Raw genomic sequence first — 101,548 nt, forward strand, 5'->3', positions numbered from 1 at the left:
ATATTATTTATAGAGATAAGATGTAAATTTCTATCTCGTAGAAAATAGATCTCTTGCTTAAGGGGATTTGATTAATCGCACTACCAATCTATTTCTATAAAAACTCGAATAGTCTTTATGGTAATCTTCAATTCCTCTTTCCATGATATCACCTAAGCATCGTAAATGAGATTTGGTATATCGTCAGGTGGACAAAATAAGAAGATTCTCACACTCTGTTTACTGATGTCTTTTCTACGGTCGCAGTGCGCATGAGAACTTCATTCGGGGCGCACTGCTAGCACTGACGCGCGGCACTTATTACCGCACAATCATTATTTTAGTAGCGGTATTCTTCGTGCTTGAATGGACCGGCAACCGGCACGCCGATATAATCGGCCTGCCTGGTGCTCATCTTGCTCAGCTCGGCGCCTACCTTGGCGAGATGGAGCGCTGCCACCTTCTCGTCCAGCTTCTTCGGGAGGGTATAGACCTTGGTCTCATACTGGCCCGGCTTGGCCGTCCAGAGTTCGATCTGGGCCAGGGTCTGATTGGTGAAGGACGCCGACATCACGAAGGAAGGGTGACCCGTGCGTTGCCAAGGTTCACGAGACGGCCTTCAGATAGCAGGATGATGCGCTTGCCATCGGGGAACTCGATCTCGTCCACCTGCGGCTTGACGTTGTCCCATTTGTAGTTGCGCAGCGCCTCGACCTGAATTTCGCTGTCGAAATGGCCGATATTGCACACGATGGCGCGGTGCTTCATCTCGCGCATATGCTCGACGGTGATGATGTCGACATTGCCCGTGCAGGTCACGAAGATATCACCACGTGGTGCGGCGGCTTCCATCGTCACGACCTCATAGCCTTCCATTGCGGCCTGAAGAGCGCAGATCGGGTCGACTTCGGTCACGAGCACACGGCAGCCGGCATTGCGCAGCGAGGCGGCCGAGCCCTTGCCCACGTCGCCGTAACCGGCAACCACAGCAACCTTGCCCGCCATCATGACGTCGGTGCCACGGCGGATGGCGTCCACCAGGCTCTCGCGGCAACCGTAGAGGTTGTCGAATTTCGACTTGGTGACGCTGTCATTCACGTTGATGGCCGGAACCTTCAGCGTGCCTTTCTTGGCCATTTCCCAGAGGCGATGCACGCCTGTGGTTGTCTCTTCGGACAGGCCGCGCACGTCGTTCAGCATCTCGGGATACTTGTCGTGCATCAGCACGGTCAGGTCGCCGCCGTCATCGAGGATCATGTTCGGCGTCCAGCCATCGGGACCCTTGATGGTCTGCTCGATGCACCACCAGAACTCTTCCTCGCTCAGGCCCTTCCAGGCAAAAACCGGCACTCCGGTCGCGGCGATGGCAGCAGCAGCCTGATCCTGGGTCGAGAAGATGTTGCAGGACGACCAGCGCACGGTCGCGCCAAGAGCCGTCAGCGTCTCGATCAGCACGGCGGTCTGGATCGTCATGTGCAGACAGCCCGCAATGCGCGCGCCCTTGAGCGGCTGGCTGGCGCCGTATTCCTCGCGGAGCGCCATCAGGCCGGGCATTTCGCCCTCGGCAATGGAGATTTCCTTGCGGCCCCATTCGGCCAGGGCGATGTCGCGCACCTTGTAATCGGTCATTCTGAAACCCTTGTTTCTCTGGTGAGGGGCATGTGTATAGAGCGAGTTCCCGCTTTCGACCAGCACGCATGAAAAACGCCCGCTCCCGAAGGGGCGGGCGTTGCTGCTGTTGGAACAGTCAGATGTTTTACTGCTGGGCAGATTTGTCTGTAGTGGTTGCACTCTTGTGGTGATGTCTGTGCTTTGAAGCCTGTTCATGCTGCGGAGACGAGATAGGCATTTTCTCTGAGGTCTCACCCGTCGGCGTGGCGGTACCACCTGGTGCACTTGGCGTTTTTGGATCAGGTTGCTCGTTCATCTGGTTTTTGAACGTCTTGTTCTGTTCTGTCGGATTATGGATCCGGCTGGACTGGTTCTTAAGAGTTTCCGCTTTCTGGGCTGAGGGGGCTGTCTCGCTATCTGTCGCCGTGGTGGCCTGTGCGAACGCAGAAGGTGCGGCCAGAGGCGTAGCGAACAGAACAGACACGGTCAGGGCGGCTTTGAATACGTGTTTCATGACAGACTCCTGTCGAAGACCGGGGAAAGGACGTCCAGTGTGGTTATTGTTTTTGGAGGACGGTTAGACGAACTGGTAACAAACCGGCAGCGTTTCGGTTTCCTCATACGCAGATTAAGGTTTGAAACCGGTTGCCTGAGTCAGGCACACATGCGACAGAGCGGGCAGCGCGTCGTCCGCGTTTCCGATCCCTCATGATGGAGGATGGCATGTCCAATACACGCTCGCAGCTGCCGTTCTCAGTCGTCGCAGGTCAGGACATGAAGCCGAATGGCGTTCTGCCTCACGGGATCGCCAACGGACTGGTCTGGGCCATCAGGGCACGCCCGGGTGAAGATCCTGTGCCGCTTGAGCCGCATGAGATTGAAAGCCTGCTCAACGATCGCACACCTCCTTCCAATTATCCCAAGCCTTCCGAAAGCTGGGCCTGGCTGCATTTCGATACGGTGCACAGCTCGGCGCGCCAGCATGTAGCGACCCTGCCTTGCCTGCCGGAAGATGTCAGCGCCATGCTGGCTGAAACCGAATATGGTGTCATGCTTGAGGCTCTGCCTGGCCTTGTCTGGGGTGCGCTTCCTGCTTTCGATGATGCCGTTTCGGAAGAAGACCGTGATATCTGTGCCTGGCGCTTTGCTATGCGTCCCGATTTACTCATCACCACACGACGCAACCCCATTCCGGTGCTGGGTGCTGCCTTTCGCACATTGCGGGCCGATTCAATTCCCCGCAGCCCGGCCGGGGTAATCGACCGTGCTCTGCGTGAGTTCACTGGCAGTGTACGCCGCCAGATCGGCAAGCTTGATGACGAGCTGGATCGTGCTGAAGATGCGTTGCTTCTGATCGAGCGTCGTACCGATCTGGGCCATCTGGGTGGTATTGTGGGTAAGGGGCGACGCCGTGCTACCGAATTGCGCCGTGTTGTAACACCTATTGATCGCGTGTTGCGTGATGAGGATCTGGAATTACCCGAATGGCTGAGGATGAGTTGCGCGATCGGACCGAACGTCAGGTCCACGCGGCGCTGGATGACATGATTGCGCTTCTCGACCGTGCCCGTTCGCTTCAGGATGAGCTCGGGTCATCTCAGGCTGAAGAGACGAACAGGCGTCTCTATATCCTGACCGCAGCAACCATCCTCATGTTTCCTGCCACGCTTGTGACCGGTTTTTTTGGCATGAATACGGGAGGTATGTATCTGGCGAGTGGGCAATATGGCACGATCGAAGCGGGTATTGTCTGTTTCATTGCCATGATTCTGACCTGGGTATTCCTAAAGCTTGCTCGTCTTCTCTGACAGACTCGGGAGGGGCGAATGCGACACGCGCTATTTTTTTCCAGGGCCCTCCGAGATAACGCCATAGATTCAGGGCAGCCGCGAAACTGGCAGCGCGTGGAGGCTCTGCCGAAAGCTGAGCGTGCAAGGTTCTTGCCTGTTCTGGAGAGACCTTGTTCTGCACGGTCAGATGTGGTCGCCAGCGTGACTGATCCTGTCGGGTCAGACTGTCTGCAGGAAGGGAGGCACAGATAGCCTCGCGGATTAAGGCTCCAGCAGGCAGAACAGACGATAGGCCACGCCATGCCCCAGCAGTACTGGCGCCTCGATCCGCACCAGGGGCGCCGGACGGGGTTTGTTCATGATCTCCAGAACAAGAGCTTCATGTTCGGCTCTCAGGGTATGAAACAGCGTAATGTGTGCCGGTACGATATTGCGTTGTGGGGGAAAATAAAGGTTCCGCTGCGCTTGCGCCCATGCCTGCTCGTCGGGGGCGAGTTCAAGCGTCAGAATGAGTGGTTCTTCTGTATGTTCTGTCACGACCGGCATTTTCCTCTCTGCAAGAAGGCAAAGCGGATCATATGGTCAGGGTTTCCTGAGGGAGATAGTTCTTTGGGGGACCGAGGCGCTGATCCGCGCCCTGCAAAAGCCTGCCTTCTGTCCTGATGTGGAAAAGATCAGGAAGAAGGCCTGAGCCGGCCAGGTCCGATCAGAAACTCACTCGCTGCCTATATGGTGTGTGCCACGTGTGCGTGCCAGATCTTCCTGATGTTGCCGTGCAGCATAACGGGCACGCTGAATGTCGGTCCGCTCGGTAGCGCAGGCAGGACATTGTACGCCCTCGACGTAAAGATCCGAAGTCTTGTCCTGCGCCGAGACAGGGCGACGGCAGCCATGGCATAAATCATAATCGCCGGGTTCGAGACCGTGGCGTACAGTGACCCGCTGGTCGAACACGAAGCATTCACCTTCCCACAGACTTTCGGATTCCGGCACGTCTTCAAGATATTTCAGAATGCCGCCCTTGAGATGATAGACGTCTTCCGCGCCTTCAGAGAGGCAAAGGCCGTGGATTTTTCGCAGCGTATACCCCCTGTGCAGAACATGGCGATTTTTGGCTTGCGTCCTTCAGCCTCAAGCGTAGCGCGTTTGGCGCGAAACCAGTCGGGAAATTCGCGAAAACTCCGGATATCCGGATCAATCGCGCCTTTGAATGTGCCGACAGCCACTTCGTAGTCGTTGCGTGTATCAATCAGGATCGTATCAGGGTCTGAGATCAGGGCATTCCATTCGGCCGCAGGCACATAATGACCCACACCGGCAAGCGGATCGATGTCGGGCTGTCCCATGGTGACAATCTCTCGCTTGAGGCGCACTTTCATGCGGTTGAAAGGCATCGTATCGTTATGGGAAAGCTTCCATTCCAGCGCGTCGCAACCGGGCAAGGTACGAATATAGGCCAGAATGGTATCAATAGCCTCCGGGGTGCCTGCAATGGTGCCATTGATCCCCTCACGGGCCAGAAGCAGCGTACCCTTGATGTTGTGGCTCAGACAGGCGTCGAGAAGTGGACCGCGGAGTGAGGCCGGATCGGCAAATGGTGTAAAACGATAAAGAGCCGCAATGCAGAGAAGGGCCTGCGCCATGATGAATCTTCCTGAAACTTGAAAACCGTTTTTACGGATCTTTTAGCGCATAATCTGGATCCGGGCCTATCAAGAATAGCCGAATTGCTGCTCGCGCGCCCGGCTTTTCATGTTCTGCAGAAATGGTCCCAGGCACGAGCATGACGATATATTTGAAATATCGGTTATGTTTCAGATTAGCGCCTATTAACGAAATAGACAGAGCATTTTTCGTTACCACTCGTGTATTCGCCTGCCATTCAACCTGCGCCATGAATTTTCTTTATATCTCTGGCTGACATCGATCGGGTCAGGGGGCGATATGGCAACGACATCCACGACCGTGCTCAGCGGAGGCAACTGGACTGCGAGCAGCAAGGCCGGCACGACCTGGTATGTGAGTGGTTCAGTTTCTGCCACAGGGGCTGTTACCCTGTCCAATATCGGTACGCTTACGGTTCTGAGTGGTGCTGTGGTCTCTGGAGCGACCCTTACGGGCGGCATTCCGACTGTCTCCGTACTCGGCGGGGGGGCCATGATCTCCTCTTTCGAGCTTAATGGCTATCTGCGTGTGGCTAGTGGCGGTGTGATCTCGGGTAACACACTGAACTCGGATGAAGTCACGCTTTCGGCAGGTGCCAGCTCTGTCAATGACGTGTTCGTCAATAGCGGCGCATCTGCTGATACAAATGCCTTTGTCTATGTCAGTTCAGGCGCGGCGCTGATCGGTGCGACGATGACCGATGGTTACCAGTCCGGTCTCAGTGCGTTCATCTCTTCAGGAGCTTCGGTCTCAAACCTTACCCTTGGATCGGGCGCTGGCGTTTATGTTTCATCGGGTGCTACCGCGACAAACATAAATGCCGGATCGGGCAGTGTTGTATCGATGGCCACCAGCTATGGCAGTGGCAGTGCCAATGTTGTGCTTCCTGCCCAGAGTTCGGTGGTCCTGCGCGGCGGCAACTGGTCAGCCGTCCTTATCGACAAGGTTACCTATTATGTCAGTGGCACGGTTTCTGCGACCGGAGCGGTTACATTCTCAGCTATTTCTACCCTGACTGTCTCCAGCGGTGCTGTTGTTTCAGGAGCTACGATAAGCGGAAGTGTGGCGACAGTCTCGGTCATGAGTGGAGGCACGTTAGAGAACTCTCTTCTTCTCAATGGCTATGTCTCGGCAATGGGGGGGGCCACGCTCTCAGCCAATGTCCTGAACTCGAATGTTGTTTATCTTTCTTCAGGTGCCCAGTCGATCAACGACACCTATGTAAACAGTGGAAATGGCGCGGATCGCGCTTCCGATGTTTATGTCTATAGCGGCGCGAATGTTGTTTCACCTTACATCGGATCAGCGCAGGCGGGCAGCTTTGTGGTTCGTGTTTCGTCAGGGGCGTCGATCAGTGATCCAACCCTGATTCAAAGTGGTGGCCAGCTTCTTGCTTCCGGTGGCACGGTCAAAACAACGAATGCTGCTCCCTGTTTCCTTGCGGGCACGATGATAGCAACTGACAGAGGCGCCATGGCGGTTGAGACAATCGGGATCGGAGACAGGGTCGTTGCGCGTGTTGGTGATACCGTTGAATACCGGGAAGTGATCTGGGCAGGAACAGCCGAAGCAATTATTCGTCCGGATCTGCCAAGTGATCTATCAGGCTTTCCTGTCAGGGTCATACAGGGCGCTCTTGGCGAAAACCTGCCAGACAAGGATCTTCTGCTTACGTCAGAGCATTCACTGTTTCTGGAAGGAGCTTTTGTACCTGTACGCATGCTCGTGAATGGAATGACTATCTACTATGACAAGACAGTATTGTCCTATAAATACTATCATCTGGAGACCGAAAAACACTCCATTATTTCGGCTGACGGTGTATGGAGTGAAAGCTATCTTGATACAGGTAACCGACAGTCTTTTCGACAGACAGGCACTGTGCATGTGCTGGGCAGCAGAGTGCTGACCTGGGAAAAAGCCGCAGCGGCACCTTTGAGAACCGACCGTGAATTTGTCGAGCCTATTTTCCGACAATTGCTGACATACGGGGTTGCAGCCGGAATATCGGCACAATCAGGTGACGAGATGCAGACAACCAATGATCCAGACATCCATATCGTTACGGACCAGGGAGAGTGGATCAGCCAGCGTCGTGCCGGTAACGGGCAATTTGTTTTCGTTTTGCCTGAAATTACCAGTGAAGTGCGGATAGTCTCCAATGTGAGTCGACCGAGTGATGCTATCGCTCCTTATGTCGATGACAGACGTCATCTTGGTGTACTTATTGGTGCTATCACGCTTTTCGATAGCTGGGAGACCATTGATCTGTCTGACAGGTTTCAGGCAGAGGCACTGGATGGATGGCACGATCCCGAGCCTCATGGTCGACGCTGGACGAATGGTAAGGCATTTTTGTCACTGCCAAGAACCCGTCCCGGAGGGATTGCTCTTTTGGCGCTCAGGGTTGACGCTGCAGGTCCCTATCTGAAGCCCTGTCTTCATGAAACGATGGTCCGTTATGGCGGCAACTCTAACTGAGAAACCGAGCGGTTTTCAGGCCTTGCGGACCACCGGGCGCGGAAAGGAAGAGCCGATCGAGAATCGGCTCTTGCCCACTCAGTAGTTCAGGCTGATCTGACCAAGAAAAGTACGGCCGGTCGAAGGTGTGGCCCGGTTCGAAAACAGGCTTTGATAATTCAGACGGTTCGCCAGATTGTAGCCGTTGAGCGACATCTTCCAGTGTTTACCCAGGCGATGCGAGATGACAGCATCGAAATCGAGATTGGCGGGAACACGCAGCGTGTTGGTGGTGTTCAGCCAGACATGCTGACGCCAGGTCATGCCGCCACCGAAAGAGATATTATAAAGCTTGTTGGGGAAAGCCTCGTAAACTGACCAGAGCGTAGCCTGATTATGCGGTACGTACTGTACCTGCTTGCCTATAGCCGCTGCCGTATCGGAATTCAGAGTATCACTGTCATAAAGGGCATAGGTCGCGGAGATATTCCAGCCGCGCATGATCATGCCGCCAACCGAGAGTTCAAGGCCCTGGTTGCGCTGCTTGTCGCTTGAACCCAGAACCTGTCCCGTAACCGGGTCGGCGTTGATGGCGTTGTTTTTTTCCAGCCGGAAGAGCGAGGCCGTAAAGCCCATGCGATCATGAAAGGCGCTGTATTTTGCGCCGACTTCATAAAGTGTGGCCTTTTCAGGACTGGCGAAGGAGTTGGTACCAGGGCGGATCGGTACGGAACCATTGGTCACATACATACCGCTCGGTGTGGTTGAGGTTGCCCAGGTGAAATAATAGGTCTGATGTTCGTCAGGCGTGCCAACGAGGCTGACATTGGGGTTAAAAACGCTGCTGACCTGATGGTAGTGAATATCGGGGTTTGTCTTAACGTTGCCACCTGTCAGATTATAGCTGGTCTGCCAGCGATCCCAGCGGAATCCGCCTTTCACGGATAGCCAGTTTGTCAGCCAGATCTGATCATAAAAGAACAGACCTGTATCGAACCCATAGCCGTTGGAATGGGATTTGGCACCCAGCGCGCCGAGAGAAACCAGACCGCCGGGGTTCAGATCGCCCGGTACCAGAAGCAGATTGCCGACAGAAGGGTCTGGATTGACCAGTGAGGCATAAGGTTTGGCCTTGAGATAGGTCGATTGCGAGCGCACGTCGTTGACGCGTTCAATATCAAAGCCCGTCACGATTTGATGCTTGAGGAAACCCGTGTGAAAATCGGCGACCATGGAGCCGACATTCTGCACCGACCAGCTTGTCTGCTGATAGGGAAGAGGAGCCATATAGGTTCCCGGCCCTGTTCCTTTACCGGCTCCACTGGGTCCTGAACGTGCGACGAGTGCCGAACTGGCATGACCCAGAAAATAGTTGTTGGTGCAGGTGGTGTCGCAGGTGGCTTTTGACGCGGCGAAAGTACGATAGAATTGTCCGCCGCGCAGATCATCAAAAAACTTAATATGGTCGTTCAGCTTGTAGGAAAAGCGTGCTGTTTCCATATTATCGTTGGTGGCGTTCTGGTCGTTGTTCGTGCCGTAGAAATTGGTGCGACGAATGCCGTATTCAGTGATTGGACCACCGGTTTTGGTACCTGGCGGGGTTACAACGGGTACACCGAAATCGGGGATCGAATTCTCCTGCTGGTGCATATATTGCAACACAAGCGTAGCGCGGCTGCCGAGACCAAACGCAATCGAGGGGGCAATGCCCCAGCGATGCGAATACAGGAAATCACGCCCAACGATGTTATTCTCATTGCCCATGCCGGTAATGCGAAGCGCTGTGTGATCATCCAGCTTCTTGTTGACGTCGAGAACCCCGCGATAATATGAGCCCGAGCCACCGTTGAATTCGGCTGAGTAATGATCGTTCAGGGTTGGGGTCTTGGTCACCATATTGATAGCGCCACCCGTTGTACCATTGCCGAAAACTTCGGATGATGGGCCCTTGATGACCGAAATCGTCTCAAGATTGAAGGCATCGCGCTGTAAACGCCAAAATCACGCAGACCGTCCTGATAGATGTCGTTCTGGGCCTGGAAACCACGGATCAGAAACTGGTCACCATTCATGCCGCCCGCGCCTTCGCCTATGGATGAGGTAACGCCAGGCACGTTGCGCAAGGCCTCATCCACTGATTTCACATTCTGCTGTTTCATCAGCATTTGTGGCACAATATTGATCTGTTGCGGCGTGTGCAGCGCGTCCTGAGGCAGACGCGACAGGCCGATCGGGTCTTTCAGTGTGTTGAAACCATTGCCCATGACCGTGATCTGTTCATCAGCCTTGTGCTTGTCGCGTTTGTCTTCCTTGCGCTGACGATGCGGCTTCTTATCTTTTTCACGATCAGCGCTATCCGTAGCTGCGTGGCTTTGTGCCGATCCAAGAACGATCCCGGTGAGCATCGGAAGCAGAGTCAGGGATTTGCGCATGGGGGGACGCATGTGGCGTGACACTCCAGTAAGTTGCGAAGAATTCTCAACCCACATAATGAAAACGCGACTTAATCTCAATATATTTGTAGCAAAATGTATACAGAAATTTCCAGAGTGTTAAAAATGAAACACAGGAAATATGAGCAACATCTTCGTTTTTGGCCGGATAGTCGGATCTGTCTGAAAACCGTATCGATATCGTTTTGTGTTGTCGTTATCACACGTCTTTTAATCCCTGGTCTTCATTTGTGAATCTATGAAGCAGAACACACGAAATCGGTACTCACGAAACAGTCTCTTGATCTGGCCGGTATTTTGGGGAAGGTCGATGGACTTCTTTATTCATTCCTGACACGGAATGCGGATAGAGAGCCGTGGTAAAGGGAGCGCGTCAATGACGTCTGAGAGTCATGTTTTCAGTAACGGGCAATATACGGCGCGCGTCGCCGCTCTGGGTGCCGAGCTTTGTTCGTTATGTGATCATACCGGCAGGGAGCTGGTCTGGAACGGAGGGGCCTGGCCCCGTCATTCACCGGTTCTTTTTCCGATCATAGGACGATTGCGCGATAATCATGCATTGATCGATGGTCTGGATTACACGCTTACCCAGCACGGTTTTGCCCGTGATCGTCTTTTTCGCTGGGTGGAACGCAGCGAGACCGGATGTGAGCTTGTGCTTGAAGACGATCCGACCAGTCGGGCACTTTTCCCTTTCGCATTCAGCCTGAAGCTCAGCTACAGCCTCAATGACAAGGGGCTGCATGTACGTTACAGCCTGACCAATCCCGACAAGACAGGTATTCTTCATGCGTCGCTCGGTGCGCATCCTGCCTTTGTGTGGCCTCTCCAGTCTGGCATCAGAAAGACCGATTACGTTATTGATTTCGAGGTGCCCGAACCGGGTTCTCTTGCAGTTCTGTCGGAAGGCTTATCGCCGAGGATGAGCGGTCGAGTCCTGTTCAGGGTACGCGGCTGAAGCTTGAAGACAGTTTGTTCAAGGACGATGCATTGATTTTCCTGCATCCGGCCAGTCGAAGCCTGCGTTTCCATCCTGAAAAAGGTGATGCGCTGGCTTTCTCATGGCATGGCTTTGAACAGCTTGGCCTGTGGATGAAACCGGGCTCCGATTTTCTGTGTATCGAACCTTGGCAAGGCTATGCCAGTCCGACTGGTTTCGACGGCCCCTTTGAACAGAAGCCGGGTTTGCTGCATCTTCAACCGGGTGAGAGCTGGCAGGCTGGCTGGTCCGTAGCGTTGCAGCCCGGATCCTGACGGTCTGGCAGGGCTGTCATCATAACATCTCTTGCATCGTCAGTCTGGTAGTGGAACGTTTGCATCATTTGTTCCCGATCCACACCAGAGGTCTCATGATGCGACGTTCGCTCTATGCCGTTTCGGCAGTGTTTACAGTTGTACTGGCTACTTCCCTGTCCGAACGTGCTCTGGCCTGGGGGCCTTATGGTCATGCCATTGTCGCCGACATTGCGCAGAGCCGACTGACACCACAGGCAACAGGTGAGGTGACGCACCTTCTGGCGCTGGAAAATCACCAGACCCTTGATCAGGTCGCTTCATGGCCCGACACGATCGGTCATGTTCCAGTGATAAGGGGGGGCTGCCTCAGACCCTCCCCTGGCATTATGTTGATACCGATACAAAATTCTCGACCTATGAGAAGATGCGGGATTGCGGTAACGACCTTTGCGTCACTGAAAAACTGCCGGAGATGGAAAAAGTCCTTGCTGATCCGAAGGCTGCGCCTGCTGATCGGCTGGTAGCGCTGAAATGGATCGTGCATCTGGCTGGTGATCTGCATCAGCCGCTTCATGCGGCAGAGCGTGATCATGATCTGGGCGGCAACAAGGTGAAAGTCTCTTATTTCGGTCAGGACCGAAACGGACATGAGAATCTGCATTCGCTCTGGGACGAAGGTATCATGAACCATGAGCGTCATCTTGTGGTGGGCCCTCATTATTCCATCGATTTCGCCAGGGCACGTGAAGAAGCTGATCGTCTCAATGCCGGGATCACACCCGGTCAGGCTGCGTTCTGGACCGACGATCTTTCTATCGGAACAGTGCATGATTCGGTTGTGAAATGGACAGATGAAAGCCACGCACTGGCGCGTGGCGTCGCCTATGGGGCACTCCCCGAAGGCAGGAAGAAGGATCTGGGCGAGGCTTATACCGCTACGACCTTGCCAGTCATCGAGACACGCCTGCAACAGGCGGGTGTAAGACTGGCTGCCTTGCTCAATACGGCATTATCCACTCCCTGATACAAGATACATCAGACGGGGCACTTCACTGATGCCCTGTCTGATATGTCAGATCTGCCCGAAGACCTTCAGATAGAATGCCAGCTCTCGGGAGAAACTGTCTTTCAGCGTGTGCTCCTGGCGAAAACCGTGGCCCTCACCGTCATAGACATGGAGTTCTGAATGCCGGCCCAAAGCCAGCATTCCGTCATACATGGCCTGAGCCTGGGCGAGGGGAACAACCTTGTCGAGATTGCCATGCAGGAACAGCACCGGCGCTGTGATTTCCGCAACATGGCTCAGTGGCGAACGGGTCAGATAAAGGTCTTCCTGTTCGGGATAGGGGCCAATCAGACGGTCGAGATAGCGGGATTCGAACTTGTGCGTATCTCCTGCAAGTGCACGAAGATCGGTAACACCATAAAGCGAACAGCCAGCGGCGAAAACACTGGATGAGGCCAGTGCCATCAGGACGGTCAATCCTCCTGCACTACTCCCCCGAATGACACAGCGTTTCGGATCGGCCAGCCCCTGTGCAGTAACATGACGCACGGCAGCTATGCAGTCCTGTACATCGACAACGCCCCATTGTCCTTCCAGCGCCCTGCGATAGGCGCGGCCAAAACCGGTCGATCCCCGGTAATTGACATCGAGTACAGCGAAGCCCCGGCTGGTCCACCATTGCACTTTAAACGAAAAAGCCGAGCTGGCACGCGCTGTCGGTCCGCCGTGAGCCATTACGACAAGTGGAGGCTGTTCCCCGTCGGCAAGAGTGTGGTGGCGATTGACGGGCGCATAATAAAGAGCATGGGCTGTTTCGCCCTTGCCTGTCGGAAAGGGCAAGGCTGTGGGTGCCGCGCAGTCACGCGCATTCACATCCTGAGGGAAGGTGAAAGCCTGTCTGATCCTGTTATGCCGGTCACCAATGACGACGGCAGGAGGTGCATCGGGCGGTGAATCAATCCAGGCGAGTTCATCCCCGAAGGCGACAGGAAGATGGGCTGCGTCGAGTTCGGGTTGACGGGCCCATGTGTCGCTTTCAAGAACGGCGATACTGCTGACCCCTTCGGTCACGATCTGGGCCATCAGACGTCCGTTAGGCAGAAGGTTCAGGCTTCGTTGACCGAATACCCAATGCGGGAATCCTGTCTCGCCTCCGGGGTCAGGTAACGAAACGGCGTTCTGTTCTGCTTCAACCGAAAAACGGTAAGGACGCCAGAAACCGGATTCATCACAACTTGCCAGAAGGGTTTGTGCTGTTTCCCAGACCGGATCGACTGAGCTGCATCGTATGGAATGACCGCAGATTACCGAGATCGTCCCACAATGAGGAATATCCTCCTGCCATGTCAGTGAGGCGATGGAGAGTTTCGTGGCATCCCAGGGCATGTCAGGGTGGGACCATGCCACCCAGACGAGATGTCTGTCGTCCGGTGCCGGTCGGGGCGCCGCGTAAAAATCATCGCCCTGGACCAGAACCGTTTCTCTCTGATGATCCAGCCAGACGATGGCCGCTCTGGCTTCTCCCGGGCTGCGCTGATCTTCACGGATACAGAACACGCCGCGTTCAACCGAATCGAAAGAGAATTCGGCATAGCTGCAGCCTTCGCTCGAAGCGAGAGGTACAAGCGAACCATCAGTTTCCCTGAGCCAGACATGCCCTGTCCTGCGATCGCTGAAAACCACCCGCTGAGTCGGCGATACCCGATAGGCGCCCCCACCATATTCATGCACGCGTGATCCCACATCATGACTGACAGGCAATAAATCCTGTGGGGCTTCGTTGCGTTTGACGCTGACAAGGGCCGTGCGTCCCTTTTCCTGTGGTCGTCCTTCAAGCCAGTACAGACTGTCTCCTGCGGCCTGCAGCTCGGAAAGAGAGACGCTACGACCTGCCACGAGGTCTGGAGCAACCCATGAAGGCCAGGAACCGGAAGGGATCGAAGATGGATTCGTCATAGGATTCAGGATAATCGGACTGAAACCATCTGACGAGTTTTCCTGAGATCGGCTTTCAGGCATCAAGTCGGACTCTTAATTGCCCCGCCTGCCAAGGATAAGAGCCCTGCTGAATTTTCTGGAACATCTGCTGAAAGAGTATGGCTATGGCATTGTCGGTGTTGTGGTCATGCTCGAGAGCATGGGGCTGCCTTTGCCGGCCGAAAGCCTAATCATTGGTGCCGCACTTTATGCGGCCACCACCCATCATCTTGAGATCCGTTGGGTAGCCGTGGCTGCGGTGACCGGGGCGATCATGGGCGATAATTTCGGGTATCTGATCGGGCGCTCAATTGGTTTCAAGCTGTTGCAGAAACATGGTGGTCTGGTTCGACTGACACCGGAACGTCTCCTGCTTGGACGTTATCTCTTCAGGAAGCATGGCGGAACGGTTGTCTTCATCGGGCGCTTTCTGGCGATTCTTCGTGTCTTTGTGGCACTTCTGGCCGGGGCCAACCATATGCCCTGGAAGTCGTTTCTGTGGCATAATGCATTAGGGGGTGTCTGCTGGGCGGGTGGTTATTCGCTTGCGACCTATTTCCTTGGCAAGGAAATCCTCAGACTTTCTGGGCCACTTGCCATCGGCATCGGCTCTCTGGTCGTCTTGTTCCTTGGTGTCAGTCTTTATTTTCTCAAGAAGAACGAGAAGCGTCTTACCGATGAGGCCATGAGAGAGGCCGAGGCTGAAGCTCCCGCAGAAAAGAGATCAGCATGAGTATCACGACCTATCCTTCCTGCCGGGGGCAGACAGCTATTGTCACAGGGGCGACAGGAGGCCTGGGTCTGGCAACAGCGACAGGACTTGCACGCTGTGGCGCCGAAGTGATCGTGACCGGACGCAATGCAGAAAAAGGCCGCGAAGCGCTCATGGCGATCGAAGAGGCTGTGCCTGGTGCGAAACTGCGCTTTGAAGGGCTCGATCTCGCCTCTCTTGCCTCTATCGTACGCTTTGCTGAGCGTCTGAACGGTCAGGCGGTGCATATTCTGATCAATAATGCCGGCGTCATGGCGCCGCCACAGCGCCGCAGTACACAGGACGGGTTTGAACTGCAGTTCGGGACCAATCATCTCGGGCATTTTGCTTTGACCGGACGTCTTCTGCCTTCCTTGATTGCAGGTGAGGCACGTATCGTCACTGTCGCTTCGCTCGCTGCCTGGAAAGGCATGATTCCGTTCGATGATCTCAACGCGACGGAAAGCTACAAAAGGTTTGCCCGTTACCGTCAGAGCAAGCTTGCCAATCTTCTTTTCAGTCTCGAGCTTGATCGCCGTGCCAAGGCTGCAGGGGTACCGCTTCATGCGCGGGCTGTTCATCCCGGCTGGTCGACCAGCGCCATTATTACCAATAGTGCGGCTCTGGATCAGGCGCAGTCGCCTGTCAGTCGTATCCTTGCCCTAACTCAGGATCGCCTCGGGAATATGTTGTTCCACCGGCTTGGACAGAATGTAACCGCGGGCGCCGAGTCTTTTCTTTTTGCCGCACTGTCCCCTTCCGCGCGTGATGGTGGATATTATGGCCCTCAGGGTCCGGGTGAGCGGCGTGGTTCTCCTGGACCTGCTTTGTGTCCTCCGGCAGCTATGGGGCTTTCCCTTGCTGAAAAGCTCTGGCAGGTTTCGGAGAACATGACCGGCGTTCGGTTCGAATGGGAGGCTGTCCGATGAGCATGACCCTGTCCGTTTTCAAGGAAAGTCTGGAAGACGGTATTCCGCCCCAGGGCCTGTCTCCGGCGTTGCTCGCCCTGTGGTGGGGTGGCCGCTCCGACTGGCCCGCAGCGCATGAAATTGTGCAGTCGAATGAGCAGGATCCGGAATGCAACTGGGTTCATGCCTGGTTGCATCGCGTTGAAAACGATCTCGACAACGCACGATACTGGTATCGTCGCGCTGGTCACGCCATGGGTCATGAACCAGTGATGGACGAATGGAAGACAATCGTCATCCGGCTGTTGAGCGGTTCAGGCTATTGAGCAAAGCGGGGCTCTGCCCCGCACCCCGCCAAAGGACGATTGTCCTTTGGAAACCTGATTGATTTCACAGCGGGGGATCAAAGGGGCAAGCCCCTCTGGGAATTCAGGGCAGAGCCTGAAGAGTTTTCTCAGCCTTCCTGCTTTGGCAGGTTTTCGGCGATGTAAGGGGGCAGGTTGAACGCGCAACGTGGATTTCCGGCGTCCAGTAGCGGGTTGTGCCGAGAATGCCAGCAGCTTCGGCGCGTGCACGCACGTCCTCGATGCTCTGCTTTGTCGGATTCACACCCTTGGCCGCAACGCCCAGTGTCATGAAGCCACCGACATAGGTCGGCACGGCGGCGACGTAAGCCGAGACATGCGGAAAGAAAGTCGCACGACGGGCGCTGGTTTCGCGCAGTTCGTCGGCCTGCATGAAGGGGACGCCGCACTGGTTGACGATGAGGCCCTGCGCCGAGAGGATGCGGGCGCAATCCTTGTAGAAGCATCGGTAAACAGCACCTCGCCCACGCCGATCGGGTCAGTCGAGTCGACGATGATAACATCGAACGAGCCATCTTCGGCCTTGGCGACGTAATCAATGCCGTCACCGACGATAACGTCGGCGCGCGGGTCGTTCCATGCGTCGCCCGCAATGTCCGGCAGATGCTGCTTGGAGAGTTCGATAACGGCGCCGTCGATTTCGACCATGACGGCCTTCTCGACGGTCTTGTGCTGGAGTACGCGACGCAGAACACCACCGTCTCCTGCACCAATGATCAGCACACGTCTGGCATCGGGATGCGTCAGCAGGGGCACATGCGTCAGCATTTCCTGATAGACGAATTCGTCACGTTCGGTGATCTGAATGACGCCATCCAGTACGAGAACGCGACCATGGAACTCGCTTTCGAACACCACGATGTCCTGAAAGTCGCTCTTGACGCGTGCGAGTTCGCGCGTGACGCGAAAGCGCTGGCCCCAGTCGGGATACAGGGTTTCGTTGATCCAAGATTCAGACATTGCGCTGCCTCTCCCTCATGAAAAAAAGGCCGGGCTGCGGGCCCGGCCTTGTCTGCATTTCACGCAGAGCCTGACATCAGTCAGGCTGCGTTGTTGATCTTCTCACGACCGCGACGCACTTCGTCAGCGACGACGCGACCAGCCTGGAACAGGCGCTGCATGACCGGGATCGTCAGATTCGGGTCACAGGCACCGCACATGAACACGTCAACAGCGGCAAAATTGCGCTCGGGCCAAGTGTGGATCGAGATATGGCTTTCAGCCAGAACAATCACACCTGACACGCCACCATTGGGCGTGAAGTGATGGAAGTGGCTGTGCAGGATTGTTGCCCCTGCGGTAACCGCGGCTTCGCAAAGCGTGGCGTCAATCGATGCAGGATCGTCCAGGTTCTTGGCGTCCCAGAAATCGATCAGCAGGTGATGACCGGCGAAGCGCTCACCATCACGCTCAATGAAATAATCCTTGCACACCTCTTCATGAGATGTGTTCGATGCGACAGTCTGGTTATCTCTCGGGAGTTCCGATACCATCCCCAGTTGAGCAAGTGCGTTCATCACGTACCTCTAAACCAGTAGACAGCCTGTTGGGCAACATGCCCCCTTGGGCCAAGGCCGCGCAATTAAAGGTCATACCCCCCGGATGCAAGAAGTTTTTGCATCCGGTCATCGTATTTTCATCAAATACCGGCTGCGGCATATCAGCTGCGGACGATGCGGAAAGCACCGAAAAACTCGACACTGACAATAAGGGGAGCACAGGCCTCGTCCAGTGCGGCAAGGGCCTGGGGGTGTTCTGTCCTGAATTCGAGATAGGCTTCGTAGGAGCTCCATTCGTCGATTGCCATGTAACGCCCCACCTGCATGACGTCGGCGATAAGTTTTGTCCCCTTGTAGGAGGGGACGTGACGGAAAAGCCGAGCCCATGGACCTTCTGGTCCATAGGTCGACTCGAACGTCTCGATCTGGCTGGGAACGACGGTGAAGCTGCTGACGATCTCGCAGGACACGTTCCTCAGCCTTTCATGGCAATCGATCTGCCTCGGGAGCCCAGATCTGCAAAGGCTTCTTCAAGGCGATCCACAATGCTTTTTTCACCGACGCGCAGCCATTTGCGTGGGTCGTAGATCTTTTTGTAGGGGACATCGGTTTCGGGGTCGATCTGGTGCAGGAAAGCCTTGGGGTTTTCGAGCACGTATTGGCCAATCCCGTTGGCAAAGGCGAATTGTACATCTGTATCGATGTTCATCTTGAAAACACCATAGGATACCGCGGCCGTGATCTTGTCTTTTTCCGAGCCTGAGCCGCCGTGAAAGACGAGGGCGAGCGGCTTGGGGCCATGACCGGTCTTTTCGGCAACATGTTCCTGCGAATGAAGCAGGATTTCCGGACGAAGCTGCACATTGCCTGGTTTGTACACACCATGCACATTGCCGAAAGAAGCTGCGATCGTCACATGACCAAGGGGGGACAGGCGGTTCCAGGCAACGAGAACGTCCTCGGGCTGGGTGTAGAGATGGGCATTGTCTTCATGGTCTTCCAGATCATGACCAATGCCATCTTCCTCGCCGCCAGTGACACCGAGTTCGATTTCGAGACTGATACCGAGGCTGGCCATGCGCGGCAGAAGCCGTGCGCATTCTGCCAGGTTGTCTTCAAGAGGCTCGGCCGAGAGATCGAGCATATGCGAGGAAAAAAGTGGCGGTCGACCGGCAGCGACCTCTGCCTCGCTCAGATCAAGCAGTCCTTCGACCCAGGGAATGAGCTTGCGATCGGCATGATCGGTATGAAGGATGACGCAGATACCATATTCCTTCGCCAGAAGATGCACGTGGTGCGCCATGGCTGCGGCACCAAGAACGCGGCTCTGTGCTGGTCGGCCAGCCCCTCGCCCGCATAGAAACGGGCGCCGCCGTTGGAGCACTGAATGATGACATCCGATTTGTTCCTGGCGGCGGCTTCGAGAACCGCATTCACGCTATCGGTACCGACAACATTGATGGCGGGCAAGGCATACCCGCCCTCCTTGCAGGCATTGATCAGGGCAAGATAGTCATCACCTGTGACAACTCCCGGGGGTAAGGCTCGGCTGGGGCGCGACGCATTCGGGCTTGTAGGGGTCATAATCATCTCATGTTTCTGATAGCGGGTAGTCACAGCTAATTTATCGCTATCAGACTTCGCCATGCCTAGACCTCTCATGGACACATTGAAGTCATTCTTATTGCAGGACGCCAGCAACGGTACCCTTTCCGGCTGTTTTCCCTTGCGCTGATCGACCCGTTCGGTCAGTTTCGGGCTTTCCCTTGTCGGGAACCAAATGGCAATTTTCCGGCCTGTCGGATCGGAGGCATGTATCAGGGTAGTAAACGGGTGGGCGGATTGAACGAAAAAGAAGAAAATTCTCTGCCGATGACAGAAGATCGTCAGGAAGAGAGCATCTCGTGCAATGCCAAAAGACGCCAGATCCTGGACGGTGCAGAAGCTGTATTTCTGGAATCAGGCTATGAAGGGGCATCAATGTCCCAGATCGCCTGCCGTGCCAGGGTTTCCAAAGGTACTCTCTATAATCATTTCGAAAACAAGGCAGCTCTATTTGGCGCGGTTATCGAGGATCTGAGCCGGAGCAGGCTGGCCCCGGCAATCTGTCAGAGCGATCTGACAGCCATCACCTGTGTCGAGGCCTTTTCGCAGCTGGCAGAAAGATTCATTCGTGTTCTGTTGCAGCCTGGTCCGCTGCGACTTTACCGGATCATTGTTTCCGAAGCACCGCATTTTCCAGATCTGGCGGATACATTCTGGCGTCATGGTTTTGGCAGAACCCTGAGTACGATGACGCAGTGGATCGAGTTCTGGATTGAGCGCGGAGCGATCCAGACGGATGATCCGGTTTTTGCTGCCGAACAGTTCATGGCGCTTTGTCAGACGCGTCTTGTACAACGCAAGCGTTTTGAGCTGCCTGTCGATATCAGTGACAGGCAGATCCAGTTTGTTGCTGGTAAGATTGCAAAGGCGTTTGTCGGTATTTATGGATGTCGGCCTGATGAAAGTGCAACAGGGTAGTTGCTTTCTGTTTTTGCGGGATATTCGATAATCTAGGATCTGTAATCATCCCGGGTCTGATACCGGCGGTGTTTGTATAAGAGCGCGGGATGCGTCTATAGCCAGTGCCTGGCTGCATCATACGAAATGTCCACCCATGGTTTTTCTTCGTTACCGGCTTCGCACGCTGTTTCTGTCTCTGGCATTATCTGTTTTCCTCCCGAATGTCCTGTCCGCACAATCGCGTTCAGCAGAAGAGCCTGTGCCAATAGATCATGCAGAGGTTCTGGCGGTATTTCCGCATGATCCAACCTCTTTCACGGAGGGGTTGTTTTTTCAGAATGGCTTTTTGTTCGAGAGTACAGGGCGCGTCGGACAGTCGGTCATTCGCAAGCTCAGAGTCGAAACAGGGAAGGTCGTGGCGGAAAGCCTTCTGCCTGAAGGCTATTTTGGCGAGGGAATAGTGTCCTGGCAGGACAGGTTGATCAGTCTGACATGGCGGGGCGGCAAGGGTTTCATATGGAGTTTCCCCGGTTTGGTCAGGCAGGGCGATTTTTCCTATGAGGGGGAAGGCTGGGGCCTGACCCGTGACGATCATACCCTGATCATGTCTGATGGTTCATCCTGTCTGAGGCGTCTTGATCCTGTCACGCTTCATGTCACAGGAAGACTTTGTGTGACCTATGCTGGCAAGCCCGTAAGAAGACTGAATGAACTGGAATATATCCACGGAGAAATATGGGCGAATATATGGATGATGCCCCAGATAGCCAGGATCGATCCCGTAACGGGAAAAGTGAAGGCGTGGATTGATCTCACGGATCTACAGGAAGATGTTAACTCGTTTGATCCCGATGCTGTTGCCAACGGGATTGCCTATGATCCCGCAAATGACAGAATATTTGTAACAGGAAAATACTGGCCGAGACTTTATCAGATAAAATTTCCGGAACATAAGCATTGATATTGTTCTTAAATCAGAACTTACAGGGTCTGAATTACACAGATGTGAATAGAAAACAGAGATAATGGTTTATTGGAACGCGAATAGCGTTAAGAGACTCCTGTGCATCCCTTGCGGAGCAATCTGAACCTTAGGATCGAACGCGAAGCCCTTAAGATCTCCAAGGCACCGTTCATGACGAGATGGAGCGGCACATGGCATATTCGGATCAAGATTGGCCTCAGGGCACGCAGACGCTCGGCCGTGGTCTCTCAATCATTCTGGCCGTCAAGGCCGGTGTCGATACGCTTTCCGAACTGGCGCTTGAAATCGGGTGTACACGCAGTACGACGCAGCGTCTCACTGCGGCTCTGTTGCAGCAGGGCTGGTTGCGTCTCAAATCGAGCGGACGTTACGGTCTTGGCGAGAAGCTTACCACGCTGACTGCTCAGGCTCAGACGGCTTCACCTCTTCTTGGTCTTGCTGCCCCCATGCTGCGGAGTCTGAATGAGGCGACGGGAAAGATGGTTCATCTCGGGGTGCGTTCCGATAGTCATGTTCTCTATCTCATGCGCCTTGAGGGGCGCCGCCCGCTCGCTTTGCGTACCCGTATGGGTCAGCACATACCCCTTGCCCGTACAGGTACGGGGCGTGCCCTGATACTTGATGAGACAGAAAGTGACTGGGCACGGCTTTACCGAACAAGCTACCGCCATATGCCTGCCGGTTTGCCGAGCTGGATCAATCGCATGCGGCATTACCGCGCCTCTGACTGCGTGTTTGATCTGGAAGATGACGAGATTGGCATCCATTGTGTCGCGGCCCCTGTACGCGATACGACTGGTGTAATTGTAGCCTCGATCAGTGTGACAGAGCGTGCGAGTGAGATGCCCCTCATGCGAATGAAGGCCCTTGCCTCCCAGATCAGGCAGACTGCTTCCCAGATTTCGGCAAAGCTGGGCTGGAACGAACTTGGCGATGTGGCTGATTGAGCCAGGAACTGGCATCTCCCTTCATATCCTGTGTCGCAGGATATGAAGACGGTCAGAATGGTATTCCCGCAGGCCTGGAAGGGCGGGCGTCAGTAGTGTGATTGCAGGGACATCAGAAGAAGATGATGCAGGGCCGGCACGACGAGATATTGTAGTGCCAGAAGCACGACCAGAGGCTTAGATCGAGAGCGCCAAACTGGGGCAGGATAGAGCGTACCGGGTTGAGGACGGGCTCGACAATGCGTCCGAGAAAAACAGCCACATTGTAGACAAGACGATTACCAGGATCCAGAATTCTGAAACCCAGCAGCATGCTCATGACGCAGTACAGGATCAGTGCCCAGGTAAAGAGCTGAATCAGCATCATGAGGATGTTGTAAAGGGTGACGATCAGCAAGTCTGGTCTCTCTGCAAAATAGATAATTCCTGCATCCTAGCGCTTTGCTGGCCGCTCACACAACTCGGCCATCCTTGCCGGACATGACAATCTTGACTTTGGATCGAAACCCTGTAGCGTCTGTGCGTTCCGTGGGGCTGTAGCTCAGATGGGAGAGCGCCTCGTTCGCAATGAGGAGGTCAGGGGTTCGATTCCCCTCAGCTCCACCATGGGACCTTTTTCCTGACAAGAGGTACCAGCCTAACTGGCTGTCTCAGCGCACCCAGACATGTCCTGTGCTGAGCGAAATCCAGATATCATGCTGGGCAAACCAGTCCGCACCAAGCAGCATATCCACATTGTCACGCATATCCGAAACAGTCAGCACCGGATCTTTCCAGAGCGGATTTCCCTTGCCTGGCTTTTCTTCGTCGAGATGCAGCGCGTGAAAACGATGCCAGTGATACCATCGTGCATTGAGATCGACACCACTGGTTACGCCTCCCTGATCCTGCCGAAGAATGTCATCTGTAATGCCCATACCATGGGCAAAATGTCGTGACAGGATATGGGAACGGGCGCCGCTATCGATCAGGGCAACGCTTTATGGCCATCGAGCGTGAAGGAAAGGCTGAGCCTCGTTCCCTCACGCCGGGCGTTCAGGGTCGTATAGCCCTCTGGCCAGGCAGGTAAGGCAGTACATTTCGGGTCATGCAGGGCTGGCCGCCACAGAATGAGACGTCGATGAGGAACGTCGAATTCGATATCGAAATGCCGGAGCAGATCCACACCCATAAGACCCGCGATGGGGGGGGTCAGGATGGGCAGACCCGGCAAGGCACCAAGAGGAATAGACCGTTGTCCCAGAGGAATCGAGCCGATTGACAGGGCGCGTATCAGCATGTTCGGAGCGAGTTGCCCGCGCCCGTTCGGTCCCTGGATGACGGTTGCATGGGTCGGGTCCGGGGTCAGATGCAAGGCCGCAGCCGCTTCAGGATGATGAGGCTGCCTTCTGATCCGGTATCAAGAATGAAACGTGCCTGACGCCCGTCGAGTACGACAGGCGCGTTGAGAAACAGCCCGTCATTATGCAGCGGAATATCGGCGATATGGTCAGGCGTGCAGTTGGAGGCCGTGGCGGTTGAGGAGAGTGACCCGACTATAATGAAGGTTAGCAAGGCACAGGTGGAACGCAGCATCTTTTTATTTCCTCGCGCGTGGGTGGGCCTGCCAGACGGCAAGGAGATGTTTTTCGTCAGCCAGCGTGTAGTTCTGGGTCGTGGAAAGACTGGCATGTCCCAGAAGTTCCTGTATGGCGCGCAGATCGGCACCACCTTCAAGAAGATGAGTCGCAAAGGAATGTCTCAGGGCATGGGGCGTGGCGCTGTTGTCCAGCCCGCTCTGTTCGCGCCAGACCTGCATTACCCGTCTTGCCACCGCAGGTTGCAGGCGTTTACCACGCAACCCCACGAACAGAGGCGATTCCGGCAGAGGGCAGGGATGCTGTGCCCGCCACATTGAGAGAGCTTTCATGACGCTCGGAAGGAGCGGGACAATACGTTCCTTGCCGCCCTTTCCCATGACACGTAGACCGCTTTCTGCTGACCGGTCATAGTCGCGCACATTCAGGGCCAGAGCTTCGCCTATACGCAGCCCGGCTCCATAGAGCAGGGTAAAAAGAGCTTCGTCCCGTGCGGCGCAGAGCGGATCGTTGGCCAGTGAGGCTATTTCCACAGGTGCTGTGCATGCCACATCACGTGACAGGGGACGTGGCAGGCGCTTTCTGGCCCTGGGCGCTTTGAGCTGACGCAGGGCAGAGGCATTTATACCGTGAGAGGTAGTGAGGTATTGCATGAAAGATCGTAATGCCGAGACCCGTCTGGCGCGTGAACGGGCGCGACCATCCGGCGTTCCGCGCCGCCCTTCTGCCCTGCCGGCATCATAGGCCAGCCAGGCACGGAAATCGGCAGTACGCAGAGCGGAAAAGGCGTCAAGATCGGGCTCCTGGCCGAGGTGATCGGTCAGAAAAGAGAGAGTTGCGGTTACATCAGTGCGGTAGGCCTGGACCGTATTCGGACGGGCGCGTTTTTCATGCGCCAGCCAATCCAGCCAGTTTTCGAGACATTCATGCATCTGCATGACGGCGGACCTCGTCTCGGTTAAGAGGGCAGGACAGGAAGGGGCGCTCAGCAGGCATGACGGAACCAAGCTTAAAGAAGCTGACGACAGATGGCGAGAGAGCGGTGCGCGTGAGCATTCTGTTGCCTTTGCCCTTTCCCTCGGCGCTTGATTATCTGGCGCCTGAAGGCGCTGTCATGCCCGGTGACCTGGTCAGTGTTCCATTGGGACGTCGTGAAGTAACAGGCTGTGTATGGGACATGCAGAGCGATGTGCCAGCCGATTTCGCCCCGGTGGTACCCAAAGAGGTCTCTCTTGCCCGGTTGAAGCCGCTTCTGGGTCGGCTCGACATACCGGCAGTTCCGTCTGACCTCAGACGGTTCATCGACTGGTTGGCTGCCTATACGCTTACCCCGCCAGGTCTGGTGCTCGCCATGGCCATTCGTGCGCGTCATACCCAGCCTGCACGTGTACAGCTTGGCTGGATCAGGGGGGATACCGATCCTGCCAGTGTGCGATTGACCGAGGCCCGTCAACGAGTACTCGACGTTGTGAGCGATAGACCCCTTTCGACCGCAACTCTTACAGAGAACACGGGTGTTTCATCAGCGGTTCTGCGCGGTCTGGCGGCTGTGGGTGTCCTGCAGGAGGTGCCGCTTGCTGTGGAGCCCCTTTTTGCGCCTCCTGATGCGGCCTTTCATCCTCCTGTGCTGTCAGAAGAGCAGCGTGAAGCGGCCACCCATCTGGCTGAAGGGGTCAGGGCGCATCGTTTTGGTGTCACTCTGCTGGAGGGTGTGACCGGATCGGGCAAGACGGAAGTCTATTTTGAAGCGATTGCCGCCTGTCTGGCCGCGGGCCGGCAATGTCTGGTTCTGTTGCCTGAAATTGCTCTTTCCACCCAGTGGACCGACCGTTTCGCGCGCCGTTTCGGAGTTCAGCCTGCGTTATGGCATTCGGAACTCGGTGGCAGGAAACGCCGTGAGACCTGGCATGCTATCGCCCGGGGAGAGGCTGCTGTTGTCGTTGGTGCGCGCTCGGCCCTGTTTCTGCCTTTCCCTGCTCTTGGCTCATCATTGTCGATGAAGAACATGAATCGGCTTTCAAGCAGGAGGAGGGTGTTACCTATCATGGTCGGGATATGGCCATCGTGCGCGCGCGCCTCTCCGACGTGCCCGCGATTCTGGTTTCGGCCACGCCCAGTCTGGAAACACTGACCAATGTAGAAAACGGTCGGTACGAGCATGTCACCCTGCATCGCCGTCATGGCAGTGCGACCCTGCCTGATGTCTGTCTGGTTGATATGCGTCGTGCGCCACCTGATCGGGGGCAGTTTCTTTCGCCTCAGCTGATTGAGGCAGTCAAGGCGACCTTCGACCGTCAGGAACAAGCCATGCTGTTCCTGAATCGTCGTGGTTATGCGCCGCTTACCCTATGTCGTGCCTGTGGTCATCGCATGGAGTGCCCGAACTGTTCTGCCTGGCTGGTCGAGCATCGTGCGCGACAGATTCTGACCTGTCATCATTGTGGTCATCATGAAGCCCTGCCTGAGACCTGCCCTGCCTGTGAGGCTGAATCCAGCCTTGTGGCCATCGGCCCTGGTATCGAGCGTGTCCATGAAGAGGCCCGGTTGCATTTCCCTGAGGCGCGTATTCTGGTCATGGCTTCCGATACCCTCGGCTCGCCCTCGGCAACGGCTGAGGCGGTACGTCGGATCAGCGATCACGAAATTGATCTGGTGATCGGCACACAGATTGTCGCCAAAGGATGGCACTTTCCTGATCTGACGCTTGTAGCGTCGTTGATGCGGATCTCGGGCTCGGTGGGGGGGATCTGCGCGCCGCTGAGCGTACAGTGCAGCTTCTGCATCAGGTATCCGGTCGTGCCGGTCGTGCCGACAAGCCTGGTACGGTGCTGCTGCAGAGCTATCTGGGAGATCACCCTGTAATGAAAGCTCTTGTATCAAATGATTATCAGGCTTTCATGGAGCAGGAATCAGCACAGAGAAGGCCGGGATTCTGGCCTCCTTACGGGCGCCTTGCCGCGCTGATTGTGAGCGCCGATTCTGCCGATTCTGCTGATCGTCTTGCCGCTCAGCTTGGTGCCAGGCTCCCGACCTGCCCGGTACACAGGTGCTTGGTCCGGCTCCGGCCCCTCTGGCTGTTTTACGGGGGCGCCATCGTCGCCGCCTGCTTCTGCGCACACGGCGTAATGTGGCTGTACAGCCCATCCTGCGCCAGTGGCTTGAAGGCATCAAACTGACGACTCATCAACGGATCGACATCGACATCGATCCTATTTCTTTTCTGTAAAGGAGATATGAAGCGCCGCGGGACTGCTCATGGAAAAGGGACAGCTCTGCTATTGGTCGGCCGCCAAAGGGTGGGATTCCTTTGGCGGATCTGGAGCGGAGCTCCAGAAAAGTCAGGCAGTCTTGTCTTCGCGTTTCGGCTTGATGGCCTTGACTACAAAAGTGACAATGGCAATGACGGCCAGAGCATGCTGCAAGTGCGGACGAAGCTTCTTGGGGCCAAACATGCTTAGAAAAGTGAGGCCACCAAGAATGGCTTCCTTTGTCTGCGGTTTGGCGGAGTTGCACATCTTGCTGATGCAGCAGCCTTTCTTGCCTTCTTCCGGAGCCGTCAGTTCGGTGACCTGGGCTTTGTTCTTCTTGAACATCGAATTCTCCTTTTAGGTCTCTTGCTTGATCAAACAGCGCAGACGCAGCAGAGTTTTAGAAAGAGACACGCTTTAAATCGGACGTCCATCTATGACTGCCTGCAAAGTCTTCACACGTTTGATACCTTTACTGGCCAGAGGGTCCACGACAAGCACCTGTTGTGCTGCAGCAAGAGCTGCTTTCATATCGTGGCGTTCCTCTTCTATCTGAGAGAGAAGCTGCCATGAAATCGGGTCGTCCGGATCTTTCTGCAAAGCAACGCCAAGATCACTGATGGCCCCTTCGAAATCTCCAGCGGCGTATCGTACCCGCGCCCGGCCGCGACGGATGAATGCCTTGTCTGGCTGAAGCACAAGTGCATTGCTTATGGCGGCTTCAGCCTTGCGATAATCATGCGCCTTGAGGTTGGAGTCAGCATTTTCAAGCAAAAGGCGCGTACTGGCAGAAAGGCCTTTCTGCGCAGTGTTTCGGCACGTCTTTCGAGAGCCCGGGCTTCCGTGGCGGTTTTCGCGGTACGCAGGGCTTTGCTTGTTTCGCGTAACAGGTCGGCTTTTGGCCTGGCTGAGGGAGAGGTTCTGGCCGGGGGAGCAGTAACACCGTCCCGGGAGGAGACAGCGGGGGCAGCGCAGGCAGGAAAGAATGCCAAAACGACAAAAGCCGTGCTGCTGAAAAGCAGACACGGCCTGACGACGGCCCGATAGAGGGCCGTGCAATGCGTCAAAACGGGCCGAAAGCGCCGTTCCGGCATCAACAGAATATTAGCCCTGGCGTGCTTTCATACGCGGGTTCTTCTTGTTGATGACATAAACGCGGCCACGACGGCGAACCACGCGGCAGTCCTTGTCGCGGATCTTTGCAGATTTGAGGCTGTTACGGATCTTCATGATAATTTGCTTCCCGGGCCATGCATGACGAACGGGCGTCGCGCCCGCGAGTGGTGGTCGGAATACTCACCACCTTGGCGGGAGTCAACTCTTTGCTGCGTTTCCTGCAGGCTGAACCCCGTATTTTGGACGTTTTCAAAGGAGGAAAACGGAATTATCCTGGTTTTATGAAGAAAGCTCTGCCTGTTCTGGCCACTCTCCTGATAGGTCTTCCTCTTGCGGCCCAGGCTGCGCCTCATCTGAAAAACGATCCGGCCTCCGTACTCAACCGGATTCTCGCCGTGCTTCAGACTGATCCTGATTCAGCCAGTGATGCCTGTGTCGAGGCCCTGAAAGAGTTGCACAAGACGCAGAAGATCGTAGCCAATCAGGATACGGATAGCAGTAATCAGGATGCAGCCGTAGCACGGGATGTGCTCGAGTCGGATTTTGAGGAAACGATCGAGGTCTGTGGCACTGATGCACGCAGGCTGTGCCGTACGAAGAGTGAGGCCGATCCGAAGCTGCCTCCGCTCTGCACCGCCATTCGTCCCCGTCCGCCCAGTGAGAGCGATGACTAGGCCCGGTCCATACAGGACCGGGTAATTTCATTCCTCTTATAATGGGCGACGTGCCATGGCCCACAGGGCAAAACCCTGCACATAGGCAACTTCTTCGAGTCGTTTGAACCGGCCGGAGGAGCCTCCATGACCGGCATCCATATTGATGCGGCACAGGAAGGGACCGCCCTGAGCGACCTCGCGCAGCTTCGCAATCCATTTCGCAGGCTCCCAATAGGTGACACGCGGGTCTGACAGTCCACCCATGGCCAGAACCGGCGGATAGGTAACGGCCCTGATATTGTCATAGGGCGAATAGCTGGCGATCAGATCATAGGCGTCCGGATCTTCCAGAGGGTTGCCCCATTCAGGCCATTCGGGTGGCGTGAGCGGGAGACTGTCGTCTGACATTGTATTGAGGACATCGACAAACGGCACCTGTGCGGCAATACCCGCAAAAAGATCTGGCGCCAGATTGGCCACGGCTCCCATCAGCAATCCGCCTGCCGAGCCGCCATGGGCAACGATGCGACCTTCCCTGCCATAACCCTGCGCGGCAAGATGGCGTCCACATGTGACAAAATCAGTGAAGCTGTTGGGCTTGTCTCTGCCCCGTCCTTTCAGGAACCAGTCCCAGCCTTTTTCGGAACCACCGCGGACATGGGCGACGGCGTAGACCCAGCCCCGATCGACCAGGCTGAAGACCGAGGTACTGAATCCTGATTCCATGGAGATTCCATAGGACCCGTAACCGTAAAGCAGGAGCGGCGCCGTGCCGTCACAAGGCGTATTGCGGCGCTTGAGTACTGTGATGGGAATTTCGGCCCCATCCTGCGCACGGGCAAAAAGCCGGCGTGTTTCGTAAAGTTCCGGGTCATGACCTGAGGGGATTTCGCGGATCTTCTGGAGAGTCTGCGCCCCGGTCGCCATGTCGACGTCGTACCAATGGGCCGGTGTGGTTGGCGACTCATAGATATAGCGCAGGGTTGTATCGCCATATTCCAGAAAGCCGAGCAGTGAGAGGTCAAAAGCCTCTTCTTTCATGCCGATGGTTCTGGCCTGGGCACGGATATTACCTTGTGAATCGTATCGTGTGACGTGGATCTCGATATTGCCATTTACCCGCTCAGACCAGGCGAGATGTTCCTTGCTGGCAGCGGCACCGAGCAGGAAACGCCCTGATTCATGGGGTACGAAAGATGTCCAGTTCTCGCGCGAGGGGGCGTCATCGGGGGTCTGCATGAACTGGAAATCGATTGCACCGTCTGTATTGGTCAGAACGATAAAACGGTCATTCCAGTGTGTGAGCGTATAGCGCTCTCCCCGTACCAGAGGCGAGGCAACCTTTGGCGCCTGTGTTGGCTCGTTGGCCGGAATGAGAAGCGTCTCACTGGTATCATGGTCGCCGCGTTCGATCAGGATCCATTTGCGTGACGCCGTGACATTCAGGCTGACGAAGAAACCTGAATCCGGTTCGTCGAACACCAGCACGTCTTCCCCCCCGGCAAGAGGGCGGCGATAGACGCGTGACGGGCGACCGTTGTCGTCGCGATAGACCCAGAACAGCCACTGGTTGTCAGGTGAGATAACAAAGCTGCCCGCCGCGCTCTCGACCTCTGGGGCATAGGCCCTGCCTGTATCAAGGTCGATGCTGTGCAGACGATAGACCTCTGATCCCTGTGTATCGGCAGCATAGACGAACACGCGGTGATCGTCAGAATGGCGTGTAGCGGCCAGTGCGAAATAAGCATGTTCCTTCGCGAGCGCATTAATATCGAGCAGAACCTGCTCCTCTCCCCCGGCACGGGGACGACGCAGATAGACAGGGTGTTGAGCGTCTTTGGCAAAACGCGAAAAATAAAGCCATTCGCCATCAGGCCACGGCACGGAATCTTCCGCAGGCGGAATACGCCCGATCATTTCGTTGAGCAGGATTTCACGCAGGGATGCCATTTCTGCAAGGCAATGCTCGGTATAGGCGTTCTCTTCTCTCAGAGCCTGCGCAATATCAGGGCGCAGGAGAGAGGGATCGCGCAGTACTTTCTGCCAGTTTTCGTCCTTCATCCAGCATAATCATCCTGTCTGATACGCCCAAGTTGAGTGATCGAGTGCGGAATACGCCGGGGGGTGGAGGAATCATAAAGGGCCTTGCAGTTATGCAGAAACAAAGCCCGTAGAGTGCGGCAGAACAGCGTACGCCTCAACGCACTAAATGCCTGTTTTCTCAAAGTTTCGATAGAAGAACAAACCGGTGCCCGCTTCGCAGGTTACAAAAGGACACGTCCTTCATCCTGACATTGAGCTCCGGGAGAAAGCGTTTTAACGGCCCCCGTTTTGAGAACGGGGTCTGAAGAAGAGCACACAAAGGATAGTTATCATGTTCTCACGTACTTGCCTCGGCCTGACCGCTCTGTGCAGCCTTGTTTTCGTTGGTGCAGCTCATGCCCAGCAGGCTCCGGCCCCTGCTGTTGCGCCTGGCACCCAGTCCACCGTCATGCCTGCAGGATCGGTTCCCGTAAATCGTGACGGTGCCCCGCAAGCTCGGACCAATGTCATGCAGTCTGTTGGTGGGTCACAGGTAAGCAATACCGTTTCGACCGCAGCAACGCCCGGTGTACTGGATACTTACGGCCTGCCCTCACTCGATTCTGCAAAGGCCGGTAATCTGGCAGGACTTGCAAGCTATTGCGTTCGTAATCACCTGGTACATGGCACTACACTGCGCGTTGTTGGTCGCAAACTGGCCAAGCGTCCGGATGTCCAGAACGACCAGTATTATTCTCTTGGTGGTCAGGGGCTGCTTCAGACAAGCACCAACGTGCCGTTTGATGTTTCAAGCCTTGATCTGAGCCATCGCACCCAGCTCTGTGCCCAGGTAGGGCAACGCGGCCAGGCTTATAAATAAGTCTCAGGCAGGGTCACTGCTGAAAAAGGCCAGTCCGCAGGGACTGGCCTTTTTCTTTTGCCTGGCTGGGAGGACGGGAACTGATCCACCCTCCGGCAAACATTGTCTGTTACCTGTATAAGTTCAGGGCAAAGCTCTGGATGCAGGTTCAGTGAGGCAGGGCCAGTACCAGATCGAGCCCCTCGCCACTGCATAATACAGCGGCTTTCTCCTGACGGGTCAGGGTAGCCAGGGCCTCCGTGACGGATTGTGCCTCGCGCAGTTTGAGCAGACCGACAACGAGATTGGCGTCGATCGCCGTGCCGGGTTTGCGCGGGGCAGGCAGGGCGCGGCGATGTTCAGCTACCAGATCCGGATTGCTGCGCAGGGCCGCGAATGCCTCCTCGGGTGGGCGATCAGGCATGGCTTCGGCCTGTGTGCGACGCAGGTCGTTTTCGGCAGCCAGTTGCAGGATGGGAGGCAGGGTGGTCTCCTCAGGGATGAGAAGCAGCCCCCAGCTCTTCAGCCAGAGTCCGACATCGCGGCTTGCAGTCATGGCCGCAAGCGGGATGGCGAGAGCAAGCCCGAGCAGAACGGGCGTCATCCAGAGGAAGAGGGAAAAGGATACCGACCACGCGGCTGCAGCCATGACTATACCGTAGGCGGTATAGATCCAGTATCCGTGTGCAATCTCCTTGAGTGAAACGCGCCCGTCATCGCGGTTCTGGGCGTTCCAGCCGGAATCGCGACCGCGCAGGATGGAAATCACGCCAGAGGTATGGATCAGCATGGCGATCGGGGCGATAAGGCCGCCGATCAGGGTTTCAAGCAGGATTGATGCGACGAGACGCAGAAATCCGCCGCAGCTGTGAAGCATGGCCCGGTCGAAGAGTGCGGCGATCAGAGCCAGAGCCTTGGGAGCAAGGAGCACGGCCATAGTGCCGATGAACACATATTTGGCCTGTACCGGATCAACCTGAGGCCAGTGCGGATAAAGTGTTTTGGTGTCACCGAAATATTCGGGTCTGTCGAAATGCGACTGAAGCGAAATCAGGATGCCGAACATGAGAAACAGCAGCCAGAGTGGTGAGGTAATATAGGCGCCGATGCCAACCATCATATGCATGCGGCTTACCCAGTGCAGCCCCCGTGAATGGACGATCTTGCCGTGTTGCAGATTGCCCTGACACCAGCGCCGGTCGCGGATGGCGACATCGGTAAGTGACGGTGGGCTCTCTTCATAGGAACCGAAGAGGCCGGGAATCATGTGAATAGCCCAGCCACCACGCCGCATGAGAGCGGCCTCAACGAAATCATGGCTGAGAATACCCCCGCCGAAAGGCTTGCGCCCCGGAAGATGGGGCAGACCTGCCTGTTCGGCGAAAGCCCGTGTGCGGATAACGGCGTTATGGCCCCAGTAATTGCCTTCCGAGCCATGCCACCAGGCAATGCCATGGGCGATGAGCGGTCCATAAACGCGACCGGCAAACTGCTGCATGCGTGCGAATAATGTTTTGCCGCCAATAATAACCGGAAGGGTCTGGATGAGGGCGACGTTTTCGTGTCGCTCCATGGCGGAGACGGTTCGGACAATAAGGCCACCATCCATGACGGAATCGGCATCAAGTGTCAGCATCTGCTGATAAGCGCCGCCGAAGCGCTTGACCCATTCCTCAAGATTACCTGATTTGCGATCAATATTCTTGGGGCGGCGGCGATAGAATACACGGCCCTGACCGTAAACGGCTTCAACAAACGCGAGATAGGCCCGCTCTTCGCGGATCCAGACATCGGGGTCGGTCGTATCGGACAATATGAAGAAATCGAAAGCATCGATACGGCCTGTGGCGACCAGACTGTCATGGATGGCGCGCAGACCGACGAGAACCCGGTCAGGGTCTTCGTTATAGGTGGGCATGAGCACCGCGGTGCGTGTCATCAGGGCAGGAAGCGGTGTATCACGCGAAATGCCCAGACCCAGCCCTCCATGGCGCAGCACGGAAATGAAGCCGGCAAGCGAAGAGGTAAAGGAAAGCGAGATCCAGGCGCCAAGTACGACGAAGAGTACCAGAACAATGATGCCCAGTGTGGAGACGCCCATGCTGTTCAGCACGCGGTTCATCTCGACGGCGCCCCATCCTGTCAGCAGGATGGCGCCCCCGATGACCAGAAGGCGACGCAGCCAGAGAAAAGGCGGTGCGGTAGGAGGGGTGCGATCACGCCCGAACGTTTCGGGACGCTGACGCAGATTCTGCGTCGGCATCTCGAGAGGCGATTCTGCCGGAAGGACATCGAAAGGGGCAAATTTACGGGTAAGGCTGCTCACGGCGTCCAACGATACATCCATTTCTCAGAAATCGGTCCCTGCTCATTGGCAAGCTGGCAGGTCAGCTCGGCCAGCTTGGCGCTGCCCGGATAGAATTCAAATGTCGTGCGCCAGCCCTTTATTTCGGGGTTGGGCTCGACAACGACATTCTTGATCGAGCCGGTCGAGGTCTGCGGAACGAGATGAAAGGCCGCGTTTGGCGGCAGGTTTTCAAAAGGCTTGCCCGTGAAGTCGATGACGAACATACGGCCATCGGCATGGTCGGTCACGGCGCCGACGCGTGTCGCACCAACGCGGGCGAGATCAGTTGGCCAAGGCGTATCCCAGCCCCAGTACATACGATAGGTATAGGCGTATTCATGCCCGGCCTGCATGGCCTGCTTGGGGCGCCAGAACGAGACAATATTGTCATTCACCTCGTTGGGCGTCGGAATCTCGACCAGATCAACCGCGCCTTCACCCCAGTCGCCGATCGGCTCAATCCAGAGTGACGGGCGTTTTTCATAATTCAGCGCCAGATCCTCGAAATCATGGAAGGAACGACGACGCTGCATCAGGCCAAAGCCATGCGGGCTGGCATCCTGAAATGCCGAAAACTGCAGATCGACCGGATTGTTGAGAGGGCGATAGAGCTGGGCACCGGTGCCAGTCCACATCTGCAGTGCTTCGCTGTCATGCGCGCCGGGACGCCAGTCATCGACATGGTTACGGTTGTTGGCGTCGAAATAAAACATGCCGGTCAGGGCTGCCACGCCGCCTTCGGTGATATCGGTGCGCGGATAGAAGCTTGACTGTACGTCAAACACGGTGGTGGCACCGGGGCGAATGGTAAAGCGGAAGGCACCCACAACGGACGGACTGTCCATCAGCGCATGAATAACGACGGAATCAACACCGGGGCGCGGCTTTTCGAGCCAGAACTCACGGAAGAGAGCGAATTCCTCGCCTTTCGGGTCACCTGTGCCATTGGCGAAACCGCGCGCCGACAGACCGTAATTCTGTCCTTTTGCAACTGCGCGAAAATAGGAAGCGCCAAGGAAGACGGCGCACTCTTCCATGACGTTGGGCGTGTTGATGGCATTACGCAGACGCAGGCCTGAAAAGCCCAGATCATCGGTTACGCGCAGCATGGGATCGGGATAGGTGAACATGTCGGGATCGTAGACAATCGGAGTCGATTGACCGTCCACCACCTCGTTCATGTTGATACGAGGGCGATAAAGGAAACCACGGGGGAAAAATTCCACATCAAAGGCAAGATTCTGACCATGCCACAGTGCGCGCTCTTCCTTGTAGGCAATACCGCGAAACTGATCGAAATTAAGGTTGTCTATGGCACTGGGCAGAGATTGTTGTGGCGCCTTGTAAGCCGATTTTGACAGTTTCTGTGCGATCAGACGCACGGTATTGTTGTCGAATGCCGTCGGTTGTGGCGCGGCAGCGGGCGCTGCCCTGGCTATCTTGCTGGCTCCCAGAAGTGAGAGGCCAGCACCGATTTTTACGAGGTCGCGACGCAGCACTATGACTTTCTCCAGCAGGCCCGGCTGAAAGCCGGGTGATGTCTGATTTTCCTAACGCCCATAGGTTACTTTGGGACACAGGAAAACTCGCCTGCCTTAGAAATCTGTCATGAGTGCGACTTTCGCGCACCCTTTTCAGTTGGGAAGAGCGGCCTTTACGCCCTTTTCACGGATAATATGACGCAATTCGATCACTTTTTTGTCAAGTTCTTCATGATTCAGTTTGCGCCAGCCATCAAAGGCAGGGAGGTCAAAGCCAGCTGAGAAATTATCGCTTCTGGCAATCTTCCAGCTTTCTTCCGTGAAAGTCGGCTCGATCGGGTCGAAGCTATCCCCCTTTTCGTTCTTGCCACGCAGCATTTCGAGATAGGCGGCCAAGCCGTAGGCAACCCGGTCGATTGGCAGCTTGCCCTTGAGCAGATTCTGGATCGTGGCGGTCCAGAAGACCTGCACCTTTGACTGGCCGTCACTTCCGATACGCAGGTTCTGATCGGCCATGGCGGGGTTCGAGAAACGGGAAATCACCGATTCCTTGTATTTCTCGAGATCTTCTCCCGGAGCAGCTTCAGGGTCGGGATGACATCCGTGTCCAGATAGGCTTCAACGAGCTTGCGCAGGTCGGGATCGTTGATTGATTCATCGATATGATCATAACCGAGCAGCAAACCAGAGAATGCCAGGAAGATATGAGATGCGTTGAGCATACGGATCTTCATGAACTCATAATCGGTCACATCATCGACCATCTGGACGCCCGCTTTCTCAAGGGCGGGGCGACCATCGGCGAATTCATCCTCGATCACCCACTGGGTGAAATCCTCGGCGACCAGTGGCAGAAGATCATCCAGACCGCTTTCACGGTTCAGGCGTTCAGCGATTGCCGGTGAAACTGTCGGCGTGATGCGATCAACCATGGCGTTGGGGAAGGTCGCATTGGCCTCGATCCAGCTTGCCAGTTCGGGATCACGGGCACGGGCAAAACCGAGAAACGCCTTGCGGGCAACGTTGCCGTTATGGCGCAGATTGTCACAAGACATGATGGTAAAGGCCCGGTTGCCGGCATCACGGCGACGACGCAGTCCCTCAACGACATAGCCGAAGATTGTTGAGGGCGTTTCCGGGTTGGCCAGGTCCCGCTGAACATCTGCATTTTCCAGATCGAAATCGCCGGTATGTTCGTTGATGTTATACCCGCCTTCAGTGATCGTCATGGAGACGATCCTGATTGAAGGATCGGAGAGCAGGTCCAGAACAGCATCCGGCTTTTCGGGAGCAAGAATGTAATCGGTGAGTGCGCCAATGACACTGCGCTTGCTGTCACCTGACGGGGCTGTTTCGGTCAGGGAGAAGAGGCAGTTCTGGGATTTGAAATCGTCAGCCTTTTTTTTGGAGCGTTCGCCCGAGGTCAGACCGACGCCGACAATACCCCACTGATGCTGCCCGGGCAGACCGAGGATCTTGTCGATATAGTAGGCTTCGTGCGCGCGGAAAAAATTGCCTACGCCGAAATGCAGGATTCCAGGCTTGATATCCTTGAGATCATAAGACGGAGCCGACACGCCTTCTGGCAGGTGCTGCAGGGTCTCACGGGTGATCATAAGCTCAAATCCCTTTTCGTTTTCTGTTCGTTTTGCACTCTACGGGCGGGGCTAGATACAAAGGGTCTTTCCCGTTCGTAAACAGGTGCATCGCGCATCATAGGCGCAATTCAGTCAATGCAACGTGCGAGATCGATCACAAGTTCATCCCGATGATGGTTCGGGCAAGGTTATCCGATCATTTCGCGCAGGTCCTTTGCGCGGCTTTCCGGGGTGCTCATGAGCACATCCGTGGCCCGACGCAGATCCTGGCGTAGCAGCGCAATGACAAAATGCATTTCTGGCAAGGCATCCTGCCCCAGCGTGGGCAGGGCGCTCAGAACATCCTCTCTGCCCGGACGGTATGGCTTTTCATGTGCCTTGCCTGCAGCATGAATTTCGCAGCGCCGTGCCAGTGAACGATAGGCATGGCTGAGGCCGGTATGTAATCCGGCCACACCGGAGAACCCGCCCCTGTCCTTGCCCGCATTGATGGCACGTGCCACCAGCATGGTATCACTCAGCATTCGGCGCATGAGCGCCGGAAGTACGGTCAGGATGGGGTGACGTTTTTCGAGCAGACCCCAGTTTTCCCGATAGGCTTCTGCCACACATTCATTGATGACCAGCAGGTTACGGGCGCAATGATCGTTTCTGGCTTCGAGCTCGCTCCACATCTCCTCGCGTCGCAGGGCTGCCTGAAGCAGCTCGTCCATTTCGCGAAACATGCGCCCTGCGGTCAGAAAGCCACGTCTTCTTGCGCTGGCATGCAGTACGACGAATGAGACAGCAAGCGATACGATAACCCCGAGAAAAATGGCCGTGAGACGTTCTGTCAGCGGCCAGTAGGGATTACTGCCTCGTGACGGAAGCAGGTAGACGATCATCAGCGTGACGCCGGCAAAACGTAATGAGGGGCGTACTGCAGCTATATAGGCGAGAGGCAGGAGCGCCATGCAGAAGATCGGCCAGTACAGGCCGAAGAGAAGGCGCGCGGTAATCGCCAGTGTCCCTACCACAGCACCGACGAGCGTGCCGACGATCTGGTCACGTGCTGTGGAAAAAGTCTGGTCTATGCTCGATTGTGTGACGATCAGAGCGGTGATCAGGGCCCAGATCGTCTCATCAAGGCCAGTTGTTTCGCCGATGATCCAGCAGAGGGCGACCGCTACCAGTGTCCGTACCATCTGGCGCCAGGGCGCCTCTCCGTCTGCGCGAGCTCTGAACAGGGAGGCAAAAGGCATCGGTCACTCTCCGGAGAGTGGCAAAGGCACCCAACGCAGCCCGTCCTGTCCCTGAACAAGAAGCAGGATTGTATGTTTTTTCTGCTGGCGTGCACGTGTCAGTTCTTTTGACAGGGCATCCGGCGAGTTTACGCCTACCTGCTGTACCTCCGTCACCACGTCTCCTGTCTGCAATCCGCGCGTATCAGCAGGGCCGTCGCGTGTGACGTCGGTTACAACGACACCGCGCTGGGAGTCGGACAGATTGTATTTGGCGCGCGTCTCGTCATCGATCGCTGCGAAGGTAACGCCCAGATCTGCCAGAGCCAGCTTGCTGGGTCCTTTGGTCTTGGCCTCGGTGGGTGGCATGTCGGGTGTCTCAGGTGAGGGGCGGATCTCACTGTCGCATCAAGTGTTTTTCCCTTGCGCCAGATGCCGAATGTCGTTTTGGTTCCCGGAGTGATTTCGGCTACCAGACGGGGCAGGGCATGACCGTCGATTGGTTTGCCGTTAAGAGAGACAATGACATCGCCTGTCTGCAGTTTAGCTGCTGCAGCTGGACCTTTTGGGTCAACACTTGCGATCATGGCCCCTTTTTCGGGTTTGAGACCAATACTGTCAGCAATTTCATGCGTGACATCCTGCACCTTGACCCCGACCCATCCACGCGACACATGGCCGTCGCGGCGCAACTGCTCGATGACTCCTTTGGCGTCATTGGCAGGAATGGCAAAACCGATGCCGATGGAACCACCACTTGAACTGTAGATGGCGGTATTGATGCCAATGACCTCACCGTTGAGGTCGAAAAGGGGGCCGCCTGAATTGCCGCGATTGATGGAGGCGTCGGTCTGGATATAGTCGTCATACAGGCCATGATTGATGTCGCGCCCGCGAGACGACACGATACCGCTCGTGACGGTACCAGACAGGCCGAACGGATTGCCGATGGCCAGCACGCGATCGCCCACACGTGCCTTGTCGCTGTCGCCGAAAGATACGATTGGGAAGGGCGCCTTGCGTTCGATCTTGATCACCCCGAGATCGGTACGGCTGTCGCGTCCTATGATCTTGGCTGGGAGCACCGTGCCATCCTGCAACGTGACCGATACCTTGTCAGCATCCTTGATGACGTGGTTGTTGGTCACGATATAGCCGTCAGGCGAGATGATGAATCCCGAGCCAGAGCCTGCATCTTGCGTGGCGGGTCCGACGGGTTCGGCGCATGGTTCATGTAGTCGTGAAAGAATTTCTCCATCGGCGAGCCGGGTGGAAACTGAGGAACCTGCGGCCCGTCATCAGGGCTTGCATCCGGGCCGTCATCATCATCGTCATCTTCGCCAGGCTTCAGCGTTGCCGAGATCGAAATATTGACTACGGCAGGCAGCAGACGGGCAGCAAGGTCCGCCAGTGAATCGGGAGCTGCATGCACGCTTCGCGCCACGGCAGCAGGATCGGCCTGAGCCGTTGCCATCGGGGCGCCTGTCGTCGAGGCTCCGGGAGGAGCCGCTGTCTGGGCGAAAACGGAAGAACTGGCGGAGACCCAGCCGCCCATCAGAGCAGCAAGAACGAAGCGATGTTTCATGATCTTACGGTAACGCAATTCATGGGTTTGCGTCACCTATCTCCGCGTTACGATCTTTCTTTGCTTCTTCCAGAGCTTCCTTGCGTGTCTCACCGGCCATCAGCGCGGCCTGACGGCGATGGCGATCGAGCCAGACTGCCAAGCATAAACGCCAAGGAAGCCGAGGATATTGACGAGAATCTGGATAACCCAGCCATCGCCGAAGCTGTTCATGACCAGACGGGCAAACAGATCCAGGATGGTTCCGAAGCTGAAAACCTCGAGAGAGTGGCGCCCGAGCATCGCCAGGCCCTGACCGCCCCTTGTCTCCGAAAGTCTTGTGGCTGTGATGGAGGACTGCACAAGAATAAGAATGGCCATGGCATCGACCCATCGCCAGATGGCAAGATCCGACTTGTCGGCCTGGGGGATATCGGCGAGCGGCCTGAGGCTTGGCAGGTTCCAGCTTTCGTAAGGGAAGCACTCAAGCGCGCCGAAGATCAGATAGATGATCGCGAGTGTTTTCGCCCAGAGTGGCCCTGGCAGATTGCCGTCGCGTCTGCCCGCCATGATGGCCGCCAGCATTCCCAGTGTGAAGATGAGTTGCCATGCGAAGGGGTTGAAGTACCATCCATCCGGGTCGAGCCAGTTCGGCAGATTGAGTGTAGGATCGCTGTTGATCAGACCCCAGAGCGCCAGACTCGTACCCCCCAGAAGCCATGGCGAAATCTTCCACAGGAAAACCAGCAGAGGGAAAGCCAGCAGAAGGACGATGTAGAGTGGCAGAATGTTCAGGTTGTTGGGGAGGGCTTCGAGGGAAAGCACCCGCCAGACCCATTCATGCCCGTGAGCAAGCTCGGGTTCGAGGAAATCGACCGGGACGGGAGAATAATGGCGCCATTGTCTGATGGTAAAGACCGACACCAGAAGCATGACCATCTGGAAAAGATAGAGCCGCCAGCAACGACGCACGATCCGTTCGATACCCACAAGCCAGCCACCTGTCGGAGGCCCGCGCAGGATCAGCCGACCATAAGCCAGCCATGAGGCATATCCGGCCAGAAGGACGAAGATTTCGGCAGCATCGGCAAAGCCGAAATTACGCAAAGTGAATCGGTTGAGCACATCCTGAGGGGCGTGATCGGCCAGCATCATCAGCAGTGCGATGCCACGAAGCGCATCAATGCGATGGTCGCGTTTCCTGCGTTTCGGGGCGGCGTCGGTCTTGGCCTCGCTCATTCCTGTCCTGCTTTCCTGCCCAGATAGTCCGGGAGGGTACCCGGCTCCGCCCTGCTCATACGCGCAGATGCTTGCGTGATCCACTTCCCGCCATGCTAAATGAAAGCGCACAGGGTACGGCCCCGTCGCCAGAGGACAAACATGACCGATTTTGAAAAACCCGCCAATGAAACCGACCAGCGCAGAATTCTCGAGACCCTGCGTCTTGTCAAAGACGAGGCAGGCACATCGAATGTCCTGAGTTTTGCCTCTCTCGAGGGCATCGCCCTGCGCGATGGTCATGCTCACGTGTCGCTTGCGACCTCGCGTGAGGATGCTGCCCGTATCGAGCCAATGCGCCCCCGTGTCGAAGCTGCCCTTGCCACTTTGCCCGGGATTTCACGCGCGACCATCATTCTGACAGCGCATCGCGCACCCGGAAAGGCCGCGGCACAGCCGCAGGGACACCGTCCCTTCCAGCTCGAGCAACCTGCCAACAGTCCAGGCCATCCCCAGCCGACGCGTCCTGATGGCAAGGCCCTGCCTCAGGTGCGTGCCATCATTGCCGTGGCATCGGGCAAGGGTGGGGTGGGCAAATCGACCACTGCGGTCAATCTCGCAGCGGGTCTGGCCAGGCTAGGGCTGCGCACCGGTATGCTTGATGCCGATATTTACGGCCCCTCCCTGCCACGTATGCTCGGTCATTCTGCCAAACCGGCTCTGGAAAACGGCAAGATCATTCCTGTCGAAGCCTGGGGCATGCATGCGATGTCGATCGGGTTCCTGGTTGATGAGCAGCAGGCCATGATCTGGCGCGGTCCCATGGTCATGGGGGCTATCGGGCAGTTTCTTGCCGATGTGGCCTGGCCCGCTCTCGACGTGCTCGTGATCGATATGCCCCCCGGTACGGGTGATGCCCAGCTTACCATTGCCCAGAAGCTCAGTCTGCGTGGTGCGGTGATTGTTTCCACCCCGCAGGATATTGCCCTGCTCGATGCCCGCCGTGGTCTTGCCATGTTCGAGCGGATGAATGTGCCGCTTCTGGGTATTGTGGAGAACATGTCCTATTTCTGCTGTCCGAACTGCAACCATCGTACCGAGCTTTTCGGGCATGGTGGTGCGCGTGAGGAAGCCGAGAAGGCGAATGTGCCGTTCCTTGGCGAAATTCCATTGCTTGCTGATATTCGCATGAGTGCTGATGCCGGCACACCGATCATTCTTTCGGCACCGGAAAGTGAGGCAGCACAGGCTTATACCCGTCTTGCCCGTGCAGTAGCCCAGAGCCTGCGTCTGGAGCCCGGAGCATGATCCGTCTGCTTCTGGCGTTTTTCATGGTTGGCGTTGCGCTTGCTGGGTGTGGGCCGCGCAAGGTTCCTCATCACGGATATGCAGCTGATGGATATGGAGTCATTGACGACTCTCCCCATCTTCCTCCGCCGGACACGTTATGGCATCCGGCACCGGCAGCACACTGAGGTGTAAAACGCTGCTGGAATTCCGTCCGGGGGTGTGCGGGTTTTGGGGCGCTGATCGATTCGAAAGTAGCGCGAAAGGGCGGACCCTTTCGCGTGTTCAGGGGAAAGCTCCGGAAAGCTTTCAGTTCCCGGCGGGTTTGGCCTGGTCGCCGGTATTTTCCGTCACGGAGACATCGCCGCTGACCGTGCGGTTGAGCACCGAGAAAGACACGGCGTCCATGGTCGTGACATCGACATCATCGCCGATCTTGAGCGTGCTGAGCAAAGGCCACAGGGCCTTTTGCCTGACAGTTACGGTGCGTGTGATGTCAGCATGGTCGATGACTGTTACCTTATGGGCAGCAGCATCGACAGCCACGACTTTGACGCGCTGACGCTGGAACGAGACGAGCGTGCCATGAGGGTGGCGCTTCGCATGGCCTTTGGCGGATGAAACCGTCGATTCAGGAAGCGGGCTGCCAGGGGCGGCAATATCAGCGGCCATGGTCTGGAAGAACCGCATCGAAATATGATCACCCGCTTCGAGATGAGGCAGATTCTTGGCATCCTTCGGATGGTGAGCGTAAGGAGACCGCCTTTCTGATCACGGAGGAGGATGGTTCTGGTCTGCATATCGACGGTTTCGACCGTCGCATTCATGTTTTGGTTGCCCGTGATCACGGCCTGCGCGGCTGCGTGCCTGGGGGTGGCCGTCAGGGCTGATGCCGACAGGAGAAGGGCAGTCAGTGCGGGGCCCAGAAAACGACGGGTCATACGCGTTATTCTCGAAACCATGGGAACGTTCTTGTCCTTCTTGGGTGTCAGTCAAAACTGGGAGCTATCGGATCGTTTTCCTGGTATGGAAGATCCAAGGACGTCAGGTTGCCCTATGTCTGTCTATCCGAAAAGGGGGCAACCGGCTCATGGCACGCAATTAAGTCATGTGGAAGCACCGGTTTGAGGCGCGCTGGTGATAAGACTGGCTGTACAAGACATCACTGTCGTAGAATCTGGCGTGACAGATAACTCATTTTGTTGTGAAAACGAGTCATGACTCTTTTCTCCTTGTCCTGCATTTATCGGCGCAGTCTGTTTTTCTTCTGTGTATCCGTTTTTTCAGGAGGCTGCTGTTTTGCCGGCATAACAGGAAAAGCCGACAAACCGGATGAGCGTATTCTTGTACGTGGACGTCAGGCAGCGGGAATAATGGCTGATTACGGTTGGCACGAGGTATCTCTCGGTCCTCTTGGAACCCGCTCCCTGCTCGATACGCCATTTTCAGTCATGATTGTGCCGCGCGATGTGATTCTGAATCAGCAGGCACGCAATGTGAATGATCTGGCCCAGTATCTGCCTTCCGTACAGCTGGAGATGCGCGGAGACCCCAATACAAGTCGACCACAGTCGCGCGGGTTTGAGGCTGATGTGATTGCCAATTCGCGTCTTGATGGTCTGAACATGGTCATTACCACGCCCTATGCCGCCGAACAGTTCGATTCACTTCAGGTGCTGAATGGTTTGTCAGGAGCGCTTTACGGCCCACAGAATCCGGCCGGGACATTTGATTATACACTCAACCGGCCGACAGATCATCCTAGGGAAAGGGTGGTCATGGGCGTCGATTCAGCGCAGGCCCTGATGGAGTCGTTCGATGCTTCGGGCCGTATCGGAAAGAGCAGATGGTTTGGCTATCGCGTGACGATGCTTAATCAGTCTGGTACGACCTATGCACCGGAAACCCATCTTCGACGCAACCTGATTAGTGGCGCTTTCGACCTGAATCTGGATTCCAGAACGCAGCTTCAGATTGATGCAAGCCAGTACAGCTATGCACAGCGTGGTTATGCTGGCGGATTTTCCTATGCAACGGGGCTGGCCCTGCCTGCGGCGCCTGATCTTTCGCGCAAAGGCTATGGTCAGGATTTCGCAGGTTACAACGCTTCGATCAATACGGTTCTGGCCAAGCTTATCCACCATTTCAACGATGACTGGTCGCTGACGCTTGGCGGATTGTATCAGGATGCCTGGCGCAATGTGTTTTCGGTTACCAATACTTTGACAGACTCGGCAGGTCATTATCGTACAAGCATTGCTGCTGCCACGACGGCCAATGATTTTCGTGTCTGGTCAAATCTGGCTTATGCGAATGGTCGATTCCGGACAGGGCCTTTTATTCACCGTGTGGTGATTGGCTCGAACGGGTACAGCATGGGCACATTCAACCCTACCAGGGGCGCCAATATGGTGCTCGGTACGGCTCGCATAGGTGCTCCGGTCACATTCTCTGGCACACAACCCTATTTCTCTGGGCGGTACCAGTCGGCGTCTATCACCTCTCAGTCGTTGCTGGCCGGCGATACAATTGCACTGACCCGCCACTTGTCGATCATGGGGACACTGGCCTGGAGCTGGCTTGATACGGGTAGCAGCAATAGCCAGGGCGTCACGACGGCGCGTTATCATGTCGGTGCAGTTTTCACGCCCATGACCAGCATCATCTATCACGTCGATTCTAGTACCAGTCTCTATGGCACCTGGGGCAGGGCGGTTCAGGCCGGACCTGTGGCGCCCATATCAAGCTCAAATGCCAATCAGGTTCTGTCGCCTCTCCGCTCGGAGGAATACGAGTTGGGTGTGAAATACCGTCCCGTACCGGATCTGATGGTAAGTGCGGCGGGATTTCGTATGACGCGCGGTTTTGCGTTCACTGATCCAGCTACCGGTCTGTATCGCGAGGCGGGGCAACAGCGCAATTATGGAGTGGAAGGGCAGATTGCCGGGCGTGTCACGAAAGCGGTGAGTCTGTTTGGCGGTGTTACCTGGCTGGATGCCCAGACCGGGGCAACCGGTACACTCCTTACGTCGCGCAAGCAGGTTGTCGGAGTTGCGCCTGTACAGGCCAATCTGTTGCTGGATTACCACCCGGGCTGGATGAGGAATGTGGCCGTGAATGCCAGCCTGCATGTCATGGGGCGTCGTGCTGCGGACGTTGCCAATTACAGTTTTGCGTCAGGGTTTACGACTCTTGATCTTGGCGCGCGTTATGGTTTTCACGTTTATCAGGTGCCGGTTGTTATACGTTTTGGCGTGTCGAATGTCACCGACAAGCAGTATTGGGCTTCGGTTTATCCAAGTTCGATCAATGGTGCAGCAAATGCCACGAATTCGGCTGTTGCCGGGTTACCGAGAACCTATCACGCAACCACGGAAATCGACTTCTGAGCGGGACATTCCGCTCCCGTATTCTGGGCGTCGGCTGTGGCGCGGCTGTCCAGAGGCTGCCACCCTGACACAGTATCGCTGTTCTGGCGCAACGCTGCAGCGCCGTAAGCCACTGCGCTCCATGCGGCATTGGCCAGCGCCTTGCGGCTTGGAAAATCCTCTGGTGCCAAAGGTGGATGCATGAGGATTGTAGCGCGCTTGTTGCGTCTTTTCAGAAATTGCCAGACATGCGGACCGAGATCCATATCACCATACCAGGCAAAGACAGCGCGGTTCGTCCGAGTGACAGGCAGTCCTTCAAGACGGTCATAGACAAGGGAAATGGGTTGGATGAGAGGGGTGAGCCCCGCCGGGTAGGAGGGCATATCGAGTGCCGGAGCGTTCTTGGGCAGGCGTGGCAGTTTGGCGATGGCGAAGAATGTTGACATGAACGGGAGTACACGAGATCCGTCAGATGAGGTGCCTTCAGGAAACAGAATAAGATTATCACCCGTGGCAAGGCGTGTGATCATTTCATCGCGTTCCCGACCTGTCGTACTTCTGTTTCGACTGACGAAAATTGTGCGGCCGATTTTGGAGACCAGTCCCATTATGGGCCAGCGCTCGATATCGCCTTTGGCAACGAAAACAGAATAGATCTTCGTACCGAGAACCGGAATATCGAGCCAGGAGGAATGATTGGCCACGTAAATGATCGGGCGCTCACCGCGCGCGCGCCCTTTTTTCCCTCCGACCGTGCCGACTGGCTGGCCGATCATCTTGATATCCAGATCAAGCAATCTACACAGCACACCCCAGATGACACGTGTCCAGCGTATTTTCAGTACACCAGGTATTGGCAGGAGAAGCGCTTCGAACCCTACCGAGAGCGGCACCCACACGACAACGCCAGCAAGGCGCAGACAGGCATGGAGCGCCTCTAGTTTCCCGATAATTTTTCCCGTGGGTGAAAGATCAGCGAAGTCTTCAAGAACCGGGCGATTTTTACCACCTGTGATAGCGTTGTCAGGAGAATGGCTCCATCGTGACAGCAATCCGGAGAGACGGTTTCGGAAGAGATCTGCGCTCATATCCTGTTCAATACTGTCATGATGCAAACGTGACAATCACCGTAACCGTCCAGCCTGTAGGGAATGCTACAGGTCTGATCAGCAAATGCCGGACAGGAAAGTCTATGCAGCTTGCCTGAAACACCGTTTCCCAAGAGGCTTCAAGGATGTTTCACGTGAAACACAGATCAAGGTCCGCAGGTGGATAACAGATAATTCACAAGTGCGAGGTGCGTCCCGGTGGAAGGATGGTGCGTCATTATCAAAAAGAAAGGAATGCAGATATGGCTGGTTTTGGCAATTTCCCCGAACTTCCTCCGATGAATCCTCAGCTTAAACCCAACTGGTTTATCGGTATGGGGGTGGTACTCCTTGTGCTGGGTGGGATCGCTTTTCTTGATACGGTTGTGACAACTCTCGCGAGCGTCATTGTAATCGGTTTCCTGCTGATTCTCTCGGGTGTGGCGTATCTGGTCCAGAGCTTCGCGCATCGCACAGTTGAGGGCTCGCGCTTCTGGATTACGGCCGTGATGGGCTTTTTCTATGTGCTGGGAGGCATTCTGTTGATTCAGGAGCCTGCAACGGGATCGGTCTTCATCACGGCGTTTCTGGCAGGGTGTCTGATGGCTTCGGGGATTATGCGTGGGCTCTGGGCAGCTGGCCATCGCTATGTAGCCAACTGGTGGACCTTGTTGCTCAGTGCGATCATAGCGCTTCTGACGGGGGTGCTGGTTTTTGCCACCTTGCCCTGGTCAGGGCTGTGGCTGATTGGAACGTTTATTGCCATCGAGCTGATTTTCGGGGGGATTTCCGCTTTGGCTTTTGGTCTTTCGCTCAAGAAAGTCGGCAAGTAATCCGGCGTTTGCTGAAAGCTTCTCTGTCAATTCAGGAATGAGGACAAAGGGGGCGATGAACGCCCCCTTTGTCATGTTCCACGTACGGCTCTTGCAATGTCGGCAAGCTGATCCAGAACAGCAGGAACAGTAGCAGAGCTTGCCTTGCCATTTTCAAGTGTGCTGGCCAGTGTCGCAATAAGAGCCGAAGCGACAACGGCAGCATCCCCGACTGACGCGGCCCGGGCGGCTTGTTCTGCCGTGCGTATGCCAAAACCTATGGCGACAGGCAGGGAGCTTGCAGCGCGCAGGCGTGGCAGTGCTGCTGCCAGTTCATCGTGGCTTGCCGTACGGGTGCCTGTGATGCCGGTGATGCTGACATAGTAGATGAAGCCAGAAGCCGTATTGAGCAGATAGGGGAGACGTTCATCCGGTGTGTTCGGCGCCACGAGCTGAATGATATCGAGGCCGTTTTTCTGTGCATCAGCAGAAAGCAGGTCGCTTTCTTCCTTGGGTAGATCGACGATAATCAGACCGTCGACACCGGCCTCAGCAGCGTCAACGCAAAATCGGGCCGGACCATAGCTGTCGATCGGATTGACATAACCCATCAGGATAATGGGTGTGTCGCTGTCGTTCTGACGAAAGGCGCGAACCATGGCGAGCACGCCTGCGAGTGTTGCTCCGGCTTTCAGCCCGCGCAACGCTGCCGCCTGAATGGTCGGTCCGTCGGCAGAAGGGTCCGAAAAGGGGACGCCGATTTCGATCAGATCGGCTCCGGCGGCAGGCATGCCCTTGAGCAGGGCAAGAGAGGTTTCGAGGTCGGGGTCATAGGCCTGAAGATAGGGAATGAGCGCGCCGCGCCCCTCGGCCTTGAGTGATTCGAAACGGGCCTTGATGCGACTCACAGTGACACTCCCAGATGGTCAGCGACGGTGAAGATATCCTTGTCGCCACGACCGGACAGGTTGAGAACAATGATCTGATCCGGCGTCATGCTCGGGGCAATTTTCATGACCTGAGCCAGGCCATGGGCGCATTCAAGGGCAGGAATAATACCCTCGGTGCGGGTCAGAAGCTGGAAGGCGTCAAGCGCCTCCTTGTCGGTCACGCCGACATATTCCACGCGTCCGATATCATTGAGCCAGGAATGCTCCGGCCCGATGCCGGGATAATCCAGACCCGCGCTGATCGAATGCGCCTCGGCAATCTGGCCGAACTCATCCTGAAGCAGATAGGTGCGGTTACCATGCAGAACGCCTGAACGCCCGCGCGATATGGAGGCTGCTGTCAGGCCGCTATCCAGTCCATGGCCGGCAGCCTCAACACCGATCATCTTGACCGATTCATCGTCAAGGAAAGGATGGAACAGGCCCATGGCATTGGAGCCACCACCAATGGCTGCGACCAGAACATCGGGCAGGCGGTTCTCGACAGTCAGGATCTGTTCGCGTGTTTCGATGCCGATAATCGACTGGAAGTCGCGTACCATCTCCGGGTAAGGGTGCGGTCCCGCGACCGTGCCGACCAGAAAATAGGTATCATGCACATTGGCCACCCAGTCGCGCATGGCCTCGTTCATGGCATCTTTCAGCGTGCCGGACCCTGCAGTTACAGGGTGCACCTCAGCGCCCAGAAGATGCATACGAAACACATTGGGCTTCTGCCGCTCGACATCGACTGCGCCCATATAAATGGTGCATTTCAGCCCGAACAGCGCGCAGACGGTTGCTGTCGCCACGCCATGCTGTCCCGCACCTGTTTCGGCCACGATACGTGTCTTGCCCATGCGTCGCGCCAGCAGGATCTGGCCCATGACATTATTGAGCTTGTGCGAGCCCGTATGATTCAGCTCTTCACGCTTGAGATAGATCTTTGCACCACCCAGCTCCTTACTCAGGCGCTTTGCATGCCAGAGCGGGCTGGGGCGGCCGACATAGTCCCGGAAGTAGTAATCGAGTTCCTGTCGAAAGCCCGGGTCGGCTTTGGCTGCCTGATAGGCATTGGCCAGATCCTGTACCAGCGGCATGAGGGTTTCGGCAACGAACTGCCCCCCGAACGTGCCGAAACGACCGCGCTGATCGGGGCCGTTACGCAGGCTGTTGAGACGGGGAGAAACTTCAGAACTCATGCGAATTGTCCTGTTTGAGGCATGGATCGACACGGCAAGCGGGTTTCTGCGATACCAGAGGGGCGGCGTAACGTCCATTCCCCGCCCCGCAGGGAAGAGAGGATGGAGCCGGAGAGGAAGGTTCGATGTTTCTAGCGCATCCGGTGGGGCGCCCCGTTCATGAAATTCTTGCCGTCGAGGATGCGAGGAATGTTGCCTGGCTTGATCTTGTCGAACCCAGCGAGGCAGAGATCCATCTTGCCGAGACCGTGACGGGATTGTCTCTGCCACGTCGTGAAGCGCTTGAGGAGATCGAGAGTTCGTCACGCCATTATCGTCGGGGTGATGTTATCTATCTCTCCACACCCCTTGTGCGCCTGATCAATGGGCGACTGACCACTTACCCCGTAGGTATAGTCGTTTCTCCCACATGGCTGATCACGCTACGTTATGCGAACTACACGGCGTTCGAAACCATGAGTCGCGACCTCGCGGCCAATGATGTCGATTTTGCCTTGTCTGATGTACCTGAGCTGGCGATCCATCTGCTGGAGATCATCGTGAACCGGCTGGCGGATGTTCTGGAGAATGCCGGTCGCACGCTTGATGCGATCTCACGAACGGTTTTCGCCAATCGGCGTCCCAATCGTCGTGTCCGTAATGCCGATGTTCTGCGCCAGACTCTCAGGCAGCTTGGCGAGAGCGGTGATCTGACTTCCTCTATCCGGGAGAGTCTCCTGGGGGTTGATCGCATCGGTATGTTTCTGGGTGATGCGCGCTATTTCGAATTTCGTGAAGCGCTGCAGACGCGTCTGCGCATTCTGGGGCGAGATGTCGCGTCACTGAATGACTATGTGGCTCAAATGACGCTGAAAGTGCAGTTTCTGCTGGATGCCACACTCGGTTTTATCAGTATAGACCAGAATGACGGCATGAAGCTGCTGACTGTGGTCAGCTTCGTCGGCATTACCCCGACCCTGCTCGCGGGAATTTATGGTATGAATTTCAAGATCATGCCGGAACTCGACTGGCATTATGGCTATTATTATGCGTTAGGCCTCATGGCTTTTTCGGTGCTGCTGCCCTTGTTCATTTTCTGGCACCGGGGATGGTTTGGAGATCGTTCATCGTGAACCGGTTCGCAGTGTCTTGTTCCTTTCTCGCTTTTGTGTCGATTGCGTCTCCAGCTCTCGCAAGTTCCGTTATGCACCCTGACACGCAACAGGCTCAGACAATGCTTGATCGTCTGGTGCAGGAGCCGCTTAAATTTGAGGGCGCCAGTGATTTTCCTCTCAGCTTTCGCCAGCCCGCCGGCTATCAGGGCCGACAGCCCACCCATGTGCTGATCGGTTATCATCTAGATGGTCTGAAGATCGCAGGCGAGTTTGTTGCACTTGACGCAGAGAACCGGCCTCTTCAGGCTGCCCCCCTCACGGGCCGTCTGCTTGAATCAGAGAGGGCAGATACTGCAGTGCCCTGTTATGTCGACATCGCATTGCCTGCCACGCTGCATCTGAGTGGTATATGTAGTCCGGCCCTGATTTCGGGTTCCTATAGTGAGACGGTAAAGGCTCAGCCCCTTTTGTTTCTTCTGCCTGGTCTGGGTGAAGGGGAGAAAAGCTCAGGCGAGTACATGATGAAGCCCTGGCGCCGCTGATCAGGACTGTTGACACAAAGCGCCGTTTCTCACTAAGATAGAAAGCAAGAGCCGCATGCTTCCATTGTATCGCGGCCTCTCTCAAGACCTTTCGTCTTCGCTCATCGTCGGGCCCGTTCCGCGGCCCATCTGACGGAGCATTCTTTCGCGATCGATCATCTGTCACGGATACGGTTCCGTCTCCCGGGCAGTGGACTATAGCCCATCTAAGGCGCTTTTCATGCATCTTGCTGAACTCAAGAAAAAATCCCCTGCCGATTTGCTGGCCTATGCTGAAGAGCTGCAAATCGAGAATGCGTCTTCAATGCGCAAGCAGGACATCATGTTCGCCATTCTCAAGACCCTGGCGGATAATGATCAGGCCATCTACGGTGAAGGCACGCTCGAGATCCTGTCTGACGGTTTCGGCTTTCTCCGCTCTCCCGAGGCCAATTATCTTCCTGGTCCGGATGATATCTATATCTCTCCCGCCCAGGTGCGCCGCTTTGGTCTGCGCCCCGGTGATACGGTCGAGGGGCAGATCCGCGCCCCGCGCGATGGAGAGCGGTATTTCTCACTGCTCAAGGTCAATTCGATTAATTTCGAAGAGCCTGATTCCGTCCGTCAACGCATCAATTTCGACAATCTGACGCCGCTCTATCCTGAGCGTCGTCTGCGTATGGAAGTCGAGCAGGCAGGGGCTCCGGAGCCGCAGCGACCGGCAAGGGCAAAAAAGACCAGCGTGATTACACACCGCGTGTGATCGATCTCGTGGCCCCCATCGGCATGGGTCAGCGCGCCCTGATTGTGGCACCGCCGCGCACCGGTAAGACCGTGATGCTGCAGAGCATCGCCTCATCCATCAGTGCGAATCATCCTGACGTCTTCCTGATCGTTCTGCTTATTGATGAGCGCCCGGAAGAAGTGACCGACATGGCCCGCTCCGTACGCGGCGAAGTTGTGTCGTCCACCTTCGATGAGCCCGCGACCCGTCATGTTCAGGTGACAGAAATGGTGCTGGAGAAGGCCAAGCGTCTGGTTGAGCACAAGCGTGACGTCGTCATTCTGCTTGACTCGATCACCCGTCTGGCCCGCGCCTACAACACAGTTGTGCCCTCATCGGGCAAGGTGCTGACCGGCGGTGTCGACGCCAACGCCCTGCAGCGTCCAAAGCGCTTCTTTGGCGCCGCGCGTAATATTGAAGAGGGTGGCTCGCTTACCATCATCGCCACGGCACTGATCGATACCGGTAGCCGTATGGATGAGGTGATCTTCGAAGAGTTCAAGGGTACGGGTAACTCCGAGCTCATCCTCGATCGCAAGCTTGCTGACAAGCGCACCTTCCCGGCTATCGACATCACCAAGTCGGGCACGCGTAAGGAAGAACTCCTTGTCGATCGTGCCATGCTCTCGAAGATGTGGGTGCTGCGTCGTATCCTCTCGCCAATGGGCACGATGGATGCGATGGACTTCCTGCTCGACAAGCTGAAATACAGCAAGACGAACCAGGATTTCTTTGACGCCATGAACAACTGATCTTCCGATCTGTTCGTGACGATCAAGCCGCCGGGTGCCTCAGGGTGTCCGGCGGTTTTTTTATAGGCTTCGCCCCAGATCTAACCCAAAGTCGTCGTCCTTTGGAAAACCTGAAGCAGGACATAAATAAGGGTCGCATTTCTGTTCGGGAACGGGGCGAGGCCTCGTGGAGGCTGTGTTAAAGCGCGACTCCTTCGAGACGGAGCAGATAGCGTTTGTCATCCAGGCCACCTTCGCCGGAATAGCCGCCGATATGGCCTTTGCCGAGTACGCGGTGGCAGGGAATGAGGATCGGTATGGGATTATGGGCCATGGCTCCGCCAATTGAGCGGGCGGAACCGCCTGCTTTGGCGGCGAGTTCGGCATAGCTGATGGTCTGACCGTATGGCACGTCACGCAGGGCGGTCCAGACTGCCTTGCGATAGGCAGTACCCCAGGGGGACAGGGGCAGGTCGAAACTTTCGGGCTCGCCATCGAAATAGCGTTCCAGCATGGTCTGGGCGCGGGTAAGAAGGGGCGTCGCTTCCTGGTCGCGGCCCCAGCCCCAATCGAGGGCGACGATTGCGCCTTCATCTTCGCTGAGGGTGAGAGGGCCGATCGGGGAGTGCAGAGAGAGCTGGGGCATAAAGGAATTCACATGGTTGACGCGATGGAAAGCCCGGCGGCGCACAAGGGCGAGGTCATTTTCGCTCTGGCGACAGGGGCCGGACGGGCGGCTATTGCCATCATGCGCGCAAGTGGACCCGGCGCTCAAGAGGTGCTGGCGGGGTTGTGTGGTGGTCGCTTGCCGCCACCGCGTCATGCGAGCCTGCGAGCCTTGCATCAGGGTGGTGAGCATCTGGATGACGCCATGGTGTTGTGGCTGCCCGGACCGCGCTCCTATACGGGCGAAGACGGGTTTGAACTGCATCTCCATGCCGGGCCTGCGGTGATTGATCGTGTGGCTTTGGCACTGACAGCACTCGGCGCCCGACCCGCAGAGGCTGGCGAATTTACGCGTCGAGCGGTGCAGGCTGGCAGGCTCGACCTGCTTCAGGCAGAGGCGATAGGGGATCTGGTCGAGGCCGAAAGCGAGAGTCAGAGACAACAGGCGCTGGCTCAGGCGGATGGTGCGCTGAGCCGTCTTTATGACGGGTGGAGCGAGCGCCTCAAAACCCTGCTGGCCCATCAGGAGGCACTGATCGATTTCCCGGATGAGGATCTGCCGGAGTCGGTTGAGCTGATGCTCACGAATACGCTCGATGAACTGCGTTCGGCACTGCAAGCGCATCTGGCAGACAAACGTGGTGAGATTGTGCGCCGTGGTCTGACTGTCGTGATTGCTGGTGCACCCAATGTGGGCAAGTCGAGTCTGCTCAATCATCTTGCCGGATACGACGCGGCGATTGTCACGCATCGGGCAGGGACGACCCGTGATGTGATTGCCATAGACTGGCTTTTTCATGGTGTACGCCTGCGTCTTGTCGACACGGCGGGGCTGCGAGAGACAGAAGACGAGATTGAGGCCGAAGGCATCAAACGGGCAATGTTTCACGTGGAACATGCAGATCTGGTCGTGCATGTCATGGCGGGTGAGGTGGAGATGCCTCTTCGTCCCGATGCGCTTCTCGTCAGCAACAAGATTGATCTGCAACCTACGCTGACTGGAACCCTGGGCCTGAGTGTGCAGACAGGTGAGGGTATGCAGGATTTCGAGGCCGTGTTGGCCGAGCGTATCAAGGCCCTGACAGCGGGTGTCGGTGCGCCTCTGACCCGCGCCAGACACAGGGCTGGAATTGAGGAGGCGCTGCTTTATCTTGATCAGGCACGCGAGGCATCCTGGCCTGAAGTAAGGGGCGAAGCGCTGCGTCTGGCGATGAGAGCGCTTGGGCGTCTGACTGGACAAGTTGATGTCGAGTCTCTGCTGGATGTGATATTCGGACAATTCTGCATTGGTAAATGAGGGCTGAGTGAACGAGTTTGATGTTGTCGTCATAGGCGGTGGACATGCGGGAAGTGAGGCGGCGGCGGCTTCGGCACGATTCGGTGCGCGCACGCTTCTTCTGACCCAGAAACCTGAGATGATCGGCGCCATGTCGTGCAACCCTGCCATCGGCGGGATTGGCAAAGGCCATCTTGTGCGTGAGATCGACGCACTGGATGGGTTGATGGGTCGTGCAGCCGATCAGGCGGGTATTCATTTCAAGTTGCTGAACCGTTCCAAGGGGCCTGCCGTTCATGGGCCACGGGCTCAGGCGGATCGTTTTCTGTATCGCAATGCCATTCAGGCGCTTCTGGCAGAAACGCCCAATCTCACCATCATGGCAGGAGAGGTGGCGGATCTCCAGACGGATGCCGGGCGCGTCACTGGTGTGATGTGCGAGGATGGACGTCTCTTCAGATGTGGTGCTGTCGTTGTCACCAGCGGGACTTTTCTGCGTGGTGTCATTCATATTGGTCATACGCAGGAGCAGGCGGGACGCATTGGAGAGCGCCCAGCAGCCCGCTTGGGTGAGCGGCTGGAGGCGATGGGTCTGCGTATGGGGCGCCTCAAGACTGGCACACCAGCACGCATCGCCCGGGACACGATTGACTGGGAGTCTCTGGCTGAAGACAAAGGCGATGCTGTACCAGAGCCCTTCAGTCGTCTCACGGAGACGATCACTACCGAGCAGCTCTCCTGTCGCATTACCAGCACCACGCCGCAGACCCATCAGATCATTCGCGATAATCTGGCGCTTTCGGCGCTGTATGGTGGCGCGATCGCCGGGAGAGGGCCGCGCTATTGCCCCTCCATCGAAGACAAGATCGTCCGTTTCGGTGAGAAGGACGGGCACCAGATCTTTCTTGAGCCGGAGGGGCTGCCGGGTAACCCGGGCGGTGATCTCGTTTATCCCAATGGAATTTCCACAAGTCTGCCCGCTGATATTCAGGCACTGATGATCGCGTCTATCCCGGGGCTGGAGAAGGCGCGTATCGTCACACCGGGTTATGCGGTGGAATACGACTATGTAGATCCGCGTGAACTTGCGCCCAGTCTTGCTCTGACAGTCATGCAGGGGCTTTATCTCGCGGGGCAGATCAACGGAACCACCGGTTATGAAGAAGCCGGAGCGCAGGGTCTGCTTGCTGGTCTGAATGCCGCGCGCTTCGTGGCGGGGAATGATCCACTCGTTCTGGGACGTGATCAGGCCTATCTGGGCGTGATGCTCGACGACCTCACGCTTCAGGGTGTGTCGGAACCCTATCGTATGTTCACCTCTCGCGCCGAATACCGGTTGAGCCTGCGCGCTGATAATGCTGATTTGCGTCTGACTGCTCTGGGGATGGCGATGGGCTGCGTCGGGGCGGAGCGCGCCGCGAGGCTTGCGTCGGACGAGCACGCCATTGCTCAGGCCATGGAGCAGGCACGCAATGCCCTTCATGCGCCTCAGGATCTGGCCGCGCAGGGTATCACCGTCTCACAGGACGGGCGTCGTCGTTCGCTGCTCGACATCCTGTCAGGACAGGCCAGTGAAGAGGCGGTTGCACGTCTTGCGCCATGGTTCGCGGCTTTACCCCTGCGCGTGCGTCGTCATGTCGAGACAGAAGCGCGCTATGGTGGTTATCTTCAGCGCCAGGAACGTGAGATCAGGCAGTTGGCCGGTGAGGCGCAGATCGCCCTGCCAAGCGACCTTGATTACGGTCGTATTGGCGGATTGAGCAGCGAGATGAAGGAGCGGCTATCGGCCGCAAGGCCGGCCAATTTCGCGGCAGCCCAGCGCGTGCCGGGCGTTACCCCAGCGGCCATGATTGCGCTTCTGGCTCATGTGAGGGCGGTGGCATGAACAACGTTTCACGTGAAACTGCAGAGCGTCTGGAAGCCTTCGCAGCCATTCTCGAAAAATGGAATGCGCGCATCAATCTGGTGAGCCTGCGCGATATGCCCCATCTCCGGGAGCGTCATATAGAGGATTCTCTGAGGCTGGTGCCGTTCATAGAGCGTGGTGCGCGGGTGATCGATCTTGGCTCGGGTGGCGGGTTTCCAGCCCTTGTGATCGGTATAGCCTGCGACGCCGAGATGGTTATGGTGGAGTCAGATCAACGCAAATGCGCGTTTCTGAGAGAGGCAGCGCGGGCCTGTGGTGTCAAGGCGCAGGTTATTCCAAGGCGCATCGAGCAGGCCGAAATCGCTCCTGCTGCCTATGTCACAGCGCGCGCTCTGGCATCGCTTTCACAATTGCTGGAATGGAGCGCGCCCTTTTTGCTGCCAGAGGGAAAAGCCCTGTTTCTGAAGGGAAAAAATCTGCCAGATGAGTTGACCGAAGCCGAACGGTGCTGGCACATGCAGCATAGAATTCTGGACAATCGCGCCACCTCAGGGGGCGCCATCATCGAGATAAGTGATATCAGACGTGTCGACTAACGACACGGGCAAAAAGGCCCGTATTCTTGCCATAACCAACCAGAAGGGCGGTGTGGGCAAGACAACAACAGCAATCAATCTGGCTGCTGCGCTTGCCAGTACGCAGCGTGTGCTTCTGGTTGACCTCGACCCGCAGGGCAATGCCTCGACCGGGCTTGGTGTGGATTATAACGCGCGTCAGATTGGCAGCTATGCCGCTCTGATGCAGGAGGCGGCTCCTGACAAGCTGCCTCGCCCGACAGGGATGGACAATCTCGACATCATCGTCGCCAACACCGACCTGGCTGGCGCTGAAATCGAACTGATTGGCAGTGATCGACGTGAGTTTCGTATTCGCGAAGCCCTTGAGGCTCTTTCCGGACGCTACGATGTCATTCTGATTGATTGTCCCCCGAGTCTTGGCTTGCTGACGCTCAATGCGCTTGTGGCCTCTGATGCTGTTCTGATTCCGCTACAATGCGAGTTCTTTGCCCTTGAGGGGATCAGTCAGATCGTACGCACGGTTGATCGTGTGCGTCGTGCGTTCAATGCTGATCTGCATGTAGCTGGAATCATTCTCACCATGTACGACCGGCGCAACAACCTCTCCGAACTGGTGGCGGCAGATGCACGAAATTTCTTTGGTGAACAGGTGCTGGAAACGCTGATACCGCGCAATATCAAGATATCAGAAGCTCAGAGCCATGGTTGTTCCGTGCTTGAATATGATCGACGCAGCAGCGGTGCTGCGGCTTATCTTGCCCTTGCACAGGAAATTGCCGGGCGTCTGGGCCTTGGTTGCAAGGAAGGGGCTTCTTCATGAGCAAGAAACCGGCTCCACGCCTCGGGCGTGGTCTCGCTGCCCTTCTGGGAGATCAGGCTGTTGAACTGCCACGGCTCCTGCTTCAGGTCACGAGACTGTTCCAGGCCCGGCCATGCTCGGTGTTGATCTGTTGGCGCCTGGCCCTTTCCAGCCACGAGTGGACATGGATGAGGGCCGTCTGAATGAACTGGCTGACTCGATCCGCAGCCGGGGTGTGCTCCAGCCAATCCTGGTACGGCCTGATCCTGATCAAAAAGGACGCTATCAGATTATCGCTGGCGAACGTCGTTGGCGGGCGTCGCAACGCGCCGGTTTACATGAGGTGCCGGTGCATGTGCGTCTGCTGGATGACGCCGATGCCATGGCGGCCGCTCTGGTCGAGAATCTGCAGCGCGCCGATCTTAATGCAATTGAAGAAGCCGAGGGCTTGCAAAGGCTTCTGACCGATTACGCGCTGACACAGGAGGAGCTGGCTGGTGCGGTTGGCAAGTCGCGTCCGCATATCGGCAATATCCTGCGGCTTCTGAACTTGCCGGAGGCTGTGCGCCAGAAGGTACGTGATGGATTGTTGAGTGCAGGGCATGCCCGTGCATTGCTGGCTCATCCTGACCCGTGTGCTGCAGCTGATATCGTTATCGCACGTGGGCTCAATGTGCGTCAGACAGAAGCTCTGGCCCGTCAGACACCCAGAGCCGAGCAGGAGGAGGTCAAGCCGCCTCGTGACAATGAGCTGGTCCGTCTGGAGCGGGATCTGGCTACGCGCCTCGGGCTCAAGGTCAAGATTGAGTTCAACGGCAAGGGCGGTTCACTGCGTCTGGATTATCGCAGCCTTGATCAGTTCGATACGCTCATGCGGCTGCTTTCCCCGGAAAACTGAATAATATAGTTTCATATGCGGAACGATGTATTTTTCCTCTTGATGCCCGTTCCGCCCTTTGTTAGAAGCCCTCTCACCGGAGCGGGGCTATGGGCACATAGCTCAGTTGGTAGAGCAGCTGACTCTTAATCAGCGGGTCCAAGGTTCGAGCCCTTGTGTGCCCACCATTGCCCCGCCGGTACCTTCCCTTGAAATAGTATCACAGCCTGTCGCGCCCTTTGGCGCAAAGGGCTGATATCAGAACGGACAGACCGTAACGGACGAAGTGGTTCGCGAGACAACGTCTCGTCTTTACGATATTTCCTATCAAAATAGTCTCGCTATGGTTTCCGGGATTGGATAAATTAGACTGTCTGCGTGAGCCGGGATTTTGATAGATAACTATTGCCGTACCTAGAGCATTATCCCTCTTAACGAATCCGCATCGCTGGAGGACTGGGCGTGTGCCGATCGACGAGGGCCTCAACTGTGCTTGGAAACCGTAGCAGATGCTTACTGCGAGTCGGTACAAAGATGAGTCCCGCCTTGGAAGAACGTCACTCTGATCTGCGCCGTGTATCGCGGATACTCTTCGCAGATGGGATGATGAGAGCGGGCTGTTAGCTCCGATAGACGCAAGTCTGCTCCAAGCTTGGGCGAAAGATGGAATTGCCAAGACATAGTATCGAGGTGCTGCCTTTCCGCAGGTCTTTGCAGACGAAGCTTTGTCTGAGCAAAAAGCTGTCTCATCTAGCTCGAAGATACGTGGTATTTAGCCAACCCTCAGATGTGGTGCTCTGTTCTGATCAATTAATCTGACGCTCTCGCTGGCGGTGGCACTGGTCGTTGCGCAACTGTAGAGCAGACTGAATCTCCGACCGATCTAATTATGCGACTTCTAGCCAGATCTGCTCTGACAGCCCCGTGATCGTGATGACGTGTCATCTCTCTGAATACGAATGACCAGGGCGCATACCGATCCTTGATAACTGGAACAAAATCCGAGCCCATAGAGGTGCTACGGCGTTACGAACATCTAGGGATATGCAAGTCTTATATGAGAGAGTAATTATGCGACCGATCTCTCTGAAGTATGTTTCATTCAAGCGGAACAATCATGTTTTTTCCATTAATAGATGTTTTACGCGGATTCGCAGCAATATCTGTAGTAATATTCCACATTATTTCTCATTTTAATTGGGATTCATTCCCTAAATCAGGACCGCTCGTCTGGTTTCGGATAGGGTGGGTTGCTGTAGATCTTTTTTTTGTCATTTCAGGGTTTGTTATTAGTCTATCTGCATTCAGTACTCTGGATAAGACTTCAGACAGAATTCTTTATTACAGGCATTTTATAAGACATCGTCTCGCTAGAATTGTTCCGCTCCATTACCTGACGTGCCTTGTATTCATCGTGTTCATCATGCCTTTCATGTTCTTCGATCATAGAGCCTGGTGGCATATAATCACACACTTGCTATTTATTCATAATTTATTTGCCGATCATCAGGGATCTATCAATGGCGTAAATTGGTCATTAGCTGCAGAAATGCAGTTTTATCTAGTTATTATGTTCCTTGCGCCATACTTGAAGAAAGTTCCGTGGTGGGGAATATTGATTGGGAGTATGATCGTAGCGTGGTCTTGGCGTGCTGCCGTTTTTCTCACGACCGATCTGCACGGGCCCACCGGCGTATTCCATCGATTTGTTTTTGAAACCCAGTTGCCGGGAATGATCGATGAGTTTGCATGCGGCATATTGCTCGCACGATTTGTCAGAAGCGAGAGTGGAAAACGCTTTCTGACGCAGAATGTACAGAGACTATGGCTAGTACCACTATCAGCCATGTGCCTGGTCTATTCCGCTCAGAGGATCTTCTGGCACCATGCGACGTTCTGGGATTCGTTCGGAATGGTGGTATTTTTCCGTACTTACCTTGCTATCACGTGCGTTAGTCTTGTTCTGTTATGCTGCTGTTTTAACCAGAAAATAGTAGTAAAATTATCTGCTCCACTTCGGTATCTTGGAACTATATCGTTTGGTGTATACTTATGGCATTTATCTGTAATAATGTCATTCAAACATATGGATTGGCTGAGTGGTGGTCGAGCTCTCCCAGTTATTGTTATAATAACCATTATCTTTGCTGTCATATCATGGGTGTTTATCGAGAAGCCGATTATGGCTTACTTCTCGCGGAAGTTGCCGCGTAATGATTGATAGTGTGGGAGCGTTTGTCATCAAGGTTGGAATGTAGAGGGCCCGCGTCCCAGGAAACTCAAGCAATCGATAAGGACGTGCTCCCTTTTTCATCTGTTTGAGAGGAGAACTCATGGCTCTTATGGCTTGGTGCTGATGTAATGGCAAAGGTCATAAGAGCTTGCTCTCAGGAACTTTGCCTGGCGATCTGACAGGGTGTCTTGCCGCTGAACTGTTTAGGCATGGTACTGTAGTCATGCTGGCAGGCAGCAACGGCTTCCCGGGCCTGCGTCAGGGCTCTCGTTGAGACGCTCATTGCGCGATTGCCCATAGAAGCTGTTGACGTCAGTATCTTGCTGGAATTTACCGGGTGCGATGTATGCTGATTGAGCCTTGTCGCCTCCGTCCGTTCTCGAATGGTATGCAGCGTGAACTGTTCGGTAATTGCTGACAGCCGTACGAGGTCTGCCGCGCATAACGGTCGGCTTAGGCAACTCCAGTAAGCCTGTGTTCGATGGATAGGGGTGTGGAGCTGACGGTTATAAATAAGCCGTATCTTGGCCACAACTTTGGGACCATAACGTGCACGATAAAGGTCTCAAACGCCTCGCGGTCGACGGGACCGTTCATCACGAGCGGGGAGGCCATGCTCAGCGATGGAGGTCGTTCTGCGCCGATGGTTGGACGGCCTCCCCGCGGACGTAGTCCTTGACCCCACGGACAGCTTCCTTGGGTGCAGGCCATGTTAGTCCCGGCTCATATTTCGTCGATAAAGACCAGGCGCTCGGAATTAAGTTGGACCTGCCCGTCGAATCAGCCCTGACGTTGGCTCATTATGTCTGGCGGATTTTACTCGCAGGCGCGGGCTTTTTTTTGGGTGATCCCGTAGCGAGCGAAGAAGTTCTGCGGCCCGCGCTGGCTGGGATGGGAGGGATCGAACCTCCGAATGGCGGAATCAAAATCCGCTGCCTTACCGCTTGGCTACATCCCATTGCGTGACAGGGCTTTTAATCTGCCTCTCGGCAGACGTAAAGCCATTATGTTTCGAGTTCGAGTGAATGATCGGCGATCCCTGTATTGCGGGTCGCTTCTTCCATCAGGTGATCCGGTGAAGGCTTGAGCACGCCGAACCGTTCTGCCTTGTCCAGGGCCTGATCCAGACCTGCCATGGTCTGTGAGAGGTCCGGGCTCTCATCCTTCTCCCAGGCACGCAGGGCAAATCCCCAGACGCCTACGAGTCCGTTCAGACGAAGCATTCCACTGAACCCGCTACGGTCGATACCGCCCAGATCAGCCATCCAGCGCATCGTATCGAATGTTGCAGCACTCAGGACGACGGCAAGACCAGGTTCAGCGGGCAGTGCCTGAAGCACAGCGCGAATACCTTCACGATATTGCTGGAAGACGTCGAAACGCCGCATGAAAAGGTCAAAAACACGTTCACGTACAGAACCGCTTAATCCGTCATCCCGGAAAGCCGATTCGTCTGCGAGCCGACCAAGGCGTAAAAGCAGGCTGTGACGGAAAGGAAAGCGGGCGCGTACCTCATCGACCGTGAGACCGGCCCGATGTGCGGCTTCTACCAGCGAGAAGCGATGCCAGCCCTTTTCGGCAGCGAGTGAGAAACCCGCTTCCATAAGTGCGAGATCAAACTCTTCGCGATCGATATCCGTCATAAACCTGTCCCTAGTCTTTCAGTCTCCAATCATACTCCATGGAAACGTCATGACAATCGAATGACAGGTTCATGGGGAGTGTTTTCGTGTCAGGAAGCCATTTCTTTTGCGCGAGCCATTGCCTGATCGACAGCTTTGGTCATGGCTGAAGGCCATGCGTCCGGTGCCATGAGGACATCAAGAGCCTTGGCTGTTACCCCGTTGGGGCTTGTCACATTTTTGCGCAATGTAGCGCTCTCTTCATCCGAGGCGGCAATCAGTGCTCCTGCACCGGCAACTGTGCCCCGTGCGATAAGTCGCGCCGTTTCAGGCGGAAGACCCACACGCAGTGCTTCTTTCTCCAGGAGTTCAGCCAGGAGAAAGACATACGCTGGACCACAGCCGGAAATTGGCGTCAGGGCTTCGAGCTGGGCTTCACTTTCGACCCAGGCGACATCGCCGACGGCGGAGAGCAGGTCGGTGCAGAGTGTACGTTCCTCTTCGTCGAGATCCTGGCTGACAACACCGGTAACGCCCTTGCCTATTGCAGCAGGCGTGTTGGGCATTGCGCGTACGATCTTTGCGCGCGCGCCGTCGCAGGCAGCCCGCAGACTCTCTATTGTGCGCGCGGCGAGCATCGAAATGACGATGGTGCTATCCAGAAACGGATGCAGGGAGGCAAGTGCCTCTTCCATGCCGGCGGGCTTGACCGCGAGGATGATGATATCAGGCCTGAAGCCGGAAGGGATCTCGCTTGCTGTCCGGGCCAGATGATGAGGCTGCGGTGGTGCAGCGCAGCTACGATCGAGAATGACGGAAGGGGCAAGACCCTGTTCGAGCCAGCCCTGCCAGAGCGAGCCGCCCATCTTGCCGCAACCGACGAGCAGGAGAGAAGGCAGGCTCATGCTTCACCTACACAGTCGAGCATGGCGGCTTCGAGGGCTTCGGTAGGCGTCTTGCCGCTCCAGAGGGTGAACTGGAAGGCGGGGTAGAACCGCTCGCATTCCGTGATGGCAATATCAATCATGTCTTCCATGCTTTCAGCGGCAAGGCTGGTCGCACCGCGCAGCAGAACCGAGTGCCGGAAGACCGGTGTGCCGGTCTCGAGATCAAGACTGAAATGACCGATCCAGAGCCGTTCGTTGGCGAGCGCGATGAGTTCGTAGAGGGCCTTGCGGCGATTGGCGGGAGCCCGCAGGTCAAAAGTGCAGGTGAAATTCATGGCAGCAATTTCGCGAGACCATGAAAAATAGAGGCCATAATCACACCATTTGCCCGGTGCCTCTGCCGCCATTTCCGAATCGGTACGGCGGTCGAAAGCCCAGTCATGACCGCAGACAATCTGCTCCATGACGTCGAGCGGGTTGGTATCCTGATGCGAAGAGGAGGAGACGGATAGAGCAGGCATTCGGGACTCCCTGGGCCGGTGATGCGCCGCACGAGGCAAGGCGCATCAGGATGTCTGCAACGCTATGAAAATCTGCGGAATCTGAGCCGCGAATCGTCATATCATGTCACGTTACGGATGCCCGGCCCCGGTTGCAAGGACACAAACATCCGCAAGCCTCAACTATGCGATGGCGGGGCGGTAACGGCTTTCTCGAGATCGGCCAGACGCTCCTCGATCTGGGCGAGGCGGATATCGGCATCTTCCTGTGCCATACGGGCCCGTGTCGCAAGCTCGCGTGCAATATCGAGCTCGTCACGTCGCACCAGATCGAGAGATGAGAGGACCTCGTCGATACGTGCGCGCACCATGGCGTGAAGCTCCTCACGCAGTCCTGTCAGGGCTGAAAACGCGCCTCCGGCGGCGCCTGCGAGATCATCGAAGAAACGGGGACGGTCTACCATGGCGGTTTCCTTGCTATCCTGACATCCGGTCTGGCGACCGGGAGGTTTATGAGGCCCCCGTGCCTTCAGCCAAGGCCAAGCTTGGCCCTGGCTGACTCTCACCTTGAGCCGACAGCAACGCGAAACGACCCGGTCGGGATGCTCGCGCCATGTTTTTCTGCGGCTGGTGTGGCTTGGAGGTTGCCTTGCGGCGTCTTATACAGATTTCATGATGATCGTCACCGGCGGCGCCGGATTTATTGGTTCGTGCCTGGTTGCAGCGCTCAAGGCGCGGGGCGAGGCTGTTGCGGTTGTGGATCGCCTGCGTGACCAGGGGAAATGGCGTAATCTCGCCAAGCATCCGCCTGACCTGCTGATCGACCCGGACGCACTTGATACGTTTCTTGCGAATTCGGCCGATATTCAGGCTGTCTTTCATATGGGGGCCATCAGCAGCACAACAGCGCGCGATGGCGATCTGGTCTGGCGTACCAATGTCGATCTGTCCGAGACCCTGCTTGAATGGTGCGCCGTACGTGACGTTCCGTTCTTTTATGCCTCTTCGGCGGCAACCTATGGCGCGGCTGACAGGCCAGAACTCTTTTCCGATGCGCCCGAGTCTTTGCCTGCATTGAAGCCGATGAATCTTTATGGTTGGTCGAAGCACGTCTTTGACCAGCATCTTGCTGCCCGGCTTCAGTCTGGTGGTCTGATGCCGCGCCAGTGGGCAGGGCTCAAATTCTTCAACGTCTATGGTCCTAACGAGTATCACAAGGGATCGATGATCTCTGTGGTGAAGGTAAAATACGACGAGGTCATGCGGGGTGCGCCAGCGAGGCTCTTCCGCTCGGACAGGCCAGATCTGGAGGATGGCGCGCAGGCGCGCGATTTCATCTGGGTGGGTGATCTGATCGAGATCATGCTCTGGCTCTATGACCATCCCGATGTGAGCGGGCTGTTCAATTGCGGGACGGGCACGGCCAGAACCTATGTCGATCTTGCCAATGCGGTCTGCGACGCGGCGGGCGTACCGCGCCGCATCGAGTTTATCGACATGCCCGATGCCCTGCGAGGTCAGTACCAATCCTATACCTGCGCCGATATGACCCGATTGCGCGAGGCCGGTTATGACCGCCCTTTCACCTCGCTTGAAGAGGGCATCACGCGCTATGTGAGAGATTATCTCGCGACACCAGACCCTTATCAGTAAAGTTTCCCATGCAAGCCCACCTGATCATCCTGCCCCAGTTCGATCCGATAGCCTTTCGTCTGGGGCCGCTGGCCGTACACTGGTATGCGCTGGCTTATATCCTCTCGATCCTGATCGGCTGGAAAATCGCCGTTCGGCTTTGCGGTCTGGCGCCCAGAGCGGCGACACGCGAGCAAGTGGATGATTTCGCTTTCTGGGCCATGCTTGGCGTCGTTCTCGGGGGGCGTCTGGGTTATATTCTGTTCTACAAGCCCGGTTTTTACCTTACCCATCCTCTTGCTATTGTTCAGGTATGGCAGGGGGGCATGTCGTTTCATGGCGGGGCTCTGGGTGTCATTCTGGCGCTTGCCTGGTTTACCTGGCGCAACAAGCTGAATTTTCTTTCTTTCTCCGATCGTATCACCATCGTTGTCCCGCTTGGCCTCGGGCTTGGACGTTGTGCGAATTTCATCAATGGCGAATTATGGGGGCGTCCGGCACCGGAGTGGCTGCCCTGGGCCATGGTGTTCCCAACAGGAGGACCAGTCGCCCGTCATCCGTCGCAACTGTATGAGGCGCTTGCTGAAGGTGTCCTTCTGCTCTGTGTGATGCTGGTTGCCGCGAGCCGCCCCTGGGTGCGCATGCGCTACGGGTTTCTCTCGGGCCTGTTCCTGTTCGGTTATGCGCTGGCACGCAGTTTCTGCGAACTGTTTCGTGAACCAGATGCATTTATCGGTTTCTTGCCCTTCGGCGTGACGATGGGGCAGGTACTGTGCATCCCGATGGCGCTGGCGGGACTGTGGCTCATGGCTTTTGGCATGCGTCATCCGCATGCCGCTAATGGAGAAAAAGCCTATGTCTGATCATATGCCACGCGGCTGGGCGCTTCAGGCTGATTCTCTGGCTTATATGCGCCATGGGTTCTTTACGCGTCTTGGGGGTGTTTCCCCTGCGCCGTTCAACTCGCTCAATTGTTCCCTGGCTTCAGCTGACCGTCCTGAAAATATTGCCGAAAATCGTGGGCGGGTAGCCCGGTTTCTGGGCGTGGATTCGTCATTTCTTCTTGGTCTGACGCAGATCCACTCTGCTGATGTCGTAACGCTCACATCAAGGACGCCGCTTTGGCAAACGGGCCGTGGCCCTGCTGCTGATGCACTTGTCAGCAACCGTGACGATGTGGCTCTCGGCGTCATTACCGCTGATTGTGGTCCTGTTCTTTTTGCCAGTCTGGATGGTCAGATTGTGGGGGCCGCCCATGCCGGCTGGCGTGGGGCTGTTGGTGGGGTACTCGAAGCGACGCTTTCAGCTATGACAGCACTGGGGGCCGGGGACGTGGTGGCCTGTGTCGGTCCCTGTATCCGCCAGGAAAGCTACGAGGTTGGTGCCGAGATGCGCGAAGCCGTGCTCGATTCCTCCCCCGAGGCAGGACATTTCTTTATCCCTGCGCCGCGTGATGGGCATTATCTGTTCGATATGCCCGGTTATTGTCTTCACAGATTGCGTCGTGCCGGTCTGCACCATGTTTCGACGATCGGGCTGGATACGTGCGCTGATACACGGAGGTTTTTCAGCCATCGCCGTCGTACACAGGCTGGCGGGGGAGCGATCGGGCACCAGATTTCCGCTATTCGGGCTGGAGTACGTCAGCGATGAATTGTCTGAAAGCGGCTTTCAGCGTGTTTGGTGGCATGATCCTGCTGAGCGGATGTGTCGATATGCCTCATCCTTTTGGCGATCCGGGGCCAGAAGGGCGCCGTCTGGCGCTTACGACTCCGCCGCCTCGTCTGGCGGTACCGACGCCTCCCGATTCATTGCTCGACAACACGGCATCGGCATTCTGGGCCAGAGAGGTTGCAACCCAGCTGGTTGATCAGGCGCTGCCCGCTGTTGCACAACCGGCAAAGACGGGTGATTGGTGGCTCAGGCTTTCAGCTACCATGCAAGGTAATGAGGTTACGCCCCATTATATTGTGATGATGCCTAATGGTGAAGCGCGTGGTCACTGGGATGCGGCCCCGATTCCAGCTTCCGTCTGGGCACAGGGACAAAAACCCGTTCTCACGTCGCTGGCTGCTGCTTCAGCGCCCCAGATCAGTGCGGTTCTGACAGGCATCCAGGCCGCCATGATGCAGGCCGATCCCCACAGTCTCAAGCGTCGCCCGGCCAAGGTATATTTCAAAGGGGTCAGGGGCCCCGGGTGATGGTAATGTGTCTCTGGCCCGGGCTTTTGTAGCAAGTTTTCCCGACCAGCATGACAAGCTGCAGAATACGGCCAAAGACGCAGATTACAGCGTTGAGGGAGTTGTGACCTTGAGCGATGGTCCTGCTGGCACAACCGGTCATCCGGTCCAGCATATCGAGATTGCCTGGCGCACGGTAGCTGCCGATGGCAAGGAGGCCGGGGCAGCTACCCAGCTCCATGATATTGAAGCTCATTCGCTCGATGGCCCCTGGGGGGATGTGGCTATGGTGGCAGCTTCCGAGGCTGCCGGTGGGGTGCATCAGATTATCACCAATTATTCCGGACGCGACCACAAGCCTTTGCCGCCAGAGACCGCTGCCATAAAAAAATAGGAAGATGATCAGGAGAGGTGACGTACAACCCTGATGATCTTGGCAGCAAGGTCCTGAGGGTTGGAGATCTGGTAACGGTGCGTGGTCTCGCATTCCATCGTGAGAAAAGAAGCGACATTGAGATAAACCGCCCTGTTGCCAGCGACGTCATCAATCATGCGCTGCGTACCAAAAATATAATCATCATGGTTGAGAATAATGACAATTTTTTTCTTGGAAAAACGCGGCATTCATGAAGGCAGAGCCTGAAAATCCGATGAATATTCTATGGTCACGCCAGAGACTGAGCTGATCTTCAAGAGGAAGGCGTTCAGGGTGCAAGATTTCTACACCGAATTTTGACAGTATTTCTGTCATCTCTTCTTCCCCGTCATAGCGTCGCGTCCCTGAATGCATCTGGCTGCGCGAGAGGAAGAGGGGGCGTGGATCTGAACTAGCCTGCTTTGACCCCAGAATTTTTCGCCCGAGATCACGCATGAATGTGCCCCAAACTTTATAGCAATGGGCGTTTTCGATAAAGGCGGGTTCGGGGATGGTGATGTTTCTGAGATAGGTATTCTCAGAAGGGCGAATGATTTTATCACTTTCAATTTTTAGGCAGTTAAGAATCTTGCGATAAAGCCGTTCCTCTCACCAAGGCCATTATAATTGGGCGCGATGTATCCTGCATAGCGTCGCTTGTGAAAGGAAAGATACCAGAGTCGTTGAAGGGTACTCGTCAGAAAGTGTCCGAAATGATCGTGGAAATATCCGAGCCAGAAGCAATCCGTAGGTCCTTCATTTGGAAGAAAATCAAGGGGGATTATGCGTGGCGCGTAGACATGATAATTGAAAACACCAGCCTCGTTTTCACCAGAACAATATGTAGAATTCTCTATCAGGATGCCACTTGGCGTATACGCCGAATTGTGTCGAAGAATAACGACCTCATGGCATGCAGCAGAGGGTTTCTCTTGAAGCACAAATGATCGTCCAAATGTATTTTGGCAAAGATCCTGATGCAGGTCCTTCATGAAAAATGTTCCTATAGAAAGGACTTATAATAGAAACAATATATAATCTTTAGATGCGCTGTATTTAGAAATATTCATAAATTATCGTGAGCAGCTGTTGTGCTGACCGATCTCTGGCACTGACATTGCGGTGTGTCAGGCAACATCAGGTTATCAGTTGTTGTCTGGCTGACGGAGATTGCTCTCTTTTGTGATGTCTGACTGAAGGCTGTGTGAGCGACCATCGCACGTGTCTCATCTTTCTTAATGCCCCAATTTCGTGTTGGCATTGGAGTTGCTTCAGGGACGAGATTCGGGCAAATCGATACGATGGATAATCTGCCGCGCGTTCAAAATCACACTATCAATCGCTCTGGTGGCCTAGCTGGGCGGATCTCGGCGTTGGTAAGACGTCAAAAGGGTTTCTTTGGGTTTGTCGTTCTTCCCACTTTCGCCTCAGCAATTTATTTTATTGTATTTGCCTCGCCTCAATATGTTTCTGAAGCGCAATTCATTGTGCAGGGCCAACATAACCAGTCGAGCACGATGCTTGCTGGGTTGCTCGAAGCGTCAGGTGGCGCAAGTGCAAGCGAAGATACCTATGCGGTACAGGATTATCTTACTTCTCGGGATGCTGCCGAATTACTGTTACGAACGGAGAATTTGAGGGCAGCATACAGCAATCCTGTTGGGGATGCTCTGGCCCGGTTTCCTAATTTCTATTCTGGCCATACTTTCGAGCATTTTTATTGGTATTATCGTCGGCATGTAATCGCTGAACTTGATACGACCACTGGTGTCTCGACTCTTCGGGTAAGAACCTTTGATCCCCGTGATTCTCAAAGAATTGCATCAGCATTAGTGGCTGCTGCCGAAAATCTGATCAACAAGCTTAACGACAGGCAGCGTGAAAACACGATCGCAGCCTCAACAAGAGAACTGGAAACGTCTCTTCAGAAACTCAATGCAGTCAACAAAAAGATTGATGCATACCGAGACGAGATAGCGATGATCAATCCTAATCTCCAGTCTCAGCCTGTTCTTAAAGATATAGCCTCTCTGCAAAGCACAGTAATTGCTTCGCGCGTACAATTGGCTCAATTGAGGAAATCCACCCCTCATAGCCCCTTAATTGAAGTATATAGACGGCGGCTTAATGCTCTTGAAGCTGAGATTTCTCATGTTGAAACGAGAATTACGGGATCTGATACGTCTTTCGTGCCTAAAATCAGTGGTTATGAAAACCTGGTCTTCCAGCGCACTCTTCTCGAGAAAGAGGTTGCTGCGGCTGATGCGGGCGTTGCTACGGCCAAGTTGCAGGCAGCTCGGCAGCTTTTGTATTTGAACGAAATTTCGCTCCCCCAATCTTCCAGACTACCCCATCTATCCAAAGGTGATTGCGGATATCGCTACCGTTTTTGTAACAACCATGGGAATTTATCTTATGGCGATGCTGCTTATCAGCGGTGCGCGTGAACATAAACTGGTTTGAATTCAATCATCATGCTGCAATGTTTTGATCTGACCAAAGAGTACCCATCTTCAACGGGCAGGCGTCGCGTTCTTGATAGGGTTAATTTTCGTCTCGAGAGAGGCCAGAAACTTGGTATTCTTGGGCGGAACGGTGCAGGAAAATCGACCCTCATTCGTATGATTGGTGGCGTGGAACCGATTACAAGCGGCCATATTGAACAAACCATGTCGGTCTCATGGCCTCTGGCATTTGGTGGTGCATTCCAAGGTAGTCTAAGCGGCCTAGATAATCTGCGTTTCATTTGCCGTATATATAGACTGGACTACGCTCATACGCGTGCTTATGTGGATGACTTCGCCGAGCTCGGTGCGCAGCTTGCAGAGCCTGTCAAAACATATTCGTCCGGTATGAGAGCGAGATTGGCATTTGCTCTATCTATTGTAATAGAATTTGACTGTTACCTAATTGACGAAGTGATTATGGTTGGAGATTCGAGATTTCATCAAAAGTGCAATGAAGAATTGTTTGTAAAACGCCATGACCGCGCAATGATACTTGTATCCCATGATATGATCTTTATGAAAGATACTTGTGATAGTGCTGCCATTATATCGAATGGTAAATTCATGGAATACTCTGACATTGATGAGGCCATAAAAACCTACGAGCATCTTTAATATTGCTATCAATATAAATAATTACACTACGGAAATTTGAAAATGAATTAAAATATAAATAGATAATATTATTGTATCTGACATATAAAAAAGTGAGGAGATCTTCATGAAAATCGATGACTGGATGATAAAATCGGGCGTATCGTTTGGTACCAGTGGTGCCAGAGGATTGGTAACGGCAATGACCGATGCCGTATGTTTTGCTTATACTGTTGGCTATCTGAAACATCTGACTGAGCTTGGGGAGTTTTTCCCGGGTTGTGCCGTCGCAATAGCTGGAGATCTTCGGCCTAGTACGCCTCGAATTATGAAGGCTTGTGTTGCAGCAATTCTTTATATGAAAGGGGACGCGGTCATGTGCGGGCAGGTTCCTACCCCCGCGCTTTGTCTCTATGCTTTTGCACAAGGTATTCCATCCCTGATGGTCACTGGGAGCCATATCCCATCTGACAGAAATGGGATCAAGTATAACCGCGCGCGCGGTGAGTTTCTGAAGACAGACGAAGAAGGGATGCGCCATCAGGATGTTGAACTTCCTGATGGGTGGTTCGATGCCAACGGCGCCATGATTGTTGACAAAAGTCCGTCGCAACATGTCGATGTCATTCCAAAATATACTGAACGATACAAAGATTTTTTCGGATCAGAGGCTTTGTCTGGCCTTAGGTTGGGTGTTTATCAGCATTCTTCCGTTGGACGCGATGTTTTGCTGGATATCGTGAAAGCACTTGGTGCTGAAGCGATTGCTCTGGGACGCTCAGAGAGTTTCATTCCAGTAGATACCGAGGCTGTACGTCCCGAGGATGCTGTGCTTGCCCAGAATTGGGCTGTAGAACATGGCTTGGATGCTATTCTTACGATGGATGGTGATTCCGACCGTCCTCTTCTAGCTGACGAAAGCGGCAAGTGGCTTCGAGGAGATATACTAGGCATTTTGACTGCCCGGTTTCTTGGAGCCCGTAGTGTCACAACTCCAGTCAGCAGCAATACGGCTCTGGAGAAAGCCGGGTTTGCTCAGGAAATCTACCGCACCCGTATCGGATCGCCATTTGTAGTCAAGGCAATGACCGATGCTGTTGGAACGGGTATTATACCTCGGTGGGCTATGAAGCGAATGGGGGCTTTCTACTCGCGAGCGATGTGATCTATGAGGGTCGCAGTCTGTCGCCCTTGCCGACACGTGACGCCATGCTACCCATGCTTTCCACTCTTGTGGCGGCGCGTCAGTCAAACCAGACACTTGCCGCATTGACCAGATCGCTACCGCCACGTTTTACGCTTAGTAATCGACTGGTGGAAATGCCGACGGCCAGAAGTCAGGAGAAAATCGACCTCCTGCGTCGTGCTCCTGAGGAGGAGGCAAAGGTTTTGGGGTTAGTTGCTGTCTGTGGCGGCGGCTTGTCTCATATGGACGAAACAGACGGCGTGCGTATGACGTTTGCGAGTGAAGAAATCATTCATCTTCGTCCGTCGGGAAATGCTCCTGAGCTTCGTGTCTATGTAGAAGCGGATACTCAATCCCGGGCCGAAGAGTTGCTTGCCGTCGCCATGAATGCGGTGGCGTGTTGGCGGACAAACTAGATTGAGAGGAGGAGCCGATCTGGTTTTCGTAATCGGCTATTCAACGATAGATGGATTTTTGTTCGTTTGACAATTTGACTATATAGGCACTCCGTCCGGGACGGATTGTGCCTTTCGGTCCCTTTATCGGCGCCTGTCCACATCTCTTGAGTGATCTAGAGATCTTAAAGAGGAAAATCAGAAAGAATGGTTTTCGATCAATGCAACTGACCCAGAACGAATTGTTCGATTCAGCTGTGAGGAATAAGTTGTAGATTCGCTCATCTAGGGAATCTTGCTTTCTTTAGATCTTTCAGACGGTTGGCCTAGAAGATGATATTTGGATTTTTCGTAGCGTTGCTTGGCGTTATGCATGAGAAGATTAAATTTTTCCTATTCAGCGTACATGATTATCCCGTAGTAAAAGAAGCAAGTATCCTCAGAAAGCATTGCCAAACGATATGAAATCATCAAGTCTGTTATCTCTGTTCTCGCTGCAGTTTCGTGTGATTGGAGCACTAATGCTCAGAGAATTACATACACGCTTTGGCCGTCATGGTTTGGGATTTCTCTGGTTTATTGGAGAACCGATTTTGTTTTGTGCAGGCGTAGCCATTGTATGGAGCGCCATACGTCCGGCTCATGAACATGGCTTGCCGACAACAGCTATTGTGATTACCGGATACGTTCCACTGACTCTATGGCGACATTGCATGGGCCGCGCTGTCCTGGCGTTTGAAGCAACGGTAGCCTCTTGTTTCATAGGCAGGTTACCCCGCTGGATATCATAATTGCGAGATCTATTCTGGAGATCATGGGAGCCCTAGCTGCTGGTGTTCTGGTTACAGTAAGTGCTATCATCTTGGGCTTTATGAAGCCACCAGAATCTTATGGAATACTTTATGCTGGACTTATATTTCAATCCATATTCGGCATGGCGACAGCACTAATAGTTGCACCACTAACTCAAAGAAGTGAGTTGTTGGAAAAATCAGTGTCAGTATTGGGATATTTATCGCTTCCATTATCAGGAGCGTTTATGATGGTGGATTGGATACCCCAAAAATATCGATGGATACTGATGGCGTCTCCTAGTGTTGAAAGTGTTGAGATGATCAGGGCTGGACAATTCGGTTATGTCGCTCATGCGCATTATGACATCATCTACACAATATGGATTAATTTCTTTCTAATATTAATTGGGTTATCTCTGACATTGCGAGTTCGAAAATATATCTATATTCAGTAAATAATATTTTCACATATGCTGGATGTTGCCAAATTATCCAAAAATCCTATCATGGATTGTTAACCAATTGGTTAACCCAATTATAAAGTGTTGTATTTATCAAAATTCCGTAATTTAGCATTAAAATTGTATTTTACCTGTTAATAACGTATTAAATTGAAGGATTTATTTTTACAAACTCTATAAACACAAATAGAGTTATAAATTTTTATTTTCTATCTTGTTTTATCTCTATCATTATAATAATTATTATTTGTAATACTTTAAAAATAAACTGTAAATATTATCTCCTCTCGTGGGCTTGAGGCGTAAGAATAATTGTGCTCATTCGTACACGGGTGCTAGCGGTTGCGGCCTTGATTTGGCCAAAGTCTTGCCTTGAGGTGACAATGCCGAGCATTTTGACTAGACTACCCTCAGCTCAGCAAAAGGCTATACTTCATATAGCTCTTATTGGCGTTACTAAGGATTTATCCAATATGTCTGATTTTACGTCAGTTGTCCCGGTCATCCTGTCTGGTGGTTCAGGTAGCCGCTTATGGCCTGTTTCACGTCGCAGTTTCCCCAAGCAGTTCTGGCCTTTGCTTTCTGATAAGACGTTGTTGCAGGAAACAGCTGTTCGTGGAATCGGAAGTGGCTTGGCTGCCCCTGTGGTCGTCTGTAATGCCGATCATCGCTTTATTATTTCGGAACAGTTGAGAGAAACCGAAGTCAGGAATGCCAAGGTCATTCTGGAGCCGGTCGGGCGTAATTCTGCTCCAGCCATTGCCGCTGCGGCGTTCATAACTGCGGAGACCAATCCAGATGCTATTTTGTGGATCATGGCAGCTGATGCGGCGATTCGTAATGAAGATCTCATGCAAGAGGCATTGCACTCGGCGGTAGCTGCTGCATCTGAGGGCTATATTGTTACATTCGGCATTCATCCAACCAAGCCGGAAACTGGCTATGGATATATCGAACAGGGTGCTGAGCTCGAGAATGTCAAGAAAGTTTATCACGTTTCCAAATTTATCGAGAAACCAACCTCTGAACGTGCTGTAGAGCTTGTTCAGAACAATCGGTTCTCCTGGAACTCCGGTATGTTTGTCGCACGTGCAAGCATTATTTTGCAGGAGATTCAGCAACATGCCCCAGAGGTTTATGCAGCTGTCAGCGAAGCTGTGGCAAAGAGGGAGACGGATCAGGATTTTATCCGGCTGGATTCGGAGAGTTTTGCAAAATCTCCGGATATTTCTATCGATTATGCTGTTGCAGAACACACAACATTGGCTGCTGTTGTACCGTCGAAATTCGAGTGGTCTGATGTAGGAAGCTGGGATGCTCTTTGGGATTTGTCACCCAAGGACAGCGACGGTAATGTGACCTATGGCGACGTTTTTCTTGATGGGGCACAGAACTGTTATGTGCGGTCAGATGGTGTCGTTGCTACTGTTGCTGGTGTCGAGGATCTGATTGTCGTGGTGACTGAGGATGCGGTTATGGTGTCGCATCGTGATCGGGCGCAGGATGTAAAGAAAATGGTCGAGCGCTTGACGGCTGCAGGACGACCAGAAGCAATCAATCACAACCGTATGTACCGCCCTTGGGGCTTCTACGAGAGCCTCATCCATGGTGATCGTTTTCAGGTCAAACGCATTCATGTTGATCCGGGCCATAAATTGTCTTTGCAAAAGCACTTCCATCGAGCAGAGCATTGGGTTGTCGTTGCGGGAACAGCTCTTGTAACACGTGACGATGACGAAATAATGGTTCGCGAGAATGAAAGTATTTATCTGCCGTTGGGTGCTGTTCACCGTTTGGAAAATCCAGGTAAAATCCCCCTCACGTTGATCGAAGTTCAGTCAGGTCCTTATCTTGGCGAAGATGATATTGTCAGAATAGAAGATATTTATGACAGGTCGTAACTGATATCATAAGTAGACGTTAAGGTATTTCTTTGAGTTAATAAAAACCTCTATTCTGAAGAAATTTCGGAAAGAGGTTTTTACCGTAAAATAATCAGACTATATTTTCAGATTTATGAATAAGTGATTGCGTATGCTTTGTTATATCTAAGTGGGTTTATTCTATGTGTCTTTTGTCGATTGTGCCCAATTAGTTTGATATTAGTCTGATCTGGTTTGTCTGTTGGTAGCCAAGTTTTCGATCTGAGTGAGGGCTTCACTGATACTTTGGTCCCAGTGAAGACCTGGTCTCGGATTAGCCCGGTTGGGTGCTCGGGCTTCATCGTTCGTCATTTGCGAGAATTCTTCAATCCGCCGCATCCACCCCATTCCGTCAAGGGGATTGATGTAATGCGCGGTATCACCTCCTATTTCCCGAAATACTGGTATATCCGAGCAAATAACAGGAGTGCCTAGGGCTAAGGCTTCAGCCAGGGGTAGACCAAACCCTTCAGTAAAAGACGGAAAGAGCAGGGCACGTGCGCCACGTAGCAATCTAACCACATCTGCATCAGGCAGAGCGTTATGTTCTTCAACTACATCTTGCAGAGCCGGACATCTTTCAAGCATATCGAGCGCTTGTTCGTTTTCCCAGCCGCGTTTACCGACGATGACGAGTTTGGGTGCATTTGCACCATGAATTTCAACTAAATATCGCCATATATTGAGCAACAGTAGATGGTTTTTTCGAGCTTCAATGGTGCTGAGGAATACAAAGTAAGGTTTTTCGCCTAATTCACATATCGTGGAGGTAGTGAGATTATCAATACTCATTGCTTGGAGGTGTACACCATGAGGTATTACCCAGATGGGAGTTTTTGTTTTATTTTTTCTTAGAAAATAATCTTGAAGAGAATTTTTAACAGATTTTGATGGCGTCAGGACAGCATCCGCGAAACGTACAACAGTGGCTATACGGCGCAAATGGTAGTCTTGCTCTCGTGGTCTAGAATATTCAGGATACTCAAGAGGGATCAGATCATGCACCATTGGTACAAATAAAGTATCTTTGTGCCGTGATAACGCGGCATAAATGGCAGAGGGTCTGGTAAGATGATGATGAGATAGTAAAAGATATATATTTAACTGATTTTTTTTTAATAGTTCGGATCTGTTTCGATCTAAACGAGGAACTAGAATGCTACTCCGAAGGCGGAAAGCAAGTTTCTTCAGTCGTACAGAGTTATTTTCCCCTAAATCCCAAGACCTTCCCAGTTCCGTAATGAAACTGGCTGCCATGGAAAAGGATATGGGAGCGAACCGACCAAGTGGATGCATTGCAGCAAATTCCAATCTCTCCGACGCTGAAGCCAGCAGATATCGGGCATACTCGAATTCCACGCGATCTATACCGGTGGGTACTAGGGCTCCTGCTCGCGACAATAATCTTGAGATATCGAGTGTAAAAAACGGTTTCTCAGACGGATCGGAAGACTTCATAAAGATAACTTACGCTCGGCTGGAATAATATCGTCGAGTTGTGTCGGGTTTCGGGCCAGAGTGCTGCGAAGTGCTTCCCGACGAAGCATTTCAGCGCGCGAGGCAGCTGCGAAATCGCGTGGACTGTGGTTTGTGAGTCGTTCCATGGCGCTCTGAACCAGTTTTTCCAGTCCTTTAGAAGAAAAGAATCCTCCCGGGATCAGACAACGTTCGATTAATACGCGCCGGAATGCGGCAAAGATCGTCGCATCAGGCTGTCCTGGGTCGCTCCAGAACTCCGCGAGTTCCCCTTGAAACGTTATGCCCGGGATACTGTAAACAGCATCCCCCAGCGTGATCACTGGCTTCCCTTCAGCCAGTGCCAGTGTCCCGGTTGTACTGTTGATTGTAATGACACCTTCGGCTTTCTGAACAAGCTCTGCAATATCGCCGGTTTCAAAATACTCCACACGATCGGCCACTCCGTAGGCAGCTGCCTGTAGGGCTACTTCATAGCGCCAGCTACGAACATTGTTATCAAGCGGATGCTCTTTGATCGCAAGGTGCAATCCATGGGGTGCGTGTTCAGCAAATGAGGCAATAACCGTGCGTATGGCCTCAGCCATACCGCTGAAACGTGAGTGCAGGCGAACCTGAGCATCCGCATCGAGTTGAAGCGGGAAAAGCATGAAAGGGATTTGCGATTCACACAGTTTCGCAAAAGTCGTAGCCGTGCGTGCTGCCCGTTCTTTTCTGGCGATTAGTTTACGTAACCATCCCATCCCTTCAGTCAGAGGATGCCACGGCCGATAATTGTCCCAATGACGGTAATGCCAGCGTGAGAGCAGATCTGCAGTGTTATAGGCAATGCCTGAAGCGCACGCGTTTTGAATGATGAGGGTACCGGGCGATGCTCGGGCGCTGGCGGAAGATCCCGTGCGCAGTTTACGTAGAAATCCGGGTCTCTGGGTAGAGTTGAATTGCCGTTTACCCCTCCCAGCTCAAGCGTCACCCAGTCAGGACGAATATACCCTTCTTCGAAAACATGTACGGGGATATGCAGACGCGCGCAGACGGCAATGGCAGCGCTATGCAAGGGGCGGCAGTCGCCAAACAGAACGACGTCGGTGATTTCCCGAAATGCGATGATCCTTGCAAGGGCGTCGGGCCATTCGTCAGGGCGTCCCGTAAAATCAATGGCATTGGGCAATCGCCAGGTCAGCCGGTCTCCACCATTGAAATTGACTTTCCACACGCCGTATCCGTTCTGCCGCAAGCTTCGCCGATCATCCGGAAAAAGGGCCCCATCAGCCCTTGCAGAAGCAGAACATTGCGCTGAGCTTGCGCTGGAGGTGACGTTGTCATTTCTTGACCAGATATTTCCGTTACATTCAAAATATTACCGGAGTTCACTCAAAATCCTCGATCTGGCGAGAGTCGTCGGCATATGTTTTGGATCCCTCTCCTGAGCGTCCTTATGCATATTCCCTGATAACGCCTCAAACGCATCAATGGGCTTGGGCGCCATAATTCAGTCATTGCAAACCGCGAAACAAGTACCTCAGGTCCACATGGCAGTCGTGTCAGAGGATCAATATAGCGTGGGTATAGCAGCAATGTGGCAGCGGCAAGCTGCTCTATCGTCAGGATGCGGTTGCGTCGAATGACGGGTGTACGATCCTGGGTGAGGCCCCATCCAGCATAGAAGGGCTGGCCATAGGTCGTTACCGACTTACCTCGCATCAGGGCTTCGAACCCGGTAAGAGACGTCAAGGTATGCACCTCGTCCACAGCATCCAGAAGGGGGGCCATTCCACCTTCACGGCAAATCCGGTCAGCCAGTGTTAACACGACATCATCCGGGATTGCCCCAGCTCGATGCCCGGCATCGACATCTGGATGTGGCCGGTAGACGACGAACGCTTCAGGTTCTGATGCGCGTACACGGCGTAGAAGCTCAAGATTTCCGCCCTGACCGCCACCCCCTAACAGAACCGAAAGATCATCAGCAACCTGGCCAGGCACGAGTATGACCCGTTTTCCAGCTGGTGCTCCGAGCTCAGGGATTATTCCACCACGCGCGTATTTGGAGACACCCTGCTAATTACGCGATCCATGAGACGCCGTACTCTTGCCTGCAGGTCCGTCCCTAGGGGATGGGAACTCAGAAGTATCTCCAGGTCACTGGGTTTTGCCGGATCATAATAGATACCCGCACGATCCACGATGATCGAAGCCGGAGGCAACATACCGCTTCCCAGACCCGCCGAGCGAATAAAGCCATCCTCGACACGGTATAGCACCGTACCTGTTTTATGGGCGCAGCGCTCCAGTTGCCGGGGCATTCTGGTTGACCATACAGCGATGCCACCAGCATGTCGTCGGGCAAGCGCGATTGCGGCTTTTGCTCCGCGGCGAAAGAATGGCCTAGGGCGGTGTTCGTCGGCAGTAGCAAAAAAATCGGCAATACGATCCCGTTTCCACCAAGCCATGCCTGCACAGACGGTTACGCTGCGATTCCGGCGCATGATGTCACGCCATTCAATCAGCAATCCAACGGCCTCATTGGCCTGGATGATTTCACCTGTGAATGGAGATCGATAACATGTGGCGTTAATAACCAGAGCGGCAGCTTTGCCCCGGGCATCGCCGTCAGCAGCACCAGGCCATATCATTGCCTCATCAAGGCACCATAGAGACAACCCGGCAAGGCTCCCTAGAGCTGGCAATGCCTCTGTAACATCAAAGCAGGTAATAATTTCCTGTCCATTCTCGATGATCGACCACGGATTGACGTCAGAGCAGGTGACAAAGCCTCCATCCGAGATCGCACGCTCGCGCAGTGAATGCCAGTGCCACGCGTTATTCGGGAGAACAAGCGTCAGGTCAGCTGCCTCGCGCGCTTCTCGGGCGACTTCCCATAACCGGGTAGCTTTCCGGGGGTCTGCGGGAGCACATATGATTGACCTGCGCGAGACGGCAATGTCAGGAGCCCAGAACAAACCCCCTATATTTTCCCGGAGCATCAAGTGTATGGCAGGGTCTGTTGAGGCGTCAGGAATGAAAGGCTCTATTGCCGACCAGGCAAGACGAACTTTACCGAGCTCAGGGATGTGTCTGACAAATGGCGGTATTTTCAATAATACAGGAGCCAGATTCCCGGTCAACGCTGATCCAATATTCAACAGGTCAGATCCTGTCTAAAATACGAGTTGTCATGTTTCAAGGAAGAGCGCCCGCTCACAGATCGTTGTCTAGCCATGCACATGTGACGCTTGTCAGGTGTGAGCAGACCTGTCAACAGGCTCCCGCTTCGCCTGAATTTATATAACAGATTGAGCCGGACCGTATCCATGTCTTCCTGACCAGAGCTGTAAGCAGGCATAACGATTTTGAAGGCAGGATCCTGATGGTAACAATGGATGATAATTTGTGACTATATTATTCCCTGTAGCGATATTTTCAGTTATTTCAATAGCGACATGCATTGACTCTCTGGCTCAGCCTTCCAAGCCGAAGAAAGCCTCAAACGATACATGGCATTGTCGTTTTGCTGCATTGCCGTTTCGATTGCTGCCCATCATGCTTATCTTTGCAGGTGCCGAAATCCTGACTGGCCGGTGTATCTACGCTGCTGTTCTCACCGTAGTCGCCGTCAGCCTTTTGGTCTGGGGGTCGAACCTGAAGCGTGATTTGCTTGGTGAGCCTCTGCTTTTCAGCGACGCTGCGGTTATCAAAGCGTGTTTTCAACACCCTCGCTTTTATGTAAATGCATTGGCTCTTCCCGCCAGAATAGCTGTGTTATTCGGAATCTTCGTAATCTGTTTCGCGGTAATCAGTCTGCTTGCCTTTGACCTATGTCACCTGAGCAGTGTGAACCGTTCCGCCCTGCTGGAGCGTGGACTGGGTGTGGCGCTTGCCTCTGCAAGTTTGTATCTGCTGATGGCCGTGGCGCGTACCAGACTGCCTGCCCGTCTCATGCCGAGGCTGATTGTGACGAGGTAATTCCAAAATTCGGTCTTCTGGCGACGACAATACTCTGCTGGTTGCGGTGGCGAGAGGACAGACAAAAACCACTACCGCCCCACCATCTCCTGCATTCTGGGGAGACTTGTGATATAGTTAATACAAAAGCGCCGATCGTTATCGTTATACAATGTGAGTCATTTTCAGACCTTGAGGAATTACGACCGGGTGAAAACTGGAACTGTTTTTTACCTGTTTTATCCAAAGCACGTCTTGAAGCACGACAATATGGTCAGCTGCATGTGTCGGGGTTCGGGGCGTATACAATGCGTACCGAATATGGGGTACTTTTTGGCCATGATGAGGAAGCTTTGGGCTTTAGGCGTTTTGACCCTTATCTCAGTGCGCACTGGCAGTGCCAGGATGCCTTGCCAGCCAGATTATCGCAACTTTATGAGCATCGTCTTTTTATCCATCCACATGATCTGGAGTTTTATGGACGGCGTCGCCTGATGCCAGTGAGTGGCTTTAACGAGATGCAGGGAGATGAAAAGTTTACGATTGCCCAAAAAATGGGCCACATTTGAGTGATGCCGCACTTGGTGAACGAATCATCTCTGTGATCAATGAGGCTGCGAAGAATAATAAAAGTACATTCGTCTTTGCCGTTACTATAGAAAATCATGGACCTTGGCCTGAGGGACTAACTGGCTACCTCAGGCATCTCAGGCATGGCGATGCTTTGCTAGGTCAGGTGAGCAGATGTCTGGAACAGACAGGTCATCCTGCCGTGTTGGCTTTCTATGGGGATCATCGTCCTTCCATCCCGAATATGGTTCTGCCTGGAGGGGCTATGCATACGCCTTATTTGATACAGGAGTTCGGAATGGATTCCCCGTCTTGTGGACTAGAGAAAGATCTGACACCAGCTATGTTGCATCATGAAATTTATAAGATGGCTTTGAAAGTCTCATACGAAAATTCACAATATAAAACCTTTTAAAACAATTACTTACTTTAAGATAACATATAATTTAAAGTATTGTTTCAATACTATCATTTAATAAATTACCCTTTTCGATAAAGGAAACTATTTGCTGAGCTATATCTTGCCAGCTGCGAGGCCTGAAATTGGAGCGGATATTTGCCTCCATTTTCCGTCGGGTGTTATGATCAAATACGATCTTTTCAACTGAGGCAAAAAGACTGAGCGAATCTCCGCTGATAAAATATTCTGCGTATTCGCCACCAGCTTCAGTCAGGGAAGAATTTCTTGCTGTTATCGGAATTTTCCCGAAGCATAATGACTCAGTGATAGGGAGGCCCCATCCTTCGTAGAGGCTTGGGTAAAGAGAACAAATGCATGATTGATATGCACGTAATAGAAGCTCATCACAGACTTCATTTAGAATGGTTATTCTCTGAGTGACTTCTGGGTTTTTGGATAGAAATTCATAGAAAGCTTCCGTTTTCCATCCATTTTGACCTATACATACCAGATGAGGACAGGAATCATTGTATTTTCTGAAAAGATTTACCCATGCCTGTGCAGCATAGATGTGACCCTTACGAGGCTCTATGGTTGAAACCAGTAATACAAATTTTTCCGGCAAAGAACTCTCTTTTAAAGAGTTCTGTTCTGATTTGATGCCTATTTCAGCATCGAGTTTTATTACTTTAATGTAATTACTTATATTGGGATACGTACCAGAAATATACTCAATCAGATCGCGTCCAGTAGATTTTGAGTTTACTAGAAAAGTATCTGATAGCGGAACAACTTTATTGATCCATGCTCGATAATCGTCTACCAGTGCATTGACGCATAGATGTGGGAATTTTACTGGGATAAGATCATGAATGAAAGGTATATATCGTATATTATATTGATTTTTAAGGTAAGAAATACTCTCTGTATGGCCTTTCACTGACCAATTTGCACCTAGGGAGACAAGAGTAGATGACTCTGAAAACAAAGCATCTTCAGAGAGAGAGAGAATGCCATTGAGGCGGCCGACGATATAGATCCATTCGTTATCTGATGCGTCGCTGCTTTCCTCAGCTTTTACGATAAGCTCTCTGAACAGCTCAATCGGTATACGCTTCCATGCGTTGAGGCCTTCAAAGAAAACACAAATACCAATAGAATTGGGTCTGACAAGCAGAGAGGCATATACTATTTCTGCCTGAATCCTCTGTATACCTGTCAAAAGCCTCTTTCTTCTGAAATGTAAAATGAGATCTGTAATATCAAAATTTATCCGAATATTTTTATTATCGTTTATAATAATCAAATCTTTTATGTCCGGATATTTTTCTTTTAAAATTAGAGTTTTCACCGTAACTTTTAGATGATGATCGGCCAGAGCGCTGAAATTGGAAGCGTGGAAATAGGCGTCTTCGTTTTCTGGGGAAGTAATAAAGCTCTGAGCATAGGCATTTGCTGCGGCAGCTTCCTGAGACAATTCTCTTCTCATATGTCCCAGTTGGATCCAGATATGAGAGAGGCTCGGATCCTTTCTGAGAGCAGCAGTATAGTATATTGCTGCTTTATTCCACTCTCTACGCGCCCTCAATGCATTGGCTCTTTTAAGCAGAAAATATACAGGAAGTGTTACAGGGACGCCTGCTGATTTCTTTATTTTAAACAAGATATCGCTTCCTGATCAAAGAATATAAATAAAAATAACGATACGTAAGCGTTCCGTATAATATGACACAGAAAATATATTAAAGTAGCACTTTGTTCTTCTTGATTGGATTTTGCGCATTGCTCCCATTCGCTCGCAGATTTACCTGAAGTGCTGGATATCTCTGCGAGCGAATCATGAATAAACCACTTTCTATGGTCAGGGCATATTATTTCGCTAGATAGGCAGCAGTAATAGCCGGACTTACCAACGTACCGATCAGCTGGTTAAATTTATAAAAGCGATTTATCTTCGCGTTGGCTACCAAGATAAGATCCTTGTTTTTCATAGGGATTTGTTGTGCCAAGAAGTAGCTATTGGGCTCCATCATATCAAGTTTGTAAATCACAGGGATCCCGAGTGGGGTAGGTGGTGTGGTAAGACCTAGCTGTCTGGCTGCGATCGGGTCTTCGAAACGGAACACAAAGGCCGCGTTAGGATCTGCTCGCGCGTCAGCGGGTCCACCCGCGCGTGCTAAAGCTTCCGCCAATGTCACTCTTGGTGATTTAAAGGGTACTTCCGTTGCTTCCTTGCCAGCAGCCCCGAAAACTGTGTAGCTGCGTGGTTGATAGATCACGTGAATTCTGTCACCAGGCCGCGCTCGGATGTCCTCGTGCGGAATGCTCTCAAGGGTTCCCAGATCAGTAGCCCCTGTGCGACTACCCCTGACGAGTTGCACATGTGTATCCTCAGGGGGAAAATTCGCTCCACCCGAAATGGCAATCAGATCTGATAGTCGTTCCTGAGCCGTACTCAGCACGACGCGTCCGGGCTTGTGTACCTCTCCCGATACGATGACCGTATTGGCGATATCACTGGAGATCCGAACCATAACCTGAGGATTCTGTGATTTGTTCAACAGGTTTTTGCGGATTTCTTCAGCGAGAATTTGAGGCGTTAATCCTGCCGCTCTCAATCGCCCTACATAGGGAATCGAGATTGTCCCATCCGTTTCGACCTGGGTAGGGGGAAGGTTCTGATTGGTTACGCCTGCGATTGCCCCTCCTTCCGAGGATCCGCCTGCTGCAGCCGGACTTCCCCCTGAGCTGAACAGGCCAGAGCCCAATTCAAAGATCGTGATGGTCAGCATATCGCCGGCGCCAATTCGGTCATTGTGGGCGACAGGGTTATCTGAGCTATCCAGGCTTGAAATGAGCGGTGGTACTTCTGATGCCAGTATTCCTGCAATTTGCGGCGTGACCTGCAGGATCTGAAACTGGAGAGGATTGCGCACAGGATCTTTCTGAGCGTTCATGACTCCCCGTTCGGTAGGACCACTATCCGGTATCGCGCTGCAGGCATTGAGCGCCAGCAAGGATACGCAGGACATACCGATCAGATACAGGCGTTTGATACGATTTGGCTCAGAGCATCGCAAATTGGGACCGAGATACATTAAAGGTTAGGCCTTCTCGTGTAGGGCAGCAGAATACAGGGTGTTGAGGCGTGCACAATAATTGGTCATATCAAAACGGATAGCCTGGCGTAGCCCAGATTCACCAAGCTGACGACAAAGCGTGTCGTCTCGATCAAGGCGATCTATCGCGCTGGTAATGGCATCCACATCATAGGCGTTGGTTTGCAGAGCCGCGTTTCCCCCGACTTCAGGCAATGCACCTTCTTGCGAAATCAGAGCTGGCACACCGAAATTCATTGCCTCCAGTACAGGCAATCCAAATCCCTCGCACAAGGAGGGAAATAACACGGCTCGTGTGAGACGCAAAAGGGAGAACAGGCTCCGCTCAGGCAGGTAATCGATATGGATGATCCGGCCCGTTTCAATACCCCGTTCCAGGTAGCGCAATTCCCGCTCGGCCCTCCACGCCATGGCACCAACAAGAACCAGTTTGCGATTGCTACTGGACGTCAGGAATCCCTCGATCAGACGACCAATATTCTTTTTAGGCTCCAGAGAGCCGAAAAACATGAAGTAGCTGTGCGGAGTAAGGCCGAACTCCGCGCTGATCTCTGCAGCACAATGTTCCAGGCTTCGTTCACGGATTGTCGCATCGGTTCGAAAGGATTGATAGGTATTGTGTAGCTTGGGGGAAACCGTCGGGAAGAAAGATAGGATATCTTTTCTTGATGCTTCTGAAACCGTGCACAAGGCGGTGGCTTCCGCACAGACTGCTGTTATGAGTCGATGATAATATGGCTTGTCGTCGAGTGTGGTGTAAGGCAGACGCAACGGGACGAGGTCGTGCAGTGTGTAGATATTGGCGGCGCTTCCAGGCGGATAGGCAAGGGATAGGTCCAGTGCATGATAGCTGGTGGCCTGTCCATACGCAGTATCGTCATGCGACCTGTTCGCCTGAAATGGCGGGCTGCGCGAGAGAACAGGTTCTCGGCATTGTACAAGTGATCGAAAGCTGGCAGACGCCCCTCAAATGGGCGTATATCGACCCGGTCCGTCCGGGTAATTTCAAGAGCTGGTGGTGCGCGGAAATCGGCTTTGCGGTCGCGTATCCACCTTTTGGAAAACGGTGCCGGTCGCTTTGGGGGATCAAAATGATCCAGGCGATCAAAAAAGCGTACTTCGCGCAGTTCCGTTTTTGAGCGGGTAGGGACATCGAGACCGTAAATCAGGTCTATCTGATGTCCCAGTTCCTTGACTGCATGGCTCAGGGTACGAGCATAGGTCGCAACGCCAGTGCCTTTTCCAAGGCTCAGATTGAAACCGTCGATGCCGATACGGCATTTGGGTAATTCTGACATAAAATATGCGGTTCCCGGCTAGTTTGAGCCGGACAGGATATACAAAGAAAACCCTCTCCGGGTCAAAATTGCTGTTGTGCAATAAGATCGTAGAACGTCGCCAGACGCTTAGAATAGCTTTCCATCGTAAAGGCCTGTGCTCTTTTACGACCAAGGGCGCGTAGCTGGACGACACTCGCGTCGTCATGATCGACCGAATTCATTGCACCTGCGAGGTCGGCGATATCATATGGATCAACAAGAAGCGCCGCACCGCCCGCGATTTCTTCCGTTGCGTGGCCACGGCTCGTGATGACTGGTGTTCCGATTACCATGGCCTCCGCAATGGGCAGACCAAACCCCTCTGCGAGGGATGGGAACACGACGCAACGGGCCTCTGAGATGGCCCGGATCAGTGAAGGGCGAGTACACCATGGAAAGATATGGACGCGCTCAGGCGCCGGATGGTCAGCAAGCGGCGCAAGTTCTTCAGAGGCACCAAGACCCTGCGCGCCAATGAGAACAAGGGGACGCCGGGACCGGAGATGCCATGGGCCTTGATCAGGCGCCCGATATTTTTGCGTCGGTCCAGTAAGCCGAAATACAGAAAGCCACCCGGTTCGCATAATCGAGGTGTTTCGTGGGCTTCATTCAATAGTCTTTGGGGTAACGAGACGGATTGTGACAGGTTTATCACTTTTTCCGCCGGTACGGAAAGGTGAGAGATAATATCCTGCCTGACTGATTCCGAAATAGTTACAATAGCTGTGGAGTTAGCACAGCAAATTTCTATTCTTTTTCTTATTATATATGGATTTATATTGCATAGATCCGGCCGCAAAAGCGGGATGAGGTCATGTATGGTAACTATATTGGGGATATCTGGCCATATAATGGGGAGCGGGCACGTCCAATGCATGATTGATGGTGCATGGCGGCTTTCAATTTTTAAAGGGCTTTTGCCTGACCTGAGCCGATCTCGAATTTCGGCGGTTCGGTAGAGATCTTTGCCGATATATCCTGCCGGATCGGCCGTGAGTCTGGAGACCGGATGCAGGCTGCGTATCAGCCTGGAGAGGCGATGCTCCATTGCATGAGGTCGCGTTGAAGCGTCCATACTATCCTGGACCCATCTAGGAGAGTGTCCGGCCAGCTCACAGGCTTCAGCGAGAGTGGTGGCGTATGTTGCAATCCCGGTTCCTCCCGGCCGCCCTACGTTGCGGGTGTCGAGACCGATATTCATCTCTAACGGGAACGATTCATCTTCGTCCGGAAAATCGCATCCCAGAATGTTGTGCTAACCGCATAGTTTCGATTGGGGGCAGCATGATGATGGGCTAGGTGGTGGCGCTTTAACCGTTTGAAGAGACGCCAGTTCAGACTCCATTGATGACATCCGTAATGGATCAGATCATACAAGAAGTACCCGATCAGAAATCCACCGAAAAACGCCGTTCCCGCACGACCGCTTGTGGCATAGGCAATAGCCATATCAGTATTGCCAGAGGGATGGTGATGCTGAGAGGCATCATGTTTCGGAGCTTGTCTTTTGGCAATTCATGGTGATTGCCATGAATCACATAGATCAGTTTACGTCCGGATTCGGAAGAAAAATTGAAATGGAAAAAAAAGCGATGTCCAAGATATTCTGTTAACGTCCAGGTCAGGTAGCCCGATACGTAAAGAAATAACCCGTGGAAAAAAGGCTGTGGTAGAGAATAGATAAAGACCACGACAATCGCGGCAAGCCATACGGGCAGGAAGAGGTAGATGGGCATATAGGTCATGCGTTCTAGATACGCATTTTTAAAAAGCCTAACTGTCATACACCGTTTCCTTGTGTAAAACGTCTCTCCCCAATGGCGGACCTTACGGTCATCGCTTGACACGGACGCGTTATTTTCAACTTTATATCGCATGGAAGCCACTGGCTAGGGTTCCGTTTGATACTGCCTGCATTTCATGAGGTTTGGATGGTATCAATATGCTTCAAGCCTGGGGAAATCCCTTTTCAGGTTATGCCTGAGCAAGAATCTGCGGCATTCTGAAATCTTTCCGTACTTATTTTGTACTAAAACAGGACTGGTTTTTCGCGATGTCGGTAATCACGAGATGAACGGGGTTACGACTTCATTGTGCTATCATCACGAAAGATGATTTGCTCTGGATCAGTGCTCGGCAAAGGGACATGCTTGACCAACCGCCTATACCTGTTCGCGGTCGGCAAGGGCCTTCCTGAATTATAGGGACGCTCTCGACTCAGTTCGTGCAAGAATCTGTCCGGCGTACAAACTGCACGTTTGTTACTGGCTGGGGGGGGATGAGTTAATGACAGCCTGCCCCGGCGTTGTTAGAAGGCCGCGTTTGCTGCCGTCCCGGACCGGAGTCGTTTCCTGATGAAGATCGTCGCCTGTAACAGTAACCTGCCTTTGGCGCGCGCCGTGGCTCAGGAACTGCGCCTGCCTCTGTGCAAGGTATCGGTGCGGCGTTTTGCCGATGCCGAGGTCTTTGTCGAAATCCAGGAAAACGTGCGCGGTGAAGATGTGTTTGTCATTCAGAGCACATGCTCGCCGACGAATGACAATCTGATGGAGTTGCTGATCATGCTCGACGCCTTGCGTCGCGGATCAGCCCGTCGTGTCACAGCCGTAATGCCGTATTTCGGCTATGCCCGTCAGGATCGCAAATCCGGCCCGCGTACGCCGATCAGCGCCAAGCTGGTGGCCAATCTGCTTGTTGAAGCTGGTGCCAACCGTATCCTGACGATGGATCTGCATGCCATGCAGATCCAGGGCTTTTTCGATATTCCGGTTGATAATCTTTATGCCGCGCCGCTTTTCAAACGCGATATCAATGCCCGTCATCCCAATGAAGATCTCATGATCGTTTCACCTGATGTCGGGGGGGTGGTTCGTGCCCGTCAGCTCGCTCAGCGTCTGAACACAGATCTGGCGATCATCGACAAGCGCCGCGAACGGGCAGGTGTCTCTGAAGTGATGAATGTGATCGGTGATGTCGCCGGACGCTACTGTATTCTGGTCGATGATATTATCGATAGCGGCGGATCGCTCTGCAATGCGGCTGAAGCGCTCATGAAACATGGCGCTACCGGAGTGGAAGCTATGTGACCCATGGTGTGCTGACCGGTACTGCGGTTGATCGTGTTACGGCATCACCGCTCAAGATGCTGACGCTGACAGACAGCATTCCTGCGACAGAAGCCATGGATGAGTCGCCGAATATCCGCCAGATCAGCACCGCCAATCTGCTGGCGCGCGCATGAGTGCTGTGGCAGATGAAAGCTCTGTCTCTTCGCTTTTCGATTAAGGACCGGATTTCATGCTGCTTCGTCGCCCCTTCTGGTATCTGCGTCACGGTCAGACCGACTGGAACGCACAGAATCTCTCCCAGGGCCGGACAGATATTCCGTTGAACGCCACAGGGCGGGGGCAGGCCATCAAGGCGGGAGATTCGCTCTCGCGTCACTGGCGCGACGGTGCATCGCCCATTGCCCGTATCATTTCTTCCCCTCTGACACGGGCCCATGACACAGCGCTGGCCGCGCAGGAAGCGATCGCCGTTTCAAGCGGCATCACCCTGCCGCTGGTGACCGATCAGGGGCTTGAGGAAGTCTGCTTCGGCGTGATGGAAGGTGAGCCCATGGGTGACTGGTATGATCCATGGATCGAAGGCCAGTTCACGCCTGAGGGCTGCGAGACCTTCGAAGGGCTCAAGACCCGTGCGGCGGAAGCTGTCAATCGTGCGCTCGAACAGGATGGTATTCCCATGATCGTGGCCCATGGCGCGCTTTTCCGTGCGTTGCGTGCTGCGATGAGCCTGCCGATCAATGTACGTCTGGCCAATGCCGTGCCACTTTACTGCGACCCGACAGAGAATGGCTGGATTCTCACCGCTTACGAGTGAGTGATGCGGGGCACTGCCCCGCGCTTCGGAGCGGGACAGTTCTCTTTCATTCCTGTCTGAATGAGAGCCGGGATCAAAGGGGCTACGCGCCTTTGCGGGTTTCAGGACAGAGCCTCGAGAAGAATCCTCCTCCGAATCCCGAAGAACATTGCTTTACCCCCCCGTTTCCGGTAAGGCGCCCCATCACTCAGGCACCCCTGGAGGCCATGAGTGCAATGAATCTGGGAGAATACCGTGACAAATATGACGTCCCTCGAAGTCTCTACGCGCGCGAAGGCTGGTAAGGGGGCAGCGCGCGCAACGAGACGTGCCGGTCTGGTGCCGGGTGTTGTGTATGGTGGCAAGCAGGAGCCGGCGCTGATCGCGATCGACCCGCGCATCATCCACAAGGAAATGGTCCGTGGTGGCTGGCGTTCGCGCCTGTATGAACTGCCGCTCGAAGGGGGCACCGTACGCGCCCTGCTGCGTGAAGTGCAGCTGCACCCCGTGACCGACGCTCCGATCCATGTCGATTTCCAGCGCCTTGCGGCTGGCGAGAAGGTCCACGTGACCGTCGCCATTCATGTGACGGGCGAAGACAAGGCTCCTGGCATCAAGCGCGGCGGCGTGCTGAACCTGGTTCGCCATACGGTGGACGTCATGGCTGACGTTGACAGCATTCCGTCCAGCTTCACGGTTGATCTGAGCGCGCTCGACATCCACGACAACGTGCGTTGGGACGACCTGACCGGCACCGAGAACGTGACGCCGGTTCTGCAGCTGCCGAACTTCGTCATCGCTACCATCGCACCGCCGACGGTTGATGCCGAGATGGAAGCTGAAGCCGCTGCGAAGGCCGCTGCTGAAGCTGCCGCTCCTGCGAAGAAGAAGTAAGACCGCTCAGGGTGGCCGCAATGCTACTCTGGACCGGGCTCGGTAACCCCGAGCCCGGCATGCGCAGACAGCGCCACAATATCGGCTTCATGGCTGTCGATCGTATTGCCGAACACTACCGGTTTTCTCCCTGGCGTGCGCGCTTCAAGGGAGAGACGGCCGAGGGCAGCATTGAGGGACAAAAGGTTCTTCTGCTCAAGCCCATGACCTATATGAATTTATCCGGCGAGAGCGTGCAGCAGGCTGCGCGGTTCTTCAAGATTCCGGTCTCTGACATCACGGCGTTTCATGACGAGCTCGATCTTGCTTTCTGCAAGGTGCGTGTCAAACGCGGTGGTGGCGCAGCGGGGCATAATGGCCTTCGCTCAATGGACAGGATGCTGGGGGACCAGAACTACCAGCGCGTGCGTCTAGGCATCGGCCATCCCGGTCATAAGGACCGTGTGACGGGTCATGTGCTGGGCGATTTCGCCAAGGCCGAACAGAACGAACTTGAAGAGCTTCTCGATGCCGTCGCAACGGCATCGCCCCTGCTGGCCAAAGGGGAACCGGAAGCGACAATGACAAAAATCGCCATGCTGTGCGGGGAGAAACGCTGATGGGCTTCAATTGTGGCATCGTGGGGCTTCCCAATGTGGGCAAATCCACCCTGTTCAATGCGCTGACGGAAACGGCAGCAGCCCAGGCGGCGAATTATCCGTTCTGCACCATCGAGCCCAATGTGGGTCGCGTGGCCGTGCCCGATCCGCGTCTCGATAATCTGGCTCGTATAGGCAAGTCGCAGAAGATCCTGCCGACCAGCCTCGAATTCGTCGATATTGCCGGGCTGGTGCGTGGGGCGTCGCGTGGTGAAGGTCTGGGCAACCAGTTTCTTGCCAATATCCGCGAGGTGGACGCGATCATTCATGTGCTGCGCTGCTTCGTCGATGACGACATTACTCATGTCGAAGGCGGTGTAGACCCCGTTCGCGATGCCGAGATCATCGAAACCGAGTTGATGCTGGCCGATCTGGACTCGCTCGAAAAGCGTCAGGTGTCGCTGCAGAAGCGGGCACGCGGCAATGACCGTGAGGCGCAGCAGCAGCTCACGATCATGGACCCGATCATTGCCGCCCTGCGCGAGGGCAAGCCGGCCCGCACAGCCGTGCCCAAAGGTGAGGAAGAAACGGCCCGTCGCCTGCAGCTCATGACCACCAAACCGGTGCTTTATGTTTGCAATGTCGAGGAAGGTTCTGCCGCTACCGGCAACAGCCATTCCGAAGCGGTACGCAAGCGCGCCGAGGCCGAGGGTGCTGCCATGGTGGTTGTGTCAGCCGCGATTGAGGCCGAGGTCAGCCAGCTGCCGCAGGAAGAGCGCGCCGAGTTTCTTGAAGGGCTGGGGCTGACAAATTCGGGGCTGGATCGCGTGATTGCCGCCGGATATGGCCTGCTCGGGCTCAGCACCTATTTCACGGTTGGTCCCAAGGAAACCCGCGCCTGGACCATTACCAAGGGCACAAAGGCGCCCCAGGCCGCCGCTGTTATTCATAATGACTTCGAGCGTGGCTTCATTGCCTGCGAAACCGTGGCTTATGACGATTACATTGCCTGTGGCGGTGAGTCCGGCGCCAAGGAAGCCGGCAAGCTGCGTATCGAAGGCAAGGAATATGTGGTGCAGGATGGCGACGTCCTGTTGTTCCGCTTCAACGTCTGACGTTTTCATCCGATGCCGGCGGTCGCTACTTGACCGCTCAGCATTACACGCAAGAATGACGCGTTGTTATGGAGTGCGTCATGGAAATTCTTGTTGCCTGTGATTCCTTCAAGGAAAGCCTGACCGCCGAGGCTGTAGTTAAGGCGATCATCGGCGGTTTCTCCGAAATTTTCCCACAGGCGCGCTATCACGCTTTTCCCATGGCAGACGGGGGCGAAGGTACTGCCGTCATCATGGCGCGCACGCTGGGCGGGCATCTTGAAACGCGTATGGTCTGCGGACCTCTTGGTGTGCCGGTTGAGGCGCGGTTCGCGGTTCTGAATGAAGGGCGCTCGGCTCTTGTTGAGCTGGCCGAAGCTGCGGGATTGGCACAGGTGCCTCCTGAATCGCGCATGCCTCTCTTCACAACGACGCGCGGGGTTGGCGAGCTGATACTGGCAGCCCTTGATATGGGATGCTCTCATATCATCCTGGCCCTAGGGGGAAGTGCGACATGCGATGGCGGGGCAGGGCTGTTGCAGGCGCTCGGTGTCCAGTTGCGTGATGCATGTGAGCAGGAGATTGCCTGCGGCGGCGGTCCCTTGGGGAATGTGGTTACTCTCGATGATGCCGGGCTTGATCCGCGACTTGCAGCATGCAGGATCGAGATCCTGTGTGATGTGAAAGCGCCTTTGCTGGGCGAGAAAGGCGCTGCGGCCGTTTTCGGACCGCAGAAAGGGGCAACCCCTCCCATGATCACGATCCTGGATGCGTCTCTCGCGCGGCTGTCCAGCCTGCTTGAAGAACGATGCGGGCGTGATTTGTCCTCTGTTGCAGGGATGGGCGCAGCAGGTGGTACCGCCCTAGGGCTGGTCGCTTTATGTGGCGCTGAACTAGTACCGGGTGCTGATACCATTGCCCGTCTTCTTGGTGTGCATGAGCTGGTACACCAGGTGGATCTGGTGATCACGGGAGAGGGGCGCCTCGATGGTCAGACAGTACAAGGTAAGGCGCCTTATGCCATTGCGACACTGGCCAGACAGGCAGACAAACCGGTTCTGGCTTTTGCCGGCACATTGGGCAGGGATTGTGAAAAACTCTACGAGCTTGGCTTTGATGCGCTGTTCAGCAGTCTCGATCGTCCCTGTTCGCTGGAAGAAGCTCTGTCGGAAGCTTCTGCCTCCCTGACGCGTTGTGCCCGGAACGTTGCAGCAGGTTTGGCTGTGGGCCGATCTTTTCAAGCTGTGCAGGAGTGATACATAGCGTGATCGTTCTTTTCCGGCCAAAGGGCTGAAAGGGGCGCCTGGTGCATGGCAGACAGGAGAGTGCGAGGATGGAAGCCGCTAGACAACAGACCGATTTCAAGACCCTGACCGGCCCGGCCCGTGCATCTGCTCGCATTCTCGCTATTGCTCCCGAAAGTCAGCGTAATGCTGCGCTACGCTCAGCGGCAGTGTCCCTGCGAACGCATTCTGCCGATATTCTCGTTGCCAATGCTCGTGATGTCGCGTCGTCCAAGGCCAGCGCCGCCTTTATTGATCGTCTTACCCTTACACCGGCGCGGATAGAGGCAATGGCGAAAGGGCTCGAGGCGATTGCGCTGCTGCCCGATCCCGTTGGGCGCATTATGGCGGAGTGGACCCGTCCCAATGGACTATTGCTGCGCAGAGTAGCCACCCCGCTTGGGGTGATTGGCATGATCTATGAAAGCCGCCCTAATGTCGGGGCGGATGCCGCCGGGCTTTGTATAAAATCCGGCAATGCCGTCATTCTGAGAGGAGGATCAGAAAGCCTCAATTCGGCACGTTGTATCCAGTCCTGTATCCAGGAAGGTCTGGAGCAGGCGGGGTTACCACGTGATTGTGTACAGATCGTACCTGATGCTGACCGTGCTCATGTGGCGTCCATGCTGAGTGCAGCAGGTGAGATTGATATGATCATCCCTCGCGGAGGAAAATCCCTGGTCGAGCGGGTACAGCGGGACGCCCGCGTTCCGGTGCTGGCTCATGCTGACGGGCTTTGTCATACTTATATCCACAAAGATGCGGATTTTGGCATGGCACGGGAAATCCTGGCGAATGCCAAGATGAGGCGCACAGGTATCTGCGGTGCTACCGAAACCCTGCTGATTGACAGGGAAATTGCAGCGGATCTGTTACCGGTTCTGGTGCAGGATCTGCATGCGCTCGGCTGCGCGATTTTAGGTGATGAGACGGCGCGCAGTATCGTGCATGATCTTGAACCGGCAAGCTCGGATGATTTCGCCACAGAGTGGCTGGATGCACGACTTTCTGTTGCAGTGGTAGATGGAGTCGATTCGGCCCTGGCCCATATTACCCGTTTCGGGAGTGGTCATACGGAGGCCATCATTACTGCCAATGCCGAGGTTGCAGAGCGCTTTCTGAATGGCACGGATAGTGCGGTGGTAATGTGGAATGCCTCGACGCAGTTCTGCGATGGCGGGGAATTCGGATTCGGCGCTGAGATCGGGATCGCCACCGGCAAGATTCACGCACGCGGCCCGGTCGGTCTCGAGCAACTCACGACCTTCCGTTATGAGGTACGCGGCACCGGCCAGACGCGCCCCTGACGTGCCACAAATTCCAAAATATGGCGATAACCGGGCAATTTCGATTGGTCTGCTGGGAGGGTCTTTCAATCCTGCCCATGCGGGGCATCTCCAGCTGGCGCGCTATGCCCTGACCCATCTTCGCCTCGACCAGGTATGGCTCATGGTCTCGCCCGGCAATCCGCTCAAGCCGCGACTCGGTATGGCCCCATTCAATGATCGGCTTGCCTCGGCGCATGTTCTCGCTGATGGGCGGCATATCATCGCAACAGATATCGAGGCCAGGCTGAACAAGCGCTATACGGTCGAGACGATTGCTCTGCTGCGTCTGCGTTTTCCACAAGCGCGTTTTGTATGGCTGATGGGTGCTGATGGCCTGGTAACACTTACACGCTGGCGGCGCTGGCGCGATCTGGCAATGCATGTACCGATAGCGGTGGTACCGCGCCCAGGGAGTAACCGGTCCGCTCTTTCAGGCCGCGCGACCCATGCACTCAGTCATTTGCGCGTCCCGCCAAGACAGGGGCCGATCATGTCCCGCTCTAAAGGTGGTGTCTGGGCTTTTCTTCCAGCACCGCAAAACGGTATATCAGCGACAGCGCTCAGGGATTCTGGAAATTATCCCGCCGCGCGCTCTCTAATCAATTGACCGGAGTGTCGAACCATCGCCAGAAAACCGTCCGACGAGACGACCATCCCAGCCCGTCGCAGCCGTGCGTCCGCTGGTGAGACAAAGCCTGCCACGGGCGAAAAGACCGCAACCCTGAAAACTGCCGGAACGCCCCGTAAAAAGGCTGCTGCTGCAGGTCCGCGCAAAACGCGCGCTGCCGCCGCACCGCGTGAGACAGTTGGCCGCGAACTGGTAGAAAAGGCGCTTGGCGTTATCACGGCCAGTCTCGATGAAGACAAGGCCGAGGATATTATCACGCTCGATCTGCGTGGTCGTGCCAGCTTCGCTGATCATATGGTGATTGCCACTGGTATTGCTGATCGTCAGATCGCGGCCATGGCATCGCATGTTGAGGACAAGCTGAACGAAATCGGCATCAAGCGCATCACCATTGAGGGCGCGAACGGCACTGATTGGGTACTGCTCGATACCGGTGATATTGTGGTGCATCTTTTCAAGCCGGAAAGTCGCGCGCTCTATGCCCTCGAACGGATGTGGGGCAAGGATCTCGATGACAATGTGACAGACGAAGCCGATACAACGGACCTCTGACCGTTTATGCTCAGGATTGTTGCTGTCGGTCGATTGAAAAGAGGGCCTGAGCGGGAGCTGTTCGATCGCTATGCCGAACGTACCCGCCCCAGGGTTGAGCTGGTCGAGATTGGCGAGTCGCGTGGAAGCGCCGTGGAGATACGTCGCAGGGATGCGGCAGCGATTCTTGCTGCCTGCCCTGAGGGCAGTATCATGGTCGCCCTTGATGAGGGAGGCAGTTTACTTGATTCTCAGCAGTTCTCGACCATGCTTGAGAGCTGGCTGGTGACAGGTAAACAGATATCTTTCGTTATTGGTGGTGCCGAAGGCCTTGAAGCAAGCGTGATCGATAGGGCCGATTTTCGTATTTCCTTTGGCCGTATGACCTGGCCACATATGATTGTGCGCTTGCTTCTGGCTGAACAGATCTATCGTGCACGCGCTATCAGTTCCGGCCACCCTTATCATCGAGCCGCACGACCATAGGTTGTAGCGATGGAAAAGAATTCTCTCGAAAAGTGAAAATCCGGAACAATAAAAAAGGCGACCCGTTTCCGAGTCGCCTTGGGGCAATGTAATCGAAAAATCGTTTTCTAGCGCAGATTACGATTCGGTCCTTCGATGCTGAAAGCATCATCCGGGGCTTCTGCGACTTCTGTTGAATGCATCGGGTGCTGCAGCGCGTCGAAGCTTTGCGTCTTAACAGAACGTGAATGAATGGAACGATGTGCCGGGGCAGGCGTATTATTAGCATCATCACACCGTCATCCGGACGGCCATAGATGAAACCGTAGGTCGGATAAATGCTACCATAGGTTTCGGTCTTGCTGTTGAGCGCAACACGAACAGCAGACCAGTCATTATTGGGAGAGACGTCGATGACGCGCACATTTTTTGCGACCCCGTTCTGGGCCCAGTGGGACTGATCGATGACAATTGTACGATTGTCTTCAATGGCCCGGACAACGGCGACATGACCATAGGGCATCCGACGAATCGCGCGAAAGTTCAGTACAGAGCCGGGTTCAGGTGCGGAGCCGCGAGCATAGACGCCGCGGGAGTTCTCCCACCAATCACGAGCGTTGCCGCTCAGAACGACGTCGGAAGCAGCTTTGGCATAGGCAACGCACTGGATGACATGACCGCCCGAACGATGATGGCGCGGAGTAAAGCGCGTCTGGCGAATGGCACCCTGGCGTGCGCTGACTACACGGTGGGCATGAGCGTTATGCGTGAATGTCTTGTGACGGGCTTCGGCTTTTGGAGCAAGAACCACCGTTCCAACCAAGACCGACAACATTGTCAGAGACGAAAAAAAAGGCCTGCGTAGAAGTTTGAGGCAACTTTTCTGTCTCACGTTCATTGATTCCGCACCTGCCCGTTTGTGTTGCATCTAGGTAACTATGTTCACCTCTAAGATGCAACCCATCTAAAGCGGACTCGTGGCAATTTTTTGAACTTTCCCCAAGAAAATCTTGTAATGCCTTAGGGAAAGATCAAGAGACCTTACTTAGTTGTAATAAGCATGATCTCGACCAGCATGCGCGGATCAGCCAGCACGGCCTCGACGCAGGCACGCGCGGGGGCCGAGTCTTTCGGCAGCCATTTTGTCCATTGTGCATTCAGGCGTCGCGATCAGAGATATTCTTGAGCCAGATCTGAGCCTGCAGGATGCGGGTATTATCCGTTCCATGCTGTTCGAGCAGGATATCGAGCTGTTCAAGTACGTCAGCTGTCTGAGCTGCAAAATCAGCATCCAGATTGCGGGCAACAACGCCTTGGGTAAAAACGAAGCCGTGATACTCGACGGCTTTCGACATGACGGGATTAGGTTCCGTACGGATGATGCGGCTCATGGTCGTCTCCTGTAAAGTCTTGTGTTGCCGGGCAATGTTCATCTTGCGCGCCCGGCCGGACTCTGATCCGGGTGGGGCATCGGGTCAATCCTGAACGATAGGTGATTGCTTGCCTGAGTGACTACAGCGCTGTATCGCGCTCTAAGGCCCACAGGGATCAATCCTTGTTCATGACCGCGAAGGAGAACCGGTGTTGCGTGCCCGCACTGTAAAGGTGACACCCTTACGCCAGAACTGCACAGTACTTGAAAGCCCTGAAACCGGACGTGCCATTGTGGTTGATCCAGGGGGCGATGTGCAGGAGTTGCTTCAGATACTCGACGGGATGACCGTCGATGCCATCCTTCTCACCCATGGTCATTTTGATCATGTAGCGGCGCTGATGCGTTACGTTCGGGCCTGATGAGGCGGCAACATGCTCCGCTCAGCATGATTGGTCCTGACAGACGTGACGAATTCCTCCTGAAGTCTGTTGCTGTCCAGGCTCAGGCTTTCGGTTTGTTTGACCTGCAGGATGCTTGCCCTGACCGGTATGTGGAGGATGGCGAGACACTCGACTTCTCCGGTGTCAGATTTGAAGTGGCACATTGTCCTGGCCATACACCAGGCCATGTTGTCTATGTATGTCGCGAAGATAAACTCGCGATTGTAGGAGACACCCTGTTCCGCGGTGTTGTTGGTCGTACCGATTTCCCTTATGGCGATCATGAAAGCCTGATCGCTGGAATAAAGCGTACGCTGCTTTCCCTTCCTGATGATTTCGTTGTCTTGCCCGGTCATGGTCTGCCGACCACGATTGGCGAGGAACGACAGAATAATCCTTTCCTGAATTGAAAGCCGCGAGTGCAGACATGACAACAATCTTTGCAAAGGGGCTGCTTCTGGCAGGGGTCATCCTTGGCCAGCCTGTTCTCTCCGCACAGGCTGAGGACCTCAAATCCGGTATGGCGCAGAAATCTCTGGAAAAAGCGCCGCTGACAATTACGGATCATCAGGGCCACAAGCATGATTTCATGGTTGAGGTTGCGCGGACCGGGAAGGAAAAGGAAGCAGGAGAGAGTTCCCGCAATTCGGTGCCGGATGGTACCGGAATGCTTTTCCTCTTCACCCCCCCCGAGGCTGCGGCAATGTGGATGCATGATACCCCTGTATCGCTCGATATTGTCTTTATCGGGACGGATGGACATATCCAGGCGATTGTCGAGAAAGCCGTGCCCTTCAGTGAGCGACGCCTGACTGGCAACGGGGATTCTGCGGCTGTGCTGGAAGTCGCTGCCGGGACAATGGAGAAATACGGTATTGTGGTAGGTGATCTGGTCTCTTCCAAAGTCTTGCAAGTAGTACGCTGATCAAGATGAAGGTTTTCCTGACAGGCGCTGCAGGTTTTGTAGGCTATCATGTTGCCGAGTCCCTGTTGCGTCAGGGGCATGAGGTAATTGGCTTTGATTCACTGAACGACTATTACAGTGTTCAGTTGAAAAAGGATCGCCTGGCGCAGCTCGCGCCACAGGCAGGCTTCGTTTTCCGGCAGGGGGATCTGAGCGTACGAGAGGATGTGGAGGCCATTCTGGCGGAACATTCCGACGTGACGCATATTGTACATCTCGCGGCGCAGGCGGGAGTTCGTTATTCGTTGGCAGACCCTTGTGCCTATATTACGGCTAATATGATGGGGCATGTTGTCCTGCTGGAAGCAGCACGGCATCTCACGGCACTTCGCCACATCGTTTATGCTTCGTCGTCTTCTGTCTATGGTCTGAACGAGACAATGCCATTCAGGGAGAGTGACGCTGTCGATCGGCCTGGCTCGTTTTATGCTGTTACAAAACGGGCAGGCGAGTTGACGGCTCATGCTTATGCTCATCTCTATGGTCTGCGTCAGACTGGACTGCGCTTCTTTACGGCGTATGGTCCTTGGGGGCGACCGGATATGGCCTATTACAAGTTTGCGCGCGCCATCACGGCAGGTAAGCCCCTGACGCTTTACGCGGGAGAGGGTCTTGCTCGTGACTTCACCTATATCGACGATATCGTTTCCGGCGTGATCGCGGCTCTTGTCAATGAGCCCGAAAAAGGCATTTCACGTGTACTGAATCTGGGCAGTGACTCACCGACTGCCGTCAGCCATCTTGTGGCGTTGCTCGAAAAGGAGCTCGGATGCAAGGCCGTGATCGAGGCAAGACGCCGCCCACTTTCTGATGTTGAAGCGACATGGTCTTCTCATGAAAAGATGACAGCGCTTACCGGATGGCGTCCGGTGGTCAGTCTTGAAGAAGGCGTACGTCGCTTTGTCTTCTGGTTCCAGGCCTATGAAGCAGGATATGGAAATGACGATGGTGTGTCTGATGCTGATTGCTCTGCCGGGTGAGCCTGTCGGGTAGATAGTATGCCTACTGGATGCCCGTGGTTCAGG

91 protein-coding genes, 3 tRNA genes and 17 pseudogenes are annotated in these 101,548 nt (G+C 54.6%); 58 read left to right on the forward strand and 53 right to left on the reverse strand.

The window, feature by feature from the left end:
- Nucleotides 1-319: 319 nt before the first annotated feature.
- A pseudogene (gene ahcY, locus JCM25354_RS18635) lies at nucleotides 320-1,608 on the reverse strand (adenosylhomocysteinase).
- Between the two features lie 127 nt (nucleotides 1,609-1,735).
- Nucleotides 1,736-2,104, reverse strand: a complete 369-nt coding sequence (locus JCM25354_RS11920) for a hypothetical protein (protein WP_025886181.1) — start codon at nucleotides 2,102-2,104, stop codon at nucleotides 1,736-1,738.
- Between the two features lie 260 nt (nucleotides 2,105-2,364).
- Between JCM25354_RS11920 and JCM25354_RS18640 the strand changes: the two are divergent.
- A pseudogene (locus tag JCM25354_RS18640) lies at nucleotides 2,365-3,398 on the forward strand (CorA family divalent cation transporter).
- On the opposite strand, the gene JCM25354_RS23515 reads toward JCM25354_RS18640, so the two are convergent.
- The 3 genes and pseudogenes from JCM25354_RS23515 to trhO all read right to left on the reverse strand — a co-directional run bounded on the left by JCM25354_RS23515 (nucleotide 3,346) and on the right by trhO (nucleotide 5,023).
- On the reverse strand, nucleotides 3,346-3,660 hold the full coding sequence (locus tag JCM25354_RS23515) for a 2'-5' RNA ligase family protein (RefSeq protein WP_369345785.1): 315 nt from the start codon (nucleotides 3,658-3,660) through the stop codon (nucleotides 3,346-3,348). The pseudogene JCM25354_RS18640 and the gene JCM25354_RS23515 overlap by 53 nt on opposite strands.
- Entirely contained in the window at nucleotides 3,642-3,917 is a 276-nt protein-coding gene (locus JCM25354_RS20275; RefSeq protein WP_148301506.1) for a hypothetical protein, read from the reverse strand. The genes JCM25354_RS23515 and JCM25354_RS20275 overlap by 19 nt, the downstream gene beginning before the upstream one ends.
- A 177-nt stretch (nucleotides 3,918-4,094) precedes the next feature.
- A pseudogene (trhO, locus tag JCM25354_RS18650) lies at nucleotides 4,095-5,023 on the reverse strand (oxygen-dependent tRNA uridine(34) hydroxylase TrhO).
- A gap of 301 nt (nucleotides 5,024-5,324) precedes the next feature.
- On the opposite strand from trhO, the gene JCM25354_RS11945 reads away from it, so the two are divergent.
- Nucleotides 5,325-7,526, forward strand: coding sequence for a Hint domain-containing protein (locus JCM25354_RS11945; RefSeq protein ID WP_025886183.1), 2,202 nt, complete (start codon nucleotides 5,325-5,327; stop codon nucleotides 7,524-7,526).
- A 78-nt stretch (nucleotides 7,527-7,604) separates the two neighbouring features.
- Here JCM25354_RS11945 and JCM25354_RS18655 read toward each other — a convergent pair whose 3' ends face one another.
- Together JCM25354_RS18655 and JCM25354_RS22675 are read right to left on the reverse strand one after the other, a co-directional pair.
- Complete coding sequence (locus JCM25354_RS18655; RefSeq protein WP_243444053.1) at nucleotides 7,605-9,401, reverse strand: TonB-dependent receptor; 1,797 nt, start codon at nucleotides 9,399-9,401, stop codon at nucleotides 7,605-7,607.
- The gene (locus JCM25354_RS22675; protein ID WP_243444054.1) at nucleotides 9,395-9,949 is read right to left on the reverse strand and encodes a TonB-dependent receptor plug domain-containing protein; all 555 of its coding nucleotides are present in this window, start codon (nucleotides 9,947-9,949) and stop codon (nucleotides 9,395-9,397) included. Before JCM25354_RS22675 ends, JCM25354_RS18655 begins: the two co-directional genes overlap by 7 nt.
- Before the next feature lie 385 nt (nucleotides 9,950-10,334).
- On the opposite strand from JCM25354_RS22675, the gene JCM25354_RS18660 reads away from it, so the two are divergent.
- The 4 genes and pseudogenes from JCM25354_RS18660 (at nucleotide 10,335) to JCM25354_RS18665 (ending at nucleotide 12,218) form a co-directional block, all read left to right on the forward strand.
- A complete protein-coding gene (locus JCM25354_RS18660) occupies nucleotides 10,335-10,916 on the forward strand; it encodes an aldose epimerase family protein (protein WP_369345777.1) in 582 nt (193 codons plus the stop codon).
- Nucleotides 10,917-10,930: 14 nt separating this feature from the next.
- A complete protein-coding gene (locus tag JCM25354_RS23520) occupies nucleotides 10,931-11,212 on the forward strand; it encodes an aldose epimerase family protein (RefSeq protein ID WP_369345778.1) in 282 nt (93 codons plus the stop codon).
- Nucleotides 11,213-11,310: 98 nt separating this feature from the next.
- Nucleotides 11,311-11,475: pseudogene (locus JCM25354_RS23110) on the forward strand (S1/P1 nuclease); the annotation flags it as partial.
- A gap of 38 nt (nucleotides 11,476-11,513) precedes the next feature.
- Nucleotides 11,514-12,218 carry a S1/P1 nuclease gene (locus JCM25354_RS18665; protein WP_279379578.1) on the forward strand — a complete coding sequence of 235 codons (705 nt, stop codon included), beginning with the start codon at nucleotides 11,514-11,516 and terminating at the stop codon, nucleotides 12,216-12,218.
- A gap of 48 nt (nucleotides 12,219-12,266) precedes the next feature.
- On the opposite strand, the gene JCM25354_RS11965 is transcribed toward JCM25354_RS18665, so the two are convergent.
- Entirely contained in the window at nucleotides 12,267-14,096 is a 1,830-nt protein-coding gene (locus JCM25354_RS11965) for an alpha/beta hydrolase family protein (RefSeq protein WP_369345779.1), read from the reverse strand.
- A 229-nt stretch (nucleotides 14,097-14,325) separates the two neighbouring features.
- On the opposite strand from JCM25354_RS11965, the gene JCM25354_RS11970 reads away from it, so the two are divergent.
- The 3 genes from JCM25354_RS11970 to JCM25354_RS11980 are packed head-to-tail and all read left to right on the forward strand — an operon-like array spanning nucleotide 14,326 to nucleotide 16,162.
- Nucleotides 14,326-14,910, forward strand: coding sequence for a DedA family protein (locus tag JCM25354_RS11970; RefSeq protein ID WP_051537402.1), 585 nt, complete (start codon nucleotides 14,326-14,328; stop codon nucleotides 14,908-14,910).
- The gene (locus JCM25354_RS11975) at nucleotides 14,907-15,857 is read left to right on the forward strand and encodes an SDR family oxidoreductase (RefSeq protein ID WP_025886186.1); all 951 of its coding nucleotides are present in this window, start codon (nucleotides 14,907-14,909) and stop codon (nucleotides 15,855-15,857) included. The genes JCM25354_RS11970 and JCM25354_RS11975 overlap by 4 nt, the downstream gene beginning before the upstream one ends.
- Nucleotides 15,854-16,162, forward strand: a complete 309-nt coding sequence (locus tag JCM25354_RS11980) for a hypothetical protein (RefSeq protein WP_199899955.1) — start codon at nucleotides 15,854-15,856, stop codon at nucleotides 16,160-16,162. The genes JCM25354_RS11975 and JCM25354_RS11980 overlap by 4 nt, the downstream gene beginning before the upstream one ends.
- 128 nt (nucleotides 16,163-16,290) lie before the next feature.
- Here the strand turns inward: JCM25354_RS11980 and speE are convergent.
- The 4 genes and pseudogenes from speE to fbaA form a co-directional block, all read right to left on the reverse strand.
- Nucleotides 16,291-17,161: pseudogene (gene speE, locus JCM25354_RS18670) on the reverse strand (polyamine aminopropyltransferase).
- Between the two features lie 80 nt (nucleotides 17,162-17,241).
- The gene (gene speD, locus JCM25354_RS11990; protein WP_025886188.1) at nucleotides 17,242-17,718 is read right to left on the reverse strand and encodes an adenosylmethionine decarboxylase; all 477 of its coding nucleotides are present in this window, start codon (nucleotides 17,716-17,718) and stop codon (nucleotides 17,242-17,244) included.
- A gap of 143 nt (nucleotides 17,719-17,861) precedes the next feature.
- A complete protein-coding gene (locus JCM25354_RS11995) occupies nucleotides 17,862-18,170 on the reverse strand; it encodes a hypothetical protein (RefSeq protein WP_025886189.1) in 309 nt (102 codons plus the stop codon).
- 5 nt (nucleotides 18,171-18,175) lie between these two features.
- Nucleotides 18,176-19,284, reverse strand: a pseudogene (fbaA, locus tag JCM25354_RS18675) (class II fructose-bisphosphate aldolase).
- 288 nt (nucleotides 19,285-19,572) lie between these two features.
- On the opposite strand from fbaA, the gene JCM25354_RS12005 reads away from it, so the two are divergent.
- The 3 genes from JCM25354_RS12005 to JCM25354_RS12015 all read left to right on the forward strand — a co-directional run bounded on the left by JCM25354_RS12005 (nucleotide 19,573) and on the right by JCM25354_RS12015 (nucleotide 22,137).
- Nucleotides 19,573-20,223 carry a TetR/AcrR family transcriptional regulator gene (locus tag JCM25354_RS12005; protein ID WP_025886190.1) on the forward strand — a complete coding sequence of 217 codons (651 nt, stop codon included), beginning with the start codon at nucleotides 19,573-19,575 and terminating at the stop codon, nucleotides 20,221-20,223.
- A gap of 136 nt (nucleotides 20,224-20,359) precedes the next feature.
- Complete coding sequence (locus JCM25354_RS12010; RefSeq protein WP_148301507.1) at nucleotides 20,360-21,166, forward strand: glutaminyl-peptide cyclotransferase; 807 nt, start codon at nucleotides 20,360-20,362, stop codon at nucleotides 21,164-21,166.
- Between the two features lie 194 nt (nucleotides 21,167-21,360).
- Nucleotides 21,361-22,137, forward strand: a complete 777-nt coding sequence (locus JCM25354_RS12015) for an IclR family transcriptional regulator (protein WP_051537390.1) — start codon at nucleotides 21,361-21,363, stop codon at nucleotides 22,135-22,137.
- 112 nt (nucleotides 22,138-22,249) lie between these two features.
- Here the strand turns inward: JCM25354_RS12015 and JCM25354_RS18680 are convergent, their stop codons facing one another.
- Nucleotides 22,250-22,534 carry a YggT family protein gene (locus tag JCM25354_RS18680; protein ID WP_243444055.1) on the reverse strand — a complete coding sequence of 95 codons (285 nt, stop codon included), beginning with the start codon at nucleotides 22,532-22,534 and terminating at the stop codon, nucleotides 22,250-22,252.
- A gap of 133 nt (nucleotides 22,535-22,667) precedes the next feature.
- Between JCM25354_RS18680 and JCM25354_RS12025 the strand changes: the two genes are divergently transcribed.
- Nucleotides 22,668-22,743: transfer RNA gene (locus tag JCM25354_RS12025), tRNA-Ala, on the forward strand.
- A 44-nt stretch (nucleotides 22,744-22,787) separates the two neighbouring features.
- Here the strand turns inward: JCM25354_RS12025 and JCM25354_RS20280 are convergent.
- From JCM25354_RS20280 to JCM25354_RS12035, 4 genes are read right to left on the reverse strand one after another with little or no spacing between them, the layout of a single operon-like run.
- Nucleotides 22,788-23,054, reverse strand: a complete 267-nt coding sequence (locus tag JCM25354_RS20280) for a hypothetical protein (RefSeq protein WP_051537391.1) — start codon at nucleotides 23,052-23,054, stop codon at nucleotides 22,788-22,790.
- 50 nt (nucleotides 23,055-23,104) lie between these two features.
- Nucleotides 23,105-23,491, reverse strand: coding sequence for a hypothetical protein (locus JCM25354_RS20285; RefSeq protein ID WP_051537392.1), 387 nt, complete (start codon nucleotides 23,489-23,491; stop codon nucleotides 23,105-23,107).
- Nucleotides 23,482-23,712: a hypothetical protein gene (locus tag JCM25354_RS20290; protein WP_051537393.1), complete on the reverse strand. Its 231-nt coding sequence runs from the start codon at nucleotides 23,710-23,712 to the stop codon at nucleotides 23,482-23,484. Before JCM25354_RS20290 ends, JCM25354_RS20285 begins: the two co-directional genes overlap by 10 nt.
- Nucleotides 23,713-23,716: 4 nt before the next feature.
- On the reverse strand, nucleotides 23,717-24,652 hold the full coding sequence (locus tag JCM25354_RS12035) for a tyrosine recombinase XerC (RefSeq protein ID WP_025886193.1): 936 nt from the start codon (nucleotides 24,650-24,652) through the stop codon (nucleotides 23,717-23,719).
- A gap of 56 nt (nucleotides 24,653-24,708) precedes the next feature.
- Here JCM25354_RS12035 and JCM25354_RS18690 point away from each other — a divergent pair.
- Nucleotides 24,709-26,940: pseudogene (locus JCM25354_RS18690) on the forward strand (primosomal protein N').
- Nucleotides 26,941-27,052: 112 nt separating this feature from the next.
- Here JCM25354_RS18690 and JCM25354_RS12045 read toward each other — a convergent pair.
- Complete coding sequence (locus JCM25354_RS12045) at nucleotides 27,053-27,307, reverse strand: hypothetical protein (protein ID WP_025886194.1); 255 nt, start codon at nucleotides 27,305-27,307, stop codon at nucleotides 27,053-27,055.
- Between the two features lie 72 nt (nucleotides 27,308-27,379).
- Nucleotides 27,380-27,736, reverse strand: coding sequence for a tetratricopeptide repeat protein (locus JCM25354_RS21395; RefSeq protein ID WP_051537394.1), 357 nt, complete (start codon nucleotides 27,734-27,736; stop codon nucleotides 27,380-27,382).
- 69 nt (nucleotides 27,737-27,805) lie between these two features.
- Between JCM25354_RS21395 and JCM25354_RS21400 the strand changes: the two genes are divergently transcribed.
- A complete protein-coding gene (locus JCM25354_RS21400; RefSeq protein ID WP_159103495.1) occupies nucleotides 27,806-28,009 on the forward strand; it encodes a hypothetical protein in 204 nt (67 codons plus the stop codon).
- 57 nt (nucleotides 28,010-28,066) lie between these two features.
- Here the strand turns inward: JCM25354_RS21400 and ykgO are convergent, their stop codons facing one another.
- Nucleotides 28,067-28,192 carry a type B 50S ribosomal protein L36 gene (ykgO, locus tag JCM25354_RS12055; RefSeq protein WP_025886195.1) on the reverse strand — a complete coding sequence of 42 codons (126 nt, stop codon included), beginning with the start codon at nucleotides 28,190-28,192 and terminating at the stop codon, nucleotides 28,067-28,069.
- A 167-nt stretch (nucleotides 28,193-28,359) separates the two neighbouring features.
- On the opposite strand from ykgO, the gene JCM25354_RS18700 reads away from it, so the two are divergent.
- A complete protein-coding gene (locus JCM25354_RS18700; RefSeq protein ID WP_035447710.1) occupies nucleotides 28,360-28,752 on the forward strand; it encodes a hypothetical protein in 393 nt (130 codons plus the stop codon).
- 36 nt (nucleotides 28,753-28,788) lie between these two features.
- Here JCM25354_RS18700 and JCM25354_RS18705 read toward each other — a convergent pair.
- Nucleotides 28,789-30,899: pseudogene (locus JCM25354_RS18705) on the reverse strand (S9 family peptidase).
- Between the two features lie 209 nt (nucleotides 30,900-31,108).
- On the opposite strand from JCM25354_RS18705, the gene JCM25354_RS12070 reads away from it, so the two are divergent.
- On the forward strand, nucleotides 31,109-31,636 hold the full coding sequence (locus tag JCM25354_RS12070; RefSeq protein WP_025886197.1) for a DUF2501 domain-containing protein: 528 nt from the start codon (nucleotides 31,109-31,111) through the stop codon (nucleotides 31,634-31,636).
- A gap of 148 nt (nucleotides 31,637-31,784) precedes the next feature.
- Here the strand turns inward: JCM25354_RS12070 and mdoH are convergent, their stop codons facing one another.
- The 6 genes and pseudogenes from mdoH to JCM25354_RS18720 all read right to left on the reverse strand — a co-directional run bounded on the left by mdoH (nucleotide 31,785) and on the right by JCM25354_RS18720 (nucleotide 41,064).
- Nucleotides 31,785-33,962, reverse strand: coding sequence for a glucans biosynthesis glucosyltransferase MdoH (gene mdoH, locus JCM25354_RS12075; RefSeq protein WP_025886198.1), 2,178 nt, complete (start codon nucleotides 33,960-33,962; stop codon nucleotides 31,785-31,787).
- Entirely contained in the window at nucleotides 33,938-35,461 is a 1,524-nt protein-coding gene (locus JCM25354_RS12080; protein ID WP_025886199.1) for a glucan biosynthesis protein, read from the reverse strand. The genes mdoH and JCM25354_RS12080 overlap by 25 nt, the downstream gene beginning before the upstream one ends.
- A 135-nt stretch (nucleotides 35,462-35,596) precedes the next feature.
- Nucleotides 35,597-37,059: pseudogene (locus tag JCM25354_RS18710) on the reverse strand (mannitol dehydrogenase family protein).
- 170 nt (nucleotides 37,060-37,229) lie between these two features.
- Nucleotides 37,230-38,282, reverse strand: a complete 1,053-nt coding sequence (locus tag JCM25354_RS12090; protein ID WP_025886200.1) for an FUSC family protein — start codon at nucleotides 38,280-38,282, stop codon at nucleotides 37,230-37,232.
- A gap of 3 nt (nucleotides 38,283-38,285) precedes the next feature.
- A pseudogene (locus tag JCM25354_RS18715) lies at nucleotides 38,286-39,816 on the reverse strand (Do family serine endopeptidase).
- Nucleotides 39,817-39,945: 129 nt separating this feature from the next.
- Nucleotides 39,946-41,064 (reverse strand): OpgC family protein, encoded by a 1,119-nt coding sequence (locus tag JCM25354_RS18720; protein WP_148301508.1) that lies wholly within the window; start codon nucleotides 41,062-41,064, stop codon nucleotides 39,946-39,948.
- Nucleotides 41,065-41,205: 141 nt separating this feature from the next.
- Here JCM25354_RS18720 and JCM25354_RS12105 point away from each other — a divergent pair, with 141 nt between their 5' ends.
- Nucleotides 41,206-42,351, forward strand: a complete 1,146-nt coding sequence (locus tag JCM25354_RS12105; RefSeq protein ID WP_025886201.1) for an Mrp/NBP35 family ATP-binding protein — start codon at nucleotides 41,206-41,208, stop codon at nucleotides 42,349-42,351.
- The gene (locus JCM25354_RS21405) at nucleotides 42,348-42,518 is read left to right on the forward strand and encodes a hypothetical protein (protein ID WP_159103496.1); all 171 of its coding nucleotides are present in this window, start codon (nucleotides 42,348-42,350) and stop codon (nucleotides 42,516-42,518) included. The genes JCM25354_RS12105 and JCM25354_RS21405 overlap by 4 nt, the downstream gene beginning before the upstream one ends.
- A 121-nt stretch (nucleotides 42,519-42,639) precedes the next feature.
- Here JCM25354_RS21405 and JCM25354_RS22680 read toward each other — a convergent pair whose 3' ends face one another.
- Nucleotides 42,640-43,020 (reverse strand): hypothetical protein, encoded by a 381-nt coding sequence (locus JCM25354_RS22680; RefSeq protein WP_243444056.1) that lies wholly within the window; start codon nucleotides 43,018-43,020, stop codon nucleotides 42,640-42,642.
- A 527-nt stretch (nucleotides 43,021-43,547) separates the two neighbouring features.
- Between JCM25354_RS22680 and JCM25354_RS18730 the strand changes: the two genes are divergently transcribed.
- Complete coding sequence (locus JCM25354_RS18730) at nucleotides 43,548-45,719, forward strand: TonB-dependent receptor (protein ID WP_051537396.1); 2,172 nt, start codon at nucleotides 43,548-43,550, stop codon at nucleotides 45,717-45,719.
- Here the strand turns inward: JCM25354_RS18730 and JCM25354_RS18735 are convergent.
- Nucleotides 45,692-46,789, reverse strand: coding sequence for a lysophospholipid acyltransferase family protein (locus JCM25354_RS18735; RefSeq protein WP_084294769.1), 1,098 nt, complete (start codon nucleotides 46,787-46,789; stop codon nucleotides 45,692-45,694). The genes JCM25354_RS18730 and JCM25354_RS18735 overlap by 28 nt on opposite strands.
- Nucleotides 46,790-47,052: 263 nt before the next feature.
- On the opposite strand from JCM25354_RS18735, the gene JCM25354_RS12130 reads away from it, so the two are divergent.
- Complete coding sequence (locus JCM25354_RS12130; RefSeq protein ID WP_025886203.1) at nucleotides 47,053-47,622, forward strand: HdeD family acid-resistance protein; 570 nt, start codon at nucleotides 47,053-47,055, stop codon at nucleotides 47,620-47,622.
- A gap of 71 nt (nucleotides 47,623-47,693) precedes the next feature.
- Here JCM25354_RS12130 and trpA read toward each other — a convergent pair whose 3' ends face one another.
- Nucleotides 47,694-48,509, reverse strand: a complete 816-nt coding sequence (gene trpA / locus JCM25354_RS12135) for a tryptophan synthase subunit alpha (RefSeq protein WP_025886204.1) — start codon at nucleotides 48,507-48,509, stop codon at nucleotides 47,694-47,696.
- Nucleotides 48,506-49,732, reverse strand: a complete 1,227-nt coding sequence (trpB, locus tag JCM25354_RS12140) for a tryptophan synthase subunit beta (RefSeq protein ID WP_025886205.1) — start codon at nucleotides 49,730-49,732, stop codon at nucleotides 48,506-48,508. Before trpB ends, trpA begins: the two co-directional genes overlap by 4 nt.
- A 125-nt stretch (nucleotides 49,733-49,857) precedes the next feature.
- On the opposite strand from trpB, the gene JCM25354_RS12145 reads away from it, so the two are divergent.
- The 3 genes and pseudogenes from JCM25354_RS12145 (at nucleotide 49,858) to rho (ending at nucleotide 52,883) form a co-directional block, all read left to right on the forward strand.
- The gene (locus JCM25354_RS12145) at nucleotides 49,858-50,844 is read left to right on the forward strand and encodes a magnesium transporter CorA family protein (RefSeq protein WP_025886206.1); all 987 of its coding nucleotides are present in this window, start codon (nucleotides 49,858-49,860) and stop codon (nucleotides 50,842-50,844) included.
- Complete coding sequence (locus tag JCM25354_RS12150) at nucleotides 50,841-51,368, forward strand: hypothetical protein (RefSeq protein ID WP_148301509.1); 528 nt, start codon at nucleotides 50,841-50,843, stop codon at nucleotides 51,366-51,368. The genes JCM25354_RS12145 and JCM25354_RS12150 overlap by 4 nt, the downstream gene beginning before the upstream one ends.
- A gap of 220 nt (nucleotides 51,369-51,588) precedes the next feature.
- Nucleotides 51,589-52,883: pseudogene (rho, locus tag JCM25354_RS18740) on the forward strand (transcription termination factor Rho).
- A gap of 178 nt (nucleotides 52,884-53,061) precedes the next feature.
- On the opposite strand, the gene JCM25354_RS12160 reads toward rho, so the two are convergent.
- Entirely contained in the window at nucleotides 53,062-53,508 is a 447-nt protein-coding gene (locus JCM25354_RS12160; RefSeq protein WP_025886208.1) for a methylated-DNA--[protein]-cysteine S-methyltransferase, read from the reverse strand.
- 12 nt (nucleotides 53,509-53,520) lie between these two features.
- Between JCM25354_RS12160 and mnmE the strand changes: the two genes are divergently transcribed.
- From mnmE to JCM25354_RS23525, 7 genes and pseudogenes are all read left to right on the forward strand, one after another.
- Nucleotides 53,521-54,825, forward strand: coding sequence for a tRNA uridine-5-carboxymethylaminomethyl(34) synthesis GTPase MnmE (gene mnmE / locus JCM25354_RS12165; RefSeq protein WP_148301510.1), 1,305 nt, complete (start codon nucleotides 53,521-53,523; stop codon nucleotides 54,823-54,825).
- Between the two features lie 7 nt (nucleotides 54,826-54,832).
- A complete protein-coding gene (mnmG, locus tag JCM25354_RS12170) occupies nucleotides 54,833-56,689 on the forward strand; it encodes a tRNA uridine-5-carboxymethylaminomethyl(34) synthesis enzyme MnmG (protein WP_025886210.1) in 1,857 nt (618 codons plus the stop codon).
- Entirely contained in the window at nucleotides 56,686-57,267 is a 582-nt protein-coding gene (gene rsmG / locus JCM25354_RS12175) for a 16S rRNA (guanine(527)-N(7))-methyltransferase RsmG (protein WP_025886211.1), read from the forward strand. The genes mnmG and rsmG overlap by 4 nt, the downstream gene beginning before the upstream one ends.
- Nucleotides 57,257-58,069, forward strand: a complete 813-nt coding sequence (locus JCM25354_RS12180; RefSeq protein ID WP_025886212.1) for a ParA family protein — start codon at nucleotides 57,257-57,259, stop codon at nucleotides 58,067-58,069. Before rsmG ends, JCM25354_RS12180 begins: the two co-directional genes overlap by 11 nt.
- Nucleotides 58,066-58,946: pseudogene (locus JCM25354_RS18745) on the forward strand (ParB/RepB/Spo0J family partition protein). The gene JCM25354_RS12180 and the pseudogene JCM25354_RS18745 overlap by 4 nt, the downstream one beginning before the upstream one ends.
- 91 nt (nucleotides 58,947-59,037) lie before the next feature.
- Nucleotides 59,038-59,113, forward strand: a tRNA-Lys gene (locus JCM25354_RS12190).
- A gap of 929 nt (nucleotides 59,114-60,042) precedes the next feature.
- On the forward strand, nucleotides 60,043-61,146 hold the full coding sequence (locus tag JCM25354_RS23525) for an acyltransferase family protein (RefSeq protein ID WP_025886213.1): 1,104 nt from the start codon (nucleotides 60,043-60,045) through the stop codon (nucleotides 61,144-61,146).
- A gap of 895 nt (nucleotides 61,147-62,041) precedes the next feature.
- Here JCM25354_RS23525 and JCM25354_RS12205 read toward each other — a convergent pair.
- The 5 genes from JCM25354_RS12205 to JCM25354_RS12225 form a co-directional block, all read right to left on the reverse strand.
- Nucleotides 62,042-62,116, reverse strand: a tRNA-Gln gene (locus JCM25354_RS12205).
- Nucleotides 62,117-62,162: 46 nt separating this feature from the next.
- Nucleotides 62,163-62,792 carry a TetR family transcriptional regulator gene (locus JCM25354_RS12210; protein ID WP_025886214.1) on the reverse strand — a complete coding sequence of 210 codons (630 nt, stop codon included), beginning with the start codon at nucleotides 62,790-62,792 and terminating at the stop codon, nucleotides 62,163-62,165.
- Nucleotides 62,793-62,890: 98 nt separating this feature from the next.
- On the reverse strand, nucleotides 62,891-63,685 hold the full coding sequence (proC, locus tag JCM25354_RS12215) for a pyrroline-5-carboxylate reductase (protein WP_025886215.1): 795 nt from the start codon (nucleotides 63,683-63,685) through the stop codon (nucleotides 62,891-62,893).
- Complete coding sequence (locus JCM25354_RS12220; protein ID WP_025886216.1) at nucleotides 63,682-64,188, reverse strand: type III secretion system chaperone family protein; 507 nt, start codon at nucleotides 64,186-64,188, stop codon at nucleotides 63,682-63,684. Before JCM25354_RS12220 ends, proC begins: the two co-directional genes overlap by 4 nt.
- 158 nt (nucleotides 64,189-64,346) lie before the next feature.
- A complete protein-coding gene (locus JCM25354_RS12225) occupies nucleotides 64,347-64,631 on the reverse strand; it encodes an accessory factor UbiK family protein (RefSeq protein WP_025886217.1) in 285 nt (94 codons plus the stop codon).
- A 208-nt stretch (nucleotides 64,632-64,839) separates the two neighbouring features.
- Here JCM25354_RS12225 and rfaD point away from each other — a divergent pair, with 208 nt between their 5' ends.
- The 5 genes from rfaD to JCM25354_RS23535 are packed head-to-tail and all read left to right on the forward strand — an operon-like array spanning nucleotide 64,840 to nucleotide 68,373.
- Complete coding sequence (gene rfaD / locus JCM25354_RS12230) at nucleotides 64,840-65,820, forward strand: ADP-glyceromanno-heptose 6-epimerase (protein ID WP_025886218.1); 981 nt, start codon at nucleotides 64,840-64,842, stop codon at nucleotides 65,818-65,820.
- Between the two features lie 8 nt (nucleotides 65,821-65,828).
- Entirely contained in the window at nucleotides 65,829-66,662 is an 834-nt protein-coding gene (lgt, locus tag JCM25354_RS12235) for a prolipoprotein diacylglyceryl transferase (RefSeq protein ID WP_035447701.1), read from the forward strand.
- Nucleotides 66,655-67,452 (forward strand): peptidoglycan editing factor PgeF, encoded by a 798-nt coding sequence (gene pgeF / locus JCM25354_RS12240; RefSeq protein WP_025886220.1) that lies wholly within the window; start codon nucleotides 66,655-66,657, stop codon nucleotides 67,450-67,452. The genes lgt and pgeF overlap by 8 nt, the downstream gene beginning before the upstream one ends.
- The gene (locus tag JCM25354_RS23530; protein ID WP_369345780.1) at nucleotides 67,449-68,000 is read left to right on the forward strand and encodes a hypothetical protein; all 552 of its coding nucleotides are present in this window, start codon (nucleotides 67,449-67,451) and stop codon (nucleotides 67,998-68,000) included. Before pgeF ends, JCM25354_RS23530 begins: the two co-directional genes overlap by 4 nt.
- A gap of 7 nt (nucleotides 68,001-68,007) precedes the next feature.
- Nucleotides 68,008-68,373: a hypothetical protein gene (locus JCM25354_RS23535; protein WP_369345781.1), complete on the forward strand. Its 366-nt coding sequence runs from the start codon at nucleotides 68,008-68,010 to the stop codon at nucleotides 68,371-68,373.
- An 8-nt stretch (nucleotides 68,374-68,381) separates the two neighbouring features.
- Here the strand turns inward: JCM25354_RS23535 and JCM25354_RS21145 are convergent, their stop codons facing one another.
- Together JCM25354_RS21145 and JCM25354_RS23540 are read right to left on the reverse strand one after the other, a co-directional pair.
- Entirely contained in the window at nucleotides 68,382-68,603 is a 222-nt protein-coding gene (locus tag JCM25354_RS21145) for a hypothetical protein (protein ID WP_025886221.1), read from the reverse strand.
- Nucleotides 68,557-68,850, reverse strand: a complete 294-nt coding sequence (locus tag JCM25354_RS23540) for a glycosyltransferase 61 family protein (protein ID WP_369345782.1) — start codon at nucleotides 68,848-68,850, stop codon at nucleotides 68,557-68,559. The genes JCM25354_RS21145 and JCM25354_RS23540 overlap by 47 nt, the downstream gene beginning before the upstream one ends.
- Before the next feature lie 845 nt (nucleotides 68,851-69,695).
- Here JCM25354_RS23540 and JCM25354_RS18755 point away from each other — a divergent pair.
- The 6 genes from JCM25354_RS18755 (at nucleotide 69,696) to JCM25354_RS12285 (ending at nucleotide 76,232) form a co-directional block, all read left to right on the forward strand.
- A complete protein-coding gene (locus JCM25354_RS18755) occupies nucleotides 69,696-70,841 on the forward strand; it encodes a hypothetical protein (protein ID WP_051537398.1) in 1,146 nt (381 codons plus the stop codon).
- Between the two features lie 27 nt (nucleotides 70,842-70,868).
- Nucleotides 70,869-71,516: an ABC transporter ATP-binding protein gene (locus JCM25354_RS12270; protein WP_025886223.1), complete on the forward strand. Its 648-nt coding sequence runs from the start codon at nucleotides 70,869-70,871 to the stop codon at nucleotides 71,514-71,516.
- Nucleotides 71,517-71,622: 106 nt separating this feature from the next.
- Nucleotides 71,623-72,660, forward strand: a complete 1,038-nt coding sequence (locus JCM25354_RS18760) for a hypothetical protein (RefSeq protein ID WP_456303686.1) — start codon at nucleotides 71,623-71,625, stop codon at nucleotides 72,658-72,660.
- On the forward strand, nucleotides 72,657-73,097 hold the full coding sequence (locus tag JCM25354_RS23840) for a hypothetical protein (RefSeq protein WP_456303687.1): 441 nt from the start codon (nucleotides 72,657-72,659) through the stop codon (nucleotides 73,095-73,097). Before JCM25354_RS18760 ends, JCM25354_RS23840 begins: the two co-directional genes overlap by 4 nt.
- 793 nt (nucleotides 73,098-73,890) lie before the next feature.
- Entirely contained in the window at nucleotides 73,891-74,325 is a 435-nt protein-coding gene (locus tag JCM25354_RS23545) for a hypothetical protein (protein ID WP_369345783.1), read from the forward strand.
- A gap of 479 nt (nucleotides 74,326-74,804) precedes the next feature.
- Nucleotides 74,805-76,232 carry a mannose-1-phosphate guanylyltransferase/mannose-6-phosphate isomerase gene (locus tag JCM25354_RS12285; protein WP_025886225.1) on the forward strand — a complete coding sequence of 476 codons (1,428 nt, stop codon included), beginning with the start codon at nucleotides 74,805-74,807 and terminating at the stop codon, nucleotides 76,230-76,232.
- A 201-nt stretch (nucleotides 76,233-76,433) separates the two neighbouring features.
- On the opposite strand, the gene JCM25354_RS20800 is transcribed toward JCM25354_RS12285, so the two are convergent.
- From JCM25354_RS20800 to JCM25354_RS21155, 4 genes and pseudogenes are all read right to left on the reverse strand, one after another.
- Entirely contained in the window at nucleotides 76,434-77,612 is a 1,179-nt protein-coding gene (locus JCM25354_RS20800; RefSeq protein ID WP_243444057.1) for a glycosyltransferase family 4 protein, read from the reverse strand.
- A 95-nt stretch (nucleotides 77,613-77,707) separates the two neighbouring features.
- A pseudogene (locus JCM25354_RS18770) lies at nucleotides 77,708-78,945 on the reverse strand (capsule biosynthesis protein).
- 158 nt (nucleotides 78,946-79,103) lie between these two features.
- A complete protein-coding gene (locus tag JCM25354_RS21150; protein WP_159103497.1) occupies nucleotides 79,104-79,715 on the reverse strand; it encodes a capsular polysaccharide export protein, LipB/KpsS family in 612 nt (203 codons plus the stop codon).
- Between the two features lie 41 nt (nucleotides 79,716-79,756).
- Nucleotides 79,757-80,875, reverse strand: coding sequence for a capsular polysaccharide export protein, LipB/KpsS family (locus JCM25354_RS21155; RefSeq protein WP_148301512.1), 1,119 nt, complete (start codon nucleotides 80,873-80,875; stop codon nucleotides 79,757-79,759).
- Between the two features lie 247 nt (nucleotides 80,876-81,122).
- Between JCM25354_RS21155 and JCM25354_RS20300 the strand changes: the two genes are divergently transcribed.
- The 3 genes from JCM25354_RS20300 to JCM25354_RS20310 all read left to right on the forward strand — a co-directional run bounded on the left by JCM25354_RS20300 (nucleotide 81,123) and on the right by JCM25354_RS20310 (nucleotide 82,659).
- Nucleotides 81,123-81,695 carry a hypothetical protein gene (locus tag JCM25354_RS20300; RefSeq protein ID WP_025886227.1) on the forward strand — a complete coding sequence of 191 codons (573 nt, stop codon included), beginning with the start codon at nucleotides 81,123-81,125 and terminating at the stop codon, nucleotides 81,693-81,695.
- A 287-nt stretch (nucleotides 81,696-81,982) separates the two neighbouring features.
- The gene (locus tag JCM25354_RS20305) at nucleotides 81,983-82,243 is read left to right on the forward strand and encodes an alkaline phosphatase family protein (RefSeq protein WP_148301513.1); all 261 of its coding nucleotides are present in this window, start codon (nucleotides 81,983-81,985) and stop codon (nucleotides 82,241-82,243) included.
- Nucleotides 82,240-82,659, forward strand: a complete 420-nt coding sequence (locus JCM25354_RS20310; RefSeq protein ID WP_025886229.1) for a sulfatase-like hydrolase/transferase — start codon at nucleotides 82,240-82,242, stop codon at nucleotides 82,657-82,659. Before JCM25354_RS20305 ends, JCM25354_RS20310 begins: the two co-directional genes overlap by 4 nt.
- Nucleotides 82,660-82,690: 31 nt before the next feature.
- On the opposite strand, the gene JCM25354_RS12320 is transcribed toward JCM25354_RS20310, so the two are convergent.
- The 8 genes and pseudogenes from JCM25354_RS12320 to JCM25354_RS21160 form a co-directional block, all read right to left on the reverse strand.
- Nucleotides 82,691-84,307, reverse strand: a complete 1,617-nt coding sequence (locus JCM25354_RS12320) for a glycosyltransferase family 4 protein (RefSeq protein WP_025886230.1) — start codon at nucleotides 84,305-84,307, stop codon at nucleotides 82,691-82,693.
- A 208-nt stretch (nucleotides 84,308-84,515) separates the two neighbouring features.
- The gene (locus tag JCM25354_RS12325) at nucleotides 84,516-85,601 is read right to left on the reverse strand and encodes a polysaccharide biosynthesis/export family protein (RefSeq protein ID WP_243444058.1); all 1,086 of its coding nucleotides are present in this window, start codon (nucleotides 85,599-85,601) and stop codon (nucleotides 84,516-84,518) included.
- 147 nt (nucleotides 85,602-85,748) lie between these two features.
- Nucleotides 85,749-86,534 carry a glycosyltransferase family 4 protein gene (locus JCM25354_RS22685; RefSeq protein ID WP_243444059.1) on the reverse strand — a complete coding sequence of 262 codons (786 nt, stop codon included), beginning with the start codon at nucleotides 86,532-86,534 and terminating at the stop codon, nucleotides 85,749-85,751.
- A complete protein-coding gene (locus JCM25354_RS22690) occupies nucleotides 86,480-87,061 on the reverse strand; it encodes a hypothetical protein (RefSeq protein ID WP_084294764.1) in 582 nt (193 codons plus the stop codon). The genes JCM25354_RS22685 and JCM25354_RS22690 overlap by 55 nt, the downstream gene beginning before the upstream one ends.
- Nucleotides 87,062-87,123: 62 nt before the next feature.
- Entirely contained in the window at nucleotides 87,124-87,666 is a 543-nt protein-coding gene (locus JCM25354_RS22695) for a glycosyltransferase (protein WP_051537399.1), read from the reverse strand.
- 80 nt (nucleotides 87,667-87,746) lie between these two features.
- Nucleotides 87,747-88,283, reverse strand: a pseudogene (locus JCM25354_RS23550) (glycosyltransferase); the annotation flags it as partial.
- Nucleotides 88,284-88,285: 2 nt separating this feature from the next.
- The gene (locus tag JCM25354_RS23555) at nucleotides 88,286-88,531 is read right to left on the reverse strand and encodes a sterol desaturase family protein (RefSeq protein WP_084294766.1); all 246 of its coding nucleotides are present in this window, start codon (nucleotides 88,529-88,531) and stop codon (nucleotides 88,286-88,288) included.
- Complete coding sequence (locus tag JCM25354_RS21160) at nucleotides 88,471-88,866, reverse strand: sterol desaturase family protein (RefSeq protein ID WP_051537400.1); 396 nt, start codon at nucleotides 88,864-88,866, stop codon at nucleotides 88,471-88,473. The genes JCM25354_RS23555 and JCM25354_RS21160 overlap by 61 nt, the downstream gene beginning before the upstream one ends.
- Nucleotides 88,867-89,436: 570 nt before the next feature.
- On the opposite strand from JCM25354_RS21160, the pseudogene JCM25354_RS18800 reads away from it, so the two are divergent.
- The 10 genes and pseudogenes from JCM25354_RS18800 to JCM25354_RS12395 all read left to right on the forward strand — a co-directional run bounded on the left by JCM25354_RS18800 (nucleotide 89,437) and on the right by JCM25354_RS12395 (nucleotide 97,765).
- Nucleotides 89,437-90,367 (forward strand): annotated as a pseudogene (locus JCM25354_RS18800) (ribose-phosphate pyrophosphokinase).
- Between the two features lie 12 nt (nucleotides 90,368-90,379).
- A complete protein-coding gene (locus tag JCM25354_RS12350) occupies nucleotides 90,380-90,964 on the forward strand; it encodes a histidine phosphatase family protein (RefSeq protein WP_025886232.1) in 585 nt (194 codons plus the stop codon).
- A gap of 234 nt (nucleotides 90,965-91,198) precedes the next feature.
- Entirely contained in the window at nucleotides 91,199-91,837 is a 639-nt protein-coding gene (locus JCM25354_RS12355) for a 50S ribosomal protein L25/general stress protein Ctc (protein WP_025886233.1), read from the forward strand.
- 20 nt (nucleotides 91,838-91,857) lie between these two features.
- Nucleotides 91,858-92,436 (forward strand): aminoacyl-tRNA hydrolase, encoded by a 579-nt coding sequence (gene pth, locus JCM25354_RS12360; protein ID WP_025886234.1) that lies wholly within the window; start codon nucleotides 91,858-91,860, stop codon nucleotides 92,434-92,436.
- The gene (gene ychF, locus JCM25354_RS12365) at nucleotides 92,436-93,530 is read left to right on the forward strand and encodes a redox-regulated ATPase YchF (protein ID WP_025886235.1); all 1,095 of its coding nucleotides are present in this window, start codon (nucleotides 92,436-92,438) and stop codon (nucleotides 93,528-93,530) included. The genes pth and ychF overlap by 1 nt, the downstream gene beginning before the upstream one ends.
- Before the next feature lie 80 nt (nucleotides 93,531-93,610).
- Nucleotides 93,611-94,765, forward strand: a complete 1,155-nt coding sequence (locus JCM25354_RS12370) for a glycerate kinase (RefSeq protein ID WP_025886236.1) — start codon at nucleotides 93,611-93,613, stop codon at nucleotides 94,763-94,765.
- Between the two features lie 77 nt (nucleotides 94,766-94,842).
- Nucleotides 94,843-96,099 (forward strand): glutamate-5-semialdehyde dehydrogenase, encoded by a 1,257-nt coding sequence (locus JCM25354_RS12375; RefSeq protein WP_025886237.1) that lies wholly within the window; start codon nucleotides 94,843-94,845, stop codon nucleotides 96,097-96,099.
- Nucleotide 96,100: 1 nt separating this feature from the next.
- Nucleotides 96,101-96,727, forward strand: a complete 627-nt coding sequence (locus JCM25354_RS12380; protein WP_243444060.1) for a nicotinate-nucleotide adenylyltransferase — start codon at nucleotides 96,101-96,103, stop codon at nucleotides 96,725-96,727.
- A gap of 114 nt (nucleotides 96,728-96,841) precedes the next feature.
- A complete protein-coding gene (gene rsfS, locus JCM25354_RS18805) occupies nucleotides 96,842-97,300 on the forward strand; it encodes a ribosome silencing factor (RefSeq protein WP_035447704.1) in 459 nt (152 codons plus the stop codon).
- A gap of 6 nt (nucleotides 97,301-97,306) precedes the next feature.
- Nucleotides 97,307-97,765: a 23S rRNA (pseudouridine(1915)-N(3))-methyltransferase RlmH gene (locus JCM25354_RS12395; protein ID WP_025886241.1), complete on the forward strand. Its 459-nt coding sequence runs from the start codon at nucleotides 97,307-97,309 to the stop codon at nucleotides 97,763-97,765.
- Here the strand turns inward: JCM25354_RS12395 and JCM25354_RS18810 are convergent.
- A complete protein-coding gene (locus JCM25354_RS18810) occupies nucleotides 97,725-98,567 on the reverse strand; it encodes a CHAP domain-containing protein (protein ID WP_243444061.1) in 843 nt (280 codons plus the stop codon). The genes JCM25354_RS12395 and JCM25354_RS18810 overlap by 41 nt on opposite strands.
- Nucleotides 98,568-98,785: 218 nt before the next feature.
- Nucleotides 98,786-99,135, reverse strand: a pseudogene (locus JCM25354_RS18815) (RidA family protein).
- Between the two features lie 193 nt (nucleotides 99,136-99,328).
- Here JCM25354_RS18815 and JCM25354_RS18820 point away from each other — a divergent pair.
- From JCM25354_RS18820 to JCM25354_RS12420, 3 genes and pseudogenes are all read left to right on the forward strand, one after another.
- Nucleotides 99,329-99,969 (forward strand): annotated as a pseudogene (locus tag JCM25354_RS18820) (MBL fold metallo-hydrolase).
- Between the two features lie 17 nt (nucleotides 99,970-99,986).
- Nucleotides 99,987-100,484, forward strand: coding sequence for a DUF192 domain-containing protein (locus JCM25354_RS12415; protein WP_025886242.1), 498 nt, complete (start codon nucleotides 99,987-99,989; stop codon nucleotides 100,482-100,484).
- A gap of 5 nt (nucleotides 100,485-100,489) precedes the next feature.
- Nucleotides 100,490-101,503: an NAD-dependent epimerase/dehydratase family protein gene (locus JCM25354_RS12420; protein ID WP_025886243.1), complete on the forward strand. Its 1,014-nt coding sequence runs from the start codon at nucleotides 100,490-100,492 to the stop codon at nucleotides 101,501-101,503.
- Nucleotides 101,504-101,548: the final 45 nt, after the last annotated feature.

Source organism: Asaia prunellae JCM 25354 (genome assembly GCF_000613885.1).
Lineage (GTDB): Bacteria > Pseudomonadota > Alphaproteobacteria > Acetobacterales > Acetobacteraceae > Asaia > Asaia prunellae.

Coding starts and splice junctions, on each gene's coding strand:
- rfaD (WP_025886218.1), top strand. CDS start 64,840: ATGATGATCGTCACCGGCGGCGCCGGATTTATTGGTTCGTGCCTGGTT.
- JCM25354_RS23555 (WP_084294766.1), bottom strand. CDS start 88,531: ATGGCTATTGCCTATGCCACAAGCGGTCGTGCGGGAACGGCGTTTTTC.
- rsmG (WP_025886211.1), top strand. CDS start 56,686: ATGAACAACGTTTCACGTGAAACTGCAGAGCGTCTGGAAGCCTTCGCA.
- JCM25354_RS12285 (WP_025886225.1), top strand. CDS start 74,805: ATGTCTGATTTTACGTCAGTTGTCCCGGTCATCCTGTCTGGTGGTTCA.
- JCM25354_RS12350 (WP_025886232.1), top strand. CDS start 90,380: ATGCTGCTTCGTCGCCCCTTCTGGTATCTGCGTCACGGTCAGACCGAC.
- JCM25354_RS12130 (WP_025886203.1), top strand. CDS start 47,053: ATGGCTGGTTTTGGCAATTTCCCCGAACTTCCTCCGATGAATCCTCAG.
- JCM25354_RS23545 (WP_369345783.1), top strand. CDS start 73,891: ATGGGAGCCCTAGCTGCTGGTGTTCTGGTTACAGTAAGTGCTATCATC.
- JCM25354_RS22680 (WP_243444056.1), bottom strand. CDS start 43,020: ATGCGGTTCTTCCAGACCATGGCCGCTGATATTGCCGCCCCTGGCAGC.
- JCM25354_RS12005 (WP_025886190.1), top strand. CDS start 19,573: ATGACAGAAGATCGTCAGGAAGAGAGCATCTCGTGCAATGCCAAAAGA.
- JCM25354_RS11920 (WP_025886181.1), bottom strand. CDS start 2,104: ATGAAACACGTATTCAAAGCCGCCCTGACCGTGTCTGTTCTGTTCGCT.
- trpB (WP_025886205.1), bottom strand. CDS start 49,732: ATGAGTTCTGAAGTTTCTCCCCGTCTCAACAGCCTGCGTAACGGCCCC.
- mnmE (WP_148301510.1), top strand. CDS start 53,521: ATGGTTGACGCGATGGAAAGCCCGGCGGCGCACAAGGGCGAGGTCATT.
- JCM25354_RS20305 (WP_148301513.1), top strand. CDS start 81,983: ATGCGTACCGAATATGGGGTACTTTTTGGCCATGATGAGGAAGCTTTG.
- JCM25354_RS12395 (WP_025886241.1), top strand. CDS start 97,307: ATGCTCAGGATTGTTGCTGTCGGTCGATTGAAAAGAGGGCCTGAGCGG.
- JCM25354_RS12035 (WP_025886193.1), bottom strand. CDS start 24,652: ATGCAGATGCATGAATGTCTCGAAAACTGGCTGGATTGGCTGGCGCAT.
- JCM25354_RS18665 (WP_279379578.1), top strand. CDS start 11,514: ATGGCCCGACACGATCGGTCATGTTCCAGTGATAAGGGGGGGCTGCCT.
- speD (WP_025886188.1), bottom strand. CDS start 17,718: ATGAACGCACTTGCTCAACTGGGGATGGTATCGGAACTCCCGAGAGAT.
- JCM25354_RS12325 (WP_243444058.1), bottom strand. CDS start 85,601: ATGAACGCTCAGAAAGATCCTGTGCGCAATCCTCTCCAGTTTCAGATC.
- JCM25354_RS18700 (WP_035447710.1), top strand. CDS start 28,360: ATGAAGAAAGCTCTGCCTGTTCTGGCCACTCTCCTGATAGGTCTTCCT.
- JCM25354_RS18735 (WP_084294769.1), bottom strand. CDS start 46,789: ATGAGCGCAGATCTCTTCCGAAACCGTCTCTCCGGATTGCTGTCACGA.
- lgt (WP_035447701.1), top strand. CDS start 65,829: ATGCAAGCCCACCTGATCATCCTGCCCCAGTTCGATCCGATAGCCTTT.
- JCM25354_RS18755 (WP_051537398.1), top strand. CDS start 69,696: ATGGATAATCTGCCGCGCGTTCAAAATCACACTATCAATCGCTCTGGT.
- JCM25354_RS18655 (WP_243444053.1), bottom strand. CDS start 9,401: ATGGTGACCAAGACCCCAACCCTGAACGATCATTACTCAGCCGAATTC.
- JCM25354_RS20280 (WP_051537391.1), bottom strand. CDS start 23,054: ATGGGCATTACAGATGACATTCTTCGGCAGGATCAGGGAGGCGTAACC.
- JCM25354_RS21145 (WP_025886221.1), bottom strand. CDS start 68,603: ATGCCGCGTTTTTCCAAGAAAAAAATTGTCATTATTCTCAACCATGAT.
- JCM25354_RS12415 (WP_025886242.1), top strand. CDS start 99,987: ATGACAACAATCTTTGCAAAGGGGCTGCTTCTGGCAGGGGTCATCCTT.
- JCM25354_RS12070 (WP_025886197.1), top strand. CDS start 31,109: ATGTTCTCACGTACTTGCCTCGGCCTGACCGCTCTGTGCAGCCTTGTT.
- JCM25354_RS18730 (WP_051537396.1), top strand. CDS start 43,548: ATGACTCTTTTCTCCTTGTCCTGCATTTATCGGCGCAGTCTGTTTTTC.
- JCM25354_RS12160 (WP_025886208.1), bottom strand. CDS start 53,508: ATGCCCCAGCTCTCTCTGCACTCCCCGATCGGCCCTCTCACCCTCAGC.
- JCM25354_RS22675 (WP_243444054.1), bottom strand. CDS start 9,949: ATGCGTCCCCCCATGCGCAAATCCCTGACTCTGCTTCCGATGCTCACC.
- JCM25354_RS18720 (WP_148301508.1), bottom strand. CDS start 41,064: ATGAGCGAGGCCAAGACCGACGCCGCCCCGAAACGCAGGAAACGCGAC.
- JCM25354_RS11970 (WP_051537402.1), top strand. CDS start 14,326: ATGCTCGAGAGCATGGGGCTGCCTTTGCCGGCCGAAAGCCTAATCATT.
- pgeF (WP_025886220.1), top strand. CDS start 66,655: ATGTCTGATCATATGCCACGCGGCTGGGCGCTTCAGGCTGATTCTCTG.
- JCM25354_RS12010 (WP_148301507.1), top strand. CDS start 20,360: ATGGTTTTTCTTCGTTACCGGCTTCGCACGCTGTTTCTGTCTCTGGCA.
- JCM25354_RS22695 (WP_051537399.1), bottom strand. CDS start 87,666: ATGCGAACCGGGTGGCTTTCTGTATTTCGGCTTACTGGACCGACGCAA.
- JCM25354_RS12270 (WP_025886223.1), top strand. CDS start 70,869: ATGCTGCAATGTTTTGATCTGACCAAAGAGTACCCATCTTCAACGGGC.
- JCM25354_RS12015 (WP_051537390.1), top strand. CDS start 21,361: ATGGCATATTCGGATCAAGATTGGCCTCAGGGCACGCAGACGCTCGGC.
- JCM25354_RS12370 (WP_025886236.1), top strand. CDS start 93,611: ATGGAAATTCTTGTTGCCTGTGATTCCTTCAAGGAAAGCCTGACCGCC.
- pth (WP_025886234.1), top strand. CDS start 91,858: ATGCTACTCTGGACCGGGCTCGGTAACCCCGAGCCCGGCATGCGCAGA.
- ychF (WP_025886235.1), top strand. CDS start 92,436: ATGGGCTTCAATTGTGGCATCGTGGGGCTTCCCAATGTGGGCAAATCC.
- JCM25354_RS21160 (WP_051537400.1), bottom strand. CDS start 88,866: ATGACAGTTAGGCTTTTTAAAAATGCGTATCTAGAACGCATGACCTAT.
- JCM25354_RS12090 (WP_025886200.1), bottom strand. CDS start 38,282: ATGCCTTTTGCCTCCCTGTTCAGAGCTCGCGCAGACGGAGAGGCGCCC.
- JCM25354_RS22690 (WP_084294764.1), bottom strand. CDS start 87,061: ATGTCAGAATTACCCAAATGCCGTATCGGCATCGACGGTTTCAATCTG.
- JCM25354_RS23525 (WP_025886213.1), top strand. CDS start 60,043: ATGTTTTTTCCATTAATAGATGTTTTACGCGGATTCGCAGCAATATCT.
- JCM25354_RS12145 (WP_025886206.1), top strand. CDS start 49,858: ATGTTTCTAGCGCATCCGGTGGGGCGCCCCGTTCATGAAATTCTTGCC.
- JCM25354_RS20290 (WP_051537393.1), bottom strand. CDS start 23,712: ATGCTGCGTTCCACCTGTGCCTTGCTAACCTTCATTATAGTCGGGTCA.
- JCM25354_RS18760 (WP_456303686.1), top strand. CDS start 71,623: ATGAAAATCGATGACTGGATGATAAAATCGGGCGTATCGTTTGGTACC.
- JCM25354_RS18660 (WP_369345777.1), top strand. CDS start 10,335: ATGACGTCTGAGAGTCATGTTTTCAGTAACGGGCAATATACGGCGCGC.
- proC (WP_025886215.1), bottom strand. CDS start 63,685: ATGAGCCTGCCTTCTCTCCTGCTCGTCGGTTGCGGCAAGATGGGCGGC.
- JCM25354_RS23530 (WP_369345780.1), top strand. CDS start 67,449: ATGAATTGTCTGAAAGCGGCTTTCAGCGTGTTTGGTGGCATGATCCTG.
- JCM25354_RS11975 (WP_025886186.1), top strand. CDS start 14,907: ATGAGTATCACGACCTATCCTTCCTGCCGGGGGCAGACAGCTATTGTC.
- mdoH (WP_025886198.1), bottom strand. CDS start 33,962: ATGGATGTATCGTTGGACGCCGTGAGCAGCCTTACCCGTAAATTTGCC.
- JCM25354_RS12105 (WP_025886201.1), top strand. CDS start 41,206: ATGACCGATTTTGAAAAACCCGCCAATGAAACCGACCAGCGCAGAATT.
- JCM25354_RS21405 (WP_159103496.1), top strand. CDS start 42,348: ATGATCCGTCTGCTTCTGGCGTTTTTCATGGTTGGCGTTGCGCTTGCT.
- JCM25354_RS12045 (WP_025886194.1), bottom strand. CDS start 27,307: ATGTTCAAGAAGAACAAAGCCCAGGTCACCGAACTGACGGCTCCGGAA.
- JCM25354_RS12420 (WP_025886243.1), top strand. CDS start 100,490: ATGAAGGTTTTCCTGACAGGCGCTGCAGGTTTTGTAGGCTATCATGTT.
- JCM25354_RS12225 (WP_025886217.1), bottom strand. CDS start 64,631: ATGGTAGACCGTCCCCGTTTCTTCGATGATCTCGCAGGCGCCGCCGGA.
- JCM25354_RS23540 (WP_369345782.1), bottom strand. CDS start 68,850: ATGCGTGATCTCGGGCGAAAAATTCTGGGGTCAAAGCAGGCTAGTTCA.
- JCM25354_RS11980 (WP_199899955.1), top strand. CDS start 15,854: ATGAGCATGACCCTGTCCGTTTTCAAGGAAAGTCTGGAAGACGGTATT.
- JCM25354_RS12375 (WP_025886237.1), top strand. CDS start 94,843: ATGGAAGCCGCTAGACAACAGACCGATTTCAAGACCCTGACCGGCCCG.
- ykgO (WP_025886195.1), bottom strand. CDS start 28,192: ATGAAGATCCGTAACAGCCTCAAATCTGCAAAGATCCGCGACAAGGAC.
- JCM25354_RS11945 (WP_025886183.1), top strand. CDS start 5,325: ATGGCAACGACATCCACGACCGTGCTCAGCGGAGGCAACTGGACTGCG.
- JCM25354_RS12220 (WP_025886216.1), bottom strand. CDS start 64,188: ATGCCTGCTCTATCCGTCTCCTCCTCTTCGCATCAGGATACCAACCCG.